The organism is Microbulbifer maximicatervae (SeqCode) (assembly GCF_052468295.1).
This window is the reverse complement of sequence record NZ_CP174340.1, coordinates 4,415,568-4,530,910: the sequence shown is the minus strand read 5'-3', so window position 1 is coordinate 4,530,910 and position 115,343 is coordinate 4,415,568. Positions and strand designations below refer to the sequence as shown.

107 protein-coding genes (2 of these 107 cut by a window edge) are annotated in these 115,343 nt (G+C 51.2%); 64 read left to right on the top strand and 43 right to left on the bottom strand.

What is annotated here, in order from left to right:
- The 3 genes from phoU to ACJJIQ_RS20130 all read left to right on the top strand — a co-directional run.
- A protein-coding gene (gene phoU, locus ACJJIQ_RS20140) for a phosphate signaling complex protein PhoU (protein WP_282930610.1) crosses the window boundary here: on the top strand, nt 1-152 show its end. Its footprint begins 550 nt before the window's first position; the window shows 152 of its 702 coding nt (coding positions 551-702); its start codon lies off the left edge, out of view; it ends in the stop codon at nt 150-152.
- A gap of 83 nt (nt 153-235) precedes the next feature.
- A complete protein-coding gene (locus tag ACJJIQ_RS20135; RefSeq protein WP_444895645.1) occupies nt 236-550 on the top strand; it encodes an antibiotic biosynthesis monooxygenase family protein in 315 nt (104 codons plus the stop codon).
- Between the two features lie 290 nt (nt 551-840).
- The gene (locus tag ACJJIQ_RS20130; RefSeq protein WP_445362852.1) at nt 841-1,692 is read left to right on the top strand and encodes a putative porin; all 852 of its coding nucleotides are present in this window, start codon (nt 841-843) and stop codon (nt 1,690-1,692) included.
- Nucleotides 1,693-1,780: 88 nt separating this feature from the next.
- On the opposite strand, the gene ACJJIQ_RS20125 is transcribed toward ACJJIQ_RS20130, so the two are convergent.
- Complete coding sequence (locus ACJJIQ_RS20125) at nt 1,781-3,067, bottom strand: M48 family metalloprotease (RefSeq protein ID WP_445362851.1); 1,287 nt, start codon at nt 3,065-3,067, stop codon at nt 1,781-1,783.
- Between the two features lie 72 nt (nt 3,068-3,139).
- Here ACJJIQ_RS20125 and ACJJIQ_RS20120 point away from each other — a divergent pair, with 72 nt between their 5' ends.
- The 4 genes from ACJJIQ_RS20120 (at nt 3,140) to ACJJIQ_RS20105 (ending at nt 5,445) form a co-directional block, all read left to right on the top strand.
- The gene (locus tag ACJJIQ_RS20120; RefSeq protein ID WP_108735048.1) at nt 3,140-3,619 is read left to right on the top strand and encodes a DUF4265 domain-containing protein; all 480 of its coding nucleotides are present in this window, start codon (nt 3,140-3,142) and stop codon (nt 3,617-3,619) included.
- A 79-nt stretch (nt 3,620-3,698) separates the two neighbouring features.
- The gene (gene yaaA, locus ACJJIQ_RS20115) at nt 3,699-4,475 is read left to right on the top strand and encodes a peroxide stress protein YaaA (RefSeq protein WP_445362850.1); all 777 of its coding nucleotides are present in this window, start codon (nt 3,699-3,701) and stop codon (nt 4,473-4,475) included.
- The gene (locus tag ACJJIQ_RS20110; RefSeq protein WP_445362849.1) at nt 4,472-5,083 is read left to right on the top strand and encodes a DUF938 domain-containing protein; all 612 of its coding nucleotides are present in this window, start codon (nt 4,472-4,474) and stop codon (nt 5,081-5,083) included. The genes yaaA and ACJJIQ_RS20110 overlap by 4 nt, the downstream gene beginning before the upstream one ends.
- A gap of 2 nt (nt 5,084-5,085) precedes the next feature.
- On the top strand, nt 5,086-5,445 hold the full coding sequence (locus ACJJIQ_RS20105; protein ID WP_444915156.1) for a hypothetical protein: 360 nt from the start codon (nt 5,086-5,088) through the stop codon (nt 5,443-5,445).
- Between the two features lie 12 nt (nt 5,446-5,457).
- On the opposite strand, the gene phoR is transcribed toward ACJJIQ_RS20105, so the two are convergent.
- The 4 genes from phoR to ACJJIQ_RS20085 form a co-directional block, all read right to left on the bottom strand.
- On the bottom strand, nt 5,458-6,837 hold the full coding sequence (gene phoR, locus ACJJIQ_RS20100) for a phosphate regulon sensor histidine kinase PhoR (protein ID WP_445362848.1): 1,380 nt from the start codon (nt 6,835-6,837) through the stop codon (nt 5,458-5,460).
- 84 nt (nt 6,838-6,921) lie between these two features.
- Nucleotides 6,922-7,626 carry a phosphate regulon transcriptional regulator PhoB gene (gene phoB, locus ACJJIQ_RS20095; RefSeq protein WP_108735044.1) on the bottom strand — a complete coding sequence of 235 codons (705 nt, stop codon included), beginning with the start codon at nt 7,624-7,626 and terminating at the stop codon, nt 6,922-6,924.
- Between the two features lie 110 nt (nt 7,627-7,736).
- Entirely contained in the window at nt 7,737-8,555 is an 819-nt protein-coding gene (gene ubiA, locus ACJJIQ_RS20090; protein ID WP_445364836.1) for a 4-hydroxybenzoate octaprenyltransferase, read from the bottom strand.
- A gap of 59 nt (nt 8,556-8,614) precedes the next feature.
- Nucleotides 8,615-9,292: a chorismate--pyruvate lyase family protein gene (locus tag ACJJIQ_RS20085; protein WP_445362847.1), complete on the bottom strand. Its 678-nt coding sequence runs from the start codon at nt 9,290-9,292 to the stop codon at nt 8,615-8,617.
- Between the two features lie 74 nt (nt 9,293-9,366).
- Between ACJJIQ_RS20085 and ACJJIQ_RS20080 the strand changes: the two genes are divergently transcribed.
- Nucleotides 9,367-10,683: a dicarboxylate/amino acid:cation symporter gene (locus tag ACJJIQ_RS20080; protein WP_445364835.1), complete on the top strand. Its 1,317-nt coding sequence runs from the start codon at nt 9,367-9,369 to the stop codon at nt 10,681-10,683.
- A gap of 10 nt (nt 10,684-10,693) precedes the next feature.
- Here ACJJIQ_RS20080 and recG read toward each other — a convergent pair whose 3' ends face one another.
- Together recG and ACJJIQ_RS20070 are read right to left on the bottom strand one after the other, a co-directional pair.
- Complete coding sequence (gene recG, locus ACJJIQ_RS20075) at nt 10,694-12,799, bottom strand: ATP-dependent DNA helicase RecG (protein WP_445362846.1); 2,106 nt, start codon at nt 12,797-12,799, stop codon at nt 10,694-10,696.
- Nucleotides 12,778-13,701, bottom strand: a complete 924-nt coding sequence (locus ACJJIQ_RS20070) for a hydrogen peroxide-inducible genes activator (protein WP_282930624.1) — start codon at nt 13,699-13,701, stop codon at nt 12,778-12,780. Before ACJJIQ_RS20070 ends, recG begins: the two co-directional genes overlap by 22 nt.
- A 189-nt stretch (nt 13,702-13,890) precedes the next feature.
- Between ACJJIQ_RS20070 and ACJJIQ_RS20065 the strand changes: the two genes are divergently transcribed.
- The gene (locus ACJJIQ_RS20065) at nt 13,891-14,151 is read left to right on the top strand and encodes a GlsB/YeaQ/YmgE family stress response membrane protein (RefSeq protein ID WP_108735039.1); all 261 of its coding nucleotides are present in this window, start codon (nt 13,891-13,893) and stop codon (nt 14,149-14,151) included.
- A gap of 141 nt (nt 14,152-14,292) precedes the next feature.
- Nucleotides 14,293-15,177: a sugar nucleotide-binding protein gene (locus ACJJIQ_RS20060; protein WP_445362845.1), complete on the top strand. Its 885-nt coding sequence runs from the start codon at nt 14,293-14,295 to the stop codon at nt 15,175-15,177.
- 47 nt (nt 15,178-15,224) lie between these two features.
- Here ACJJIQ_RS20060 and ACJJIQ_RS20055 read toward each other — a convergent pair whose 3' ends face one another.
- The 8 genes from ACJJIQ_RS20055 to ACJJIQ_RS20020 all read right to left on the bottom strand — a co-directional run bounded on the left by ACJJIQ_RS20055 (nt 15,225) and on the right by ACJJIQ_RS20020 (nt 24,529).
- Nucleotides 15,225-15,608: a Rid family detoxifying hydrolase gene (locus ACJJIQ_RS20055; RefSeq protein ID WP_282930626.1), complete on the bottom strand. Its 384-nt coding sequence runs from the start codon at nt 15,606-15,608 to the stop codon at nt 15,225-15,227.
- A 155-nt stretch (nt 15,609-15,763) separates the two neighbouring features.
- Nucleotides 15,764-17,881, bottom strand: a complete 2,118-nt coding sequence (gene spoT, locus ACJJIQ_RS20050) for a bifunctional GTP diphosphokinase/guanosine-3',5'-bis pyrophosphate 3'-pyrophosphohydrolase (protein ID WP_445362844.1) — start codon at nt 17,879-17,881, stop codon at nt 15,764-15,766.
- Nucleotides 17,882-17,932: 51 nt separating this feature from the next.
- Entirely contained in the window at nt 17,933-18,196 is a 264-nt protein-coding gene (gene rpoZ / locus ACJJIQ_RS20045) for a DNA-directed RNA polymerase subunit omega (RefSeq protein ID WP_413663830.1), read from the bottom strand.
- Between the two features lie 98 nt (nt 18,197-18,294).
- On the bottom strand, nt 18,295-18,915 hold the full coding sequence (gene gmk / locus ACJJIQ_RS20040; protein ID WP_413663829.1) for a guanylate kinase: 621 nt from the start codon (nt 18,913-18,915) through the stop codon (nt 18,295-18,297).
- A gap of 223 nt (nt 18,916-19,138) precedes the next feature.
- Nucleotides 19,139-20,383: a sterol desaturase family protein gene (locus tag ACJJIQ_RS20035; RefSeq protein ID WP_445362843.1), complete on the bottom strand. Its 1,245-nt coding sequence runs from the start codon at nt 20,381-20,383 to the stop codon at nt 19,139-19,141.
- Nucleotides 20,384-20,717: 334 nt separating this feature from the next.
- Entirely contained in the window at nt 20,718-22,469 is a 1,752-nt protein-coding gene (locus ACJJIQ_RS20030) for a S8 family peptidase (protein ID WP_445362842.1), read from the bottom strand.
- Nucleotides 22,470-22,998: 529 nt separating this feature from the next.
- On the bottom strand, nt 22,999-23,553 hold the full coding sequence (locus ACJJIQ_RS20025; RefSeq protein ID WP_445362841.1) for a rhomboid family intramembrane serine protease: 555 nt from the start codon (nt 23,551-23,553) through the stop codon (nt 22,999-23,001).
- An 88-nt stretch (nt 23,554-23,641) separates the two neighbouring features.
- Nucleotides 23,642-24,529, bottom strand: coding sequence for a YicC/YloC family endoribonuclease (locus ACJJIQ_RS20020; RefSeq protein ID WP_444915163.1), 888 nt, complete (start codon nt 24,527-24,529; stop codon nt 23,642-23,644).
- A gap of 109 nt (nt 24,530-24,638) precedes the next feature.
- On the opposite strand from ACJJIQ_RS20020, the gene rph reads away from it, so the two are divergent.
- The gene (gene rph, locus ACJJIQ_RS20015) at nt 24,639-25,358 is read left to right on the top strand and encodes a ribonuclease PH (RefSeq protein ID WP_444895659.1); all 720 of its coding nucleotides are present in this window, start codon (nt 24,639-24,641) and stop codon (nt 25,356-25,358) included.
- Nucleotides 25,359-25,424: 66 nt separating this feature from the next.
- Here rph and ACJJIQ_RS20010 read toward each other — a convergent pair whose 3' ends face one another.
- Complete coding sequence (locus ACJJIQ_RS20010; RefSeq protein ID WP_413663823.1) at nt 25,425-26,192, bottom strand: exodeoxyribonuclease III; 768 nt, start codon at nt 26,190-26,192, stop codon at nt 25,425-25,427.
- A gap of 114 nt (nt 26,193-26,306) precedes the next feature.
- On the opposite strand from ACJJIQ_RS20010, the gene pyrE reads away from it, so the two are divergent.
- Together pyrE and ACJJIQ_RS20000 are read left to right on the top strand one after the other, a co-directional pair.
- Nucleotides 26,307-26,960 (top strand): orotate phosphoribosyltransferase, encoded by a 654-nt coding sequence (gene pyrE / locus ACJJIQ_RS20005; RefSeq protein WP_413663822.1) that lies wholly within the window; start codon nt 26,307-26,309, stop codon nt 26,958-26,960.
- A gap of 47 nt (nt 26,961-27,007) precedes the next feature.
- Complete coding sequence (locus ACJJIQ_RS20000; protein WP_445362840.1) at nt 27,008-27,604, top strand: hypothetical protein; 597 nt, start codon at nt 27,008-27,010, stop codon at nt 27,602-27,604.
- Between the two features lie 64 nt (nt 27,605-27,668).
- Here the strand turns inward: ACJJIQ_RS20000 and slmA are convergent, their stop codons facing one another.
- The 4 genes from slmA to coaBC form a co-directional block, all read right to left on the bottom strand.
- A complete protein-coding gene (gene slmA / locus ACJJIQ_RS19995) occupies nt 27,669-28,277 on the bottom strand; it encodes a nucleoid occlusion factor SlmA (RefSeq protein WP_108735025.1) in 609 nt (202 codons plus the stop codon).
- Between the two features lie 111 nt (nt 28,278-28,388).
- Nucleotides 28,389-29,306 carry an acetylglutamate kinase gene (gene argB / locus ACJJIQ_RS19990; protein ID WP_413663820.1) on the bottom strand — a complete coding sequence of 306 codons (918 nt, stop codon included), beginning with the start codon at nt 29,304-29,306 and terminating at the stop codon, nt 28,389-28,391.
- Between the two features lie 146 nt (nt 29,307-29,452).
- Entirely contained in the window at nt 29,453-31,828 is a 2,376-nt protein-coding gene (locus ACJJIQ_RS19985) for a phosphomannomutase/phosphoglucomutase (protein ID WP_445362839.1), read from the bottom strand.
- A 65-nt stretch (nt 31,829-31,893) separates the two neighbouring features.
- On the bottom strand, nt 31,894-33,099 hold the full coding sequence (coaBC, locus tag ACJJIQ_RS19980) for a bifunctional phosphopantothenoylcysteine decarboxylase/phosphopantothenate--cysteine ligase CoaBC (protein ID WP_445364834.1): 1,206 nt from the start codon (nt 33,097-33,099) through the stop codon (nt 31,894-31,896).
- 148 nt (nt 33,100-33,247) lie between these two features.
- Here coaBC and radC point away from each other — a divergent pair, with 148 nt between their 5' ends.
- From radC to ACJJIQ_RS19945, 7 genes are all read left to right on the top strand, one after another.
- Entirely contained in the window at nt 33,248-33,922 is a 675-nt protein-coding gene (radC, locus tag ACJJIQ_RS19975) for a RadC family protein (protein WP_445362838.1), read from the top strand.
- 215 nt (nt 33,923-34,137) lie between these two features.
- A complete protein-coding gene (gene rpmB, locus ACJJIQ_RS19970; protein WP_020413982.1) occupies nt 34,138-34,374 on the top strand; it encodes a 50S ribosomal protein L28 in 237 nt (78 codons plus the stop codon).
- Between the two features lie 36 nt (nt 34,375-34,410).
- On the top strand, nt 34,411-34,566 hold the full coding sequence (gene rpmG / locus ACJJIQ_RS19965; RefSeq protein ID WP_020413983.1) for a 50S ribosomal protein L33: 156 nt from the start codon (nt 34,411-34,413) through the stop codon (nt 34,564-34,566).
- 98 nt (nt 34,567-34,664) lie between these two features.
- Complete coding sequence (gene mutM / locus ACJJIQ_RS19960; protein WP_445362837.1) at nt 34,665-35,480, top strand: bifunctional DNA-formamidopyrimidine glycosylase/DNA-(apurinic or apyrimidinic site) lyase; 816 nt, start codon at nt 34,665-34,667, stop codon at nt 35,478-35,480.
- A 71-nt stretch (nt 35,481-35,551) separates the two neighbouring features.
- On the top strand, nt 35,552-35,704 hold the full coding sequence (locus ACJJIQ_RS19955; protein ID WP_282934619.1) for a DUF5993 family protein: 153 nt from the start codon (nt 35,552-35,554) through the stop codon (nt 35,702-35,704).
- Nucleotides 35,705-35,715: 11 nt separating this feature from the next.
- Nucleotides 35,716-36,264 (top strand): disulfide bond formation protein B, encoded by a 549-nt coding sequence (locus tag ACJJIQ_RS19950; protein ID WP_445362836.1) that lies wholly within the window; start codon nt 35,716-35,718, stop codon nt 36,262-36,264.
- Between the two features lie 84 nt (nt 36,265-36,348).
- A complete protein-coding gene (locus ACJJIQ_RS19945; protein ID WP_445362835.1) occupies nt 36,349-37,941 on the top strand; it encodes an amidohydrolase in 1,593 nt (530 codons plus the stop codon).
- Between the two features lie 45 nt (nt 37,942-37,986).
- On the opposite strand, the gene ggt is transcribed toward ACJJIQ_RS19945, so the two are convergent.
- The 3 genes from ggt to rsmD form a co-directional block, all read right to left on the bottom strand.
- Nucleotides 37,987-39,711, bottom strand: a complete 1,725-nt coding sequence (gene ggt, locus ACJJIQ_RS19940; RefSeq protein ID WP_413663814.1) for a gamma-glutamyltransferase — start codon at nt 39,709-39,711, stop codon at nt 37,987-37,989.
- A 62-nt stretch (nt 39,712-39,773) separates the two neighbouring features.
- Complete coding sequence (gene coaD, locus ACJJIQ_RS19935; protein WP_282930647.1) at nt 39,774-40,250, bottom strand: pantetheine-phosphate adenylyltransferase; 477 nt, start codon at nt 40,248-40,250, stop codon at nt 39,774-39,776.
- Between the two features lie 86 nt (nt 40,251-40,336).
- Nucleotides 40,337-40,927, bottom strand: a complete 591-nt coding sequence (gene rsmD / locus ACJJIQ_RS19930) for a 16S rRNA (guanine(966)-N(2))-methyltransferase RsmD (protein ID WP_445362834.1) — start codon at nt 40,925-40,927, stop codon at nt 40,337-40,339.
- A 508-nt stretch (nt 40,928-41,435) separates the two neighbouring features.
- On the opposite strand from rsmD, the gene ftsY reads away from it, so the two are divergent.
- The 6 genes from ftsY (at nt 41,436) to trmB (ending at nt 46,539) form a co-directional block, all read left to right on the top strand.
- Nucleotides 41,436-42,386 carry a signal recognition particle-docking protein FtsY gene (ftsY, locus tag ACJJIQ_RS19925; RefSeq protein WP_282934620.1) on the top strand — a complete coding sequence of 317 codons (951 nt, stop codon included), beginning with the start codon at nt 41,436-41,438 and terminating at the stop codon, nt 42,384-42,386.
- A gap of 36 nt (nt 42,387-42,422) precedes the next feature.
- Complete coding sequence (gene ftsE, locus ACJJIQ_RS19920) at nt 42,423-43,109, top strand: cell division ATP-binding protein FtsE (protein ID WP_445362833.1); 687 nt, start codon at nt 42,423-42,425, stop codon at nt 43,107-43,109.
- Complete coding sequence (gene ftsX, locus ACJJIQ_RS19915; RefSeq protein ID WP_445362832.1) at nt 43,090-44,106, top strand: permease-like cell division protein FtsX; 1,017 nt, start codon at nt 43,090-43,092, stop codon at nt 44,104-44,106. The genes ftsE and ftsX overlap by 20 nt, the downstream gene beginning before the upstream one ends.
- Before the next feature lie 222 nt (nt 44,107-44,328).
- Nucleotides 44,329-45,183 (top strand): RNA polymerase sigma factor RpoH, encoded by an 855-nt coding sequence (gene rpoH, locus ACJJIQ_RS19910; RefSeq protein WP_282930650.1) that lies wholly within the window; start codon nt 44,329-44,331, stop codon nt 45,181-45,183.
- 108 nt (nt 45,184-45,291) lie between these two features.
- On the top strand, nt 45,292-45,669 hold the full coding sequence (locus ACJJIQ_RS19905; RefSeq protein ID WP_445362831.1) for a DUF423 domain-containing protein: 378 nt from the start codon (nt 45,292-45,294) through the stop codon (nt 45,667-45,669).
- 84 nt (nt 45,670-45,753) lie between these two features.
- Nucleotides 45,754-46,539, top strand: coding sequence for a tRNA (guanosine(46)-N7)-methyltransferase TrmB (gene trmB, locus ACJJIQ_RS19900; RefSeq protein WP_445362830.1), 786 nt, complete (start codon nt 45,754-45,756; stop codon nt 46,537-46,539).
- A 73-nt stretch (nt 46,540-46,612) separates the two neighbouring features.
- On the opposite strand, the gene ACJJIQ_RS19895 is transcribed toward trmB, so the two are convergent.
- Nucleotides 46,613-47,623 carry a hypothetical protein gene (locus ACJJIQ_RS19895; RefSeq protein ID WP_445362829.1) on the bottom strand — a complete coding sequence of 337 codons (1,011 nt, stop codon included), beginning with the start codon at nt 47,621-47,623 and terminating at the stop codon, nt 46,613-46,615.
- A gap of 203 nt (nt 47,624-47,826) precedes the next feature.
- Between ACJJIQ_RS19895 and ACJJIQ_RS19890 the strand changes: the two genes are divergently transcribed.
- Nucleotides 47,827-48,765 carry an outer membrane beta-barrel protein gene (locus ACJJIQ_RS19890; RefSeq protein ID WP_282930654.1) on the top strand — a complete coding sequence of 313 codons (939 nt, stop codon included), beginning with the start codon at nt 47,827-47,829 and terminating at the stop codon, nt 48,763-48,765.
- An 86-nt stretch (nt 48,766-48,851) separates the two neighbouring features.
- Here the strand turns inward: ACJJIQ_RS19890 and ACJJIQ_RS19885 are convergent, their stop codons facing one another.
- Nucleotides 48,852-50,771 carry an ATP-binding cassette domain-containing protein gene (locus tag ACJJIQ_RS19885; protein WP_445362828.1) on the bottom strand — a complete coding sequence of 640 codons (1,920 nt, stop codon included), beginning with the start codon at nt 50,769-50,771 and terminating at the stop codon, nt 48,852-48,854.
- A gap of 108 nt (nt 50,772-50,879) precedes the next feature.
- Here ACJJIQ_RS19885 and ACJJIQ_RS19880 point away from each other — a divergent pair, with 108 nt between their 5' ends.
- Nucleotides 50,880-51,374: a TIGR02444 family protein gene (locus tag ACJJIQ_RS19880; protein ID WP_413663807.1), complete on the top strand. Its 495-nt coding sequence runs from the start codon at nt 50,880-50,882 to the stop codon at nt 51,372-51,374.
- 115 nt (nt 51,375-51,489) lie between these two features.
- Here ACJJIQ_RS19880 and ACJJIQ_RS19875 read toward each other — a convergent pair whose 3' ends face one another.
- The gene (locus ACJJIQ_RS19875; RefSeq protein ID WP_445362827.1) at nt 51,490-52,452 is read right to left on the bottom strand and encodes a histidine kinase; all 963 of its coding nucleotides are present in this window, start codon (nt 52,450-52,452) and stop codon (nt 51,490-51,492) included.
- Between the two features lie 457 nt (nt 52,453-52,909).
- Here ACJJIQ_RS19875 and bamJ point away from each other — a divergent pair, with 457 nt between their 5' ends.
- A complete protein-coding gene (gene bamJ, locus ACJJIQ_RS19870; RefSeq protein WP_444906864.1) occupies nt 52,910-53,698 on the top strand; it encodes an FKBP-type peptidyl-prolyl cis-trans isomerase in 789 nt (262 codons plus the stop codon).
- 135 nt (nt 53,699-53,833) lie between these two features.
- Here bamJ and rsd read toward each other — a convergent pair whose 3' ends face one another.
- The 9 genes from rsd to rpmE all read right to left on the bottom strand — a co-directional run bounded on the left by rsd (nt 53,834) and on the right by rpmE (nt 60,781).
- Nucleotides 53,834-54,301, bottom strand: a complete 468-nt coding sequence (rsd, locus tag ACJJIQ_RS19865) for a sigma D regulator (RefSeq protein ID WP_413663804.1) — start codon at nt 54,299-54,301, stop codon at nt 53,834-53,836.
- A gap of 169 nt (nt 54,302-54,470) precedes the next feature.
- A complete protein-coding gene (locus ACJJIQ_RS19860; RefSeq protein ID WP_444934488.1) occupies nt 54,471-55,157 on the bottom strand; it encodes an LrgB family protein in 687 nt (228 codons plus the stop codon).
- The gene (locus ACJJIQ_RS19855) at nt 55,154-55,540 is read right to left on the bottom strand and encodes a CidA/LrgA family protein (protein ID WP_445362826.1); all 387 of its coding nucleotides are present in this window, start codon (nt 55,538-55,540) and stop codon (nt 55,154-55,156) included. The genes ACJJIQ_RS19860 and ACJJIQ_RS19855 overlap by 4 nt, the downstream gene beginning before the upstream one ends.
- A 36-nt stretch (nt 55,541-55,576) precedes the next feature.
- Nucleotides 55,577-56,068 carry a disulfide bond formation protein B gene (locus tag ACJJIQ_RS19850; protein WP_282930663.1) on the bottom strand — a complete coding sequence of 164 codons (492 nt, stop codon included), beginning with the start codon at nt 56,066-56,068 and terminating at the stop codon, nt 55,577-55,579.
- Nucleotides 56,065-56,667 (bottom strand): acyl carrier protein phosphodiesterase, encoded by a 603-nt coding sequence (locus tag ACJJIQ_RS19845; protein ID WP_444892361.1) that lies wholly within the window; start codon nt 56,665-56,667, stop codon nt 56,065-56,067. The genes ACJJIQ_RS19850 and ACJJIQ_RS19845 overlap by 4 nt, the downstream gene beginning before the upstream one ends.
- A 34-nt stretch (nt 56,668-56,701) precedes the next feature.
- Nucleotides 56,702-58,330, bottom strand: a complete 1,629-nt coding sequence (gene gshA / locus ACJJIQ_RS19840) for a glutamate--cysteine ligase (RefSeq protein WP_444926266.1) — start codon at nt 58,328-58,330, stop codon at nt 56,702-56,704.
- Nucleotides 58,331-58,370: 40 nt separating this feature from the next.
- The gene (locus tag ACJJIQ_RS19835; RefSeq protein WP_445362825.1) at nt 58,371-58,802 is read right to left on the bottom strand and encodes a hypothetical protein; all 432 of its coding nucleotides are present in this window, start codon (nt 58,800-58,802) and stop codon (nt 58,371-58,373) included.
- A 130-nt stretch (nt 58,803-58,932) separates the two neighbouring features.
- Nucleotides 58,933-60,186: a malic enzyme-like NAD(P)-binding protein gene (locus tag ACJJIQ_RS19830; RefSeq protein WP_445362824.1), complete on the bottom strand. Its 1,254-nt coding sequence runs from the start codon at nt 60,184-60,186 to the stop codon at nt 58,933-58,935.
- A 382-nt stretch (nt 60,187-60,568) separates the two neighbouring features.
- Nucleotides 60,569-60,781 carry a 50S ribosomal protein L31 gene (rpmE, locus tag ACJJIQ_RS19825; protein WP_108734996.1) on the bottom strand — a complete coding sequence of 71 codons (213 nt, stop codon included), beginning with the start codon at nt 60,779-60,781 and terminating at the stop codon, nt 60,569-60,571.
- A gap of 330 nt (nt 60,782-61,111) precedes the next feature.
- Between rpmE and ACJJIQ_RS19820 the strand changes: the two genes are divergently transcribed.
- The 7 genes from ACJJIQ_RS19820 to ACJJIQ_RS19790 all read left to right on the top strand — a co-directional run bounded on the left by ACJJIQ_RS19820 (nt 61,112) and on the right by ACJJIQ_RS19790 (nt 69,842).
- Nucleotides 61,112-63,325 (top strand): primosomal protein N', encoded by a 2,214-nt coding sequence (locus ACJJIQ_RS19820; protein WP_445362823.1) that lies wholly within the window; start codon nt 61,112-61,114, stop codon nt 63,323-63,325.
- Between the two features lie 82 nt (nt 63,326-63,407).
- Nucleotides 63,408-63,986 (top strand): SPOR domain-containing protein, encoded by a 579-nt coding sequence (locus ACJJIQ_RS19815; RefSeq protein ID WP_445362822.1) that lies wholly within the window; start codon nt 63,408-63,410, stop codon nt 63,984-63,986.
- A 165-nt stretch (nt 63,987-64,151) separates the two neighbouring features.
- Nucleotides 64,152-64,691, top strand: a complete 540-nt coding sequence (hslV, locus tag ACJJIQ_RS19810) for an ATP-dependent protease subunit HslV (RefSeq protein WP_108734993.1) — start codon at nt 64,152-64,154, stop codon at nt 64,689-64,691.
- A gap of 73 nt (nt 64,692-64,764) precedes the next feature.
- Entirely contained in the window at nt 64,765-66,081 is a 1,317-nt protein-coding gene (hslU, locus tag ACJJIQ_RS19805; protein ID WP_282930670.1) for an ATP-dependent protease ATPase subunit HslU, read from the top strand.
- Nucleotides 66,082-66,085: 4 nt separating this feature from the next.
- A complete protein-coding gene (locus tag ACJJIQ_RS19800; RefSeq protein WP_445362821.1) occupies nt 66,086-66,460 on the top strand; it encodes a gamma-butyrobetaine hydroxylase family protein in 375 nt (124 codons plus the stop codon).
- A 267-nt stretch (nt 66,461-66,727) separates the two neighbouring features.
- A complete protein-coding gene (locus ACJJIQ_RS19795) occupies nt 66,728-68,263 on the top strand; it encodes an alkaline phosphatase (protein WP_445362820.1) in 1,536 nt (511 codons plus the stop codon).
- Nucleotides 68,264-68,279: 16 nt separating this feature from the next.
- Complete coding sequence (locus ACJJIQ_RS19790) at nt 68,280-69,842, top strand: alkaline phosphatase (RefSeq protein ID WP_445362819.1); 1,563 nt, start codon at nt 68,280-68,282, stop codon at nt 69,840-69,842.
- Nucleotides 69,843-69,897: 55 nt separating this feature from the next.
- On the opposite strand, the gene ACJJIQ_RS19785 is transcribed toward ACJJIQ_RS19790, so the two are convergent.
- Nucleotides 69,898-70,710, bottom strand: coding sequence for a CHAD domain-containing protein (locus tag ACJJIQ_RS19785; RefSeq protein ID WP_445362818.1), 813 nt, complete (start codon nt 70,708-70,710; stop codon nt 69,898-69,900).
- Nucleotides 70,711-70,833: 123 nt separating this feature from the next.
- On the opposite strand from ACJJIQ_RS19785, the gene ubiE reads away from it, so the two are divergent.
- The 8 genes from ubiE to tatC all read left to right on the top strand — a co-directional run bounded on the left by ubiE (nt 70,834) and on the right by tatC (nt 76,386).
- Entirely contained in the window at nt 70,834-71,583 is a 750-nt protein-coding gene (gene ubiE, locus ACJJIQ_RS19780; RefSeq protein WP_108734987.1) for a bifunctional demethylmenaquinone methyltransferase/2-methoxy-6-polyprenyl-1,4-benzoquinol methylase UbiE, read from the top strand.
- 55 nt (nt 71,584-71,638) lie between these two features.
- Nucleotides 71,639-72,268, top strand: coding sequence for a ubiquinone biosynthesis accessory factor UbiJ (locus ACJJIQ_RS19775; protein WP_445362817.1), 630 nt, complete (start codon nt 71,639-71,641; stop codon nt 72,266-72,268).
- A 2-nt stretch (nt 72,269-72,270) separates the two neighbouring features.
- Nucleotides 72,271-73,881, top strand: a complete 1,611-nt coding sequence (gene ubiB / locus ACJJIQ_RS19770; protein WP_444906877.1) for a ubiquinone biosynthesis regulatory protein kinase UbiB — start codon at nt 72,271-72,273, stop codon at nt 73,879-73,881.
- A 51-nt stretch (nt 73,882-73,932) separates the two neighbouring features.
- On the top strand, nt 73,933-74,325 hold the full coding sequence (gene hisI, locus ACJJIQ_RS19765; protein ID WP_445364833.1) for a phosphoribosyl-AMP cyclohydrolase: 393 nt from the start codon (nt 73,933-73,935) through the stop codon (nt 74,323-74,325).
- A 7-nt stretch (nt 74,326-74,332) separates the two neighbouring features.
- On the top strand, nt 74,333-74,665 hold the full coding sequence (locus ACJJIQ_RS19760; protein WP_282930677.1) for a phosphoribosyl-ATP diphosphatase: 333 nt from the start codon (nt 74,333-74,335) through the stop codon (nt 74,663-74,665).
- A gap of 88 nt (nt 74,666-74,753) precedes the next feature.
- Nucleotides 74,754-75,017 (top strand): Sec-independent protein translocase subunit TatA, encoded by a 264-nt coding sequence (tatA, locus tag ACJJIQ_RS19755; RefSeq protein WP_444892350.1) that lies wholly within the window; start codon nt 74,754-74,756, stop codon nt 75,015-75,017.
- A 29-nt stretch (nt 75,018-75,046) separates the two neighbouring features.
- Entirely contained in the window at nt 75,047-75,640 is a 594-nt protein-coding gene (tatB, locus tag ACJJIQ_RS19750; RefSeq protein WP_282930679.1) for a Sec-independent protein translocase protein TatB, read from the top strand.
- Entirely contained in the window at nt 75,637-76,386 is a 750-nt protein-coding gene (gene tatC, locus ACJJIQ_RS19745) for a twin-arginine translocase subunit TatC (protein ID WP_445362816.1), read from the top strand. Before tatB ends, tatC begins: the two co-directional genes overlap by 4 nt.
- 311 nt (nt 76,387-76,697) lie before the next feature.
- Here the strand turns inward: tatC and ACJJIQ_RS19740 are convergent, their stop codons facing one another.
- Nucleotides 76,698-76,871 (bottom strand): DUF3149 domain-containing protein, encoded by a 174-nt coding sequence (locus tag ACJJIQ_RS19740; RefSeq protein WP_282930681.1) that lies wholly within the window; start codon nt 76,869-76,871, stop codon nt 76,698-76,700.
- Nucleotides 76,872-76,981: 110 nt separating this feature from the next.
- Nucleotides 76,982-77,215: a hypothetical protein gene (locus ACJJIQ_RS19735; RefSeq protein ID WP_413663788.1), complete on the bottom strand. Its 234-nt coding sequence runs from the start codon at nt 77,213-77,215 to the stop codon at nt 76,982-76,984.
- Between the two features lie 71 nt (nt 77,216-77,286).
- On the opposite strand from ACJJIQ_RS19735, the gene ACJJIQ_RS19730 reads away from it, so the two are divergent.
- The 7 genes from ACJJIQ_RS19730 to ACJJIQ_RS19700 all read left to right on the top strand — a co-directional run bounded on the left by ACJJIQ_RS19730 (nt 77,287) and on the right by ACJJIQ_RS19700 (nt 89,522).
- Entirely contained in the window at nt 77,287-78,432 is a 1,146-nt protein-coding gene (locus ACJJIQ_RS19730; protein ID WP_444918577.1) for an aminopeptidase, read from the top strand.
- A gap of 220 nt (nt 78,433-78,652) precedes the next feature.
- Nucleotides 78,653-80,071: a winged helix-turn-helix domain-containing protein gene (locus tag ACJJIQ_RS19725; RefSeq protein ID WP_445362815.1), complete on the top strand. Its 1,419-nt coding sequence runs from the start codon at nt 78,653-78,655 to the stop codon at nt 80,069-80,071.
- Between the two features lie 388 nt (nt 80,072-80,459).
- Nucleotides 80,460-81,692 carry a BamB-related PQQ repeat family beta-propellar protein gene (locus ACJJIQ_RS19720; RefSeq protein ID WP_445362814.1) on the top strand — a complete coding sequence of 411 codons (1,233 nt, stop codon included), beginning with the start codon at nt 80,460-80,462 and terminating at the stop codon, nt 81,690-81,692.
- An 848-nt stretch (nt 81,693-82,540) separates the two neighbouring features.
- Entirely contained in the window at nt 82,541-84,493 is a 1,953-nt protein-coding gene (locus ACJJIQ_RS19715) for a hypothetical protein (protein WP_445362813.1), read from the top strand.
- A gap of 353 nt (nt 84,494-84,846) precedes the next feature.
- The gene (locus ACJJIQ_RS19710) at nt 84,847-87,654 is read left to right on the top strand and encodes a TonB-dependent receptor domain-containing protein (RefSeq protein WP_445362812.1); all 2,808 of its coding nucleotides are present in this window, start codon (nt 84,847-84,849) and stop codon (nt 87,652-87,654) included.
- Between the two features lie 135 nt (nt 87,655-87,789).
- On the top strand, nt 87,790-88,191 hold the full coding sequence (locus tag ACJJIQ_RS19705) for a VOC family protein (RefSeq protein ID WP_444895695.1): 402 nt from the start codon (nt 87,790-87,792) through the stop codon (nt 88,189-88,191).
- Nucleotides 88,192-88,580: 389 nt separating this feature from the next.
- Nucleotides 88,581-89,522 (top strand): IS1595 family transposase, encoded by a 942-nt coding sequence (locus ACJJIQ_RS19700; protein ID WP_445362153.1) that lies wholly within the window; start codon nt 88,581-88,583, stop codon nt 89,520-89,522.
- 203 nt (nt 89,523-89,725) lie between these two features.
- On the opposite strand, the gene gap is transcribed toward ACJJIQ_RS19700, so the two are convergent.
- Nucleotides 89,726-90,733, bottom strand: coding sequence for a type I glyceraldehyde-3-phosphate dehydrogenase (gap, locus tag ACJJIQ_RS19695; protein WP_444918571.1), 1,008 nt, complete (start codon nt 90,731-90,733; stop codon nt 89,726-89,728).
- Between the two features lie 109 nt (nt 90,734-90,842).
- Nucleotides 90,843-92,843 carry a transketolase gene (gene tkt / locus ACJJIQ_RS19690; protein ID WP_444918570.1) on the bottom strand — a complete coding sequence of 667 codons (2,001 nt, stop codon included), beginning with the start codon at nt 92,841-92,843 and terminating at the stop codon, nt 90,843-90,845.
- Between the two features lie 258 nt (nt 92,844-93,101).
- On the opposite strand from tkt, the gene ACJJIQ_RS19685 reads away from it, so the two are divergent.
- The 5 genes from ACJJIQ_RS19685 (at nt 93,102) to ACJJIQ_RS19665 (ending at nt 98,496) form a co-directional block, all read left to right on the top strand.
- Nucleotides 93,102-94,058: a metalloregulator ArsR/SmtB family transcription factor gene (locus tag ACJJIQ_RS19685; RefSeq protein WP_108734975.1), complete on the top strand. Its 957-nt coding sequence runs from the start codon at nt 93,102-93,104 to the stop codon at nt 94,056-94,058.
- 72 nt (nt 94,059-94,130) lie between these two features.
- The gene (gene metK, locus ACJJIQ_RS19680; RefSeq protein ID WP_282930687.1) at nt 94,131-95,351 is read left to right on the top strand and encodes a methionine adenosyltransferase; all 1,221 of its coding nucleotides are present in this window, start codon (nt 94,131-94,133) and stop codon (nt 95,349-95,351) included.
- A 107-nt stretch (nt 95,352-95,458) separates the two neighbouring features.
- The gene (gene ahcY / locus ACJJIQ_RS19675) at nt 95,459-96,835 is read left to right on the top strand and encodes an adenosylhomocysteinase (RefSeq protein WP_445362811.1); all 1,377 of its coding nucleotides are present in this window, start codon (nt 95,459-95,461) and stop codon (nt 96,833-96,835) included.
- Between the two features lie 64 nt (nt 96,836-96,899).
- On the top strand, nt 96,900-97,739 hold the full coding sequence (metF, locus tag ACJJIQ_RS19670) for a methylenetetrahydrofolate reductase [NAD(P)H] (RefSeq protein ID WP_445362810.1): 840 nt from the start codon (nt 96,900-96,902) through the stop codon (nt 97,737-97,739).
- Between the two features lie 115 nt (nt 97,740-97,854).
- Nucleotides 97,855-98,496 carry an RluA family pseudouridine synthase gene (locus tag ACJJIQ_RS19665; protein WP_445362809.1) on the top strand — a complete coding sequence of 214 codons (642 nt, stop codon included), beginning with the start codon at nt 97,855-97,857 and terminating at the stop codon, nt 98,494-98,496.
- 128 nt (nt 98,497-98,624) lie between these two features.
- On the opposite strand, the gene ACJJIQ_RS19660 is transcribed toward ACJJIQ_RS19665, so the two are convergent.
- Nucleotides 98,625-101,546: a TonB-dependent receptor plug domain-containing protein gene (locus tag ACJJIQ_RS19660; RefSeq protein WP_445362808.1), complete on the bottom strand. Its 2,922-nt coding sequence runs from the start codon at nt 101,544-101,546 to the stop codon at nt 98,625-98,627.
- Nucleotides 101,547-103,018: 1,472 nt separating this feature from the next.
- Nucleotides 103,019-105,373: a Tex family protein gene (locus tag ACJJIQ_RS19655; RefSeq protein ID WP_445362807.1), complete on the bottom strand. Its 2,355-nt coding sequence runs from the start codon at nt 105,371-105,373 to the stop codon at nt 103,019-103,021.
- A 294-nt stretch (nt 105,374-105,667) separates the two neighbouring features.
- Between ACJJIQ_RS19655 and ACJJIQ_RS19650 the strand changes: the two genes are divergently transcribed.
- The 6 genes from ACJJIQ_RS19650 to ACJJIQ_RS19625 all read left to right on the top strand — a co-directional run bounded on the left by ACJJIQ_RS19650 (nt 105,668) and on the right by ACJJIQ_RS19625 (nt 112,661).
- Complete coding sequence (locus ACJJIQ_RS19650; RefSeq protein WP_445362806.1) at nt 105,668-106,918, top strand: efflux RND transporter periplasmic adaptor subunit; 1,251 nt, start codon at nt 105,668-105,670, stop codon at nt 106,916-106,918.
- Nucleotides 106,918-110,049 (top strand): efflux RND transporter permease subunit, encoded by a 3,132-nt coding sequence (locus ACJJIQ_RS19645; protein WP_445362805.1) that lies wholly within the window; start codon nt 106,918-106,920, stop codon nt 110,047-110,049. Before ACJJIQ_RS19650 ends, ACJJIQ_RS19645 begins: the two co-directional genes overlap by 1 nt.
- Nucleotides 110,050-110,180: 131 nt before the next feature.
- A complete protein-coding gene (locus ACJJIQ_RS19640; RefSeq protein ID WP_445362804.1) occupies nt 110,181-110,927 on the top strand; it encodes a 16S rRNA (uracil(1498)-N(3))-methyltransferase in 747 nt (248 codons plus the stop codon).
- 44 nt (nt 110,928-110,971) lie between these two features.
- Nucleotides 110,972-111,337: a hypothetical protein gene (locus ACJJIQ_RS19635; protein WP_282930692.1), complete on the top strand. Its 366-nt coding sequence runs from the start codon at nt 110,972-110,974 to the stop codon at nt 111,335-111,337.
- 14 nt (nt 111,338-111,351) lie between these two features.
- Nucleotides 111,352-111,999: an HAD family hydrolase gene (locus tag ACJJIQ_RS19630; protein ID WP_282930693.1), complete on the top strand. Its 648-nt coding sequence runs from the start codon at nt 111,352-111,354 to the stop codon at nt 111,997-111,999.
- An 86-nt stretch (nt 112,000-112,085) separates the two neighbouring features.
- Nucleotides 112,086-112,661, top strand: a complete 576-nt coding sequence (locus ACJJIQ_RS19625) for an OmpA family protein (protein WP_445359187.1) — start codon at nt 112,086-112,088, stop codon at nt 112,659-112,661.
- A gap of 43 nt (nt 112,662-112,704) precedes the next feature.
- On the opposite strand, the gene ACJJIQ_RS19620 is transcribed toward ACJJIQ_RS19625, so the two are convergent.
- Nucleotides 112,705-114,408, bottom strand: a complete 1,704-nt coding sequence (locus ACJJIQ_RS19620) for a phytoene desaturase family protein (protein ID WP_413663774.1) — start codon at nt 114,406-114,408, stop codon at nt 112,705-112,707.
- 151 nt (nt 114,409-114,559) lie between these two features.
- Between ACJJIQ_RS19620 and ACJJIQ_RS19615 the strand changes: the two genes are divergently transcribed.
- Both ACJJIQ_RS19615 and map read left to right on the top strand, forming a co-directional pair.
- A complete protein-coding gene (locus ACJJIQ_RS19615; RefSeq protein ID WP_413663773.1) occupies nt 114,560-114,766 on the top strand; it encodes a ParD-like family protein in 207 nt (68 codons plus the stop codon).
- Between the two features lie 34 nt (nt 114,767-114,800).
- Nucleotides 114,801-115,343: the 5' portion of a type I methionyl aminopeptidase gene (map, locus tag ACJJIQ_RS19610; protein ID WP_445364832.1), read on the top strand. 201 nt of this gene lie beyond the right edge of the window; only the first 543 of its 744 coding nucleotides appear in the window; it begins with the start codon at nt 114,801-114,803; its stop codon lies off the right edge, out of view.

The following is a 115,343-nucleotide window of genomic DNA, read 5'->3' as shown; positions in this document are numbered from 1 at the left end:
GCAGTATTTCCCGGGTCATTAATGTGTTGTGGACCCTGCGCTCACTGGAGCGGATCGGTGACCATGCGAAGAATATTTGTGAACAGGTTGTTTACTTGGTGGAGGGTGCTGATATCCGGCACGGGCACCAGGAAAATCTGCGCAAGTCCTAAAGGGTTTTGCTAATTTAAAAAGGTCGCCTAGCGCGGCCTTTTTTTATTGGAATCTAATTCTTAGTCGTCAGGTAATACAGGGAATGAAATTTATCTTCGAAGTTCATCTACAAGATGGGTTTAAAGCTGAGGATTATGCCGATGCCTGGGTGCGTGCTTCCGAGATCATACAGCGCTCCCCGGGAGCGATGGGCACAGAACTTCATCGAAAAATTGATGACCCCAATGTGTTGATAGCCATTGCTAGCTGGCGATGTAAAAAAGATCGGGATGCTATGCAAACTGAACACAGTAAAAAAATTGATGAAATCATTGCCAGCGTGGCCCCTTTTGTAAAAATTAATCTAGTAGGGGAATTTTATGACCCGCAATGGGTCGTAAAAAATATAGAGGATTGATGTTAATCAGTTGAACCTGAATGAAGCCTGAATAAGTTTGCTTATTATAATTAAAATAAAATTTTTTATTTTAATGCTTTTAATAGATATGTTTGCGTTTCATGTATTACAGGTGATTACAGTTTTTATTTTTTGTTTTAAAGAAGTTATTCGTCGAAAAATAATATTCACTTTGCCGCAAATTTGACCTTAATTGCTTACCGTGTAATTTGCTGTTGTTGCGCACTTAAAAACTTTTGTTACAATCCGCAGCCCAATTTGGATCGCTACGTTAACGAAGGATTTATTCAATGAGATTCAAGCTTGCTGCTCTTCCCTTAATGCTTCTTGCCGCAACTGCTGGTGCCGAGGAGTATAATTCCATCACTACTTTGGATTATTCAAACCTGGATTTCGATGGAGCTGATGGCAATCAGTTTTCTGCTGAAACCACCTATTACTTCTCCGGTAAAGAGGCACTAGGTCCTCTAAAAGAGTTTGAATATATCAATAAGGCTAGCAATATATCTGCTGCTTACACCCACTACGATATATCTAGCGAAGATTTAGATGGCATTGCCATCGCAGGTGAATACTTCACTAGCTTTGGTCTGGTTTTAGGTGCGAGCCTAACTGAAACTGATGATGAAGCTGTTAATACAGCTTCTATCGGATACCTGTTTACTCCAAACTTCTTGGTAGAGCTGTCCCACACAGATTTTGATGGCACTGACGAGACTTTTGTTGAGCTTCGCTATAATCACCAATTGAGTGGTTCCGACTACATCGGTTTTGATTTTATCGCTGGCGATGATGCGGGTGTTTTTTCAACCAAGTACTTTGCTAACTTGGGTGGCGATCAATATGTGACCGCAGAATTTGCTTATGCCGATTATGACGATGGTGGCGACTACTGGCAGCTGGGTGCAGACTACTTCTTCTCCCAGAATACGTCTTTTGGTGCGAAGATTGACGAGAATGAAGATGTAAAAGTTGGATTCTCGCACTTCTTTAGCCGTAATGTTGCTGTTGAAGCTGGTTACAGCACTATGTTTGCTGATGGCCTGAATATCCGTAGCTTTGGTCTGAATACCTATGGTGTAGGCGCTAATGCCGATATTGATGTAGACAAGTTTGAGCTGGGTTTGACTGTTCAGCTGTAACTTGATAGAAAAAGGGCTATCGTTGATAGCCCTTTTTATTCCCATAGGTTTCTGAAAAAATAGGCAAATAAAATTTTTTGCTTAAAATTTAACCTTTGCCGGCTATCGCCTTAATTCTATTTTGAGCCATGGTGCCAATTTCCCCTCCAGCCCCGGCAGCTTCCTGATAGTGCTTGTAAGCACTTTGCTTATTTCCCTGTCTCTCATAGGTCTGGCCGAGGTAGTAGTGAGCATAAGCGGTATCCAGATAGCGTAGTGATCTGGTTAGGTCGCCCTCTGCAGAGCTATAACTTTTTAATTGGATATTAGTGACTCCCCGCTTTAGCCAATACGAAAATAGCGCCGGATTCTTTTGAATGGCACTATCGTATGCCTTTCGGGCATTTTTATATTGTTTCTTTTGGCTGAGTAAATCGCCTTCTAGCGCAAAAAAGGCAGCTTCTTTGGGTTGCTGTTTTTGAGCTTTTCTCACCAGCTTTAGTGCAGAGTCAAACTTTTTATTATTGGCTGCGGCAACCGCATTGTCGTAATTCTTGTAAGCATCGGCATCGCGCTTTAATTGCGCTATGGCTTTTTGGTAAGAGGCCCGGTTGGTGATTCCCCCTTTGGGTAGAGATTGACTGTGCTTGATATTAGCGCTGACACGAGATTGGGAAGGGGGATGGCTGGCAAAGAGCGCTTCCAGTCCACCAGTTTGCCGCCCCTCCGACAGTTCAACAAATTTTCTTTGTAGGCGTACGGCCCCCTGGGGATCATATCCCGCAGCGGCCATATATTTCATGCCGTACTGATCTGACTCTAACTCATTGCCGCGACTGTAGCGGGCAATATAGGCGGAGCCCCCCAGTTGAGTCCCGGTGGCGATCAAGTCAGAGTACCCAGAGTCTTGGGTGGCAGCTCCCACGATTGCCAGGCCTGCGCCCAATAATTGTTGTTGGGACATCGCAGTTGCGGAGTGGCGCGCAGCGGCGTGAACTATCTCATGGCTCAGTACGGCGGCGAGCTCAGCTTCGTCATCGAGTAACACCAGTAGGCCTCGATTGATGGCGATTTTGCCGCCGGGCAGGGCCCAGGCGTTGGGAACCGAGTTGTTCAGAACCACAAACTCGTAAGGTAGCTGGGGGCGGTCAGAGACCCGTGCCAGCTTTTGGCCAACCTGGCTGACGTAGTTTTGCAGGGCCGGATCAATGGTGTATTGGCCGCCCTGCTGTTGTTGGTTGGCAGTGTAGTGCTGTTGCCCCAGTTGAATTTCCTGCTGCGGAGATATCAGCGAAACCTGTTTCTCACCGGTGACTGGATTGACAACGCATCCTCCGAGAATCGTGGTCGTCCAAAACGCGACACATGCCGTAAGCGCTTGGGTACGCGAGATCATTGCCTCCCTCCCTGTATAATGTTGAGTCATTAGAATGGTTACTCATTGTACACAGTACGGGAACTGAGGTTTATGACGGCACTTCAAGTCATTGAGTTATTTGCGGGCAACAACCCCGAAGGTGAGCCCGTGGTGGAACGGCTACAGGTTCGTGTGAGCGAGGATGATAGCTGCCAACTGGTGCGATCCCCTGTCTTTATTAAGGGAATCGCCAGTGGGGATTACATTAAGGTCGATAAAGACACCCAGCAATTTGAGTTGGTAAAGCGCTCGGGCAATTTGGCGGTGCGTATTTTTTGTCGTGGCGATAGCACGGAACTGTCTGATAAGTTGACCCCACAGCTGGAAAAGCTCGGGGGTGAGTTGGATCTCGAGGCACCGCGCGTATTGGTCTACAGCATTCATGTCAGCTGTGGATTCGATAAGATTGAGGAAATCCTCAACAGTGCCTGCGATGGGGCTAATAGCGTTTGGTATTACGGCAATGTTTATGACCCCAAAGATGGGCAGACACCGCTCAACTGGTGGCAGGACGTCCTAAAGCCAGAGTAAACATCCGCGATATATTTGGGCCAGCCACAATAGCTTGGTAGTGTGTGGTTGAGGCGATAGCGAAGCGAGAAGGCACCCGATGTTAATAGTTATTTCACCGGCGAAAACCCTGGACTATGAAAGTGATATTCCCTCACTGGAAACCACCCAGCCGGACTTTTTGAAAGAGTCAGCAGCCCTGATCAAAGAGCTGCGCGAACTGAGCCCGCAGCAGGTTTCCAGCTTGATGAAGATTTCAGATAAGTTGGGAGTCTTAAATTACGATCGCTTCCACACTTGGAAGCGCCCATTTACCGATAACAACGCCCGCCCCGCCCTGCTCGCCTTTAAAGGTGATGTTTATACTGGATTGGAGGCGGAGACTATGGGTAAGCGGGACTTTGCCTATGCGCAAAAGCACTTGCGTATGCTCTCTGGCCTTTATGGTTTGCTGCGCCCTTTGGACTTGATGCAACCCTATCGCCTCGAGATGGGCACTAAATTTGAAAATGCCAAGGGTAAGAATCTCTATGAATTTTGGGGAGATAAGATTACCGAAGCATTGAATGCGCAGTTGCAGGGCGTGAAGGATCGCGAGTTGGTAAACCTGGCATCCAATGAATATTTCAAATCAGTCAAAACCAAGCAGCTTGATGCTCAGGTGATCACCCCGCATTTTAAGGACCTGAAAAATGGTCAGTATAAGATGATTAGTTTCTTTGCTAAGAAAGCCAGAGGCATGATGAGTCGCTGGGCGATTGATCAGAGGGTAAAGAAGGCGGAAGAGCTGAAAGGTTTTGATGTGGCTGGTTATGGTTATAACCCAGGATTGTCCACTGAGTGGGATTGGGTATTTACCCGGGATGAGCCGCAGTGAGCAGCACTGAATTGCCCAATGCGCCCTCCTGCGGGCGCAATCGCGAGCCGATTCTCCAGCAACTGACTCGCCTGCTGGCTTCAAGTCGTAAAGTGCTTGAGGTTGGCAGTGGTACCGGTCAGCACGCAGTATATTTTGCTCCGCATTTACCGCATCTTGAATGGCAAACTTCAGAGCGATCGCAACAGCTGGAGGTAGTAAAGTCCTGGCTGGCGGAGATACCCAATAGCAACCTGCCGCAACCGCTGGCGCTCGATGTTGGTGATTCTTGGCCCGAGATTTCGGCTGATGCTATTTTCACTGCAAACACCTTGCATATTATGTCGGCTGAACTGGTACAAAAGTTCTTTCTGCATAGTGCCGATGTTTTGGAGCCGGAAGGTTTGTTGATCGTTTATGGTCCCGTGAAAATTGCAGGAGAGTTTCTTGGCCCTACTAATGCTGATTTTGATATTGAGTTGAAGGAGCGTGACCCCAAGCGGGGGATTCGCGATCTCGAATGGCTCGATCAGCTGGCGGAGAGTGCGGGGTTCAGTCGCGTAGAACTAAATTACTTGCCAGCCAATAACCAATTAATGGTCTGGCGCAAAAGCGATAATAAGGAGTAACCATGCCCGAGTGGTTGGAAATAGTGGTAATCGTGGCTTTTGCCATTGGAGCGGTATTCTTTTTTGCCAAATACCGAGAGACAGCGGCGGCACTGCATGAGAGTGAGCGCATGAAAGCCCGTTTGTCGAATGACTTGAATCGCTATCGCGATGTGCCCAAGCTGCGCGCTCTGCGAGATGCCCTCATTGGTGTTAAGGCCCTGCCTACCGATGATGAGGGCAATGAGCACCTACTGCTGCGCGATGGGGATTTGCAGTTGCACCATTTGGTTTTGCGCCGGGAAGCAAACGCTCTGGGTAAAGAGGCCACGGCCAGCTATGTCAAAGACGGTAAAGAAGTAGAACTGCAGGAACTGGAGTAATCGAAAGCCGCTTTAATTAGCGGCTTCAGAACTCAACCTGGATGCTGGTTTTTGAGCCAGCTTTGCTGGCGGAAAGTGAAGCGTGAAGAGACTGCCCTGCCCGGGCGTACTTTCTACACTCATTTCTCCATTGTGTCGCAGCAACACATGCTTAACGATCGCCAGTCCGAGACCTGTGCCGCCACTATCCCGTGAGCGGCCTGGATCAACTCGATAGAAGCGCTCAGTCAGGCGGGGAATATGGATCGAATCGATACCGATACCGTTGTCCTCTACGGAAAAGTGCCCGCCTTTGTCATCCTGCCACCAGCGCAATTGAATCTCGCCTTCTTCGGGAGTGTATTTCACGGCATTTAAAACTAAGTTGGCAAAAGCACTGTGTAATTCGCCGGGGTCTCCATTGAGGTAGCAATCCCCTTTGCAATCAACTTCGATATGATGATGCCGATCGCCACTGAAGCTGCGCGCTTCCTGGGCCACCCTCTCAATCAGTTCTGGTACGGCTACAGCCATATCCCCGCTTTTGCGTTCTGAGGTCTCCAAGCGAGCCAATAACAGCAGGTCATTGACCAGCGTACTCATGCGGCCAGTCTGCTCCTCCATTTGAGCCAGGGGTTTCCTCCAGGGAGGCGGTGCCATATCACTGCTTTGCAGTGTTTCCAGGTAGCCGGCAATTACCGTGAGGGGGGTGCGCAGCTCATGGGAAACATTGGCGACAAAATCCCGGCGCATCTGCTCGAGATTGTGTAAACGGGTGATGTCGCGAACAATGACCAAAGCCTCATCTTTACCGTAGCGGGTGACTTCCAGCTGTAACATGCGGGCTTCATTGCCAGGTGCGGGCAGAGTGAGGGGTTCTCCGCTGTTATCACCGTGCATATAGCTGACAAAGCCAGGGTCGCGGACAAAGTTGACTAATGACTGGCCGGAATCACTGGCTTGCAACCCAAGGAGTTCACCCGCTGCAGGGTTCCACCAAGCCAGGTTATCGCCGTCTTCCAGGGCTACAATGCCTTCGCGCAGTGCGCTGGTGCTGTCTTGTACCCGGCGCAACATCACGTGCAGCTTCTGCTTCTCGCGGCGGTGGCGCCGCTGCATACGGTAAAAGTCGTCGTAGATTTCGCCCCAAATACCAAAGGCGGTTGGGGCTGGGCCGCGTCTGCCGTTTGCCAGCCAGCGGTTGAAACGTTGCTGTTGCCACAGCACTGAGATCAGATAGCTGGCCAATCCCGCAATCAGGGCGAGAGACCAGCTGCCGGAGGTGACACCGAGAATGGTGCATCCCAGGGCGATAATTACGAAACGCGAGAACTCGCCAATACTGCGATCCAACATAGAGTTGCCGTGTTGCCTGATAGATGGCGGCAGTGGCACAGCCTCTTCCGCCCGCATTCAATACCTCATGGAACCAGGCCCGCACCCGTTAAGCGCGGAGGTTTGATTCTGCAGGGATCGGTACCGATCCAGAGAGGATTGTCACACTTTTTCTGCGGTTTGCACAGAAAACCGATACCCGGTGCCGCGAACTGTCTGGATATAGCGGTCGTGGCCATCAATGGCCAGGGCTTTGCGCAGACGGCGGATATGGACATCCACGGTGCGCTCCTCCACATAGACATTCCCACCCCATACATGATCGAGGAGTTGGGTGCGTGTATAGGCGCGCTCTTGGTGGGAGAGGAAGAAGGTGAGAAGGCGAAATTCTGTTGGCCCCATATCCACCGGCTGCCCTTTGATAGTGACTCGGTGACTCAGTGGGTCCAATATCAGTGCGCCGGCGCTGAGGGGTTCTTCCGGGGTTGCCGGGCCCGCGCGGCGCAGTACGGCCTTTAAGCGTGCAACCAGCTCCCGGGGGGAGAAAGGCTTGGTGATGTAATCGTCGGCCCCGGTCTCTAACCCTTTGATTTTATTGTCTTCTTCACCTTTTGCCGTGAGCATGATGATCGGCAATGAGGTGGTGAGTTCATCGCGCTTGAGGCGCCTTGCCAGCTCTACCCCGGAAACATCCGGCAGCATCCAGTCGAGCAGCACTAAGTCTGGCTTCTCGTCGATAATCAGGGCGTGAGCTTCCTGGGCGTTTTCCGCCTCAAGGCAGCGGTAATCCGCCATTTCCAGTGCGACCCGCAGCATATCGCGCACTGCGGATTCGTCATCGACAATCAGGATCGTTTTACTGTGCATTTGCCTGCCATACCCGCTCTGTTGTCAGGGTTTCCCCAGTTATGGCCGAGGATTAAACGGGATTTATATGACAAATATATGACGCTCCACTTCTAGGGCCCACTCATCTTTCAATTCAGCAGAAAATGCAGCGATATGCCGGCGAAAATGGCAAACCCTACCCAATTATTGTTGATAAAAGCCTGAAAACAGCCCTCTCGCTCTCGGTCCCGAATCAGCCACTGCTGATAAACGAATAAACTGCAAACCGGCAATAGCGCCAAGTAGTAAAAAATACCGAGTGAGAACCTTGATCCAATAAGCAGTAGAGCAATTAGAACTAAAAGTTGTAAGGTTCCGGTGATCACCTTGTCCATTTCCCCAAACAAAATGGCGGTGGATTTAACGCCGATCTGAAGATCGTCATCGCGGTCCACCATCGCATAGAAAGTGTCATAGCACAGGGTCCAAACCAAGTTGGCGGTATAGAGCAACCAGGCCTCTGCTGGTACTTCTCCTGTAACCGCTGCAAAAGACATGGGGATTCCCATACTAAAGGCGGCGCCCAGGACCATCTGGGGTAGGTGTGTGTGGCGTTTTGCAAAGGGATAGCCGAATGCCAGAGCCAGAGCTAAAAACGAGAGGAGAATTGTGAGTGTGTTGGTGGTGAGTACCAGAAGGAAGGCGGCAGCGCTGAGGCTGGCGAAAAGCGCCAATGCAGACTTTGGCGTCAGTGCGCCGGTGGCCAGAGGACGCTCCGCAGTGCGCTTTACATGGGCGTCAATTTTGCGATCGGCGAAATCATTGACTGCGCAGCCAGCCGCTCGCATCAGGATCACACCGAGTGTAAATACGATAAACAAGTGGAAGCCCGGCCACCCCTCAGCGGCTAGCCATAGTGCGCACCAAGTGGGCCAGAGTAACAGCAGTGAACCTATGGGCTTGTCCATCCTCGCTAATTGCCAATAGGGCAGCGCGGTGGGCCAGTGTTGTGCGATCTGTTGGCTGATCACAGTGAATCCTCAGTTGCGATAGTTTTGGCAGCTTCTTGCGCCATGGGGGCACCTGTCGGTGTGAAGTTGGGAAGAAAAGCCTCTGACACCAGTAAAGGCTTGTCCCGCAGCCAGAATACCGAGCGGCGACCCCAGACTTCAGAATCCTTTTCCCCAAGTTCACGATCGGCGCAGCCAGGGGATTTCTGCAGCAAATTTAGGGCGATCTCCCCCCTGCGAATGCCCGGCTCACTAAACAGCAACTCCCCCAGCGGGCGAGTATCCAGGCTGCGCAGATTGCGAGATTTTCCTTGCAGGCTGCGCTCGGGTAAAACGCTGCGGGCATACACCCAGGGCTGTCCGCAACCGTAGAGCAAAACTTCCCGAATCAGGGCCCGGTTACTATTGTGCAATCCCAATACAAAGCACTCTTCAGGGCGAGGTGCCTGCCAACCCTGATACAGCACGCGAACATAAAAGTCCCCGTCACTTTGCTGCTTGAGAGCGGCGGTGAGTGATCCAGAATAGGTCAGCCAGGGCACCAGATTTTTGGGTGGTTGCTGCTGGGTTTCAAGAGGCAAACTCTGCCAATCGCCAGAGGGCACAAATGGTGATTGGTGCAACGATAACTCCGCAGTCTGGATAAAGGCCCCATTGTATCCCGGCCGGTGGCAACAGGTCTCTCCCTGTTGCATTTTTGCTCCCCAGCACGGCAATGGATATAGTGCTCACTGCAATGAAAACAACGATTCATAAAGAGAAGCTTGTTATGGGGCTTACTACCAAAATCTTAGTGGGGATGGTCGCAGGCGGTGCCCTTGGTGCGTTATTCAATTATTTGAATATGAGCCAACTGCTTGGTCCAGGTGTTACGAATTTTATTAACCTTTATCTAACTGAGGGTCTATTCGACGTTATTGGTCGAATCTTTATCGCTTCACTGAAGTTGATGGTGGTGCCTCTGGTGCTGGTTTCTCTGATCAGCGGTGCTTGTTCCCTGTCAGAGGGTAGCCGAATAGGACCGCTGGCAGGTAAGACGATAGTGCTTTACATACTTACTACTGCCATTGCCATTACTTTGGCTCTGTGTCTTGCACTTATTTTCCAGCCGGGTGTTGGTGTTAATGAAGCCGCAGCTGAAGCTGCTTCAACTTTTGTGCCGAAGGAGTCCCCACCGCTTTCCGAGGTGCTGGTCAATATATTCCCGACCAACCCTGTAGCCGCTATGGCTGAGGGGAATATGCTGCAAATCATTGTGTTTGCCTTGCTGATGGGCTATGCAATTTCCCGCTGTGGCGAACCGGGCCAGCGTGTAGCTGCTCTTTTCAGTGATCTCAATACGGTTGTTCTGCGTATGGTTGGGGTACTGATGGTTTTCGCCCCCTATGGTGTCTTTGCATTGCTGGCAAAGACATTTGCACAGCTAGGGCTCGATGTACTTTTACAGCTAATTAAGTACTTCCTGGTCGTTCTCGGAGCCTTACTTGTCCATGCTTTGGTTGTTTATTCGGTACTTTTGAAGCTTCTTACAGGCCTCAATCCTTTAGAGCTGCTCAAGAAAATGCGTTCAACAATGATGTTCGCTTTCAGCACTGCCTCTTCTGGGGCCACTATACCTGTCACCCTGGCAACCGTAGAGAAACGCTTGGGTGTGGATAATAAGGTTGCTGCATTTACTGTTCCTTTGGGCGCGACTATCAATATGGATGGCACCGCGATTATGCAGGGTGTGGCTACGGTCTTTATTGCCCAGTTCTTTGGAATTGAGATCGGCCTGACCGGCTTTCTGACGGTGATCCTGACAGCAACTCTGGCGTCTATTGGTACTGCTGGGGTGCCCGGCGTCGGCCTGATTATGTTGGGTATGGTATTGCAACAGGTGGGTCTGCCACTCGAGGGGATTGCCATTGTGATCGGCGTAGATCGCCTGCTGGATATGGTGCGCACGGCGGTCAATATTACCGGTGATGCGGTAGTAAGTAGTGTGGTGGCGAAGAGTGAAGGTGCCTTGGACGAAGAGACTTACTACGATGCCAATTACAAGAGTGTCAGCATTAACGACAACAACACAGTAGGCGCCCACTAGGGCGCTTTCCTCAAGCCTCGGCAAATCGAGGCTTGTTCTGTAACCAGCGTTTAATCAACTGTTGTCGCATGCCCTCTGTCAATTGAGGGGAAATAGCAATTTTTTGCACTTGCGGCAGCAGCTCAGCATCCCTCTGCAAGTCTGCGATGCGGTGCTGGATCTCCCCTGTCTGGCGGGTGCCGAGGATTTCCCCGGGACCTCGCAGACGCAGGTCTTCCTCTGCAATAGCAAAACCATCACTGTGTTGACGCAGCACTTGCAAGCGGGCGCGGCCATTCTGCGATAGCGGTGTGCCGTACAGCAGCACACAGTGGCTGGCGATGGAGCCGCGCCCGACCCTGCCGCGCAACTGGTGCAATTGGGCCAGGCCCAGGCGTTCGGGGTTTTCGATAATCATCAGGCTGGCATTGGGCACATCTACGCCCACTTCAATGACCGTGGTTGCCACCAGCAAATCCACTTCCCCGGCCTTGAAGGCGCTCATCACCTGCTCTTTTTGCTCGGGCTTCAGGCGGCCGTGTACCAGGGCCACGCGAACGCCTTCGAGCATTTCGGCGAGTTCTTCAGCGGTGGATTCTGCGGCCTGGGCTTGCAGGCTTTCCGACTCCTCGATAAGGGTGCAAACCCAGTAGGCCTGGCGGCCCTCGGCGATGGCGCTTTGCACCCGTTCCATAACCTGGTCGCGCCGATCATTGGCAATGGCAACGGTGTTGATGGGTTGTCGCCCTGGCGGCAACTCATCAATGATTGAGCAATCCAGGTCGGCGAAGGCGGACATCGCCAAGGTGCGGGGAATCGGTGTAGCGGTCATAATCAGCTGGTGGGGTTGCAGCCTGCCGGTAGCTCCACTTGCCGCCCCTTTCTCACGCAGCTCCAGGCGTTGCTGTACGCCAAAGCGGTGTTGCTCATCGATAATCACTAACACCAGGTTGTGGAAAGCCACCTCTTCCTGAAAAAGTGCGTGGGTGCCCACCACTAACTGGGCATCGCCACTGGCGATCTTGCCCAGCTGTTTACGCCGCTCGGCAGCCTTTAAGCTGCCCGTTAGCTGAGCAACTTCAATACCCAAAGGTTCCAGCCAATTACAAAAATTGATCCGGTGCTGCTCTGCCAGGATTTCTGTCGGTGCCATGACTGCTACTTGAGCACCGGTCCCAATGCCCTTTAGGGCAGCCATAGCGGCGACCAGGGTTTTTCCCGCGCCCACATCTCCCTGCAATAGGCGCATCATCGGGGTTTGCTGAGCCAGATCCTCAGCGATTTCCTCGCAAACTCTCTGCTGTGCGCCGGTGAGGGAAAATGGCAGACGCGACAAAAAGTCTCGCTCCAGGGATCGGTTAACGGACAGAGGTGGTGCCGCTACCCTAGCGCTATTGCGCCTCAACTCCAGCAGACTCAGATGGTGTGCCAGTAACTCTTCCAGGGCCAGACGCTGCTGGGCGGGGTGAGTACCTACTGCCAGTTGATCTAGCTGGGTGCCAGCCGGAGGGGCGTGCAAATACAGCAAGGCGTCCCGGAGGGGGTAGCGCAGAGATTTGGGTAACAGCTCTGCCGGCAAGAACTCGGTAACAGCACCGTTTTTCAGTAGAACCAGTGCCTGCTCCACCAATCCTCGCATACGGGCCTGGCTCACACCTTCTGTTAGCGGGTAAACCGGCGTAAGGGTATCTGCGGTCTCCGCGTTTTCGATACCGACGATTTCCGTTTCCGGGTGGTAGAGCTCCAGGCCGTTGGCTCCGCGACGGGCCTCCCCAAAGCAGCGTATTCGGGTTCCTCGGGCAAAGCGGCTTTTCTGTGCGGCAGAAAAATGAAAAAAGCGCAGGGTTAAGGTGCCGCTGCCATCCTGTAATCTGACCACCAGGCTGCGGCGGCGGCCGAATACGACATCGGCGGCACTGACCTCTCCTTCGATTACCACATCCATACCGGCGGTGAGGCCGGCAATAGGCACCACCCGGGTGCGGTCTTGATAGCGTAGGGGCAAGTGGAAAACCAAATCCTGTAGGGAGTTGATATGGAGTTTGGCCAACACCTGGGCAAATTTATCCCCCACGCCTTTGAGGGTGGTAACGGGCAGCTCGGCCAGGTTGTTATCTATCCCACGGTCAGGTGACACTGGCTGATGGCCTCTCGCAGTATGTCGATTGCGCGGTGTCGGGGGAAGCTTGCCCGCCAGGCCAGTGCTACGGTGCGGCGTGGGCCCGGTGCGGTAAAGGGGCGGGTCTCCAGCAGGCCACTGGCGTACTGTGATGCGGTGGCGGCTGAGAGTGGCAATACGGTAATTCCAAGCCCTGAGGCCACCATATGGCGGAGTGTTTCCAGTGAGCTGCCATCTGCGGCTGTGCGTATGCTGCCGCCGCCCGCTTCTTTTTCCATGGTTAGTTGCAGGTGCGGACAAGCTTCCAGTACCTGATCGCGGAAGCAGTGGCCCTCACCCAGCAGCAGCACATTGTCTTCAGTGAGTTGATCCGGGGAGATAACCTCCTGCTTTGTAAGTGGATGGCCTGCGGGCATCAATACAACAAATGGCTCGTCGTACAGGGGTTGGGTGACAACGTCGGGCTCGGTAAAGGGGAGCGCGATAATAATGGCATCCAGTTCGCCCTTGCGTAGCCTCTGTCTTAGCGTGGCGGTATATCCCTCTTCAACGTAGAGTGGCATTTCTGGTGCCAAATGCTGTAGTTGGGGAATAAAGTGTGGGAACAGGTAGGGCCCAATAGTAAAGATGGCGCCAACTGACAGGGGGCTCGCCAGCTGGTCCTTACCGGCGCTGGCGATGTCTTTGATGGCTGCTGATTGTTCCAGAACCAGCTGGGCCTGGGCGACAATTCTCTCGCCCAATGGTGTTGCCTGCACTCGAGTTTTTGAGCGCTCAAACAGGGCGACACCGAGCTCTTTCTCCAGTTTCTTTACTGCGATAGAGAGTGTCGGTTGGCTGACGTAACAGCGCTCGGCGGCACGGCCAAAATGCTGTTCCTGGGCGAGAGTTACGATATAGCGCAGTTCATTGAGAGTCATGGTCGAGGCAATTAGATGGCCATTAGTAATAGTAATTATTCATAAATAATCGCCGCTGGCCAATACCCTGTCTCAATCTGTAAGCTGAGAGCGAATATTGGGAAAATTTACTAGTTTTGGGAATTCAAGTGGGATTGAGGCGCAAAATTTTGCTATATCTGTAAGGGGCACACCGAACGGAGATACGTCATGGGAGTTCTGTCCTGGGTCATTCTCGGGTTGATTGCCGGCGCTTTGGCAAAGTGGATTATGCCCGGGAGAGATCCTGGTGGTTGGATAGTCACTATGGTCATCGGCATTGTCGGTGCCTTTATTGGAGGCTGGCTCGGTGCCCTGATTGGGTTCGGTGGCCCAGTGACTGGTTTCGGAATTGGCGACATAATAACGGCTACGATTGGTGCGATAATTTTTCTTGCGATCTATCGCATGTTCAAAAGGCGTGGCAACTAGTCCGCCTTTGGGGAGAGCCTCAGCGGCGAACTATAAGCATACCGAATTTGAATTTGCCCAAATGACCCCAGCACCTTAGGACTGAATAGCACTGAATCAAGGGAATAAGGTGAGCAGCAAAGATTGTTCACCGGGAACTATATGACACAACAAGAAAAGCTTTGGATCCTTGGGTGTGGTGACCTCGGGGCGAGACTGGCACTGCATATAGACCGAAAGCAATACGCGGTTTATGGGATGCGGCGCAATCCCCTGGTAGCTCTGGCGAGTAAGCGCCGGGCAGATGTGGTGAATTGGCGCCGGGGGGATGCCACTAAGAAAGAAGATATTGAACGCTTGTTGTCTACGGGGGCGGATGTCATTCTCGCGACATTTACCCCCACTGAGCACACACCAACCGGCTATCACCGCGCCTATGTGGAAACGGCAAAGGCAGTCGCTGAAGTTGTTCCGCACCTTCCATCCCCACCGCGCTTGGTTATTTGGGTTTCATCTACTCGTGTTTATGGCCAAAGCGGCGACGACTTTATCGATGAGCAAACTTTACCTATGCCCAGTGGTTTTCAGGGAGATAGTTTGCTGGCAGCTGAAGAGATCATTCGCAACGCAATTCCCAACAGTTGCATTGTTCGCTTTGCGGGAATTTATGGGCCTGGCCGAGATCGCTTGTTGTCGCAGGTTCGCGCTGGTCGCTGCGCTCCTCCCCAGCCACCGCAATATAGCAATCGCATCCATGTCGATGATTGTATTGGTTTTTTATTGCACCTTATTGAAAGGCACAAACATGGGTGGGTCCCGGAGCCTCTTTATATAGGCGCCGATAGCCAGCCTGTGCCGATGTACGAGCTGCAACAGTGGTTGGTAAAAGCGATGGGATATACCAGTGCCCACCTGCGCGAGATTGTGCAAACGAGCGAGCGCCGCTCGAAAAAGCTCAGCAATCAGTTGATGCTGTCCAGTGGTTACGAATTGAAATATCCAGATTACAAGGTGGGCTATAGCGCTCTGTTGGAGTCGGAGGGCTGAGCTGCCCTCCTCAATTATTGCCACAGCATCGGCGAGAACTTCTTGCCTCAGGTCACCATAATCGCTTCGGCTTCAAAAAGGGCTCCCCGCGGCAACTCCTTGACGACGACGGTTGCCCTGGCGGGATAAGGCTCTTCGAAAAACTCTGCCATTATCTCATTTACAGCGGCAAAGTTGCTGCTGTCGGTAATGTAGAGATTGAGTTTCACAATATGCTGAAGCGATCCGTCAGAGGCCTCACAGACTGCGCTGAGGTTGCGAAAGACCTGGTGGACTTCATCGCTAAAACCTCCGCTAATCATCTGTTGTGTCTCTGGGTCCAGAGCGATTTGTCCCGACAGGTAAACAGTATTATCCACTTTTACTGCCTGGGAATAGGTACCAGCTGCGGCGGGTGCCCGGTCGGTTTTAATAACGGCTCGATTGGGCATGGGGTACTCCATTACTTATCAATATTGTTGAAAAGGAAGACCTATACGGAACTTCCGAATAATCCCTTACTTATTTGCGGGGCTTTCAGAAGTCGGTTAAATATATCGCGCTTTGAAGCCTAATGGCAGTTCCCAGTGGGATTCCCTTGTGTCCCTCAAGGGCGGGCGATGCGTATGACAGAAGGGAGGTTGCGCAGGCGCTTCATAACCCGCGCCAAATGTACACGGCCACTGACTTCCAGGGTCAGGGAGATCACGCTGTTGTGAGCATCCTTCTCATCCACATTGATCTGCTCGATGCTGGCGCCCTCTTCCGTAATACGAGTAGCCAGTCGGGCAATAATCCCTCTCTCTGACTCGACTTCTACCCGCACATCACCAAGGAACTCCCCTGTCACATCCGGCGACCAGTTCACCAGCATGATGTTTTCCGGATGCTCGCGAAAATCACCGATATTGCGGCAGGTATCGCGGTGTACTACTACGCCCTTGCCCGAGCTGATATGGCCGATAATGGCATCCCCGGGAATAGGACGGCAACAGCGGGCAAAACTGATCATCATGCCCTCTTGGGCATCGATCGTTAAGGGAGAAGAGATATTGCTGGCTTCAGTCTCTTCACTGGTGACGGGCGCGAGTAATTTAGCGGCAGAGAAGGCCACTTTACTGCCCATACCTATCTCTTCCAGCAGCTTGTCCAAAGTTGCGCATTTCGCTTCTTTGAGGCCCGCTTCTAATTGCTCTGGTGATAGCGTGTCTAGGCTCGTATCGAACTTACTGAGTGCTTTTTCCAGTAGGCGCCGGCCCAGGGTTATGGAATCGTGGTGACGCTGGTGCTTGAGGAAGTGACGGATAGCACTGCGCGCTTTGGCGGTTACTACAAAATTGAGCCAGTTAGGGTTTGGCTGTGCAGTTTTGCGCGTGAGAATCTCGACTTTTTGCCCGCTTTCCAGAGGTTGGGACAAAGGGGCCAGGCGCTGATTGATACGCACGGCAACACAGGAGTTGCCGATATCCGTGTGTACGGAATAGGCGAAGTCCACGGCAGTGGCTCCTGCGGGGAGGTCGACGATCTGCCCTTTAGGGGTAAAGACGTAAACTTCATCCGGGAACAGGTCAATTTTTACGTTTTCAATAAACTCTAACGAGTCGCCGGCGCGCTGCTGCATCTCCAGCAGTCCCTGGACCCAGCGCCGTGCGCGCACCTGGCTGGTGCCACCGGTATTGATCACCTCATCGCCGGAGGCTTTGTACAGCCAGTGGGCGGCAATGCCACTGTTGGCCATTTCATCCATTTCCTTGGTGCGGACCTGAACTTCAATGGGCACCCCGTGCATACCCAGCAGCACTGTGTGCAGTGACTGGTAGCCATTGGATTTGGGGATGGCGACGTAATCTTTAAACTCGGAGATTACCGGTTTGTACAGGCTGTGCATAACACCGAGAACCCGGTAACAGGTATCCACACTGTCCACAATGATGCGGAAAGCGTAGACATCCATTATCTCCTTGAAGGACTTCTTCTTGGCGCGCATCTTTTGGTAGATGCTAAATAGGTGCTTTTCCCGGCCAATCACCAGAGAGCTGATGCCCTCCCGCTGCAAGCGTAGTTCTATAGCATTCTGAATTTGTTCCAGCAGCTCTTTGCGATTGCCGCGGGCGGCGACCAGGGCGGCGCGCAAGCGGCTGGCACGCAGTGGGTAGATGGCAAAAAAAGCGCGATCCTCGAACTCGATACGAACGTCGTTCATACCCAGTCGGTGGGCGATGGGTGCGTAGATCTCCAGCGTCTCGCGGGCAATACGGGCACGCTTCTGCGGTTTCAATGCGCCGAGAGTGCGCATGTTGTGCAGGCGGTCGGCCAGTTTGACCAGAATCACGCGGATATCGCGGGCCATGGCTAGCGCCATCTTCTGGAAGTTTTCCGCCTGCTTTTCTGCCGGGCTGTCGGTCTCGAACTGGGTTAGTTTGGAGACCCCATCGACCAGGTCGGCAACCTCTCCACCAAACTGCTCGGCCAGAGCTGCCTTGGGGATACCCGTATCCTCGATCACATCGTGCAACATGGCTGCTGCCAGGCTCTCGTGATCCATATGCATGCCCGCGAGAATAGTGGCAACTGCCAGCGGGTGGGTGACATAGGGCTCGCCGGAACGGCGCTGCTGACCATCGTGAGCCTGCTCCGCGTAAAAATAGGCGCGGCGAACGATTTGGATCTGGTCGGGGGGAAGGTATGAGGAGAGGCGGTGGGCCAAACTATCTATGGTGTGCAATGCCGCGCGCGCCTCTCGTAAAACTCAAAAAGTACCCAGTAAGAGACCTGATCAGACTTGCTGATCTGTTAGGTAGTTGGGTGCAACGATAGGAGCAGGTGCCTCTTCGCGTTCCGGCTCGTCGAGGATGGCGGCATCCACCAGGCCCTCTTCGATTTCGCGCAGGGCAATTACCGTGGGCTTATCGTTTTCTTCGGGAACCAATGGATCCCTGCCGCCTGTAGCGATCTGACGGGCGCGTTTGCTGCCGACGATAACGAGCTCGAAGCGGTTGTCCACATGCTCAAGGCAATCTTCAACGGTAATACGTGCCATAAACTTTCGTTTCCATTTGCTGTGCCCGAAGGCAAATTCTGTACAGGGGACCGGCTATTTTACCGGACCGGGAAATGTATGCAATTCGATCAATTGGTTCAGTGGCGCAACAGTGCCTGAAGTAGATCGCCGTGGCGCAGTTGCTGCAGCTCTAAGCGCTGTCGCTGGGCAACGATAATGGCACGCAGCTCTGTTAACGCTTGGTCGAAGTTGTCGTTGATTACCAGGTAATCTGCGGCGACATAATGGGTCATTTCGTCGATGGCCTGGTCCATACGGCGATCAATGACCGCTTGATCGTCCTGACCGCGTCCGGTGAGGCGCTCGCGCAGGGCTTCCTGGGACGGAGGCAAAATAAAAATACCCACTGCATCAGGGCGCAGGCGACGAACCTGTTCGGCCCCCTGCCAATCGATTTCCAGGATAACATCGCGACCACTGGCAAGAGTCTCTTCGATCTCAGCTTTGGCGGTGCCGTAATAATTATCGCCATAAACTTGGGCGTGCTCAAAAAAAGCATCACGCTCCAACATTGCCAAAAATTCTTCTCGCTCGACAAAGTGATAGTCAACGCCGTGAGTTTCGCCTGGGCGCATGGCACGAGTGGTATGGGAAACCGATACGGTAACCTGGCTGTCGCTGTCTACCAGCGCTTTGACCAAGCTGGTTTTTCCTGCACCGGAGGGAGCGGAGACGGTGTAGAGGGTTCCTGTTTGCACAACTGATCCTGTTCGCGAGCAAAGAGCCCATTATAACCGAAGCTTGCGTCTGGAGATGAAAGAGTGTCATGAAGGGACAAGGCTAGCCCCCGACCGGAGTGGGGGTATCTGTTGGGAGATTCAGGGCGCGTTACCACCTGCGCGCCTGGGCCCGGCCGGGATAGCCTCGCGGGAGTTTCTCAATCACCGCCAACCACCTGTGATTAAGGGGATCTCCCTGTTGTTAATCGCTAACGAAAGTGACTCTATCCTCTTTGCGCCGGGTTGCCAACCACCACCATACCAAAGAGCTTGCGAGCAAGTAGGATATGAAGAGTGGTACATATGTATTGTTTAGTAGCGGAATAGCGCAGATGAGTGCTGCGAGCCTCAAAGTTTCGAGGCGCCCTGAAATAGGATGACCATCCAGTATCCTTCCATTAATTGCCAGGCAAATAATCAAGGCAATAACCGAGCCCATAAGTTGCCAGAAACTCAATACGCTGGTGAACCAGAGGAGAGATAAGGTTGTGGCGGTGTAACAGAGGTGTTGTGCGAATGCGTAGTTGCGCAAACCAGGGCTAATTTCAGGGTTGAAACGTTTAAAGTTTGTCAGATCGGTAGAGGCTACTGGCATGGATTTTTCTACATCTGCGGGTCTGTAGCCGGTGGGGCGGAACCAAAGAGTGCACTTGTCCCACCAGCTTTTCGTATGCCAGGCATCAATGGCCATGCGCTTTAAGTGTTGTAAATTGGCTGCTACAGGATCAAAGGTATTCAGGGGCTTACGCACACCGTAAAGACAGGGCTCAGTTTCGAGTTCCTGCTGGTAGGTGCCAAATAAGCGATCCCAAAGTATTAATATTCCGCCGTAGTTTTTATCTACGTAGACAGCGTTCTGGGCGTGGTGTACCCGGTGATTCGAGGGGGTAATGACAAACCACTCCAACCAGCGGATCTTGGGTATTTTTTGTGTGTGAACCCAAAACTGGTAAATAAGATCAATTGCGCCGGCGACAATAACAATTTCTGCCGGCAAACCAATCAATAGAAGCGGTAGATAAAATATCCAATCCAGCTGTAGCCCCCCCGAAGACTGGCGCAATGCGGTGCTCAGGTTGTAGTCCTCACTCTGGTGGTGCACCAGGTGTTCTGCCCAAAAGATGTTTACCTCGTGACAGATACGGTGCTTCCAGTAGTAGCAGAAGTCGTATGCGAGAACCGCCAGGGCCAGGTGCCAGGCATTGTCGATAGACCAGTTGAAACCAATCCATTGATAGTAGGGTTGTAGCAACGTAAACAGCGGGATATAGATAACGAGGAATAAGCTTTTATAGGTAAGCCCGATAATACGATTGAGAATCCCCGTGCTGAGATTGCCAATAGTGTCATTCAGCCTGTAGAGCCCCCAGCCTTTCCAGCGATCCAGGGCGAACTCCATAAGCATGGCGGTCAGAAAAAATGGAATGGAGAAAGTAAGCAGGTCCACAGAAACCCCATATTTTTATTATTAGATAGCGTATCTATCGAACTCTGCCACACGGCTACTGGGCCGCATATGCCAGTGAAGCATGGATTCTGAAATCAGTCAGTATTCGCTAAAGGGATTTTGACGTAATTAACTTTCAGGTTTACAAAAGTGGTGCCTGATTGGCACTAATCAAAAGATTGGCAAGAGCATGCGATACGTCGAATTGGTACTACGGCTAGGTGTGACTTTTGATGTTTAGGCATGGTTTTCTTCGTGAAAGGATTTTCTTTGGAGTTTATAAATAGAAAGACCGGCAAATGCCGGTCTTTTTTTACTCTGAACGGGTCGTTATTTACTCGCTAGCTTCCGCTTCCAAAGTCACACCGCTGTAGGATTCATACCCATAGACACTGATGTACCAGGTGCCGGAATCCGGGTTGCTAATGGTGCAGCTCTCCTCGTTACCCCAGAGGTATGGACGACAGTCATATCGACGCAGAGTAGGATAGTTACCGTGGCGCACGTAGAGATCAACTTCGCCAGAGCCACCGGACATCTCTATAGTAAGGGTGGAAGTCCCCGACTCAACATCAATGGTGAAGTCATTCCAGCTGCCCTGGCTGCCAGAAAGGTTAGTTTCTGTCCAACCTGAACCATTACTGCCACTGTCGTCATCGTCGTCGCCGCCATTACCACTATCGTCGCCGCTCGCCATAGCTACAGCTGCTGCCGCGTCCACAATACCGGAGCCGCAGTTGTTGCAAGAAGAGGGGAAGCTGCGAGCGGTGCTGGTGAGGATCGACTCAACTTCATCCGGAGTAACGTCGGGGTTAACCGAATAAATCAGCGCTGCTGCGCCGGCGACATGGGGGGCTGCCATACTGGTGCCCTGGCTGTAATAGTAGCTATCGCTGCCCGCATCGGTAGAGCCGTTGTTGTAGGTGGAAAGGATACCGTCGGAGTCGTTTGCGAAGCTCTGTGCGCCACCGGGTGCAGCGACATCAACCACATTGCCATAGTTGGAGTAATAAGAGCGGCCGCCGGTACGGTCAGTTGCCGCAACGGTAATAACCCCATCACAGCTGGCAGGCGAGTATTGGCTTGCGTTGGCACCACTGTTACCAGCGGCGACAACCACGGTAGCGCCGAGGCTGCGCGCAGTGTCGATAGCGCTTTGCGTGGTAGTGTCACAGCTACCGCCACCGCCGAGGCTCAGGTTCAATACTTGGGCTGGGTTTTGGTTGCTTGGTAATCCGCTGACAGAACCACCGGCACCCCAGATAATGCCGTCGGCAATATCAGAGGTATAGCCACCACAGCGTCCAAGCACACGAACGGGCACTATCTTCGCATCATAGGCTACACCGGCGATACCCATGTTGTTGTTAGTAACCCCGGCAATGGTGCCGGCTACATGGGTGCCGTGCCAGCTGCTGTCGCTCTCGGAGGGGATGCTCGGATCGTCACCGCAGGCTTTATCTGTATACCAATCCCCTGGGTCAGTGGGATCGTCATCACGTCCATCTCCATCTACGGAGACGAAAGTGTCAGAAATCATATCGTAGCCTGGTAGGATATTGTCTACCAGATCGGCGTGGGGGAGATAACCGGTATCGAGTACGGCAACCACTACGCCATCGCCCTGGGTAACGTCCCAAGCTGAGGGCAGGTTCAAGCCGCCGGTGGACTCGTAGTAATGCCACTGGCTGAGATAGCTCGGGTCATTGGGCTCGGCCATCGCTTTCATAATCAGGTCCGGCTCTGCGTATTCCACATCCGGATCCTGTTTCAGGCGATCGATGATCGCGTTTACTTCAGCTCTACTTTTACGGCCTTCCAGGCGCATTACCTGGGCGCCAGTGGCCATACGGCGGAGGTGGCGCATCTTGTGGCCGGCGCGACGGGAAGCTTTTTCGACCGTCTCTGTGGCCATGGTGGCCGCCTTCCCAACTTTAGCGCTCTCCTTGTACTTTACGATGATGCGGTCGGTTAGCAGTGTTTTTTCCGCGTCCGCTGCGTGAGTAGCGAAAGAGGTAGCACACAGTAACGAAAACGCACTCGCCAGAGTCGTCTTTTGCAAAAGACTTTTCAATGATGATTTCATTATTGTTATATCTCCGAGATATTTTAAATCCGGCTATCAGTATTCCGATAGGCCGGAGACTCCTGAAAAACTCCGCACTAACAAAATAAATTTGCTTAACGGATAGGCCTTGAAACTGTCTTTCTCACAGTCGGTAAGTCAGTTTGACCAAAATTGGTACCAAAGTTTCAAAATGGTACTTCTTTATAACGTTCGTGAAATTATTATCCTCAGCTTAAGCCTTTAAATTTGTGTGGCTTTTGGCGACAAATTTATAAGTTTTGGGAAAAAAATCTGATAGTGAGAATTTATCTACGGGAGAGATGTGGAGGGGTTCACAGGGGGGAAACTGGATAATAAGCGAATATTTTCAGATAAAAGAATTATCGTGCGTAGAAAAGATGAATCGCTAAACGCTTCTTAGTGACGTGTACGTAGCATTTACGTAGCTTGGCTTTGGGGCCTGTTTCCTGAGGGTACCCCAGTAATGAAAACCTTTGCTGGCTACCACTGGGGTTTGAGGTTGAAAGGTTGGTGTTAGGACTTGTGTTTATCTGGCCTTGCTATAACTGGGAACTTTGGCCCACAGCTTTGCAGCCAGCAATCCAAAGATAAATCCAAATAGGTGGGACTCCCAGGAGATAAAACCACCCCGTGGCAAGACACCGAAAATAAGCCCTCCATAAAGGATGGCTACCACAATAGATATTAATAAACGGCTAAATTTCCTGCTGATAAATCCCGCAAGAAGCAAAAAGCCGAAATAGCCATAGATAACTGAGCTAGCTCCCAAATGATTGCCCCTGCCTGCAAAAAGCCAAACGGCCAGTCCGGTGGTGATCACAACGAATAGGGTCACTTTAAGGTAAGTTTTTACCCCGTACTGCAACACTAAAAAACTGAAGATGCACAGAGTGAATATGTTCGAGAAGAAATGCCAGCTATTTCCATGCAGTAATGGTGCAGAAAAAATATGGGGGAGGTGGTTGATTGAGCGGGGAACAATACCAAAGTAATTAAGCGATCGGCCGCTCAGAATATTAATAATCTCAATTGCAGCAAGCACTAAAAAAATAGCGCCGACCCACTTCAGGTTGTGTCGCATAAATATTCCTTAAAGGGTGAGCTATCACAAATCCCCCTCTCTGGTGGCAAAGGGGCATCCACAGTCTCGGTGAGAATGCCCCAGAGGGTTATTCGATGTTTTGTACTTGCTCGCGCATCTGCTCGATCAATACTTTGAGCTCTACCGCAGCCTGGGTTGTGTCAGTAACCACAGACTTTGAGGAAAGGGTGTTGGCTTCACGGTTAAATTCCTGCATCAGGAAATCAAGCCGACGGCCGATTGATCCACCGCCGGCTAAAACCCGACGTGTTTCAGAAGTGTGCGCACTGAGGCGATCGAGCTCTTCATCCACATCAGCCTTCTGGGCCAACAGGACGATCTCCTGCTCGAGCCGGTCCTTGTCCAGCTCCACTTGCAACTCTTCCAGGCGGCTGCGCAGCTTGTCTCGCTGTGCCTCAAGAATTTGGGGAAGCAGTTCTCGAACCTTGGCCACCTGCTCTTCGATTCCCTTGAGTCGGGCCTCAATAAATTTGGCTAGCTCAGCGCCTTCTCGTTCACGGTTTGCGCGCAGCTGTCCCAGTGCCTCGCGAAAAGCCTCCAATATCGTTGCCGACTGTTGATCGGTATCCGCCTCCGGTTCACTGATAACACCGGGCCACTGGAGAATTTGCAAGGGATTGAGTGGTTGAACATCCTCGCCACCCGCTACCTGTTTTGCCGCTTGAATCAGTGCCTGGGCGAGGGGTTGATTGATTTCCAGCCCAGTGTCTTCGGCGCTATTGGTCTTCAGGCTCAGGGTCAGTTCAATTTTGCCGCGGGACAGTGTTTTGCGTAGCGTATCGCGCAGTTGTGTTTCCAGGGAGCGAGCCGCTTCGGGCAAACGGAAATGTGGTTCCAGGTAGCGATGGTTGACCGAGCGCAGTTCCCAGATAGCGGTGCCGTTTGCGTAATTGGCCTCGGCGCGTCCAAAGGCTGTCATGCTGCGCACTTTGTTCTGTTCCCGTTGACTGGCCATAGCTGATCCCCTACAGGCGTATTAATCGGCCCGGCATAATAACACAGCGTTTGGATCGCCATGCTGGGGTATATAATGCGGGGCTTTCATTCAATATTTGAGGTGGACTATGCAGCGTCCCAGTGGCCGCGCCCCTGCGCAATTGCGCCCGGTAAAAATTACCCGCAACTATACCCGTCATGCGGAGGGGTCTGTGTTGGTGGAGTTTGGTGATACCAAGGTTTTGTGTAATGCCTCTCTATCCAGTGAAGTCCCAAGGTTTTTACGCGGCCAGGGCAGCGGTTGGATTACTGCAGAGTACGGCATGCTGCCACGCTCCACAGGCTCTCGTATGCCCAGGGAAGCGGCCAAGGGCAAGCAGAGTGGGCGCACCGTGGAAATTCAGCGCTTGATCGGGCGCTCACTGCGAGCGGCGGTAGACCTGGAGAAGCTGGGTGAGAATCAAATCACCGTCGATTGCGATGTTATCCAGGCCGATGGTGGTACCCGAACTGCAGCAATAACTGGTGCCTGTGTGGCATTGGTTGATGCCCTGCGTCATATGCAGCGAGAGAAAATCATAGCCGATGATCCGCTCAAGAATATGGTAGCGGCGGTATCAGTGGGAATTTATGAGGGGGAGCCGTTACTGGACCTGGATTACCCGGAAGACAGTTCAGCGGATACCGATATGAATTTGGTGATGGCCGAAGATGGCGGCATGATCGAGGTTCAAGGCACTGCAGAGGGTGAGCCATTTACCGAAAAGCAGTTTGCGCAGATGCTGGGGTTGGGCAAGGCGGGTATTGATGAATTGATCGCTTTGCAAAAGCGGGCGCTGGACGAGTAAAGCAGCCGCCCCTTGGTTTGTATCCGGCCCTCTCTCAATAGGGAAGGGGCCGGAACTCCGTGTGATTCAGACTTCGATTTCGTAGTCCATGATGACCGGCAAGTGGCTGGAGAATTTCACATTCTTATTGATTGCACCGTACTCAATGCGATTTTTTAGACCGTGAGAGACGATCTGCATATCAGTACGCCAGCCATCTCCTTCTCCGACAGTACCGCTGGGCCACCAGCTAAATTCGTCGGTATCTTTTACTACACGGCGAAAAGCATCGACATAGCCAACATCATTAAACAGTTGGTCCAGCCAGCGCTGTTCGTGACGCATAAAGCCGGGAGAATCCTGATGATCCTGCCAATTCTGTACGTCTGCACGACGGTGAGCCATGCCCCAGTTACCACAGAAAATAAAGTCGCGGCGTTTGCGGCTTATTTTTAGCAAGTGCGCCTGCATGTCCTCAAAGAATTGGACTTTTTTCTCTAACGACGTCTCATCGGAGGCGACTGGCGCGAGCAGAGAGCCAACGCTCAGTCGCTCGAAATCCGCCTGTAGATAGCGGCCGTACATATCTTCACCATTGGCGAAGCCCATGCCGAATATGATGGCTTTGGGCTGGCTGCGGGTGTAGATAGCCACACCGTTTTCGTGGGGAGTTCCCGAGTCGAAAAAGTAACTGTAATAACCGTCGGGGTGAAATATTGGGTGGTCCAATTCAGGCTCGAGAGAGCGCAGGTCCTGAAGGCAGATAATATCTGCGTCCTGCTCCGCCAACCAATCGTAGAGACCGCGTTGGGCGGCCTGATGAACGCCGTCTACCGACAAGCTTACTATTCGCATTATTAGCCCCTTACCAGCGGACTGTGTATCATTAGAAACATTATATGCATGCCTACCCCCGGGAATGCTACGGGGAGGTCTCCCTTCACCTTAGCCAATAGTTAACAATTTTCCATGCAGCAATATCAGCGCGATTTTATCCAACTTGCCCTGGATCATCAGGTTTTGTGTTTCGGCGACTTCACATTGAAGTCGGGCCGTCAAAGCCCCTACTTTTTCAATGCCGGCCGTTTCCACACCGGTGCTGCACTGGCAGCGCTGGGACAGGCCTATGCCGAGGCGATAATCGCTTCGGGAGTGGAGTTCGATGTCATTTTTGGGCCGGCCTACAAAGGTATCCCGCTGGGTGCGGTGACTGCTGTGGCTCTAGCCCAAAAGGGGATCGATAAGCCTTTCTGTTACAACCGAAAAGAAGCCAAGGATCACGGTGAAGGCGGAACCTTAGTGGGTGCGCCGCTTAATGGCAAGGTTTTGATTATCGATGATGTTATTACTGCGGGCACAGCCGTGCGCGAAGTGATGCAAATTATCGAATCTCATGGCGCAGAGGCGGCGGGAGTTGTGATTGGTCTCAACCGCCAGGAAAAGGCTAGCGAAGATTGTGAATTCTCCGCTATCCAGCAAGTTGAGAGACAGTACAATATTCCTGTGGTCGGCATCGTGCAGTTAGACGATGTGATTAGCTTTCTCGAGCAGGAGTCGAATGACAGCGATACTCTGCAGAAAATTGTGGACTACCGGCAGCGCTACGGTGTCGCGGGTCAATAAATTTTGTCCCCCCTAGCCGTGGGCCGGTTAATTTAGAGAGAAGAGCGATGCGAGTCGCCCCTTTAGTACCTCTATTGGTCAGCACCCTTTTGATGTTGGCTGTAGAGGCTTATGGCAACAATAGCCGGGTTTTGTATCGATACACTGATCACCAGGGAGTCCTGGTGATCAACGATGCTATTCCACCGGAATTTGTTCCAAATGGATATGAGATTCTCACTCTTACCGGTCGTGTAGTTGAAGTAGTTGCACCGCAGCTCAGTCCTGAAGAGTACCAGGCCCAGCTTAAGTTGGAGGCCCAGCGTGAGGCGGATCGTAAGTTGCTCAAGCGCTATAACAGTATTGCGGATATTGAGAGTGCTCGGTCGCGCAAGTTGGCTGTCGTAGAGCAGGATATGGCTATCATGCGGTCAAATATCAGCAGTCTACGCCGGCAAATTGCCCAGGAAGAAGCCTCTGCTGCGCGCACGCAGCGGGGCGGCCGTGAGGTGGCTCCCGAATTGTTGCAGAGAATTGCTGATCTACAAAAAGAAATGGAAGTGCTTGAGGAGCGCCTCAGCCGGCGTGCGGCTGAAGCGGATACCATAGGGGTTGATTTCGATAAGGCGGTAGCCCGCTATACCGAACTTAATGCTGAGAGCTAGCTAATTTCTCAATGCCTGAATAATTTCGGAGGGCTACCGCTAAACAGCCCTCATGAGGAAATGGTTATCTGGCTGCAGCCACTGTCTCACGGAAGAAACCAGCCGTTAATACGGGCCACTGTTCTGCCCAGTACTCTGTAGGCTTACGCTTAAAACCGCTGCGCACGTATTGGACGATGCGCCCCTCCGCGCTCGCCAAAAGCAGGTTGGCAGCACCACCGAGAGGAAGAGTCGGGCGCAGGTGTTCGCGCAATTCGGCTTCGCGCAAGATCTGTCTAATTTGGGTTTCCAGTCGATCAAACAACTGCAGGATTCGTCCATGCAGCCTCTCAGTTTCACCGGTAAGCGCGTCGCCTGTAAGCAGGCGAGTGATTCCTGGATTGCGTTCACAGAACGCCAGAAGAAGCTGCAGAATTTTCTGGCAGCGATTGAGAGCCGAGGGCTCCTCCTGCAGGATCATTGCGATACGGCTGAAAATGGTCTCCTCAATAAATTCGATCAGCCCTTCAAACATCTTGGATTTACTGGGGAAGTGACGATATAGCGCGGCTTCAGAGAAACCAACTTCCTTGGCCAGTGCTGCTGTTGTAATACGTGCGCCGGGACTGACTTCCAGCATATGTGCTAGAGCTTCCAGGATTTGTTGACGCCGATTGATTTTTTCGCTGCTCATTGACTGCCTTTGGTCCGCTTGGGGGGCGGAATTTAGTTTTGCTCTTGTCGTCTTATTTTGACGGCGGCGGAATCCTACCGATTCGCCGGGCTGTCTTCAATTGCCAAGGGGCTAGTGGTCCACAGTTTGCGCTTCTATGTTGGTAATCAGGGTACCCACGCCTCGATCTGTAAATATCTCGAGCAATATGGCGTGGGGCACACGGCCGTCGATGATGTGAGCGGAATTTACCCCATCCTGAACAGCGTCCAGAGCGCAGGTGATTTTTGGCAGCATGCCGCCATAGATGGTGCCATCCTGAATTAAGCTCTCTACTTCATTGGTAGTCAGTCCGGTGAGAACCTCCCCCTCCTTATCCTGCAGACCGGCGACGTTGGTGAGTAACATCAGCTTTTCTGCTTTCAATTCCTCGGCGATTTTTCCAGCGACGAGATCGGCATTAATATTGTATGAAACCCCATTGCCGTCGACTCCGATCGGCGCGATAACCGGGATAAAGTCGCTGTGAACCAGCATATTGATCACATCAATATTAACTTTCTCGACTTCCCCTACCTGGCCGATATCAATGATTTCAGAGGCATGTAGTCCCGCACTCTCATTTTTTCGGGTCAACTTTCGCGCTTTAACCAGCAATCCGTCTTTACCGGTGATACCTACCGCGCGGCCCCCATTTTTGTTAATCAAATTGACGATCTGTTTGTTGACGGTGCCCCCTAACACCATCTCTACAACATCCATGGTTTCGCTATCGGTGACTCTCATTCCGTCTACGAATCGGGACTCAATACTGAGCTTGTTTAGCAGCTGCCCGATTTGAGGTCCGCCACCGTGCACTACCACTGGGTTCATACCTACCAGCTTCATCAGGATAATGTCTCGCGCGAAACTGTTTTGTAGTTGCTCATCCACCATGGCGTTGCCACCGAACTTGACCACAATAGTTTTGCCTGTAAAGCGCTGGATATAGGGCAGTGCTTCATTGAGGACCTGGGCACTTTTCAGCGCAGAGTTTAGATCTAGGGACATGGGCAGTTCCTTACACAGGGCGAAAGGGAATCAGGTTTGGGGTCCTGAATTGAGTCGCCAACGATTTAAAGCAAATGTGGTGGATTGTTTTCTAAGCAATAGGGGCAGTGGCCCGATGGCGGCGCAGTCTATTCCGCCGTTTTATCTTAATCGAGCAGCTGCCAGTCGGGTACAGTAATTGCGGGAGCAATCTTTCTGAGCTGTCCCATCACCTCAGTACGGATGCGCTCCAGGGCCTGTTCATTTTCAGCCTCAAAGCGCAGGGTTAGTGCGCTAGTGGTATTGGAGGCACGTACAAGCCCCCAGCCATCGGGAAACTCTATACGCAGGCCGTCGATAGTATTGATATCGGCATTGCCAAAATTCCCCTTATCGCGCAGCTGGTCTATCAGTGAAAACTTCTCAGCTTCTTCTACTGGTAGCAGGATCTCAGGGGTGCTGTGCATTTTCGGCAAGGTGTCGAGGAGTTCATCAAGACTTTGTTCGCGCAGTGCCATAATTTCTAGTACCCGCGCAGCAGCGTAGATACCATCGTCGAAACCAAACCAGCGGTCCTTAATAAAGATATGTCCGGAAAGCTCGCCGCCCAAAATGGCTTTGGTCTCCAACATCTTGGCTTTCATCGGAGAGTGTCCGGTCTTCCACATAATGGGGCGGCCCCCATACTGGCTGATTAGCTGGGATAAACTGCGACTGCTCTTAACGTCGAAGACAATATTTTCTCCCGGATTGCGCGCAAGGATATCCCTTGCCAGCAACATAACCAGTTGGTCTGCCCAAGCGATACGGCCGCTGCTTGAAATTAGGGTAACACGATCACCATCACCATCCAGGGCCACGCCCAGATCTGCTCCTGTAGCCAGAACCTTTTCAGTCAAGGCTTCGAGGTTTTCTGGCCTGGAGGGGTCCGGTGCGTGATTGGGGAAGTTGCCATCCACCTCACAATAGATCGGTGTTACTGCACAGCCGAGCTGCTCAAAGAGGCGGGGAGCCAGGTTAGAGGTGGCGCCATTGCCAGCATCGATAACCAAGTGCGGTTGCCCGGCGAGGGCGACATTATTGAAAACTTCATCGATATATTTATCGGTGATTTCTTGCTCCCGATTGGCGCCTTCCCCACTTTTGAATGGGCCTTTTTTCATCAACTGGTAGAGCCCCTGCAGTTTGTCTTCCGCCAGGGCGCGACCTTTCAGTACGATCTTAAAGCCGTTGTATTCCGCAGGGTTGTGGCTTGCGGTAACAATGACCCCGCTACTGGTATTTTTTCCTTTCGCACAAGCGTAATAGAGAAGTGGTGATGGAATCAGGCCGAGATTAATAGAGTTGCAGCCACTATCTAGAATTCCCTCAATCAGGCACTGGCTAAGTGTCTCACTGCTATTGCGTCCATCTCGGCCAACTAGTAAGAGATGTTCTCCAGCGTGCTGTGCCAGGGTGCCGAGCGCTCTACCTAGTTGATAGGCAAAAGGTTCGTTGATTTCCTGCCCGGCGATTCCACGGATATCGTAGGCACGGAAAACATGCTGGGGATACTCAGAGGTCAGAGGCAGCTCGGGCTTGTCATCGTCACTTTTTGGCAAGTCCTTTGAACTATTTTCTTTTTCTTCGCTTTCTGAGTTCTCCGAATCAGAGTCCGAGATACTGGGTGCTGAGGCCAAGCTCTGCGGCAGAAAATCTGTATTGGAAGCCTGTGTAGTTCCTCCATCAGAGGCTTGTGGGTGCGCCTTATTAAGCTCGCTGCCACTAGCATCCTTACTTCTTTCCCATGGGGCTCTCGAATCGCGAGGTAGGAATTTCAGTAGGGCGAATAGGCTCACCAATATTCCAATACCGGCTCCGATGTAAATCCAGGATGTGGGCAGACTGTGCTGTTCGACAAAGGTTTGGGAGGGACTGAAGTGGAGGCTTAAATAGCTGTCCTCAAGTTGCTCTACAGTGTTGTAGCCTTTTCCTATGCCTGCGCGCCACAGTGTTTGTCGGTGGGCATCGGGAAACTTCTGCATTAACTGAACTTGTCCATGACTACCGCCCAGACTTTTTAAAATGTTTTCCAGCACGGAAAAGGGTTGGGTAGCCAGTAGTTGTTCATTTTCCAGGGTGATAACACTATGCAGTTGCCAGCTATTTTCCACACCGGTACGCAGTACTTCCATCGGTTGCTCAGGTGTTTCCTGACTGCGCTTTAACAGATCGACCAAGGCAAAGTTCAGGGAGGGATTTTGCCCTGAGCCCACTCGAACCTGTTCGGAAGAAAAGGCCTGGAGGGAGACCTGCTCAGGTAGTTTGGTAGATTCAATCAGAGTTGCTGCAGGGAGCTTCCTTGATCCAAGGGCCTGCAGGCGCTTCGAATAGTCTGCGACGTAAGACTGCACGACTTCAGCTAGTTCGGCAGTTTTTTGCTTGGCGGCTAGCTCAATCTGCGAATGATTGTGGGGTATTACAAGATACTGGATTAACAGATAGGCACCGCCCAGCCAAGCGACAACTACTAATAATAACGGTAAAAATAACCCTTTCTGCATGGTACCGCCTGGTTTCTTTTTGTTGTTGGAGCCCACAGATATCCCTGATTTGAGCGTAAATGTTGTCACTGAGCCTTGGAGGCGATGAGTTCAATGAGCTGTCGGGCTAGGTCGGTCTTTAATGCGGGAGCCAGTCGGCTCTGACCACCCGCATCTATCACAGTGACAGCGTTGTGATCGCTGTTAAATCCCGAATCCGATTGGCTCACATCGTTGGCAATGATCATATCGAGGTTTTTCCGCTGCAGCTTGCTCTGGGCGTGGGCGAGAACCTGTTCTGTCTCTGCGGCGAACCCGATAGTGAAAGGCCGTAGCTCAGTACGCGTGGCTATGGCTGCAACAATATCGGGATTTTTGATGAGGGCAATTGCATCATCATCTTGCCCGTCTTTCTTTTTGATTTTCTGCTCAGCGACTTGGGCCGGGCGGAAATCAGCAACGGCTGCTGCACTGATAAAGATATCGCAGTGATCGGCGGCACTTTTGGCGGCCTCATACATATCCTGGGCGCTGATAACATCGATACGATTGACCTTTGGTGGCGTATCCAAATTTACGGGGCCGGCAATCAACGTCACTTCGGCACCGGCACTCTGCGCCGCCGCAGCCAGGGCGAAGCCCATTTTTCCAGAGCTGTGGTTGCTAAGGAATCTCACTGGGTCAATGGCTTCCCTGGTAGGGCCGGCAGTGATTACTACTTTGCGGCCCTGCAGTGAGTGGCTTGTGTGAAACAGGGATTCAGTGTGTTCCGCCAGGTTTTCTGGTTCCAGCATACGGCCGGGGCCCACGTCGCCACAGGCCTGGCTACCCGCGCCTGGGCCCCAGAATATGACTCCGCGCTCCTTTAGGGTCTGAGCATTGGCTGAGGTAGCTGCGTGGCGCCACATGGCTTGGTTCATGGCTGGTGCCAGGGCCAGGGGGGCTTCGCTGGCCAAACAAAGGGTGGTTAAGAGGTCATCAGCCATACCGGCAGCCAACTTTGCCATTACCTGGGCACTGGCTGGAGCAATCAGGATAAGGTCAGCCCATTTCGCCAGTTCGATATGACCCATAGCGGCTTCTGCCGAGGGATCCAACAAGTCTATATGCACCGGGTTAGCGGATAGCGCCTGAAAGGTCAGTGGCTGTACAAACTCCTGTGCTCCGGCGCTCATTACCACTCGGACATCGGCACCGCGCTCTTTGAGCCGGCGAACCAGGTCGGCACTCTTATAGGCGGCAATTCCACCGCTGATACCTAAAAGTATGCGTTTGTCGGCCAGAGAGGACATAAATGCTGTTTCCGATTTGGTGCGAGCCGGTAAGATTAGCATTTCTGTGTCGTTTCTTATAAGACTGCAGTAGTGCTTCAAAGGTGCAGCGTGGAAGAGGTGTTCAGTAGATGTGCGATAGATAAGACACTGACTAACTGGGCTACAAATGAAAATAAAGGACTGGCCGGCAGGTGAGAGGCCTCGGGAAAAGCTGTTGGAGAAAGGGGCTGAAGCCCTGTCGGATGCAGAGTTGTTGGCAATTTTTCTGCGCGTGGGGCTACCCGGCCTCTCAGCAGTGGATCTGGCCAGGAGACTTCTCAATGATTTTGGTGGCTTGCGCCCTCTATTAGAGGCCGAGCGAGATGACTTTTGCCGCGCGCGAGGGCTCGGCGACGCCAAGTTTGCACAGTTGCAAGCGGCGCTGGAAATGGCCAAGCGGCACTTGGCGGAAACCATACAGCACGGCAGCGCACTGTGCAGTCCCGGAGCGGTCAGGGATTACCTGGCAATCCAGCTCAGGCACCGGCGCAGGGAAGTGTTCTGCTGCCTCTACCTGGATAATCAACACAGGGTAATCGCTTTTGAGGAGTTGTTCGAGGGGACTCTGAATGCGGCGAATGTCTACCCGCGCGAAGTAGTACAGCAAGCGCTGCTGAAGGGAGCTGCGGCGGTTATTTTGGCGCACAACCACCCGTCTGGTGTCAGTGAGCCCAGCCAGGCAGATATCTGGATTACCGAGCGTTTGACCCAGGCACTAGAGCTGGTGGATATTAAGGTTCTGGACCATTTGATCGTCGGTGAGGGCAAGGCGCTATCCTTTGCAGAGCAGGGATTGATGTAAAGGTGTCGTTCCCGGCGTTGAAATGTTGTACAAAACTTGCTCCCTACGGGCTCTTTTGGTATAAAACGCCGCTCTTTGCGGCCGGGCCAGATTCTGCACAGGTTCCGCCGCCATCCAGGAACCGGATTAGAATCCCGATTTTTATGTTCCCGCACTACCTTTTCCTCTTCAGGATTGGCGCCATGCGGGCACAAGCGTTTTGAAGAGGCCAACAGATGTCCAAGGTATGTCAGGTAACCGGTAAGCGTCCGGTCACCGGAAACAATGTATCCCACGCTAAGAACCGCACCAAGCGTCGCTTTGTGCCGAACCTGCACAGCCACCGTTTCTGGGTTGAATCCGAGAAGCGTTTTGTGAAGCTGCGTGTTTCCGCGAAAGGCATGCGCGTTATCGATAAGAAAGGTATCGACGCTGTTCTGACTGAGCTGCGCGCCCGCGGCGAAAAAGTGTAACGGCTGTAGCCCAGCTAATAGATTGGAGATAGAGCAATGCGTGAGAAGATTCGTCTGAATTCCAGCGCCGGTACTGGCCATTTCTACACCACTACCAAAAACAAGCGCAACATGCCTGAGAAAATGGAGATCAAAAAGTACGATCCCGTTGTACGCAAGCATGTAATGTACAAGGAAGGCAAAATTAAATAATTGCCTACCGCTACTGTACAAAAAAGCCCGGTTCTAACCGGGCTTTTTTGTGCGTATTGGAAATTGAGCAGCCAGTTTACACAGGGTAACTCCAGAAGATGCCAGAGCTCCCAGAAGTAGAAACCACTCTCAGAGGCCTGCAACCTCACCTGGAGGGGCATAAAATTCGCTCCGCAAAAGTGCGCCAGCACCAGTTGCGCTGGCCCGTGGAAGCAGACTTTGAGCGCCGTGTCCGCAATGCCCGGATACTGAAGTTGGAGCGCCGGGCCAAGTACCTGCTGGTGCACACCGATAAAGGCTGCGCTATCTGGCACCTGGGGATGTCTGGCAGCCTGCGAATGGTCGAGGCTGCACAGGCACCGGAAAAGCATGATCATATCGACTGGCGCCTGGATAGTGGTCTCACACTGCGTTACCGCGACCCGCGCCGTTTTGGTGCCCTACTGTGGACAGTGGCGGACCCACTGGCCCACGACTTACTCAGCCATTTGGGCCCAGAGCCTCTCTCGGAAGAATTTAGTGGTGACTATCTGTTCGAGACTTCGCGCAAGCGTAAGCAGTCTGTCAAAACCTTCGTCATGGATGGCCGTATCGTTGTGGGGGTGGGTAATATTTACGCCAGTGAATCTCTTTTCCTGGCGGGCATTCGCCCAGATCGACAGGCCGGTTCTATTTCCAAAGCCCGATACCAGCGCTTGGCTGAGTCCATAAAGCAGGTTCTCAGTCAGGCAATCGCCCAAGGTGGGACTACCTTGCGGGACTTTATTGGCGGCGATGGAAAACCTGGCTATTTCGCCCAACAGCTAAATGTTTATGGCCGTGCGGGTGAGTCCTGTCCCGCTTGTGGCCGAGCAGTCAAAGATATGGTTTTGGGCCAGAGAAATACCTTTTTCTGCTCTAGCTGCCAACGTTAAATCGCATCCTTCTGGCAGCTTTAGACAATACTAATATCATCGTATTGCCGATAAGGAGCTGCTTAGTGGTCATGATATTGCCTTTTCTTACGGTCACCCTGTCGATTTGGGCCGTTTGGAATGGTCGTCGCCGCTCTGCAATGGGCTGGTGGTTGTTGACCTTGCTGATCTTCATTATGTGGTGTGGATATCATATGACGCGAGCACTGTCGCTGTCTTTCTAGGGACCGTGCCCATGATGGTGTTTATGGTCAGAAGGCTGGATAGCTTGGCGCTGTTAGCGGTAAGCATAATCCTATGGATTGCCTTGATCATGGAGTTGGCATCTCACCAACACCCCTGCCCTCTCTGTCTCTTACAACGTGTTGCCTTTGCCATGATTGGCATGGGATTGATGTTGAACCTGCGCTTTAGTATTCGTGCAGAGCATTACGGCGTTGTTATTCTTTCGTGTCTGGCCGGTCTGGCTGCTGCTGTCAGGCAGGTATTGCTGCATATCACCCCTGGCGATCCTGGGTTTGGCAGCCCAGTATTTGGCTTACATTTATACACTTGGTCTGCGCTGATTTTCTTTGTCTTACTGATCTACTGTGGCGTTGCATTAATGTTTGGCTTTAAGCGGCGAAGTTTTGCCACGAGAGAGTTTACTTTGATTGAAAAGTGCATTGCCATCTCGTTCTTCATTGTCGTGTTGGCCAATTTAGTCGCGGTTCTCCTCGAGTGCGGTCTGGGTCCCTGCACCAGTGGGTCATTTGGGTATCACTGGTTGTGGTCTCGAGGTTAGGCACACAAATGTGTCCGAGCTTTCTACACTTTTCCTGATAAGACCCGAGTCCCGGGGAATTGCGGAAAACTGTGAGGAGTCCCTATGCGCCTGGCCTGCCTGCTCATTTCACTATTGTTAATTGCTTGTGAACGAGCTGAATCCCCCTCGCCGGCCACCAGTGTTGAAACCGCCCAGCACGTTTTAAGGAATGCGTATATCTATACCGTCGACCCGGCCCGCAGTGTTGCCTCGGCAATGGCTATCCGCGATGGGCGCATTGTTTATGTGGGTACAGATCGGGGGGCAGAAGCCCTTGTAGGAGAGGGAACAAAGGTCACTGATCTCAGTGGAAAAATGGTATTGCCCGGTTTTATTCAGCAAATACCTGATGTTGGTATCAGTGACAGTTTGGATTTATCCACATATAAAACTGTAGAGGGGTATGAGAATAGCGTTCGTAAATTTATTCAGGCCAACCCCGAGAAGCAGCTTGTCGTTGGCAGCGGCTGGCGTCATGTCATTTTTGCACCACACAGACCACATAAAGCAATATTGGATCAAATAAATGATTTGATCCCCATTATTCTTTTCTCAGAAGATGGCGCCAGTGTATGGACTAACTCTGAAGGTATTGCCGCAGCTGGCATTGATATGGAGTCTAATTTTTCTGAGGGTGGTAGAATCGAAAAAGATGAAGATGGTCTTCCCATCGGTATTTTTCATGGTCGTGAAGCGGTGGAGGTTTTTTCCCGTCTGATACCCGTAAATAATGAGGGTGAAAAACCAACTCGAAGTTTTTCAGAGATTAAGAATATTGCGGCCAAGAGAGGCGTAACTACTTTTTTTCAGGCTGTAATGCCGCTCAATGATTTAAATAAATATCTCAGCGCTTTCGATCGCCCACTATCGTCAGAGAAATTAAGTTTGCGTATCCGAGCATCCTTTGAAATAGCGATGGATGTCACTGGTAAAAAACTTAGAGAATTGCAGAAGGTTGCAGAAAAATATTCCGACGATGATTTCAAGATCAATTCGGTTAGCCTGAAAGCTGACAAGGTAGGTTTAGGTGATCAACGTGATTCAGGCCTGTCGAGTGAACTTATTTCCAAGATAATTGCTCGTGCTAATTCACATAATTTCCAGTTTTACCTGGATGCTAAGAGTAATAAAGAGTTGGCAGCTCTACAAAAACTTATACAGATATCTCTGGATGGTGGCAGGGAGTTGGGATTGCGTAACACCCTGCTTAATATCAGTTCGGATAATGCTGGGAGTGTATTGTCAGCTGATAAGGAAAAACCGATTTTATTGCTGTCAGTAGCAGCGCGCTCAAAAGTTTCTCCAGATGATAAAAGTTACTTAACTGAAAGTCGAAAATCTAATACAGAGCCTCGTCATATAGCCGTGGTTATGGACTCGGGATATGTTGCCGGGAGAGAGGTGTCACCAATCCAGAACATCCATGCTGGAGTCAGTAACCAGATATCATTGGAGACAATGATTGAAATGTTCACTTTTACCGGTGCTGTTACGAATCACCTGGAGCAGGATACCGGTAGTTTGGAGGTGGGAAAGTGGGCGGACTTTATTGTTTTGGACAAAAACCTGTTTTTAATTCCGCAGCGAGATATTGGTAATGTCCAGGTGATACAGACTTATTACAAAGGTCAGAAAGTCTATGACCGCAGGCGCTAAGGAGAGAAAAAACCGAGGGGAAGTGCGCCCCTCGGCTGATCAAAGTTAACGCCCTTGGGCGCTGCCCTCGCGGCGGGGGTCGGCTCCCCCGTACAGCTTGTTATTTTGCAAAGCGATGGCATGGATACCACTGTTGAGGCCCCTTTCGACAACCTCGTGTCCACGGGCTTCGAGTTTCTCGATAGTATCGGGGCTGAAAAAGCCGGGCTCCAATTCGACCCTCTTACCGATAGCGCCGATATTTCCCGCAGAAATCGCTTCGGCAATCGGCATATTCAAGCCCAGATGGTAGAGAATGGTGCGCGCGGTGTAGTCAATAATTCGTGAACCGCCGGGGGAACCCACCAGAAGGCGCATGCTGCCATCTTTGTTGAAAACGATGGTGGGGGACATGGAAGAGCGCGGTCTCTTGCGCGCTTGAATGCGGTTGGCCACCCGCTCCCCACTACTGTTTTTTGGAGTGAAGGAAAAATCGGTGAGCTGGTTGTTGAGCAGGAAGCCCTTCACCATCAGGCGCGACCCGAAGCCGGTTTCAATACTGGTCGTCATACTGACACCATTACCGTAGCGGTCGACAATCACTAAATGACTGGTGTTGGGCAACTCTGGCGACTGGGCCATCACCCGCTTCACCCCGAGTTCGGCTGGGGTACCCGGAGTCGCAGCTGTGGCGGAGTCCGGGTCGATTAACTGCGCGCGGCGAGCCAAATAATCCCTGGACACCAGTGATTTACTGGGTACTTGGACAAAGTCGGAATCACCGGAGTAGGTGTTGCGATCGGCAAATGCCAGTTCCGAAGCTTCGATAAATAAGTGGGTGAGCAGATCACTGCCAGGCTCGAAGCGCTCCAGAGGGAATTGTTGCAGCATGCCCAGGATGCCGCCTACTGTGGTACCTCCGGACGACGGGGCATCCGCACCGCACACACGATATTCGAGAAACTCCGAACACAGGGGCTGGCGCTCCTTGGCTCGGTAGCTAACCATATCTTCGAGGCTCAGGAGCCCTGGGTTGGCACTGTCATAGCGCACAGCTTTGACGATAGCCTTGGCAATGTCGCCGTGATAGAAGGCATCCGCACCGCCCTGGGCAATTGCCTCCAGGGTTTCCGCGTAGGCCGGGTTCTTCAAGTTGTGACCCACCGGCAGGGGCTTGCCATCACTGTTGAAGAAGTAGCTGGCAATTTCCGGTCGAGCAGCCACCTTCGGCATGCGCAGTAACAGCTGGTGAAGGCGCGGTGAGATCTGAAAGCCGGATTTGGCCAGGTGTATGGCCGGCTGAAATAACTGCTCCCAGGGTAACTTGCCATCGCGCTCGTGAGCCATTTCCAGCATTCGCACAACACCGGGAACGCCGACCGAGTAGCCGCCGATTACAGACTCAAAAAATGAACGCGGCTTGTTGTCGCGGATAAAGTAATTTTCGTCTACCTGAGAGGGGGCTGTCTCGCGCCCGTCGTAGTACTTGAGCTTCTTTGCCGCAGCGTCATAGCTGAGCATAAATGCCCCGCCACCAATCCCGGAGGATTGTGGTTCTACCAATCCCAATACCATCTGAGCGGCAATGGCGGCGTCCACAGCGCTGCCGCCCCGGGCGAGAATCTGCTCGGCAGCCCGGCTGGCATGGGGGTTGGCAGTGACTGCCATATAGAAGTTGGCCGTTGAGGACTTAACGGCTGTGCGACCGGTATCAAACTCCGGTTGTGGTTCATCGGCAAAAGCGAAAGCGGGACTCAGAACCAGTGCAAAAGCGGCGAGAAAGTTGCGCACGTAACACTCCGCGGATTGTGGATAAATCCGCTCGAGTGTATCAGAAATAGCCAGATTTCGGCTTAACGAAATTTCTCTTCCAGCGCGCTTTGTACAGCAGCCGGAACAAACTTGGTGACATCGCCGCCCAGGGAGGCAATTTCACGTACTAAAGAGGATGAAATGTAGGACAAATGTTCTGCCGGTGTCAGGAACAAGCTTTCCATATTGGGCGCTAACTGGCGGTTCATATTGGCCAGCTGGAACTCGTATTCAAAGTCGGACACCGCGCGCAGACCGCGCAGTACGCCATACGCATCTACCTGGCGCACCAGGTCGGCGAGCAGGATATCGAACCCAATGACTTCGACATTGGGCAGGTGACCGAGAACTTTTTGTGAAAGTTCTACCCGCTCCTCTAAGGTGAACAGGGGGTTTTTGCGATTGCTGGCAGCCACAGCCACGATAACGTGGTCAAACAAGCGGCATGCGCGCTCCACCAAGTCCAAGTGACCATTGGTGATGGGATCGAAGGTTCCGGGATAGACGACTTTTTTCATACGCCAGGGCTTAAATGCGGGCCGAATGGGATGCGAATGGTAAACAATTTACGGCTAAGGTCAAAACCGAATCTTTTTATTCTTCCCTAAACCGATGGGCCGGTGCGGCGAAACAAGCGCATACACACTTGTCCCGCACGTTTTTCTTTTTCCTGTTCCCAGCCAGGTATTGATGCAACCGCTGTGTCTCGCTGTGTTTCCACATAGATTAATGCATCCTGCGAAAGGTGGCCGGACAGGGCGCCTAGAGTTGCCTGCCAAAGATTGTCAGCAAAAGGGGGATCGATAAATACGAGGTCGTATTTGCTTCCATTACTTCCGAGGAACTCTTCCGCACTACAGTTATGGACTTTGGCTTCCCGGGCGTTTAACTGTTTTAACTGTTCCGCCAGGGTTCGCGCAGCGCGAGTATTCAGCTCGACAAAATCTACGGAGCCGGCGCCTCGGGATAGCGCCTCCAGACCCAGGGCTCCTGAACCGGCAAAGAGGTCCAGGCAGCGGGCGTCGGGCAGGTAGAACTGTAGCCAGTTAAACAGAACCTCCCGCAGTCGGTCGCCGGTAGGTCTCAAGCCCTCCACTGGGGCAAACTGTAATTTTCGCCCGCGCCACTGTCCGCCAATGATGCGCAACTGTGAAAGGTTTTGCGGGCTTTGCTTTCGGGATGAACTTCTGGCCAAGGTAACTCTCTACTGGGGGCTTAGCGATGCTAAGATTAGCGTCTTTCTGCAAGCGGTACATCCGGACATACGAATGATTTTTGACTTCCTGCGCAAAAAGAAGAAGCGCAAGCCCGAACAAAGTGAGCCCCAGCAATCCCAGGCGGAGGTCACTGCTGCGTCTGAAGAGGAATCATCGGCGCAGAGCCCAGAGCCTTCAGCGCTAGAGCAAGAGCCCTCAGCGCTGGACAAAACGCCCTCAGACATAGAGGAAAAGTCGCCTGCCCAGGGAGAAACTTCCGCTCTGGAGGAGGCAAAGGTCCCTATCGATGTACCCACTACCCCAGCTTCTGCCCCCCAAGAGGAAAGTGCCGGCTGGGCGCAGCATACTGATGCGGCGGGCGAGCCGGAGGCCGTTGTCGAACCCTCACAGGTGGTTGCAGCAGCAGAGCCTGTAATAAAAGAAGAGGCCGAGAAGCCAGCTCCGATTCAACCCGAGCCAGCTCCAAAACCCAGAGCCAAAGAGCAGCTGAAACCGGAAGCCAAAAAGAAAGAGGGCTTCTTTGCGCGTATTCGCCGCGGCCTCAGCCGCACCAGCAACCAGTTTGTCGAGGGGATGGGAAACCTGTTCCTCGGGGCCAAGGAGATCGATGAAGATCTGCTGGAAGAACTTGAAACACAGCTGTTAATGGCAGATGTGGGAGTTGAGGCCACCAGCGAGATCGTCGAGCGCCTGACCGAACGGGTATCCCGTCGGGAACTGGCCGATGGCGATGCACTTTACAAGGCATTGCAGCAGGAGCTGGCGGACTTACTCGATAGTGTTGATGCTCCCCTGGAAATCGATATTAGCAAAAAGCCTTACGTCATCCTGGTCGTGGGCGTAAACGGTGTGGGTAAAACCACAACAATTGGCAAGCTGGCCCACCGCTTCCTCGGTGAAGGCAAGTCAGTGATGTTGGCTGCTGGTGATACATTCCGTGCCGCAGCCGTTGAGCAGCTACAGGTTTGGGGGCAGCGTCACGATGTACCGGTTGTAGCGCAGCATACCGGTGCCGATAGTGCGTCAGTTATTTTCGATGCGGTTCAGTCTGCCCAGGCGCGCGGCGTCGATGTGGTAATTGCCGATACCGCCGGGCGCCTGCACACCAAATCCAACTTGATGGAGGAGTTGTCCAAGGTGCGCCGGGTGATGGGCAAACTGGACCCCAGCGCGCCCCACGAGGTGCTGTTGGTACTGGATGCTGGCACTGGCCAAAATGCAATTAACCAGGCCTCTCAGTTCCGTGAGGCGGCCGGCGTTACTGGCTTGGTGCTGACCAAATTGGATGGTACTGCCAAAGGCGGCGTTATCTTTGCCCTGGCTCGTCGTTTCGGCATCCCGGTGCGTTTTATCGGTGTGGGTGAGCAGGCGGAAGATCTACAGCCATTCCGCGCTCGCGAGTTCGTATCCGCCCTGTTTGGCCGCGATAAGGCCTGATAGTTCGCCTAGGAAATAACAAGAACAACAGAAGCCGTGATCACTTTCGATAATGTGAACAAGCGTTACGCATCGGGGCAGGATGCCCTGGTGCGAGTCAGCCTGGAAATCCCCCGTGGCGATATGGTGTTTCTCACCGGTCACTCCGGTGCGGGTAAAAGTACTTTACTGAGACTCCTGACCGCGATTGAGCGCCCTACTAAGGGCAGTATTCTTGTCGCCGGACAGAATCTCAACCGCCTGCGCAATGGCCAGATCCCCTACTACCGCCGCAACCTGGGTATTGTCTTCCAGAATCACCAGCTGCTATTCGACCGCAGCGTTTTTGACAATATTGCCCTGCCCTTGTCTGTTGCTGGTTGCAATAAGCGAGAGGTGGGGCGTCGGGTTCGCGCAGCTCTGGATAAGGTCGGCTTGCTGCACAAGGAAAAGCAAAATCCCATTATGTTGTCTGGTGGTGAGCAGCAGCGGGTTGGGATTGCCCGCGCAGTCGTTAACAAGCCCGCGATACTGGTTGCCGATGAGCCCACCGGCAACCTGGACCCAACACTCTCGCAGGAAATCATGCAGTTATTCGCGGACTTTAACGCTGTGGGGGTTACGGTGCTGGTGGCGAGCCACGACTTGGAACTGATTGCACGGATGCGCCGACGGGTATTTACCCTACAGGCTGGCCAACTGATATACGACGGAGTTCCGAGCCGTGAAGTACACCCAAGCTAAAGCGCAACGGCAGGCCAACCCTGCCGCAGACAAACGTGTGCGCAGCACCGGCGCTGTTGTTGCACAAACAGGGTTGGGCGATCGATGGAATAGCTGGTTGGGGCACCACCGTGAGATGGCCGCCGACTCCGTCAGTCGATTTTTTAGCGCACCCATAGCCAGTGCAATGACGGCGCTGGTGATTGCTATTGCCCTGGCCCTGCCGGCGGCATTGCAATTGGGATTGTTGAATTTCCAGCGGGCGGTGGCCGGTTGGGATGGGCAGCCACAAATTTCAGTTTTTCTACACAAAGATGCGAGACAGGCTGCGGTTAATTCCCTGGCCGACAAATTGCGCAGTGATCCCGCTATCGCGGAGGTAACTTATGTCTCCCCGGAAGACGCCCTGGCAGAGTTTGAACAGGCCTCGGGGCTTGGGGATGTATTGGTTGGCCTGGATGCCAACCCCTTGCCGGCAGTGCTGTTGCTGCGGCCAAGGGATGCGAAGGACGGCGATAAACTTCAGACTTTGGTGGAGAATCTGAGAGCCCAGGCACTGACGGATTCAGTGGTCTTGGATCTTGCCTGGGTCCAGCGCCTCGCCCAGATCACCGAACTGGGACAGCGTCTCTCCGCAGGTCTAGCCCTGTTATTGGCGCTGGGGGTGGTATTGGTGGTGATCAATACTATACGGCTGCATATCGAAAGTCGCCGGGAGGAGATCCTGGTAGTAAAGCTTGTCGGCGGCACTAACGCGTTTGTGCGACGGCCGTTCCTTTACAGTGGCATTTGCTATGGACTATTTGGCGGGCTGGTGGCGTGGCTGTTGCTTGCAGGTGGTGTGGCTATGTTGTCTGGGCCAGTTGAGAGTCTGTCATCAAGTTATGGCAGCAGCTTCGAATTGAGAGGGCCGGGAGCCAGTTACTTCTTTCAATTAACGCTGGGGGCCTCCTCGCTGGGCCTATTAGGAGCCTGGCTTGCGGTAGCGCGACACACTCGCAAGATAGAACCCCTCTGACCGGTGAGTCTGATCAAGAAGGGTAAAGTGTTCTGGCAAAGGGAACCTGAGGCGTAAAAAGCCCCTCTAACTCCGCGAAATACAACAGAATACGGTAGTTGTTGGCGGGCTTTCTTATCTGCCCGTGCAAGTGCTACACTGAGTCCAGCTTGTCGCCGGATACAGTATCCGCCGGCAGCGGCCGGTAATATCGGCCGACTAATAATGACAGGAGAGACCTGAATGGGAACCAGCCTACAGCCAGTGCATACGCTGTCTCCGGGCGCCAACCTGGGAGCTTATATCCAGACCGTCAGTGGTTTTGACGTACTGACCGCTGAACAGGAAAAGCACCTGGCAGAAGACCTCTATTACCGCGAAAATCTCGATGCTGCACGCCAGCTGGTCATGTCACACCTGCGCTTTGTAGTGCATATCGCCAAATCTTATTCCGGCTACGGGCTCAATGAAGCCGACCTGATTCAGGAAGGTAATGTCGGTTTGATGAAGGCCGTCAAACGCTTCAATCCCGAAAAGGGAGTGCGCCTGGTATCCTTTGCGGTACATTGGATTAAAGCTGAAATCCACGAATTTATTCTGCGCAACTGGCGTATTGTTAAAATTGCCACCACCAAGGCGCAGCGCAAATTATTCTTCAACCTGCGCGGTCAGAAGAAAAAACTCGCCTGGTTGACCAATGCAGAAGCTAAGGCCGTCGCCAAAGACCTGAATGTGGATGTCACCCAGGTCCATGAAATGGAAGGCCGCCTGGCTGCACACGATGCGGCTTTTGATGCGGGTGTCGATGACGATGACGATACCGCCTGGCAGGCACCGGCTCACTATCTGGAAGACCGCAGTTTTGATCCGGCCGCCCAGCTTGAGCGGGATAACTGGCAGGAAACCAACTTGACCAGCCTCGCCAGTGCCATGGCACAACTGGATGATCGCAGCCGCGATATTATTCAGGCCCGCTGGCTCAGTGAGGAGAAATCCACATTGCATGAGTTGGCTGATAAGTATGGTGTTTCCGCTGAGCGAATTCGCCAGCTGGAAAAAAATGCCATGAAGAAAGTGCGTGCTGCTATGGAAGCCTAAATCGGCGTTCTGGTACACGGGTAGAAAACCGCGCAGTAGCGCGGTTTTTTTTGTCCCGCCTGTTACAGGCATACCTGTCACCACTGGGTAAAACAAAAAGGGAAGGTAATGGCCAAACTCTATCTGCTGCTGTGCGCACTCTTTGGCGCTAGTGGTGTGGCTCTGGGGGCGTTTGGGGCTCACGGCCTGCGCGGTAAAGTGGCAGAGAACCTGCTAGAGGCCTATAAAACCGGAGTCCAGTACCAGATGATCCACGCCTTGGCGCTGTTTGGTGTGGTGCTACTAATGCAAAACTGGGGAAACCGTTTATCGCTGACCCTGAGCGGCGCTCTTTTTGCTTTCGGTATTATCTTCTTCTCCGGCAGTCTCTATGCCCTGGCACTGGGAGGTCCCCGATGGCTAGGTCCAATCACCCCTCTCGGCGGGCTGATGATGATAGCAGGCTGGGTAGTCCTGTTTTTTGCCGCATTTAATTTCTCTAAGTAGCCAGCTTTACTGGGCTTACACTCAGATACCGAGCCCGAACAGAACATCAAGATATAAACCGTTTCGCATAAGAGGTCGCGAACAATGCAAGACGAATCTGCGGAAGATTTTCCCTACCGCACAGAATTTAAGAAGAAATCTATCCGCAGCTATGTGATTCGCGCGGGGCGAATGACAGAGGGGCAGCGCAATGCCTTTGACAATTATTGGGGGCAGTATGGACTCTCCCTATTTGATGGACCTCTGGATCGCCAACAGGTCTTTGGCCGCGAGGCGCCACTGGCGTTAGAGATCGGTTTCGGTATGGGGGATTCCCTCCTGGCCATGGCTGAAGCCGAGCCAGATAAGGATTTTATTGGTATTGAAGTACACCCGCCGGGCGTTGGCCGGTTGATCAATAATGCCGGCAAGGCAGGTATCAAAAACCTGCGTGTTTACATGGCCGATGCGGTCGATGTCCTAAACGATTGTATTGCCGATGGGAGCCTGGATCGTTTCCAGCTGTACTTCCCTGACCCCTGGCACAAGAAGAAGCACCACAAGCGCCGGATAGTGCAGCCGGAATTTGTTCGCCTGATTTGCAGCAAGTTAAAAACTGGCGGTCTTATGCATATGGCGACAGATTGGGAGAATTATGCCGAGCATATGCTGGAAGTATTGCAGGGTGAAAACCTGCTAGAAAATACCGCCAGTGAGGGTGATTATGTTGCCCGGCCAGAATGGCGCCCAGAGACCAAGTTTGAGCGTCGAGGGCAGAGGCTGGGGCACGGTGTTTGGGATCTGGTATACCGCAGGTTATCTGGTGAAGCGCTGCCGCTAACTACCACTGACGTAGATGCGTCAACTGTTGAAGAGTCCAAAGGCGAATAATTCGTACTGACGATCGATGTTTGCCACCGGTGCTAACATGGCACCAGTGGCATGCAACAGCCCACCTCTATTGTTAGAAAAACTCATTCCAGTTTTTCTTGGCCGCTTCCCATCGGCGCTTGTCTTCTACAACATTCAGGATGCGGATGGTGTTACTGTCATAGGACATCCAGTCCGACAGTTCAATATTATTTTGGGTGCCCGCAAAATAACGCATGCGAAAGCGGCGAATAAATTGGTTGGGAATAGCCATAAAGGCAACTTCACGTCCCTGGGTGACAGTGGAAACCTCTACGCATTGGTGGTTTCTTTTATCGAGCTCATAGATAAAACCGGTAGTGGCTAAGTCACCCTCATTTGTTCCATGCACAAAATAATACCTTTTTGGGCAATAAGTTTTGTTGTGCCAGGCAAAGCGCGCAACAATATTTGCATTGGTAGTGGTTGAGATGACTTGGTTAGATGCTCCGGTACCCAGGTGCGGATCAAAGCGGCCATTTTGATTCATCCAGGGAAAGAATCCCCCGGCTTGCCACAGCTTCTGTGGTGGGCGGGTATCGCCACGGTATAACAGCGTTGTCACTGTGTGCAGATTAAAACCACTGCGGCTAAATCGGTAATTAAATAGTGAGAAAGGGACGTCCAAATGGGCTTCGATGTTGGATATTGCTCTCCTCTCAGAGCTGAAAGCTTCACTGGCTTGTCGATACCAGCAGTAAGCTCCACCGAGTAAAGCTAAAACGGCATCTTTACGGCGTGTTATTCCATCGCTATCGAGTAGCTTGGTGGGTGTGGAGGGATCAAATCCAGTAAGCCAGGTATATAGGGTTTCCACTAGTACTTTGGCGACACGGGTAATTCTTCCGTAATCATTTGTTTGAATTTGTACTGCCTGGCTTACTAATTGGTCGATCCGGGTTAGTCCATCACTACTGCGCTTGTGATACCACTTACTGTTGCTATTGGAATTATTTTGGAAGTCCTGTGCGTACTCACGGATACTTTTGGGGACATAGCAGGTGGTTTGTATGTTTTGTGGGTGAACCAAGTTCCTAACATAGTTATCGATATTGGGTGCCAGCAAGGGTTAACTCTCCTGTCTTTATTACTGTTTTTCGCCACTAGCCGTCTATGCTTCTAGTGGTGCTGTGATTATCGAATTTTATTTCCAATAAGAACCGGATTCAGGAAGCACCGCGAAAACAAAACCGAATTATTTTTATTAATAGATATTGATGTTAATAATAATTTGGGGGGTTGATCAAGGAAGGAATCTTGGTGTTTCTAATGAGAAGGCGTGACCCTCTGCTTTCATTTCTCTATAGCCTGCCGTTTATCTTACTCTTTACAGTTTCTGAAGTCCGTGCTGATTTTGTTGGAACTTTAAACCTCTATGTTAATGGGGGTAAGCATTGGTTTGATGGCGACCGCCTACAAGGCACACCATTTCGCGGTTTTGAAATGCGAGATACCTCAGGTGTCGGTGCCGGTTTTGGCTTTAACATGACAAATCATTGGGCGATGGAAGGGGTTGTCGACTATTTCGTCGTGAGTGTTGCGGATACGCCCGAGAAAGTAGATGTGTATAACTACCGTATAGATCTCCTATATCAATTTGGAGGGCAGTTCTGCGGTAATTTTTGTTGGCAGCCCTATGTCGCGTTTGGCCTGGGTGAAATGCGTATTAATTACGACCGGCGTTACCGTAAAAAACACTGGCATCCAGATGACCCAAAGTATGTCTATGATCCGGATCATCCCTACGACCCATACTATCCCTATCCTTGGGATTGTCGTAAGAAATTCTATGTCCCTGAGGATCGGCCAGACGGCCACCATTATCCCTACCCGCCTTACCATTGTGACTGGCATGATCGGCAAAATATGGTGAATGTGGGAATGGGAATTAAATATCACCTGGGGCCCCGTTGGCAGGCCCGCGCAGATATACGGCTTTTCCAGGGGGTCGAAGAAGGTGGTGTCGATGGTTTTGCCAGCTTGGCGGTCGGCTATCAATGGCTTGAATATCCGGATTTTTGGTATGACGAAGATGCCGATGGTGTTATTGATGCCACTGATCAATGTCCGCAGACCCCAGTGGGAATCGATGTGCAATTAGATGGCTGCCCGCTGGATACAGATTTTGATGGTGTACCCAGCTATATCGATCAATGCCCAAATACACCGATTGGTATTGCAGTGGATGAATACGGTTGTATTCGTTAAGGGCAACTAAAATCGATTTCTTCAGCGGGCGGCAGAAAAGTTCTGAAGCCCGCTGAAGATATTGTTTAAAATGATTTTCTATAAAATTACTCGCTGCGAATTTCTTCGAGCTTCTCAGAAATTTCCAGCCATTCCATTTCCAGTTCTTCCATTAATTCCTGCTGCTCCGACTGCTCTTTATTAAGTCGAGCTATTTCTTCCTGCTGGCCGCCGCTATATAGCGCTTCATCGGCAAGTTTTTCCTGTACTGCGGCCAATGCCTTTTCTGCCGTAGCCATCTGTCGCTCAATATTCTTGAGTTTGTTGGTCAGGGGCTTCAGTTGTTCGCGTAGAGCGGCGGCGGCGCGCCTTTGGGCCTTCTTATCCTCAGGGGCTTTTTCCTCTGTGCCAGTAACAGTGGAGGGGCTCTCCTCTTTGCGTTTCTTTTCCCGGTTAAAGCCGAGCAGCCACTGTTTGTAGTCATCAAGGTCGCCGCTATAGGGTTCGGCGCGGCCATTGGCCACCAGAATAAATTCGTCGGCAGTATTGGCCAGTAGATGACGATCGTGGGAAACCAATATGACGGCACCGGGAAACTCCGCCAGCGCCAGGGTCAGGGCGTGGCGCATTTCCAAATCAAGGTGGTTTGTCGGTTCATCGAGAAGCAACAGGTTAGGTTTTTGCCAGGCCAGTAGTGCCAGGGCTAAACGGGCTTTTTCACCGCCGGAAAAGCCCCCTACCGTTTCGAAAACCCGATCGCCGATAAAACCGTAGCCGCCGAGAAAATCCCGCAGCGATTGCTCCGAGGCATCGGGGCTCAGCCTTTGCAGGTGCAGCAATGGGGAACCGTTGCTATCCAGTGCTTCCAGCTGATGCTGGGCGAAGTAGCCGATGGCCAAGTGTTCGCCACATTGGCGCTCGCCTCTGAGGGGGGCGAGTGTGCCAGCCAGGGTTTTGATTAGAGAGGACTTGCCCGCACCATTGGGGCCGAGCAGGCCGATACGGCGTCCCGGTTGAATACCCAGCTGAACGTTCTTTACCACTATTTTTTCGGCATAGCCGATATCCGCCTCGCGCAGGTCGATTAACGGATTAGAGGTTTTCTCTGAGGATGGCAAAGTAAAATGAAAAGGGGAATCCACATGGGCTGGGGCAATCAGAGCCATCCGGTCCAGGGCTTTCAGGCGGCTTTGTGCCTGCTTGGCCTTGCTCGCTTTGGCGCGAAAGCGCCGCACAAAGTCTTCCATATGTGCGCGTTCGGCCTGCTGTTTTTCAAACTGTATTTGCTGCTGGGCCAGGCGCTCAGCGCGAGCGCGCTCGAAGGCACTGTAATTGCCGCTGTACAAGACCAGTTTTTGCTGTTCAAAACTGACAATGCCGTCGACCACTGCATCGAGAAAGTCGCGGTCGTGGGAAATAATCAGCAGGGTACCGGGGAAGCGTTGCAGCCACTGTTCCAGCCAAAGGGTGGCATCCAGATCCAAGTGGTTGGTGGGCTCGTCCAATAGCATAAGATCTGCGGGGCACATCAGGGCACGGCCCAAATTGAGGCGAATACGCCAGCCACCTGAGAAGCTGCGAACGGGGCGCTGTTGCTCTTCGTGGGAAAAGCCGAGCCCGTCGAGGAGTTGCGCGGCGCGCGCCGGGCCACTATAGCCATCAATACTGGCCATGCGCTCGTGCAGTTCTGCCAGTTTGTGACCGTCGGTATCGCCGCTTGCTTCGGCCTCTGCCAGTTGCTTTTGCAATAGCCGCAACTCGCTATCGCCGTCTAAAACGTAATCCAGTGCTGACTGCTCACTAGCTTCTACCTCTTGAGCCATATGGGAGATACGCCAGGTGCTGGGGAGGTCTACCCGCCCTGCATCGGTTTCCAGTTGTCCAAGCAGCAGTTTGAACAGGGTTGACTTGCCACAGCCGTTGGCACCGATAATTCCCACTTTGTGGCCGGGGAAGATTCTGCAATCTGCGCTGTCAAGCAAGTCGCGCTCACCTCGGTGCAGAGAAACCCCTTGTAAATTGATCACTGGAAAAACCTCATATGGATAGGCCGATGAATGCTAGGCTATTGAACAGACCCGGACTCCACAGAGACTGGGGCACTATGCCGATCAGCAAAGGGTCGGGATTCTAACGTGACAAATACTTCACCTCCATCTTCCCCCAAGGAAAACCCCCTCTGGCAGTTCAGCTTGGACTTTTACGCCTACCAGGATGTCGAGAAGTTCCTACTCGACTGCCAGGACAGAAATGGCGCTGACGTGTGTCTTCTACTGTGGGCGAGCTATACAGCCGTTTGTGGCAAGGAAATCAGTGAAGAGGGATGGAGAGTCGCAGATCGAGGCGTTGCGCCGCGCAGGCGAATGATTCGCAGTGTGCGACACCTGCGTCGTTGGTTGGGGAGTTTGCGCCCCCATACCCAGCGGGCCTACGCACTGTGTAAACGCTATGAATTGAAGCTGGAGCAGTTACAGTTGGCTGCGCTGTGGAAAATTTATGCTGAGGACTGGCCGGGGGATCGTTCTGCACTGGAGCTAGCATCCCAGCAATATGGTTTGCAGCAAAAAGATCAGGCCCGCTGGGCGGGCCTGATCGAAAGCTACTTGGCTCACAGGGGGGCAGCGGGTTAAGCCATTGTTACACCCCTCTGGGCACCGTACTTTTCTGGGGTCGCCGGTAATACAGTCGTGAAAAGTACAGTGCTCAATTAAGCAGCACTATATTTGGCTGCGAGGAGTCCCGAGACTACTCGCCGCTGGGTTGCTCCGAAGAAAACAGGCTGTTTGCCGGAGTGCTAGGAGTAATCGTTGCTGCTGGGCGCGGAGTATCCATCGGTTTCTGCTGCTCAGCTGGAGCCATGGTTTTTGAATCGTCTTTGGGCTTCTCTACGGTTTCTGGCTTGCTGGCAGCCTTCACCTTCGGAGTTTCTGCGCTTGGCTTGACTGTTGCAGGCTTGGCTTCCGTGGAGGGTTTGCTCGCCGCTGTTTTTTTGGCAGCAGTAGTTTTAGCTGGAGCTTTCTTCGCTGGAGTTTTTTTCTCGGCAGTAGAAGCTTTCTTGGCTGGTGCTTTTTTCGCAGCAGTGGAGGCTTTCTTTGCGGGAGTTTTCTTTACAGCTTTAGTGGCAGCGGCGGTTTTTGCCGGCGCTTTCTTGGCACTAGTTTTCTTTTCTGTGGCTTTTTTTGCCACTGTCTTTTTCACTGTTTTGGTGGTGCTGGTAGTGCTTGCTTTAGTGCGGCTCTTTGCTGCGGTTGCTTTAGGAGCGGCTACTTTTTTTGAGGTGGTAGCTTTACGGGCTTTTGGCTTGGATTTACTTAGCAGTTTTTCTGCTTTTACACCGGCCTTACGTACAGCTTCGGCAGCTTTCAGCTCGGCTTTTGCCTGGGACTCAGTACCCTTTGCTTCGGCGTGTGATGCCTTTGCTTGCTGGAGTACTTCGTTATGCTTTTCTACATTGGCCTTGGCGGTTTCTACACGCTTTTGAGTGGCAGCTGTCTTTCGTGTCTTGGCTGCAGTTCTAGCGTCTACTAGTTTGGTTTTCGCTTTAGCTAATTTTTCTTTTGCGGAAGTCAGTGCTTTTCCGGCTTTTAAAACACTTTTGCCGGCATCGGTAACTTTCTTGTTACGGGCTTTGTCCAGCTTGACGGTTAGCTTGGAAATTTGTGCTTCCAGTTCTGCGACTGAATTGACAGCTCTTTGTTTGGCAGCCATGAGTAAATGTCCTGACGTTTATTATCAATTGGAACATCCGGACAGTGTACGGATCAGATCTATATGTAATAGACATATTTAAATCGGGGATCTGAACACTGTAAATTGTTCTGAAACTGAAAAGCACCTCAAACAGTCCGGAACAATAACCGGCGACTGGTCGATAATAGCGCTGTTTTTAAAAAAAATGTATGCCGTAAGCAGCGAAAATAGTGCTGTAAATGTATTTTTTTCTCGCTGGTCCCTGGAACCTTAAGGTGGAATGTGGTGTCCTGCACAGTGTGCGCGTCATCGGTATGCACTTGCAGTCGCCTTAGGTTAGACTTGAGCGGACTGGCGGAAAAGGTGCGCCTGGAGGCTAAGGGCCGAATCAGGATTACTTGATAAGCCGCCGCAGGCATTGACCCAGGGTCAAGCGCAAATCATTCAACGCAATACGGACAAAGAGACAACACCCATGAATAAATACCCTTTGGCTGCAGCAATTGCCCTTGGCCTGGCGCTGACCGGCTGTAACGAACAGGGATCTAAGCAGGAAAAAGAAGTTGCCCTGGACACCCAGGAGAAGAAGGTCAGCTACATCATTGCCGAAGATATGGCGAAGCGCCTTGAAGCTCAGGATGTGAAATTAGATCCCCAAGTGGTGATGATGGCTCTTAAGGATGTCTCCAGCGGCCATGAATCCCGTTTGACTGAAGAAGAAAAGCAGCAAACTATCGCTGCCTTCCAAGAGCAAATGCAGAAGAAGCAGCAGGAAATGCTGGCTCAGCAAGAGAAAGAATTCAAAGAAACTGCTGATAAAAACCTGCAGGAAGGAAAAGCCTTCCTCGAAGAGAATGCCAAGAAAGATGGTGTTGTTACCACTGATTCCGGCCTGCAGTACAAAGTGATTACTGAGGGTTCCGGCGGCCAGCCCAGTGAGAACAGCACTGTTGAAGTGGACTACAAGGGTACCCTGATTAATGGTGAAGAGTTTGATAGCTCTTACGCCCGTGGTGAGCCGGTCCAGTTCCCGGTTAATGGTGTCATCAAAGGTTGGACCGAAGCCTTGCAACTGATGAAAGAGGGCTCCAAGTGGGAGCTTTACATCCCCTCCGAGCTGGCATATGGCCCGGGTGGTGCAGGCGGTAAGATCGGCCCTAACGCAACGCTGATTTTTGAAGTGGAGCTGCACAAAGCCAATGTTGGCAAGGAAGATGGCGCCGAGAAAAAAGAAGAGAAAAAAGAAGAGCCCAAAAGCGAGTAATTAAATTTACTCTTTTGGATTCAATAAAGGCGCCCAATGGGCGCCTTTATTTTTTTACCCTGAAAAATCAACAGCAAAAATATTCGATTAAAGGCGCCGGCTTCCCATCGCCTTTACAGTGATGAATTCAGTTTTCTAGACCAGCTGGTTTTTATGGGCTGTGTGCAAAAGTGCGATCATTCGATCCTCGGAACTAAAGCGGGTTTCCAATGCTTCCCCCAGCTGTGACAAATCCGGGTTCAGGCTGGATAGATCGTCGGTTTCCTGGTACTTATCATTAAAATCGACAGCGACATCAGTGGTCACATCAATATCCCGATAGAGTTCCCGCGCTTGTTGCAGCCCCTGTTTATCATCAAAAGCCTGGCCTTCCAGTATGAGCTGTTCGTATACCTCAAAGTGTCCCGCAGAGACGTAGTCCACCAGCAACTGGCAAAGATGACGAACACCGTTCTCGGTCTCCGAATCCCCATCGTTAAATTCTTTCTTCTCAGATAGATGGTAGTAACTTACCAGCAGGATTTGTCGGGACTGTAGCCAGCGGTCAATGATTTCACTGACGCCACCCCAGCGCTCGCGCGCAGATTTACAATTTTCCAGCATCTCCAAGAATCCTTTGGTTACTGTTGCCGTGATAGCCAGCTTTATTGCTGATCCCGAAGGCCCTAAGAAGATAGGAGATTCCCCCGCCGACGGCAAGGTGCAGAGTGTGATCTACGCCAGAATACAACGATGCCTGCGGCGATCTTCGGTGGAGCAAATCTAGGGTGTTTTATCCACTGATAATGAGCGGCAAAATCAGCGCTGTGAGCGCACCGCAGGTGCCCATCGCCAACGCTGCACAGGCGCCGCACAGGGCGCTGATTTCTAATGCTCGTGCGGTCCCCACCGCGTGGGCATTGATGCCGAGTACGATACCGACAATGCGCTCATCGTGAATATTGAGCCTACTCATTAGAGCTGGGCCAGCGATAGCACCGACCACCCCGGTCAAGACCACAATAGCTGCAGTGAGGCTGAGAGAAGCGTGGATTGTTTCCGCCAGGGCCAATGCGATGGGTGTGGTAATAGATTTGCCGCTCAACGCCAGTAGTACTGACTTGCCCGCGCCAAATACCAAGGCGATTAATACCGCTATAACTGGGGCCAAAATCGCACCCACAAAAATAGTGACAAGTAGCGGCCAGCCGGCTTTGCGGATAATCACTAGATTTTGTTTGAGAGGGACAGCCAGGGCAACAACTGCTGGCCCTAGCAAGCTGTACAGTAATGCACTGGAGCCCTGGTAACTCTCATAGGGGATATGGAGAACACTCAATGTTATTGCGGTCAAAATGCTAGCGCTGATGATAGGGTGCAGCAGAACAGTCTTGTAGCGCCGGTAAAGGGTAACGCCGACAAGAAAAGCGATGACATTCAAGGGCAATACAAAGATTGGGCTCGCCAGAAATTCATTCACTCCCCATTACCCCCAGAGCGAATCAGCAATTTCTTTAGTAGCTGTGCGCAAATAGCGATACTGATCAGTGTGCCAATCACAATAGCGGTGATTAAGGCTAGCCAGTCGGATAGAGTCAGGCCCTGGAAAAAAAATACCCCGACAGCCGCCGGTAGCAACAACAGCGGCAATAGGTAAAGCAGTTGTGAGCTGACTTTGGCAAGGCCTGCGGGAGCCCCACCATTGAACACGAGAATCACCAGTAGCATCAGCATCCCTATGACAGATCCCGGAATGGGTAGTGACAGGCTTGAGCTGGTGAAATTGCCCAGCCAGGTACAGGCAACCAGAATGGCAGCTCCCCCCAGCCAACGGAGTATGTTGTGCAGCGTGGATTTTGACATGTAGGAGATGGCGGCCGGTAAAGCCGCCGGAGATTGTTAAGCTCTGCGGAATGCTTGCCAGCCACCGAACAGGATCAGACCGGCAAAACCGATAGCGGCCCAACCGGGGATACTCAGGCCCATCATGGTCCACTGTACTTCAGCACAATTGCCATCGCCGCTCAGCAGTGCCTTGAGCACATCGGCCATCGGGAAAACTTCAATCATATAGCTGACGCTTGGACCACAGGCCGGCACTTGGTCTTCCGGCAGGCTTTGCAGCCACAGTTGGCGACCGGCAAAGTAGAGACCGCCCATTGCCCACAGGGATACCAGCAGGCCGTAGACACGACGGCCAATGGTGGCAGGGTTATGCAGGAATGCGATCAACGAAACTACGCCAACACCCAATAGCATTACCCGCTGGGTAATACACAATTTGCAAGGCTCCAGCCCCTGCACGTACTCGAGATAAAAGGCGGAGCCGAGTAAAAAGGCCACCATTAGGAAGACCAGCAGAAAAGTGATGCGCGGGTTGGGTAAGGTCATGGTAATTCGGGTCCTGAATAGTGCTGTCGAAAGCGGTTCGCTTCGAGATTCAAGTCGGTTAATAGTTTATTGAAATTGCTTTCCAGTTTGTTCCGCCCGGCGATAAGTTCAGGCAGTAGCTCCTGCAGTGCTACCGGGCGGCGTAACCGCTGCCCAACCCGCTCCAGGGTCAGCTCGATTACCCGCTCCTCACGGTAACTTTGCAGCAGTTTAATTTGCTCGGCGCGCTCAATAAATGCCATTGCGCGTGGCGGAATATACCGGCTGTCGAAATGAAAGTCTCTCCAACAGCGCCGGCAAAACTCATCCAGCGCTTCAGGGTGCCACTGCTGCCAGTTTTCTGCCAACAGGTGATCAAACCATATATCCAGTGCGATACCGGCATAGCGACGCCAGCGCGGGTCCAGTTGTGACAGGGCGTCCCGGTAGGCCGGGTGAGCATCGGTGATGGCATCAATGCGACGGTGCAGGCGAATACCATGCTCAATATCCGTTGGCCAACTGTCATCCAGGGGACCTTTAACAAAGTCCCCCAGGAGCCCGCCCAGTCGCCAGCGCGGATTGGGCCCGGACAGTAACAGGTGTGCCAGATAGTTCATAAGCCTCGCTCAGGCTGCGGCACTGTATCAGCCGCTAGTCCTGGCAGCAGTTGTATTGGGCATAGTAACGGCTCAGGAATGTTTCAAAAGTACCGCTATCCTGCGCTTCAATTTCTTTTTGCTTGAGCAGTGAGGTTTCTGCCTGTTGTAAGAAGTCTTGCAGATAGTCGCTGTCCAGAGGGCGCTCCAGGAAGTAGCGGCGGTGCTGTTCGGCTTTATCCATAGCCCACTGGGAAAAGGTAATGTTTTGTTCGCGCATCTCTGCCAGTATCTGCTGTGCCGGTGTGAGGATATCCCCTTTCACCTTGGCCTTCTGCACGCCCACTGAGCCGCGGTATTGCGAGCCGCCCCAGGCGTTATCCAGCAGTTCTGCCACTGAGTCGACCTCTTCCAATAATTGGGTGGCCCAGTCGCTCAGTTTACGCTCGCCACCGTTATCCAGCAGTGTTAGTTCCGGTTCGTGACCCCGGTAGACGATACGCTGTTGGTTCTCCTGGGTACTGCGGTAATCGGCATCACTGGTTTTGGGGCTGTCAGTGAGCAGGCAGTGCAGCAGGAAGCTATCGAGAAAGCGCATCTGCTGGGCGTCAATTCCCAGGGGGGCGAAGGGGTTCAGGTCGAGACAGCGCACTTCAACATATTCAACACCGCGATTATCCAGGGCAGACAGCGCTGTTTCGCCGCGTTTGGCGGGGTTTTTGGGACGGATCGGTGAGTAAAACTCATTCTCGATTTGCAGTATGCCTGTGGACAATTGCTGGTAGTCGCCGCCTTTATTTTTTACCCCCATTTCCTGGTAGGGGCCGTAGGAACTGCTGATCGCTGAACAGAGCGTCGATAAATAGCTGCGCAGGTCGTTGTAGCAAACCACCAGTGACTGCTGCACGTTGCTGTTGTAGCCCAGGTCGCCCATACGCAGGGACGTAGCGTGGGGCACGTGCAGAGTGTGGTCATCCCCATTGAAGGGCTCAAGACTGTGCTCGCGGCCATCGACAAAAGAAGCGCATACCGCAGGTGCGGCGCCAAACAGGTAAATCAGCAACCAGTAATTGCGGCGGAAATTGCGAATTAGATCGAAGTAGCGACGGGTTTTAAAACTCTTTAAATCCTCACTGCTGCCCTCGATTTCATGCAGCCACAGCCAGAACTCTTCAGGAAGCGAAAAGTTGTAGTGGATACCGGCAATGGTCTGCATGGCTCGGCCGTAGCGCAGCCCCAGGCCCAGCCGGTAAATAGTTTTCATTGTGCCGCTGTGAGAGCTGCCGTAGCGGGCAACGGGAATATCTTTATCTTCGCCAATCGCACAGGGCATGCTGTTAACCCACAGGCGCTCGTCACCGATCTGGTTGTAGGTGTAGCGGTGGATACGGTCCAAGACCTGTAACGCTTCCTCTGGGGTTGCTACTGGTGGCGTAATAAATTCCAGTAGGGCCTCAGAGAAGTCGGTAGTAATACTTTCATGGGTAAGTGCGGAGCCCAGTGCTGTGGTATGCGGCGTTTGCGCAAGGGCACCATCGGGAGCGACACGCAGGCTCTCTTTCTCGACACCGCGGAGGATGCCTTTGAGCAGTTGGGCTGGTTTGGCTTGCGATAGCGCGGCCAGGTGGGAAATGGGCACTCGAATCTCCTTGGTACTACCGGAACGCTTCTTTATCGCTGCCATCTCGGGCGACTCTCTGTGCCGGTGCTGAATGTTCTGGCGCTCAGGCGGCGGATTCAGATTTGTTTTCGTCAGGCTGTGCGGGCGTTTCAGCGGGCGCTGGTTCCGGGGCAACCTCAGGCGCTTCTTCCGGTGCGACTTCAGGCGCAGGCTGGGGTTCTATCTCCGGGTTGGCCTGCTCTGGCAGTTCCTCAGGTGTTGAGGGGGTGATTTCAGGGTCACCCTGACTCACATCACTGGATACCGGTGCCAGAGCTTCCTCGGGGATCTGGGGCTGCCCCTTAATGCTGAGTTCGCACAGTAGCAATTCAATGCGTAGGCTCACGTTGCGAGTATTAGCCTCGAACATCTGGTTGATAGCGACGTCTTTATGCTCGCTGCGAAACAGTTTGTTCGGCTCGCGGCCATCGGTCCATTCGCCGCTTTTACTCAGGAACTGCTGGTGCTGATTGGTCAGCACGTACACATGACTCATTATGTTGGGCAACTTTGATGCTGTGACAGAAAGGCAGTTTAGCGACGGGGGCTTTATGGCTCAAGAACTCCGTTAGAGCGAAAGCGGTAAATGCCTGCTCTAACGGGTTAAGTGAGGAAATCTGTGATCTTTACAGGGTTTCCAGGGGATAGTTGTCTGGGTAGGGCAGGCGCGCACAGCCACTGTCTACGGCTGCTCGAGCTACGGCCGAAGCCACCTCAGGCAGTAAACGCGGGTCGGTTGGCTTGGGCAGGATATAGTTGGGCCCGAAGCTGAGCTCGATACCGCCATAACCGTCGCGCACTGAATCCGGTACCGGCAGGTGGGCAATTTTGCGGATCGCCTCGATCGCTGCCAGCTTCATCTCTTCATTAATGCGCGCAGCGCGAACATCCAGGGCACCCCGGAAAATAAACGGGAAGCAGAGGACGTTGTTAACCTGGTTTGGGTAGTCGGAACGGCCTGTGGCCATAATCAGGTCGTCGCGCACACTGTGAGCCAGCTCGGGCTTAATCTCCGGGTTGGGGTTAGAGCAGGCGAAGACCACCGGTTTTGGGGCCATGCGCTGTAGCTGCTCGGCGGAGAGCAGGTCCGGGCCGGATACCCCGAGGAATACATCCGCACCGGCGATGGCATCGTCGAGGGTGCGCATATCGGTATCCCGCGCCCACTCACCTTTGTAGGCATTGATATCCGTTCGACCCGAGTGGATAACCCCACGGCTGTCGAGCATGGTGATCTGCTCTTTGCGCGCTCCGGCAGCCAGCAGCAGTTTGCAGCAGGCGGTCGCAGCGGCACCTGCGCCCAGGCAGACCATATGCACTTCACTAATTTTCTTACCCTGAATCTCCAGAGCATTGAGCATACCGGCAACGGTCACAATGGCGGTGCCGTGCTGATCGTCGTGAAAAACCGGTACCGGGCAGCGCTCGATTAGGGTCTCTTCAATATGGAAGCACTCTGGCGCCTTAATATCTTCGAGGTTGATACCGCCGAAGGTGTTGGCGATTGAGGCCACGGTCTGAATAAACTGCTCCGGGCTGCTGGCATCAACTTCGATATCTACTGAGTTGATATCGGCAAAGCGTTTAAACAGCAGTGACTTGCCTTCCATCACGGGTTTTGAGGCCAGCGGGCCCAGATTGCCGAGACCGAGAATGGCACTGCCATTGGAAATGACTGCTACCAGATTACCTTTGCCGGTGTATCGATAGGCTGCTTCTGGGTCCTTGGCAATTTCTCGCACCGGTTCGGCAACGCCGGGGCTGTAAGCCAGGGACAGGTCTTCCTGGGTTTCGGCAGGGGTCGTCAGTTCTACTGAAAGTTTGCCGGGACTGGGGAGCGCGTGGTAATCGAGCGCTGCCTGGCGCAATGAATCCGTCATTTGGGGGCTTATCTCTCGAATACTGTGGGCAACACTTAAGTGTTATCCCGGTTACTGCGGGGGCCAGAGAATAACCGAGGGAAGCTTGGCGCTACAAGCGTGAAAATCTGCAATATATGGTACGGACTTCTATTTTTATCGTGCTTGTCGATGATTTTCGGGATAAATAGCCGCAATATTTTGATTTATAAGGATAAAATGGTCGCCAATAGCGGTAAGGTTAAGCGATTCAAGTCGATTTTGATTTTACATACAGAGGATTACAGCAGCGGGGTATGAAACGCTGAGAATAGATACAAAAAAGGCACCATCACAGTGTGAGGTGCCTTTTTGGAATGGACCCTGCCGCAAGCGGCGGGCCCACTCGAGCGAAGAGCCCGGATTATTTGCCGATACGGCTGCCGAAACGCTTCTTGAAACGGTCAACACGACCACCAGTGGTAGCCTGCTTCTGCTTGCCAGTGTAGAAAGGGTGGCATTGGGAGCAAACGTCGATTTGCAGGTCTTTGCCCAGAGTGGAACGGGTTTTTACAACATTGCCGCAGGAACAGGTAGCGGAGATGTCGGTGTAGTTAGGATGGATATCTGCTTTCATGATTGCCTCTTTTCGAAACCGCCACTCGATCTTTTGCCGAGCACGGCATCGTCATTGGTGCAGGAACCAGTATGGTTCCAGGCTGTTTAAAAAGTCGGCGCATACTATCAGATTAATGTCGCGGTTCAAGCACAATTGGGTGGCGAAGTAACTGAGGATGGCCACTTGTTAGCATTGCACAACAGCTTTGATAACAATTGACCTCACTAATTCCTCTGTGACGCCTAAGTCGCCAATTCGGCCTTAACAGTCATTATCCCCGACGAAGCCCTGCAACTTGCCACATCTGCCATTACACTAGCGCCTTTTGCTTGAGTGAGTGGGGGCCAGGTGCAGGAGTCAGTCCAACAGAGAGTCATTTTAAGGCTGGCAGTGCCCGTGCCCCTGAGGCGCTTGTTTGACTATTTGCCGCCAGAGGGACTGTCGCCGGAGTCACTGCGGCCCGGCCAGCGCCTCTGGGTGCCCTTTGCCGGGCGCAAGTTGGTGGCAGTACTGTTGGATATAGTGCAGGAGTCGCCGCACAGCAGTTTGAAGCCAGCGCTGGAACTGGTGGATTCGGAGGTTCTGTTTGGTGATGGCAGCCGCAAGCTGCTGTCCTGGATTGCCGACTATTACCAGGCGCCCCTCGGCGAGGTCTACGCCGCTGCCCTGCCCGTGGCACTGCGCAAAGGCAAGCCGGCAGACCACTGGGCGGAGCAGTGGCTTCAGCTCACGACAGAGGGAAAGGGCTTACCGGAAACTGCACTGGCGCGCGCTCCCAAGCAGCAGGTTCTGTTCCAGTTGCTGTTGAGTGATGGCAAGCAGAGCCGAACCCACCTTAAAACCCTCGGCCACAATACCCCCGTGATCCGCGCCCTACAGGATCGCGGCCTGGTGGAGTGGATTCCAGGCCCTACCGTACCAGCGCCGCTACCCGCAGCAGAGAGTACACTGGCTCCGGAGCTGAACAGCGAACAGCAACAGGTGCTCGACAGTATCGATTGCAGCGGCTTCTCTGCCTCACTACTGGAGGGCACCACCGGCAGCGGCAAGACCGAAGTTTATCTGCGTCTGATGCAGCGGGTCCTGGATATTGGCCGCCAGGCATTGTTATTGGTGCCGGAAATTGGACTTACGCCGCAAACGCTGAGGCGTATTGCCGCACGATTTCCCAAGCACAGTATTGCGGCGTTGCACTCAGGCTTGGCCGACGGCGAGCGCGCTCAATCCTGGTTGGCGGCCGCAGGTGGGCAGGCAGATATTGTGATCGGCACCCGCTCAGCCATTATGACTCCCCTGCCCAGGCTCGGCGTTGTGATTGTCGATGAAGAGCACGATGCCTCTTTTAAACAGCAGGACGGTGTGCGCTATTCGGCCCGGGACTTGGCCGTGGTTTTGGGCCGGAACAATAATGTACCGGTGGTTTTGGGTTCGGCCACGCCCTCTCTGGAAACCCTGCACAACGCTTTGAATGGGCGCTATCAACACTTGCGCATGCGCTATCGCGCCGGTGATGCCAAGCCCCCACAAATTCACGTAGTGCCGACACTGCGGGAGCCTCTGGAAGAGGGATTTTCTCCCCAGGTGCTTCGCCATATCGGTGATACCCTCGCGCGAGGTGAGCAGGCCCTGGTGTTTATCAACCGGCGCGGCTTTGCCCCCGCGTTGACTTGTGATGATTGCGGCTGGCTGGCGGATTGCCCGCACTGCTCGAGCAAGCTGACTATGCACCGGCGGCAACGCCAGTTGCGCTGCCATCACTGCGATTACCGCCGCCCGCTGGTTGATAGCTGTCCACAATGTCACAGCCGTTCGATCTCGGCCCTGGGTGCCGGCACGGAACGCAGCGAGGAACTGTTGGCCCGTCGCTTTGCCGACTACCCAGTGATACGTGTGGACCGGGATACCACGGCGAGCAAACAGGCGCTGGATAAATTGTTAGCACCGGCGCGAGAGGGCGAGCCCTGCCTGTTGTTAGGAACCCAGATGCTGGCCAAGGGGCACCATTTGCCCAAGGTCACTTTGGTAGTGATCCAGGATGCCGATGGCGGCCTGTTCAGCGCAGATTTCCGCGCGCCAGAGCGTACCGGCCAGTTATTGGAACAGGTGGCGGGTCGTGCGGGGCGCGGCAGTCTCAGTGGGCGGGTATTGGTTCAGAGCCGCTTCCCCGAGCACCCGCTTTTACAATTGCTGCTGGAAAAAGGCTATGGCGCTTTTGCGCGCCAGTTGCTGAGGGATCGCACGGTTGCACAGTTGCCTCCCGCGAGTGCTATGGCACTGGTGAGAGCGGAGTGTGAAGAGCCTGGTTGGGCTGAAGAGTTTCTACAAAATGCGCGACTCTTTATGCAGTCCCTGGCACCCCCATCGCCACAGATCCAATATCTGGGGCCGGTGCCGGCACTACTGGAACGCAAATCTGGGCGCTTCCGATTTTATATTCAGGTCACCGCACAAAACCGAGCCCACTTACAGCCGCTGCTGGCGCGAGTGTGTGCCTGGGCGGAGGGCAATAAAAATCGCCGCCTGCGCTGGGCCGTGGATATGGATGCGCAGGAATTATCGTGAATATGCGCTGGGTTACGCGCCTGGCACTAAATTGGCGGTACAATTCACAAACCGCTAAAACCTTGCAGGGAAGAAATTTTCGATGAGCCGTCGCACCAGTAATCGCCGCAGTAAAAAAGCCGCAGGCAAACCCGCATGGGTTTGGTTTGTCCTGGGGAATTTTGTCGGTGGCTTTGCGGTGGCCGTACTGTTTCTCCAGGGCATGGACAAGGACAGCCGGGGAACAAGCAGCATTAAGCCAAAGGCGGTGCAGCAGCGAGAGGAAACATCGCCTCAACCGCGTTTTGATTTTTATACAAAATTAAAAGAAAACGAAGTCACGGTACCCCCGCCCAAAGTGGCACAACCGGCGCGCCGCAGTGACTCCACCAACAATTCCCAGAACAGTAGCTCATCGGAACCCGATCGCAGCACCCCGGCACAGGTATATATCCTGCAGGCGGCATCGTTTCGCGATGCCTCTGAAGCGGAGCGCCTGCGCGTTGAGCTGACCCTGGCCAACCTGGATGTCAAAGTGGAATCGGCCACCGATAACCGGGGTACCTGGCACCGGGTATTGGTGGGCCCTTACAGCAATCGCTCCCGGATGGCCAAAGCGCGCCAGACACTGGCTGAGCATCGCCTGATGCCGCTGGTGCTAAAACGCCCGGCGACCCAGTGACCATCAATTCCGTTTATTAAGGTATGTTGCCCCACTCAGTAATTGTGACCTCTCTTATTGAAATCGGCGCGAACCGTCCTCACTTACCTAGTCTGAAGATAATTCCCCGGCGCGGGCACTTCGATGCCCGCTGCCAGAGTACACGCGCAATCCGAGAGGTCTCCATTGGAACAGTATCGCGGAACTACTATTTTATCCTGTCGCCGCAACGGCAAAGTTGTGATTGGCGGCGACGGCCAGGTGTCCATGGGCAACACCGTTATGAAAGGCAATGCGCGCAAGGTGCGTCGCCTGTACAAAGATAAGGTTATTGCCGGTTTTGCCGGTGGTACTGCAGACGCTTTCACCCTGTTCGAACGTTTTGAAGCCAAGCTTGAGGCCCACGGTGGCCAGCTGACCCGCGCCGCTGTGGAGTTGGCCAAAGATTGGCGTACCGACCGCGCCCTGCGCCGCTTGGAGGCCCTGCTGGCGGTTGCCGATTCCACTGCCAGTTTGATTGTGACCGGTAATGGCGACGTGATTCAGCCGGAAGACGACCTGATTGCTATCGGTTCCGGTGGCCCCTTCGCCCAGTCGGCAGCCCGCGCGCTGCTGGACAATACCGATATGGATGCCCGCTCTATTGTGGAGCAGGGACTGAAGATCGCCGGTGATATCTGTGTTTACACCAACCAGAACCACACCATCGAAGAACTGGCTTATTGATTACCGGGTACACCCTAGAGTGACCGGCTGGCGGGCTGTTTAAGCCCCCGCAAGAATTTTTGCAGGAATTTGTATGTCCCAGATGACACCCAGAGAAATTGTCCACGAACTCGACCGCCATATTGTCGGCCAGCAGGAGGCCAAGCGTGCGGTAGCCATTGCGCTGCGCAACCGCTGGCGCCGTATGCAGGTTAGTGAAGACCTGCGCGCCGAGATCACGCCGAAAAATATTTTGATGATCGGCCCTACCGGCGTGGGCAAGACGGAAATTGCCCGCCGCCTGGCCAAACTGGCGAACGCGCCCTTTATCAAGGTAGAGGCGACTAAATTTACCGAAGTGGGCTATGTCGGTCGGGATGTAGAGTCGATTGTCCGCGATCTTGTTGAGATGGCAGTGAAGCAGGAACGCGAGCAGGCCATGGCTGGTGTTGAGCAGCGCGCCATGGACGCCGCAGAAGAGCGCATCCTCGATGCCCTGCTGCCGCCGGCGCGCTCCACCGAGCCCACCGATAAGGATTCCAGCACTCGCCAGCTGTTCCGCAAGAAGTTGCGCGAAGGTGATCTCGATGACAAAGAGGTTGAGGTGGATCTGGCCGCTGCGCCCATGGGCGTTGAGATTATGGCCCCTCCCGGAATGGAGGAGATGACTAACCAGCTCCAGGGCATGTTCTCCAATATGTCCCAGGGCAAGACCCGCAAGAGCAAGTTGCCGGTGAAACAGGCCCTCAAGCAGCTTACCGACGAGGAAGCGGCCAAGCTGGTCAATGACGAAGATGTTAAGACCCGTGCGATCCGCGCAGCCGAACAGAATGGCATCGTGTTTATCGACGAAATCGATAAGGTTGCCAAGCGTCAGGAGAGCGGCGGTGCCGATGTTTCCCGCGAAGGGGTACAGCGCGACCTGTTGCCACTGATTGAAGGCAGCACGGTTAACACCAAGTACGGCATGATCAAAACCGATCACATCCTGTTTATTGCCTCCGGCGCCTTCCACCTGTCCAAGCCCTCGGACCTGATTCCCGAGTTGCAGGGTCGCCTGCCCATTCGCGTGGAATTGAATTCGCTGAGCTCCGCAGATTTCGAGCGTATCCTCACCGAGCCGTCCGCTTCCCTTACCGAGCAGCAAAAAGCATTGCTGGCCACTGAGGGGCTGGAACTGCAATTTAGTGAAGACGGTATTCGCCGCATCGCGGAAGTGGCCTTCGAGGTGAATGAGCGCACCGAGAATATCGGTGCACGCCGTCTGCACACGGTATTGGAGCGCTTGCTGGAGGAAATTTCCTTTGATGCGGGCGATGGCAATACTTCGCTGAACATTGATGCCGCCTATGTGGACAGCCATCTGGGCGAGTTGAGCCAGAACGAAGACCTGTCGCGTTTTATTTTGTAAGCCAATGAAACCGCAAAAAATCCGATTAAATCGCGCAGAGAAAAGCCTGCATTTGGTATTTGGCGATGCTGAATTTACCTTGCCGGCAGAGTACCTGCGCGTCTACTCCCCCAGCGCCGAGGTGCGTGGCCACGGTGCCAGCGAACCGGCGCTTGTCAGTGGCAAAATGCATGTGGGTATCGATACGGTGGAGGCGGCTGGCCGCTATGCGCTAAAAATCGATTTCGACGATGGCCACGACACCGGTATTTTTACCTGGGAGTATTTGCACGAACTAGCTGAAAACTATTCGTCCAACTGGGAGGCTTACCTTCAGCGCCTGCGTGATGCCGGCCAGGGCCGCGACCCGGATGAGAGTGTGGTGAAGTTTATCGGCTAGTGGCAAATTGATCGGTAATGACAACCGCTCCCCAGGGGGCGGTTCCACCCTTCTCTCTCTCTCAATATCTCCCCACTCTTCTCAATAATTTATTACCGAAATAATTAATTTTTGGTACGTCTTTGCCAAATATTGCCAAGTTTACGTAATTCTTTGATATTCATTGATTTTCAGAGCAAAGATATTAACAACGTAACCGGCGCGTAATTCTTTTGTCACATTTTGGAACTCTAATGCTCGCCAAATTAACGAGTTTCGGAGGCCCCCATGGCAAAAACAATTGTCCGCGCACTGAGCGCCTTTTGTCTGATTCCTCTCGCTTCCGCTGTTTCAGCGGCAACCCTGCCCGACTACCAAACCAATAGTGCCTGGTACACGGAAAGTGCTGACCGATTGGAAGAGCGCGCTTCGCTTTCCCGCGAGGCAAAAACTGCGAAGAATGTAATTCTGTTCGTCGGTGATGGAATGGGCATTTCCACACTAACCGCCGCCCGTATCCTTGAAGGCCAGCTAGTCGGTGAGAGCGGCGAAGAAAATACGCTCTCTTTTGAAGAGTTTCCGTATACCGCACTGATCAAAACCTACAACACCAATCAGCAGACTCCGGATTCTGCCGGTACCATGACCGCCATGATGACCGGTGTAAAAACCCGCGCCGGTGTAATTAATATCGACGGCGATGCACTGCGAGCTGATTGCGCCAGCACTGAGGGGAAGGAATTAAACACCTTCCTGGAAATGGTGGAGAGCCGTGGCAAGGCCACCGGTATTGTTTCCACCGCGCGCCTGACCCACGCCACGCCTGCAGCCACTTACTCACGCAGCCCGGAGCGCAACTGGGAGTATTCCGCCGAGGGTGATTGTTCCGATATCGCCTCGCAGATGGTTGAGGTGTCTGCCGGCGACGGTATCGATGTCATGCTCGGCGGTGGCCGCCGCAACTTTGTTACCACCGACAACGACGGTAGACGTGAAGACGGCCGCGACCTGACCAGTGAATGGCAGGAGCGCTATGATGGCGAGCAGACTGCTGTGTACGTGGAGAGTGGCTCCGAGCTGGAAGGCGTCGATATTGCCTCCACCGATAAGTTATTGGGGCTCTTCACCAGCAGCCACATGAGTTACGATGCGGACCGCATCGCCAAGGACAGAGATGAGCCGAGCATTGCCGAGATGACTGATACCGCCATCGAGCTGTTGGAAAAAGACAGCGATGGCTACTTCCTGATGGTAGAGTCCGGGCGTATCGACCACGGCCACCATGCCGGTAATGCCTATAACGCCTTGCACGATGCCATCGCCTTTGCGGATGCGGTACAGGTTGCTTTGGATAAAGTGGATCTTGAAGACACCTTGATCCTGGTGACCGCCGACCACAGCCATGTGATGACTATCGCCGGCTATCCGACTCGCGGTAACCCGATACTCGGTAAAGTGGTTGAGAATGACAGCAGCGGTGCCGCAGAAGCGGAAGAAGGTCTTGCTGCGGACGGTAAACCTTACACCACCCTGAGCTATGCCAATGGCTTGGGTTATGCCGATTTAGGTGAAAATACCGACGCGGATGAGCGCTACGATATCGCCGCCGATACCGGACGCAAGGATCTCTCCGGCGTGGATACCGAAGCGCCGGGCTTCCACCAGGAAGCAATGGTGCACCTGGAGTCTGAGAGCCATGCGGGCGAGGATATCAGCTTGCACGCTATCGGCGCCGGCGCCGAGCGGGTACAAGGTAGCCTGGAGCAGAGTGCAGTCTTCCACGTGATGACTGCTGCGACCGACCTGTCGCTGACAGAAGAATAACTGGGGGTAATTCACCATGAGACATTTTAAGAAAACAGTACTGGCTTTCTCTGTCGCCCTACTGGCCACCGCCTGTAGCGACGACAATTCAAACTCTGACGACGTAGTGGAATTACCCGAAGAGGAGCATGTCGGTGTTTCCTCTGCTCAGAGCAACAGTAGCTGGTTCCAGGAAGCCCAGCAGGCGATCGAAGAAGCGAGCGCTGTAGAAATCAACAACACCCCCGGTGCCGCCAAGAACATTATCCTGTTCGTTGGCGATGGTATGGGTATCTCCACAGTGACCGCCGCCCGTATCCTGGCAGGTCAGCAGCAGGGCCTCGATGGTGAGGAACACCAGCTGAGCTTTGAGAAGATGCCGTTTGCCGGTCTGGTCAAAACCTACAACACCAACCAGCAAACCCCGGATTCTGCCGGCACCATGACTGCGCTGGTTACCGGTGTTAAAACCAAGGCCGGTGTATTGAGTGTTGCCGAAAATGTTGCGCGCGGCGATTGTGCCGCCAGCCTCGAGTACCCGCTGACGACGGCAATTGAGTTGGCTGAAGACCTGGGCAAGAGCACCGGTATTATCAGCACCGCGCGTATCACCCACGCCACTCCGGCGGCTACTTATGCCAAGGTACCTGAGCGCGGCTGGGAGGAAGCAGCCCCAGATGGCTGCACCGATATCGCCGCTCAACTGATAGAGTTTGAAGCCGGTGATGGTATCGATGTGGTGATGGGCGGTGGCCGTCGCAACTTCCTGCCCAGTGATATTACCGATATCGAAGGTGAAGCGGGGCGCCGTGAAGATGGGCGCAACCTGGTGGATGAGTGGAAGGCCCGTTACGACGACGGTGTAAATAATATTGCCTACGTTGAAGACACTACCGCTTTTGAAGCCGTAGACGCTTCTGCAACTGACAAGTTGTTCGGCCTGTTTAATTCCTCACATATGGAATTCGAGGCTGTTCGCGAGGACGACAAAGGCGGTGAGCCCTCCCTGTCAGAGATGACCGCCAAAGGTCTCGAGATGCTGCAGAAAAATGAGGACGGCTACTTCCTGATGGTGGAATCCGGTCGTATCGACCACGGTCACCACGCCGGCAACGCCTATCGCGCGCTGACCGATGCGGTGGAATTTGCCGAAGCGATTCAGTACGCCATGGATAATACCAGTGCAGAAGACACCCTGATTGTTGTTACTGCGGACCACAGCCACGTGATGACTATCGCCGGCTACCCCACTCGCGGTAACCCCATTCTCGGAAAAGTGATTGGCAATGACGGCAATGGCGAAGCGGAAACCTCCCATGCCCTGGCGGAAGATGGCCTGCCCTACACGACTCTGAGCTATGCCAATGGCCCGGGTTACAGTGCCGGTGATAGCGGAGCGCGTCCGAGCCTGGTGAGCACAGATACTGCCGCCCTGGATTACCAGCAGGATGCCTTGATTCCCATGAGCAGTGAATCCCACGCGGGTGAGGATGTGGGTGTTTGGGCGCGCGGACCGGGTGCGCACCTGGTGAGTGGCACCAACGAACAAAACTTCCTGTTTCACGTAATGGCGCGCGCTGGCGGATTATTGGAACAGTAATTCCATCAGCTGTCGGTGTGGATGGCATGTTCATCCACACCATCACTTTCCCCGGTCAGATCTTGAATTGAGGCTTGGAGAAGAGCGCCTCACAGAGTGCTTCGGTCTTTTTCATGAGCAGGCTTTGTCGGTGCCGGATAATTTTTAGCACCGTGCCAAACTCACTTTGCAGCTTGTCTCCCTGAGTGATTACCAGCCGTGCCAGCAAATGGAGATCACGCCAGTCACCCAGAACTTCTCCCAACTCCTTTAGTGACTTACAGCGCTCGCCCACAGTGAGCGGATAACGCTTCCTCAATAAGCGGCTCTGGTACCAGTGATCCTTGGCTCTTTTACGCAATAGATGCAGGCGGTTTGCATTTTTGTGCCTGCGCACTTTACGCCATGCGCTTGCGGCTTTTCGGTAGCCGCGCAGGTAACCGGCTTCCGCATCATGCCAGCTGAGCAGTTCAAGCGGCCACGATGGAATTCTTATTTGACCTCTATCGAGGAGTTTCAATGCCGCTTGAACCGCTGAGTGGTTTTGCTCTGCCTGGATCAGTTCGTCGAGGAGATGGTGTAACCGGTGAAAGTGATGTGGCGGTGCCAATCCCAGTAAAGCGATGCGCAGTGCTGTGAGGTCGCGGGTGTGGGCGAGAGTGTTTGCCAATTTTCTGTAGTGGGTATTTTCACGCTGAAAAGTGCTACTGATTTGTGGGCGGACCAGGCGCAGTAGCGCGCGAATTTTCTTGCAGCGTTTGCGCAGTTCGTGGACGGCAGTTTCCCCTCCGTTGCGGAGCAAGTGTCCGTTTGCCGCCGTTACTTCTACCTGGGCGATAGATTTGATTTGCTCGGGAAAAGGAGAGTCACATTGGAATTGATAGCTCATAGAACAGTCCCGGGTGATCCCACTAAATTTTAGTGGTTTCCGCTCTGCTTGATTTCAAGCGGTGCCCCACTGGCTCCGGCAATGTACAATGGCCTTTTAAAGTTTTCGCTCAGCAGGCATAGCATGAAGGATCGCAAGACCACCCACTTCGGCTACCAGGAAGTGCCGGTGGAAGAAAAGGCCGGTCGTGTGGCAGAAGTGTTCCACTCTGTAGCAGCCCGTTACGATGTAATGAACGACTTGATGTCTGGAGGTGTTCACCGCCTCTGGAAGCGCTTCACCATCGAATTGTCCGGGGCCCGACGGGGCCAAAGTATTCTCGATATCGCCGGGGGTACCGGTGACCTCACCGCGCGCTTCTCCCGTATTGTGGGTGCCAGCGGCCAGGTAGTATTGGCGGACATCAATGAATCGATGCTGCGAGTGGGTCGCGATCGCCTGCTCGACCGGGGAATCGCCGGCAACGTGGTGCCGGTGCAGGCGGATGCCCAGTACCTGCCCTTCCCGGACAATACCTTTGATTGCATCACGATCGCTTTTGGCCTGCGCAATGTCACCGATAAGGACCTGGCACTGCGCTCCATGTTGCGCGTGTTGAAACCCGGTGGCCGATTGTTAGTGCTGGAGTTTTCTAAGCCCCAGTCGAAGCTGTTGGAGAAAGTCTACGATCAGTACTCTTTCCGCCTGTTGCCATTTATGGGCAAACTGGTTGCCAATGATGCGGACAGCTATCGCTACCTGGCGGAGAGTATCCGCATGCATCCAGATCAGGAAACCCTCAAGGGGATGATGGCGGATGCCGGTTTTGTCGATTGTGAATTCCACAACATGACCGGCGGAATTGTCGCTTTGCATCGGGGCATCAAGCCCTAAGAAACTGCATAAGCCTATTTTTTCTCTGAGCGCAGGCACGAGGCCGTAAACCGCCATGAGCGACCCCACTTTTCGCGCGGGCTTTGATGCCGCGCTGGAAACCACAATTAATGCTGCCCTCCAGTATGACCCGGCGACACGCGAGCGCCTTTCCGCACTGGATGGAAAGACCATGGCGCTGGATTTAACCGCCCCGCAACTACAGTTTTGCCTGTGTATCGAGGGTGACCAGGTGCGGGTGCGCCAGCACTGGGAGGGGGAAGTTACCACTCAGTTAAGCGGCTCAGCGCTGTCTTTTGTACGCCTGATCAAAGACCCGGATGCAACTCCTGCCGGGCTGGGGGTGTCAGTGAGCGGCTCCAGTGCCCTGCTGGCAGAACTGCAATGGATCTTGAGTGACCTGGATATCGATTGGGAAGCGCCGTTGGCGCAAGTGGTTGGCGATATTCCCGCCCACTCAATTGGCAATGTCCTGCGCGATGCTGCCCGCTGGTTGGGAGGCAACCTGAATCGAGCGCCTGAAGTGGCGGTGGAGGCTATTAGTGAGGAGTGGCAGCTGACTCCACCCCAGGCCCAGTTCGAAGCATTTGTCGAAGACCTGGCCGAGGCCTCTCTAGCTGCTGAACGGCTCGAGGCGCGCGTGCGCTTGCTGGAAGAACAGTTTTCCCGCAGGGAGGCCGAGTAGTTTTGCCAGTTCGTCGAAGTCTTACAATCGCGCGGGTTTTTCTGCGCTATCGTCTCGATCAATTATTGCCAGCAGAGGAGCGCCCACTGTGGTTGCGGGGATTGCTGCTTCCGGTGAAGTTGCTGCCGCAGTCCAAGATGCCACGGGGCGAAAGGCTGCGCCGAGCCTTGGAAGAGCTGGGTCCCATTTTCGTTAAATTCGGCCAACTTCTCTCCACTCGTCCCGACCTGCTACCGCCAGATATTGTCGAGCAATTAGATTATTTACAGGACAAGGTGCCGCCCTTCCCCAGTGACCAGTGCACGGCTCTGATCGAAGAAGCCCTTGGTGCCAAGGTGGATGAGGTCTTCGCCAAATTTGATCAGCAGCCACTGGCAGCGGCTTCAGTTGCACAGGTGCATGCGGCTGAATTAAAGAGCGGCGAATCAGTGGTCGTCAAAGTACTGCGCCCGGGCATTGATGAGGTAATCCAGGAAGACTTGAAACTCCTGGGGGTGATCGCCCGTGGAATTGAACGCTTTGTGCCCGAAGGGCGCCGCATGCGCCCGGTGGAGGTGGTTGAGGACTATCGGCACACGATTGAAGGTGAATTGGACCTAACTCGTGAAGCGGCCAACGGCACCCAGCTCCGCCGCAACTTTACCAACTCCCCGCTGTTGTATATCCCCGAAGTGCACTGGGATTACACTCGCGAAAATGTCCTGGTGTTGGAGCGTATCGACGGTATCCCCGTCACCGACCTGGCCCAGCTTCGCGCCCAGGACACCAATATGCAGCTGCTGGCTGAGCGCGGTGTTGAGATCTTCTTTAAGCAGGTATTCGAGTACAACTTCTTCCATGCGGATATGCACCCGGGCAACATTTTTGTTTCCAGGGAGCACCCGCAACGCCCGCAATATATTGCGATTGATACCGCAATCGTCGGCAGCCTGACACGGGAAGACCAGTACTATCTGGCGCGCAATCTCCTGGCGATGTTCCGCCGCGATTACCGTATGGTGGCGGAGCTGCACGTGCAAAGTGGTTGGGTTCGCTCCGACACGCCGATCAATGCATTTGAGTCCGCTATTCGCTCGGTCTGTGAGCCCATTTTTGAAAAACCCCTGGGAGAGATTTCCTTCGCTCGGGTGTTGATCAGTCTGTTCCAGACTGCGCGCCGATTCGATATGGCGGTGCAGCCACAGCTGGTACTGTTACAAAAGACCCTGTTGAATATCGAAGGTTTGGGTCGCCAGCTTTATCCGCAGCTGGATCTGTGGAAGACTGCTCATCCATTTTTAGAGCGCTGGATGCGTGATCGAATCCACCCCAAAACAATTGTGGGTGAGATAAAGCGCTACGGTCCGGAGTGGCTTGAGAAATTCCCGCAGATGCCACAGCTGGTGTACTCAGCTCTGGAGCAGTCGCGGGAACTGGCGCCCCAGTTAGAGGTAATTGGCGAGCAGTTGGCGGGCTCGCAACGCCGAGGCTTGCGCCAATATATTCGGCGGGTCGCCGGAGTTGTGTTGGGCGTTGGCGCCATCGCTGTCAGTAAGCCGGAATGGCTGGCTCAGTTGCCGCCGACGGGTTGGGTACTGGGCGTTGCTGCACTAGTGCTACTGCTGTGGCCCTAGGGCGCTTCGGCCTACACTGGAACTTCTAAGGATTGTTAGACATTGACTCAAATTCAAGCAAAGGCCGGTTTTCTCGATAAAGTCAGCTGGAACAGTGATGGCCTGGTTCCTGCGATTGCGCAGGATTTCAAAACCGGGCGGGTGTTGATGATGGCCTGGATGAACCGGGAATCGCTGGCGCTCACTGCCAGTGAGGGTTACGCAGTCTATTGGTCCCGATCCCGCAAGGGCCTGTGGCGCAAGGGTGAAACCTCTGGTTTCCTGCAGAAGGTGCGTGAATTGCGTCTGGATTGTGATGGTGACACCGTATTAATGTTGGTCGAGCAGGAAGGTGGAATCGCCTGTCATACCGGACGCAGTAGTTGTTTCTATCACCTCCTTCAAGGTGAAGAGTGGCAGGTGAATCAGCCGGTGATTCAGGACCCGAAGTCCATTTATAAGTGAAACAATTATGAAAGATGTGCTGCAACAGCTCGATGCGGTATTGGAAAGCCGTAAAAATAGCAGTGATGCTTCTGAATCCTATGTGGCCAGTCTACATAGCAAAGGCCTGAACAAGATTTTGGAAAAAGTCGGTGAAGAAGCCACTGAAGCTATTCTTGCAGCAAAAGACGCACAGAGTAGTGGCGATAATCGAGACCTGGTTGCCGAGACAGCGGACCTATGGTTTCACTCGCTGGTCATGCTATCTCACTTGGGCGCTGATTCTCAGGACGTGGTTCGAGAGCTTGGGCGCCGATTTGGTCTTTCTGGCCTGGAAGAGAAAGCGGCGCGAACTAAGTAAAATTTGAATCACTTGTGGCACCACCCCTGATGGCGGGAGTGCCCGGTAAGAAACTCAAGCCATCCTATTGAATGTAATGGAGACAATTATGGGATTCGGTGGAATTAGTATCTGGCAGTTGTTGATTGTCCTGGTCATAGTCTTGCTACTGTTCGGAACCAAGCGTTTGAAAAACCTCGGAGGCGATCTGGGTGGCGCAATTAAGGGTTTCCGCAAAGCGGTTAAGGATGAAGACAAATCCAAGGATGCTGATGAAGACAAAGATGTCGAGCGTCTCAAGCACGATGAGGAAGAGAAGCCAGGCCAAGATAGTACTGTCAAAAATAAAGATAAACAGTCTCAGGACAAATAATCGGCAACGACTAAGGCGAGTGTCACTCTGTGTTTGATATCGGCTTTTTAGAACTATTGGTAGTTGCTGCCGTGGCCCTGTTGGTGGTTGGCCCTGAGCGACTGCCCGATGCGGTGCGTACCACTTCCCGCTGGTGGTCCGGTTTGAAGCGGACCTTACATAGTGCTCGCGAAGAATTGGAGCGAGAGGTTGGAGCCGATGATATACGGCGTGAACTTCACAACGAGCGCATTATGCGTGAGATTGAGGAGAGTCGTCGTGAGATGGAGCAAACCTTTAGCGAAGCCAATAAGGAAGTTCACGACGCGCTCAATCAGCCTGAAAAACCACAAGTTGCAGGGACACCAGTAGAAAAACAGGCAGCTGGAGTAAATCATCCTGAGGCACCAAAGCCTGAAAAAGCGATAGAGGAACCTGCTCATCCTCGTGCGGAGCAGGAGGATTATTTGCCAGAACAGGATGAAACTGCCGAGGAGCTACAGGATCCGGAATACCCGGAGCATTGGCATGATTTTGGGGACCCGGATTTAAACCCGGACCACCCTGAAAACATCGATGAAGATGAAGAAGAAAAACAAGGCGAGAAGAAAACATCGCAACAGGAAAAAGATAGCCAGTCATGAGCGATCAGTCCCAAGATAAACATCAGCCTTTTATCGACCACCTGATCGAACTGCGTGATCGCCTATTGCGAATCCTCTTAGTCGTATTGGTCTTATTTGTCTGCTTGATGCCGTTTGCGTCTGAAATTTATAATTTTATTGCCCACCCACTACAGGAGCGTTTGGCGGGTGATGTTGGAATGATCGCTACAGAGGTGACTTCCACGTTCCTTACCCCGTTCAAAACGACCTTTATAGTTTCTTTTTTTATTGCAATCCCATTTGTGCTTTACCAAGTTTGGTCATTTATTGCCCCGGGGCTGTATAAAAATGAAAAACGTATTGCTATACCATTATTAATTAGTAGCGTCGCACTTTTTTATATCGGCATTGCATTTGCGTATTTTGTGGTCTTTCCCCTTCTGTTTGATTTCTTTGTTGGAACTGCTCCAGAAGATATTAAGGTAATGCCAGATATGCGCAGTTATCTGGATCTGGTGCTGAAACTTTTCTTTGCTTTTGGTTTTGCTTTTGAAATCCCTATCGCGACAGTCCTACTGATCTGGAGTGGGGTAGTGGATGCCAAGACCCTGGCAAGTAAGCGCCCTTATGTGATTGTGGGATGCTTTTTAATTGGGATGCTACTGACACCGCCGGATATAATTTCCCAATCCTTATTGGCCTTCCCCATGTGGCTATTATTTGAGATTGGCATTTTATTTGGGCGTTGGATGAAGTCTTCACCCAAAGGTAAGCCTGCTACCTGAGATATAAAAAAGTCACCACTGGGTTTTCAGCGGTTAGCTTCACAGGCAGCGCTTGAGGTATTGCAGTTGCGCTCTCGATAGGGTTACTCACCTGAGAGCGCTAGTGATACGGGTACAACGCCGCACTCTCTTCTCAGTAGTATCAACTCCATCTCTTCCATGACAAGAAGCTTGATGACACGGTTATTTCCCAGCTGCAGGGAGGTTGACCACCCTACCGGCTGTAGAATGCCCGCTATTAGATACCAGATCGAAAGATAAACGCTAAACTAGCTTGTGCTTGGTTGCTTACAACAACGATGGAAGCCTAGCTATTTATTGGAACCGGTTGCTTGTGCTGCGATGCGTTCCTGCTCGGCAACAGCTTTTTCAACATTGTTGCGAACCAAGCGAACGAAAAACGCTGCCATCAGGAATATAAAGGCAATAACGGCCAAGCTGAGAAGGCCAGAAAAGCTGGTAAACAGGTCAATTAAAGCATCCATTTTTCTCTCCAAATAGGCTAATGCTTCACCTATGCAGTCTAGGGAGCTGTAATGGAAACCTCTTGACCTAAATCAAGCTGGATCGACTTATTGTAAGAACAACGGGTTGGTCAACGCAGGGTCAGGGCTGCTAGCAGGCAGAGTAAGGACGCGCCACATAAAGAATAAAGATCGCTATTTTCTCGCCTGTCAGGCAGAAGCAGCAAAAGCGCCAAAGGTGGCATAAATAGTGCTATCAGCCCCGACAAGGGGTCGCGACTAAAACCAATAAATAGCAGTCGCAACCAGGCAACAGCACCTAAAACCAGCGCAAATACTGTTAAGACGGCTGCCACTGGTGACATGGAATAACCTTTTGCACATGGAATCGTTTGACTGGTGGGTTTCTCTAAGAAAAATACTAATAGGAAAAAGAGTGTATATCAGTATTTCTGATCTTAGATTTTTAGCGCGCCCCAGAGTTTGGCTGCTCGTATTAGTATTGTTAGGGCTCTACGGGTGCGAGACTGCGGGCTATTACTTCCAGGCTGCAAGCGGTCAATTGCGGATACTCTCTGCCCGGCAGCCGATTGAAGAGCTGGTTCAAGACGGCAATGCCAGTGATCAACTCCAGAAGCAATTACAGCTCGTTCAGGAAATCCGTGCCTATGCAGCACAGGAGTTAAAACTACCAGTGGGGCAAGCCTATAGCTCCTATGTGCAGCTCGATGATGAGTACCCCATATGGAATGTCTTGGCCGCACCAGAGTTTTCCCTGAGCCCCAAACGATGGTGTTACCCCATAGCCGGTTGCGCTAGCTATAGGGGCTACTTCCGCAAATCAGCGGCTATTGCCAAAGCAAATAGCCTGCGCAACCAGGGTTACGATGTCTACCTGGGAGCTGTTCCGGCCTACAGTACCCTGGGTTGGTTTAATGACCCTGTGTTATCAAGCTTTGTGAATTGGACACCGGAGAGACTAGCCGGACTCTTATTTCATGAGTTGGCCCACAGAAGAGTTTATGTGCCGGGTGATACCCGCTTTAATGAGAGCTTTGCTACAGCAGTGTCCGAAATTGCCCTACCTGATTGGCTTCGTAGTCAAGGTCTCTCGAGTTCTGCTGAGGAGACTAAGGCTCAGGCACTGGCGGTACGACAGTTAATGACAGCGACGCGTAAAGAGCTTCAACCAGTTTACCAATCCAACTTGCCGGACGAGGAAAAGCGCCAAGAAAAGGAGGAAATTCTGAGTCGATTGAGGCGTTGCTATTGGCGTATGGCAGCAGAGTGGTCTTACCCCGCGCGCTACCAGGCCTATATAGAGAAAACCAATAATGCTACTTTGGCTTTGGCTGCAGAATATGAATCTTTGGTTCCAGCTTTTCGTCAGCTTTATATTGATAGTAATGGTTGGGAGGATTTTTATAATGCAGCTGAAAGATTGGGTGAGCTTGACCGCCAAGAGCGAGAGCAATATTTATTGGAGTTAGCGTATGGATACAAAAAAGAGAGGAGTAAGACGCCGATAATAGTCGAATTTGACTCTCAGTTTTGTATGCGGCAGGAGAGTGAAGTTCAATAAGTAACTCTTAAAAATACAATAATTTTCAACTTTAATCTCCTATTTAATAAAAATGACCTAACTTAACTTAGTACATACTTGGAAATAAAATTAACGTGGAACACACATCTTTTACTTAACAAATTTTATTTTTAAGCGTATATTTACTTTTATTTTTTATATTCAAAGCTATTCTGGCCGTGAAAATTACTTGCTTGTAAGTTTTTCAGTGTAGAAGTTTATGAAAGTAACAAGAAATATTAAATTAGGACGGTGGATTTTAAATGAAGAGCAAGGTTATTTGCTGTGTGGTGAGAATAAAAATCAGCTAGACCATATACCACTTCAGGTCTTATTAGAGTTAGTTAATCATCAAGGCTGTCTGGTGACTAAGAAGCAGCTTCTCTCTACTGTTTGGGCCAATAAGGTCGTAGGGGATGAAGTACTTACTGTGGCTATTAGTCAAATTAGAAAAGCTCTTGGAGATAAAGCGAAGCAACCGGAATACATTAAAACTATTTCAGGTCAGGGTTATCGCCTAATTTGTACAGTGGAGGATATAGAGTCAAACAATAAAGCGGATGCTGTAGATAGCTCTTGGTGGTTCAGTCAAAAATATATTGTAGGATTGATTGCTAGCATTTTTTTACTTATTGGGCCTCTACTATGGTTTTCTTTCCATGCAGACCCTATTCCATCATTATCCATTTCTCAGAATGAGAAATTCCAAAAGGGACGCTATCTCTTAACGCTACAAGATTACGCTAAGTGGCGACAAGCTCAAACTTTATTTGAGCAAATAATAATAGAGTCTGAGGAATTCTCTCCTGCTTACCTAGCTTTAGTAGAGAGCAAGTTATTAATTGATCAAGGAAATACTCAAAAACTTTTTAGTAATTGTAAAAGTTTGAATAAATTAGTTGATAAGGCAATTGATCTATCGCCATCTAACGTGGATGCTTACCTACTTAAAGCTCGTCTTGCTTTTCACGTCGAATGGAACTTTGATATGGCAGATAAGTATTACCAAAAAGCCTTATCACTGGAGCCGATGAATGGGAAAGTTCACCATGATTATTCACAGTTCTTGTTAGCTAGGCGAGATTACCCTGAAGCGCTACAACATGTTTACAAGTATATAGACTCAGATCCCTCAGCTTATTCCAAGCCAATGGTTGCCTGGATATATAATATGTCGGGAAAGTATAAGGAAGCAAATGAAGAGCTAATTAAAATTGCCAAAATCGCTCCACGCTCAATAGCGTATCACGTATCAGCGCACTCGACGTTTGAGAATATGAGGCGAGATACTGATGCATTTAGTCATTTGAAGGCTATCTTGTCTCATGTTGGCTACAGCAATGATGACTTGAGAACAGTAGAAGAAAAATTCCAGATGGGCGGCCTTGCAGCAGTAAATAAGTGGCTATTAGATATAAAGCAAGAGGCAGGTGATATTGGCCAGTATAGACCTCCATTAGCTTATGCGCGATATGCTGCGACAGCGGGAGATATAGAAAGAACCCTATACTATTTGCAGCAGGCTGTTGAAGAAAGGCAGTTGGAAGTGTTGTGGGTTAACACTGACCCCAAGTATGAGTTAGTAAGATCTCTTCCTGCTTATACCAAATTAATGAGAAAAGTCGGGCTGTCTGAGTAAACCTCTAAGGGTTTAATGGGATATATGTAAAGCTAAAATAATATATACAATTAATTGGAGCAAGTTCTCCCTTTTGGAACAGCTGACGGTTCATCTCTTAATATATCCTGGGTTCGTTGCTCCTCGTATCATATAAAACTAACTGTTATCCCACAGACCCGCTATCAATTATTTGGGACCTTGGTTCCTATAATACATATCAAAGAAAGTATAAATTAGTATTTATATAGATATAACCTTTAGCTCGAAGCGATAAATTAATAGTTTATTGGTGCTGATGTATTAGTTACGCAACCTTAATTGGAAAATTTAAGGATTTCTTAGATATTCTTCAGGTATTTTTGTCAATCATCTTTTAGATTCCAAGTTGATAATTTGGAGTCTTAGTATGGATTGTATAAATCAAATTAAGTTGTACGTATGTATAGTTTTACTTATATTTTCAGTTAATCTACATGCTCATAGTACTTGGAGATATAAATTGCCAGGTCCAGTTGCAGGAGCCCCACTTGTTTTAAAGGATCAAATTATCGCCACTGGTGGATCACTTGTAGTGGGCCTTAATAAGGAAGGAAAGCTCCTTTGGCAATGGAATCTAGGCTCTACCACCGCTGCATCGGCAGCTACAGATGGAGAATATCTATTTATTAATGCAGATAATGGCCTTCATGCATTAACTCTAGATGGGGAGCCCTTGTGGTATTTTAAAAGTGAGGACAATGAAAATCTTATTGATGGCCGTCCTATGGGGTGGGGAAAGATATTTGTTCCAGATGCTTGGAGCTTTTATAGATCTTCTCCAATAGTAGCTGGTGGTAAAGTTTACTTTGGTAATCAGCGAGGTACGTTTGCTTTGGATGCTAAGACTGGTAAGCAATTGTGGCACCTTAGTACTGGAGTTACGCATACTACTCCGGCTATATACAAAGGGATGCTAGTTGTTGGGTCGTGGAATAATAAGCTTTATGGCATAGATATAATTAGTGGATCTATTATTTGGACTTTTAAAGGAAAGCAACCGTACGGCCAGGTCATATATGAGGGATTCAATCAGTCTCCGGTGATTTATGATGGTACTGTATATATAGGTAATCGCGATACCTATTTTTATGCCGTTGATGCTGAGACGGGGAAGCAAAAGTGGAGTTATAAACACCCTACTTCTTGGATTGGTTCTCCAGCAATTGAAGAGGATGGAGAGCTTTATTTTGGTATGTCGGATGGTTTAACACTGATAAGATTAAATGCAAAAAATGGAAATCAGAGTATGAATTTTAATGCCAATTTTTTTATCTTTGCTAAACCTCAAATGACCGATACTCAGGTTTTTGTTGCCACAATGGCTGGTCAAGTTTTTGCAGTAGATAAGAAGAGTAGTAAAGGACAGCTACTTTTTTCTACACCAGATTGTTTAAAAAAATGTGAAAGTTTGATTAAGCCAAGCGGGGGGATGAAATATATAAATGATACCTCTGCCGACGGTATGGCTAGGAATGTTGAATTTATGGTTGACATGGCTGATTCACTCCTGAGTATGACATACAGTGATAACACCCTTTATTTGGGGAGTGCTAAAGGTCATATTTATGCATTAAACCCACATATAGAAATTACTCATTAATATACAAGTTAGCACCATTATAAAATAATCTAAGAACTATTAATTGCTCAAGTTTTTCTACCAGCTATAGATATACATAGGGTTATATCTAATCACGCCTCTGAACCTCTCTTGATAGTCCATTGACTAGCCAGTTCAATTAATGAGCTGGTTTTTTTTATTAAACACCTGATAAAAAGGCTGTGCAATAAATTCATATGATCTTATAAATAAAAACTAATATATCATGTCAGATGATTTTCATCTGTGGTGAGTGGATGATAATAATAGGTTTTACGTAATAATATCTCTACCCCAGAAATAATTGAGAGATAAATCGATCTTATTAAATTCTAGACTAGCAGGATTTTACTAGAAAATACGTCCTTAGAGAGTACGTTTAAAGCAATAGTTAATTTTTATAATAACAATTAGTTGCTGACTATTAAAAGTTCAAGCTAGGCAGAGTGGGCCATTGTATATGGAGAGTGGCAATTCAGTGCTATATCGTCTGCTCATTTTAATTAGATCCTATCGCGGTATCTAACATATCTAAAAAAAGTACCAGAAAACTAGAGTATGTTATTGGCTGTAAGACAGTGTGATTTATAGAATTTTATGTTTTTTTAGGAAAATTATGTTTTATTTCAGGTATTTTTATATTCCTATTTGTAGGGTGGTTGTATTACTCGGAGCCAAAAATAATTGGCACTTTGGAGTTTGTATTTTATTGCTGGCCAAAACTGGTGGAAAGTGAAATAAAATATGAAAAACATGCTTGTGGATGCCCACAAGAAATCGTGCAAGGTTTTTAGAGTATATATAAGTCTAATTTTTTCGTCATGACTGTTTGAGAGAGTATCCAATATATGTTCGAATACAGATGTACCAAAGTAATGGGATTGATTACTGCTCTTGTTCTATCTGGATGTTGGAATAAAGGTGAGGATAGTAATGATAGGAATAGCAATATTCCAAAGCCTGATAATTACTTATATATCCAGGGGGGGGTGATTGATGGATTGCCAACAGGTACAAAACTTGAAGTTCTTGTTGGTGATAATTTGGTCTATACCACAATTATTGATCGTGATAGATATTCAGTTGAAATCAACTTGGATAAGAGCAACACTGATGGTTTGGTAAAGCTTATTGCTACTTCCGAGACCAATAAGAGAATTAAACTTGTAAGCACATTGGGATTTTTACATGCGCTTCAGGAGGATGCAGGTTCTGATAGAACACTTGTTTATTCCGAAAATAAATTTGTACAAATTAGTGGAGTATCAACAGCAATTTCAGCGACATTAGATAATTCAACTAATGAGTCATCAGAATGGAATAACATTACTAGGCCTATAGAGGCAAGTGAAATTTTTGCTAAAGCCACTATGATTAAAATGTTAGTAGAGCTTTCACAGATTGGAGTGGCAATACCTTCAGATGTTCAAGATACTTTCCAGCTAGCATCAGATTTTAACCTCTCTTCGAAATACATTAGCTTCTTTAGAAAGGCGCTTAAAGATATTTATCAGGAAGTGCAGGCAGATATATATGAGAGTGGGGAGTATTTGCATGTAATAGATAAAAATTTAATTGCGGATACTTATTATGTTGATAGTGGAATATTAACACTTAATGTAGACGGTACTGGAGAGTATATTGAAAACGGCGAAGTGGTTGATCTTGTCTGGAAGAAAACACAACAAGGCGTTGACTTGGAATCAGACAGTAGCATTGTTTTTACCGATACGATTTTAGTTGAAGGCCAACAGATTGAGTTTGAGCGACACAGACAGATTAATGGAATTTCATGGATGTTCAATTCTACTGCTCAATCGATGTTTGTTTTTGAGGTAAATGACAGATTTCATTACCCTAGTGGAGAGCTTCAGGATTACATGGAAAATGGGTATGAATCTGTTTCAGGCGTTCGAGCAAGTAACCTAGTCAACCCAAGAGATTTATTAAGTATTGGTGAACTATATAGTATGCCTATGCCAAATAGCAGTGGGGAAATTGTTGGTAGCCTTGATAATGATACCCCACGATTTAATTTCAGGGCAGTAGAAGTTAGTTTTTCTGGGGATTTTTCGAATGGTGGAATCGCCAGCATAAAAGTACCATCAATCTCAGCTTCCGGAGAAGCTCTATATACTGAGATATCTGCTACCTGGCAGCTAGATAATAATAGAATAAATCTAGATTTTTCTGATGGTTCTAGTCTTAAATATTCAATTCTTAGTTTATCTAGTACTGGTTTTACTAAAATTCACGTGATACACGAATCGGAACAAGAAGAAAAAAGAACCTATTCGTCATATGTTTTAGAAAAAGAGGGAGTTAATTGGTCAGATATAGATATACCAGGAATATACACTTATCCATTGAGCTTATCGGATGATCTTAGCCATTACTTCTACGATTTTTCATCAGATGGAACCCTAGTACTTGTATCTGTTCAAGATCTTAATTTAAACGGGAGTATTGAAGATGGAGAGTATAATGAGGTACCTGCTTATTGGAGCGTTAATGACAGCGGATATCTTGTAATAAGAGTTTATCAAGGAACGGAGGGATACTGTTTGCCGGGAGATTGGGATGCCGACGATAGTATTTGTACATTAAATGATGAAATAAGTTGGGATCTGTATCAGATTTTCAGTAGCGAAAATTTTGGTATTCGGCAAGCCAGAAATAGCTTCTGCAAAATATTTTCTTATTATACAAATCGTATCAAGACTCAGGAGGTATTATTAAAGCAGGGCGACATTGACAATATACAGTTAACGAAAGTGGCGGAAAGACCATTTAAAAAATAACCAGCAATATATTCGGTCAGAAAAGAACATAAGTTTTTCATAACTATTTGTATTGTATCCTTATGTTGCTTAGTGTGTCCTCATAACAGGTCTATCCGGCTAACTTACTTTGTAGTTAATATATTTTGTGAGTGAGATTTTAATTTTTATTTTTTCAGAATAAGTTTTCAATACTTTATTCATATCTAGTCTTTTTGGCTTACGTAGACAAATAGACAGTTAAGGCTTTATGCCGCAATCATATAGTTACTTTCAAAAAATTTTTGGCGGGTATTTTTTATCTTTAAGAAGTGATTTCAAGTGTTCGCAATGGATGAACTTAGTGTGATAACAAAATGGGAAAATGGTTAACAATGAAAAATAATTTAATATCTATTGCCGTTAAGAGTGCTGTTAGCTTAACGGCTGCAACAATAATATTCCCTTCTATACCTGTGTTCGCTCAAGAAGATGCAGAAATGATTGAAGAAATCTTTGTTACAGGGTCACGTATTAAACGTGCAGATTTGGATAGTCCAAGCCCGGTAACTGTACTCGGACGAGAGGATATGAAAATATCTGGCAAAACTGATGTGGGAGCTTTAATTCAAAGCTTGCCTTCAATGTCAGGTTCGCCGTTGGGAACAACTATCAATAACGGCGGTAATGGGGCTGTACAAATTAACTTGCGTGGACTGGGTGCTAACCGGACACTAAATTTAGTAAACGGGCATCGCTCAGTAGATATGGGGGACTATCAATCCATTCCTTCAGTTATGATTGAGCGGATTGAGATACTCAAAGATGGAGCTTCTGCAACTTATGGTGCTGATGCTGTTGCTGGGGTTGTAAATATCATAACGCGAAAGGATTTTGAAGGAGTTGAGGTTGAGCTTCAGAATGCCGACTTTATGGATGTAGACTCGATTAGCCAAAATAGCGTGAGTTTTATCGCTGGTCGAGAGTTTGATAGCGGAAATTTTGTTTTTGGTGCAGAGTATATATCTCAAGAGGGTGCTTACCAGTCTGACACCCCCTGGGACATTTTCCAAGATACATACTATATTTTTCCGGAAGGTGGTTGCGAAAGTAATCCGGTTAATTGTTTTCCCGACGGGTCTTCACGTATACCGGAGGGCCGACTCAATATTGGCGGTTCCGAGTACATCAACTTGGGAGATGGCTTAGTTGCAGATGATGGCCGCACCTATAACTATGCTCCCTCTAACTATATTCAGACTCCGTTTGAACGGTACAACGTCTTTGCCGAAAGTAATGCTGAAATTACAAACAATGTGCGATTTATTTCCGAGGTCCGTGTAAATTATCGTGAGTCGGCTCAAGAATTGGCACCGATTCCCTATGATAGCCGCCCTGGGTTTGATCCGGCCTACAACGGTTACTTTGACTTCGATGGTGATGGTGTTTTGGAAGCTTACAATGGCATTCACCAAGATAATTATTATTTATCTAGGGCATTGGCAGATGCAGGAATTGATAACCAGCCAGCTATGGATGTGCGTCGTCGTGTGGTAGAGGACCGCCGCATAATGGAACAAAGGGTCCTCCAAATACAGGGAGTGTTTGGCTTCGAAGGTAGTATTAAAGATTACGACTGGAAAATCAGCTACAACCGAGGCTATCGTACTCGAACGGACATTAATACTGGACAATTTATTGGGGCGAGGTTAGCAAATGCACTTGGCCCCTCAGCAGATCTTGATGGTAACGGTGTTCCCGAATGTTATGCTGATATTAGTGATCAAAATACATTGATAAGTGATTGTGTACCAATCAATATGGTTGATGGGGCGGGTACAATTACCGATGAAATGCTTGCTTATGTGAGCTCAGATCTCACAGATCATAGGGTAACTACCCAAGAGGTTATCGACCTTAGTATTAGTGGCAATGGATTTGAACTTCCTGGGGGGGCAATGGCGTGGGCCCTAGGCGGAGGGTATTGGGCGCGTTCATTTGCCCTCTCTCCAGACTCGGGTAAAGCAACCGGCGATGTCACCGGGTCTGTAGGGGCGGGTACAGAAGGCTCTCTGTACAATACCAATCTACTTGCTGAGGTACATCTTCCGATATTTAATAATGGTGTTCAATCTGTCGATGTTAAAGGTGGATTACGCTACGACTCCTATAATATCTTTGGTAGCGATACCACTTGGCAATTGGGTTTGGATATTCAGGTGCTTGAAGAACTCAAATTGCGTAGCACTTACGGAACGGTTTTCCGTGCCCCGACAATTACTAACTTATTCGGGGGGCGAAATGATAGTGCACCATCAGCTATTGATCCGTGTGTTGTCGACAGTATTAACCAGCTTCCTGCAGGTTGCATTCAAATATCGAAGAAGGGGGATTCTCAGCTTCCTGCAACAGTCGGTGGCAACGAAGAGCTCCTGCCTGAGTCAGGGAATACATTTACGCTAGGCCTTGTCTGGATACCGGACTTCACCGGGAATGCAGATTTGAGCCTCACCTTGGACTACTGGAAAGCAGAAATTGATGCAGGTATCAGTTCTTATGGTGCTCAGTACATTTTGGATCAATGTCACATAGAGCAGGTAGCCAGTTACTGTGATCTCATTACCAGAACTAGTGATTATACGATTCAAAATATATTGGATATAAATCAAAATGTTGCCGAACAGGGAGCGGCTGGAATTGATTTCGAAACTCGATACTCAGTAGATACCGAATTTGGACAATGGGATGCTGTCTTACTTTGGACCCACTTGATTGAACGTACCAAAGTCGCTTATCTAGGGGCGGAGGCTATCCATTTAGAAGGACGTGCCACTGATAGCTCGGCACAAGATGGAGGGACTTACGCAGAAAACAAAATAAACTATTCCCTATCCTGGAATTGGAATGATTTCAATTTAAGTTACCGTGGTGAATATATAGGCGAGGTGAAAGGAGATCTTAAATATGTAACCTACATGGATGATATATGGCTAGACTATAAGCAAGATATAAAAGCCCAGCTTTATCATGACCTTGTTGCTTCATATAATTTTAGTAATGGTATGGCTATTTCGGGCGGAATCACTAACCTTACTAACGAAGCTCCCCCATTTATAGATATTGGTTTCAATGCAAAAACGGACCCTTCCGTTTACCGTACATTTGGGCGAGGCTACTACCTGAGGCTTAGCCATAAATTTTGAGGGGTGGCACCTGTCTCAAATAAGGGCCGTATTTACGGCCCTCCTCATCTTCATGGACTAATTGATCTTTAAAAAAATACTAAGCCCCACTCTCAAAGGTGGCTGTAAATTGTGTTTTGGCCTAAGGAACTCCTGATGAACTCAATTGGCAGGCTGGTAATTCTTGTTAACAGCTACGAAGAAGCTATTACCTTTTATTGTGATAAATTGGGGTTTGAAATTTTTATAGACTATCAAGCAAAACCACACCGATTCGTTCACATTCGGCTTCCGGAACAAAGAGATATGGGCATATGGTTACTTAAGGCAGATTCTGAGAATCAGCTGAAGAAAGTTGGAGCACAAACTGCTGGGCAGCCTTGCGCCGTTATTTACACTGAGAGCTTTGACCGAGAATATAAGAGGCTTGTAAACAATGGCGTCCACTTTAGCAAGCCCCCCACCTCTGACGCAGATGCGGAGTTTGCTCACTTTGAGGACCTGTATGGCAACGAATTTATTTTAGTTGAATTAAAAAAAGTAGGATCCCTGGAATAGACTTTAACTTGTCACTTTTGGTGCTTTTATAGAATACGCGAAATACGGTCTTGTACTAAGAATTAAAAAAAGGGGACATTCCAGGAGTACACCAAACTAAAGGAGTAGTCAGTTGTATTTTGCTATGAAGTTGTATATCGATACCGATGACAATTTTGGACTATCCAATAGTCGCTGCACAACAGTGGGAAGCCGATATGATATTGCTGTATTAGGTATATTTCTTCATGTAAAAGAGGAGTGAGCCCGGGGAACTCTGACTATAGAGGTGAGGAAAGCTGAGAAAGACTAAACTTAAAGATATAGAATTACCTAATTACCACTCTTGCTAAGTTATGCGTAACTGTATATAAATACAGCTATCTCGTTGATCTGCAAGGGAATACGCCATGGCTCGCAACAAGGTACAGTTTCAGAAGGGTATTAGTTTGACCCAATTCCTCAAAATGTACGGCAGCGAGGAACAGTGCTTCGATGCACTGTCGCAGTGGCGTTGGCCCAATGGCTTTAGTTGTCCTCACTGCGGGCATGACAAGCATTGCGACCTCGCTTATCGCAAGCTTAAGCAATGTAACCATTGTCGGCGTCAGACATCGATTACCTCTCGTACAATTTTTGACTCCACGAAGCTCCCCCTCACCACCTGGTTTCTCGGTATTTTCCTGATTACTCAGGATAAGAAGGGCATTTCCTCTATGGAGCTATCTCGACATCTAGGTATCTCTTACAACGCAGCATGGCGTATGAAGCAGAAACTCATGCAAGTGATGATGGAGCGAGACCAACGATACAAACTGTCCGGTTTTATTGAACTAGATGATGCCTATCTCGGTGGTGAGCGTACTGGATGCAAGCCCGGGCGCGGAGCCAAGGGTAAAACTCCCTTTGTGGCGGCCGTTGAAACAACCAAGGAGGGACGCCCAACCCGTATTAAGCTCTCAATTATCAAGGGCTTCAAAAGCAGTGAAATTTCAACCTGGAGTAAAAAGTACCTTTGCAGTGGCAGCACAGTCATCTCAGATGGTCTTCCATGCTTCAATGCCATTAAGGAGGCCGGTTGTGTACATGACAAAATTGTTTGTGGTGGTGGCCGAGCTTCTGTTGAAGAGCCTGAGTTCTATTGGGTAAATACAGTACTTGGTAATTTAAAGAGTGCGCTACGTAGCACTTACCATGCTATTAGGCCGAAATATGCACAGCGCTATTTGGCAGAATTTCAATATCGCTTTAATCGGAGGTTTGATTTGTCGGCACTCATTCCAAGATTGATTTACGTCTCTCTTCGGACACCACCGATGCCAGAAAGGTTGCTAAAAATTGGCTTAGCATAAGTGGTAATTAGGTAGAATTATGTATTATAGAAAGGATGAGGCACTTGAAGCACCGCCTGATTTATAAAAATATTTTTAGGGATTAAAAAATACGATATCGAGAGCTAGTAAAAACACTTCAGGCTTATTTCTACGGGCAGGTTTTACCAGCCTGCTTATTAGAATATGGCACCTTTTGATTTAAGATAAATGCACCTTATCTGCTAAAGCAGGGCTTTTGTCACATCCAGCATCCGATTCGCAAATCCCCATTCATTATCAAACCAAATCAAGATCTTGGCTAAGCGATTCCCCGCTACACGAGTTTGGCTTGCATCAATGATGCCGGAGCGGGGATCGTGATTAAAATCACAGGAAGCGAGAGGTTCTTGGGTAAAACCTAACACACCATTAAATTCAGATTTAGAAACTGATTTTAATAGGGCATTAACATCTTCCCGGCTAACTTCTTTTTGTAGTGAGACTGATAAATCAATCGCGGAAACGTTGACTGTGGGCACTCGCAGGGCTTGTGCCTCAAACTTGTCTACTAAATTAGGTAATATTCTCTCAATACCCCGGGCCAAGGCCGTATCAACAGGAATAACTGAGCTTACTGCTGAACGCGTCTTTCTCAGATCAGTATGATGATAGGCATCACTTACTGGCTGGTCGTTCATCGCAGAATGGATAGTAGTAATAACTCCAGCTTCTATTCCGAAGGCCTTATCCAGAGCGGCGATAACTGGCACGCTGCAATTAGTTGTGCAGGAGGCTGCCGAAATTACCCGTTCCTTGCCTGTCAAAATATGGTCGTTCACCCCGTAAACAATCGTGGCATCGACATCCCGGCTGGCAGGTTGGGAAAATAGTACTTTCTTGGCTCCTGCGGCAAGGTGCAACTCCGCGCCTTGTCGCTGCTTAAAGCTGCCGGTGCATTCCAGTACGATATCTACTTGATCCCGTCGCCAATCCAGATCTTCTAACCGCTCGCAATGAGTTACGGCAATAGAATCTCCGTTAACCACAAGGACATCTTTATGCACGGAAACTTCGCCTGAGAAGCGGCCGTGGACAGAATCGTATTTTGTCAGGTGTGCAATGGTGTCGCAGTCAGCCAGTTCATTGATGGCGACTATTTGTAAGTTATCGCGGGCGCCAGACTCATAGAGTGCGCGTAAAACGGAGCGGCCGATACGGCCGTAGCCATTGATGGCAATTCTAGTGGTCATAGCACAACTTTAGGCAGGAGAAAAAATGTCAGCTAAGCGTCCCCGCGCGGCGCTGAGCCAGTGCCGCACGGGGTTGATACCTAAATGATATTCAGTGGAGAAAACAGTACTACTTCAGCAGTTTTTCTACCGCTTCAGCCACATTGTCCACAGTGAAACCAAAGTAGCGCATCAAGTCGCCGGCAGGGGCAGATTCGCCAAAGGTTTCCATACCGATAATAGCGCCATCGAAACCGACAAACTTATACCAGTAGTCTTTGTGGCTCGCTTCTACCGCTACTCGTGCACGTACAGAAGAAGGCAGTACGGACTCACGATAAGCCTCTTCCTGCTCCATAAACAACTCGGCACAGGGCATGGAAACAACGCGAACTTTCTTGCCAACCAGTTTTTCCTGGGCCGCCATCGCCAGCTCTACCTCGGAGCCAGTGGCAATAATAATGGCTTCAGGAGTACCTTCGCAGTCGGACAGTACGTACCCACCGCGCTCAATCTGAGCCAGCTGTGCGCTGTCGCGATCTTGAGGAGCCAGGCCCTGACGGCTAAAGACCATGGTGCTGGGGCCTTCTTTGCGCGCGATAGCCATCTTCCAGCTCACTGCGGATTCAGTGGCATCACAGGGGCGCCAAGTGTGCAGGTTCGGAGTGGCGCGCAAGGCGCTGAGCTGTTCTACCGGCTGGTGAGTCGGGCCGTCTTCGCCGAGGCCAATAGAGTCGTGGGTGTAGACAAAGACCACACGCTGCTTCATCAGTGCGGCCATGCGCACAGCGTTGCGGGCGTATTCCATAAACATCAAGAAGGTAGCGCCGTAGGGCACGAAACCACCGTGCAGAGCGATACCATTCATAATGGCGCTCATACCGAATTCGCGCACACCGTAATAGATGTAGTTGCCGGAGGCATCCTCGGCGCTGACACCTTTGGAGCCTGACCAGATAGTGAGGTTGGAGCCGGCCAGGTCGGCGGAGCCACCGAGGAATTCGGGCAGCAGCGGGCCGTAGGCGTTCAGAGCGTTTTGGCTGGCTTTGCGAGAGGCGATCTTCTCTGCATTTTCCTGGCAGGCTTTGATGTACTCATCTGCTTTGCTGAGGAAATCTGCGGGCAATTCACCGCTCATGCGGCGCTCAAATTCGGCTGCCAGCTCCGGGAATTCTTCGCGGTAATCGGCGAGGATATCTTTCCACTCGTCTTCCTGGGCTTCACCTTTGGCTTTGGCATCCCAGCCGGCGTAAATATCTTCGGGGATTTCAAATGGGCCGTGGGCCCAACCAAGGGTTTCGCGAACCAGGGCGATCTCTTCGTCACCCAGCGGTGCACCGTGACACTCTTCGCGCCCCTGTTTGTTCGGGGAGCCGAAGCCGATCACGGTTTTGCAGCAGATAATGGTGGGCTTATCGGTAACAGAGCGAGCTTCTTCAATAGCGGCTTTGATAGCGGCGGAATCGTGGCCATCCACATTGGGGATTACGTGCCAGCCGTAGGATTCAAAGCGCTTGGGCGTGTCGTCGGTGAACCAGCCTTCCACTTCACCATCGATGGAAATGCCGTTGTCGTCATAGAAGGCGACCAGCTTGCCCAGGCCCAGAGTGCCGGCCAGGGAGCAGGCTTCGTGGGAGATACCTTCCATCAGGCAGCCATCGCCCAGGAATACATAGGTGTGATGGTCTACCAGCTCGTAGCCGGGGCGATTGAACTGGGCACCCATTATCTTTTCTGCCATTGCCATACCAACAGCGTTGGTGATGCCTTGGCCCAGTGGGCCGGTGGTGGTTTCTACACCAGGGGCATAACCGTATTCGGGGTGGCCCGGAGTTTTGGAATGCAGTTGGCGGAAGTTCTGCAGCTCTTCAATCGGCAGGTCATAGCCGGACAGGTGCAGCAGGGAATAAAGCAGCATGGAGCCGTGACCATTGGACAGTACAAAGCGGTCGCGATCGGCCCAGCTGGGGTTGGCCGGGTTGTGCTTTAAGTAGTCATTCCACAGCACCTCGGCGATATCCGCCATACCCATGGGCGCACCGGGGTGGCCGCTTTTGGCTTTTTGGACCGCGTCCATGGACAGGGCGCGAATGGCGTTGGCCTTTTCAGCGCGAGAGGGAGTAGAAGACATAAGAAGAGCTCTCTGGTTTCTTAGCTAGGGTGCGGCGCTGCTCTGCCGGCAGATTCCCGCAACAACAAAATGGTGGCGTATTTTCCCGTAAAGGGCGGCCCCGCGCAAAGCTTTGGTTGGGGATTTGTTGTTGAGTGCAGCAACAAACTTCTAATTCTATGCATTAGGCGGCGCCATTAACATCTATATCAAAAATATTTAATAAAGCTATATCAAAACATTTTGATATAGGTGTGCTCCCCTGCTAGACTTCGCCCCATGTCTGAAAATGAGCCAGCACCCGAACTGAGTCCAGCCGAGGCAATTCCTCAGCTGGCCTTGACCCTGAAAGCCGCCGGAGATCCCCTGCGGCTCGAAATATTGCGCCTGCTTAGCCAGGATTCTTACAGTGTTTTAGAGCTGTGCCGAATCTTTGATTTGCGCCAACCGGCCCTGAGTCATCACTTGAAAGTGCTCGCCCAGGCAGGTCTGGTAAACAAGCACCGCGAAGGTAATAACCTTTTCTACCGGCGCACTGCAGCTACTCCACTGCTGGCACAGCTATTTACAAACCTGGATCATTTGCCTCTGGCCGATGTGCGGGTGCAGGCGGTATCCCGGATTTCTGAAGAGAGAGCGGAAGCATCGCGACGTTTCTTTGCCGATTACGGCAACCGCTTTCGCGAGCAGCAGGAATTGATTGCCAGCTATGACGTATACGGACCACAGGTGGCTCAGCTGCTCAAACCTGGTCGTCATGCCTTGGAAGTTGGGCCTGGAGAAGGTGAATTTCTACAGGAGTTGGCTCAGCGTTTCGCGACAGTGACAGCACTGGATCTGTCTTCTGCAATGTTGGAGCGGGCCCAATCTTTTGCCGATGAACAGGGTATTAAAAATATCGAGTTTGTCTGTAGCGATACTCGCGCTGCTGCGGCACGGCCGGCCAGTGCCGACACCATCGTGGTGAACATGGTGCTGCACCACACTCCTGACCCGGCACAAATTTTTCATGATTTGCACGGCGCCCTAAAAAAGGGCGGGCAGCTTTTAATTGCAGAATTGCAGGAACACAGCCAGGACTGGGCCAGAGAGGCCTGCGGAGATTTATGGCTGGGCTTTGCTCCTGAGCAGTTGAGTGACTGGGCCGCGACTGCTGGCTTACAAGATGGGCGCAGTATTTATAGTGCCCTGCGCAACGGCTTTCAGATCCAGATAAGAGAGTTTATTAAGCCCTGACAGGGGTTTGTCAGGCACAGCCTGAAGTTAAAAGATATTCAACCGCTGCGGCGGGACAATGGAGACCTCAAAATGAGTGAATACAGACTGTTTACCTCAGAATCCGTATCTGAGGGGCACCCGGATAAAATTGCCGACCAGATTTCCGATGCTGTATTGGATGCTCTACTGGCCCGTGACAAGCAGGCGCGGGTTGCCTGTGAAACCCTGGTGAAAACCGGTATTGCTGTTATTGCCGGCGAGATTTCCACCTCTGCCTGGGTGGACCTGGAAGAGCTGGTGCGTAAAGTTATCACCGATATCGGCTACACCTCTTCTGACGTGGGTTATGACGGTGAGACCTGTGGTGTTATCAATGTGATCGGTAAACAATCTGTGGATATCGCACAGGGTGTAGACCGCGCTAAGCCGGAAGATCAGGGTGCTGGGGACCAGGGGTTAATGTTTGGTTATGCGACCAATGAAACCCCCACCTTTATGCCTGCACCGATCTACTATTCCCACCGTTTGGTTGAGCGCCAGGCTGAAGTGCGTAAATCCGGTCTGCTTCCCTGGTTGCGCCCCGATGCCAAAAGCCAGCTGACCTTCCGTTACGACGAACAGGGTCGCCCCTGCGCGATCGATGCGGTTGTTCTTTCAACCCAGCACAACCCGGATGTCAGCCAAAAAGATCTGCGCGATGCAGTGATGGAGCTGATTGTTCACAACACCTTGCCGCTGGAATGGCTGCATAAAGACACCAAGTTCCATATCAACCCGACGGGCAACTTTGTTATTGGCGGGCCAGTTGGGGACTGCGGTCTCACCGGGCGCAAGATTATCGTCGACACTTACGGTGGCTCTGCTCGCCATGGCGGCGGTGCGTTTTCCGGTAAGGATCCCTCCAAGGTTGATCGCTCTGCCGCTTATGCGGGTCGTTATGTGGCCAAGAACATTGTCGCGGCAGGCTTAGCCAAGCGCTGTGAGATTCAGGTTTCCTACGCCATCGGTGTCGCCGAGCCAACCTCCGTAGCAATTAATACTTTTGGAACCGGTTTGGTACCAGAGGATAAGCTGGTGGAGCTGGTGCGCGAAAACTTTGACCTGCGCCCTTACGCCATCTCCAAATCCCTCGATCTGCTGCACCCAATGTATCAGTTGACCGCAGCTTACGGTCACTTTGGTCGCGATCCGTTTACCCACACTTACAACTGGATCGACAGCAACGGCCAGGAACGCAGTGAGAGCTTTACTGCTTTCCCATGGGAAAAAACCGATAAAGCGGATGCGCTCCGCTCCCAAGCCGGCCTCTAAGTTTCAGAAATAAATATTCATGCCCGCGCCAAAAGCGCGGGCACACAAAATATGCTGGGTACCACCCGGCAAGCAGATAATTTTTGGACTCAAAAACGATGAATCAAATGAGCACTGAATTTAAAGATTACAAAATCGCGGACATTTCCCTGGCCGAGTGGGGGCGCCGTGAAATTGAAATTGCAGAAGGTGAAATGCCGGCACTGATGACTCTGCGTGAGAAATACCGCGCAGAGCAGCCGCTGGCGGGTGCCCGTATCATGGGTTGTATCCACATGACGATCCAGACTGCAGTGCTGATCGAAACCCTGGTCGCACTGGGTGCTGAAGTTCGCTGGTCCTCCTGTAATATTTTCTCCACTCAGGACCACGCTGCTGCCGCCATTGCTGCGCGCGGAATCCCCGTATTTGCCTGGAAGGGTGAAACTGAAGAAGAGTACGAGTGGTGTCTTGAGCGCACTATTGGTGCCGATGTTGCCGGCTGGCAGCCCAATATTATTTTGGATGACGGTGGCGACCTCACCGAATTGCTGCACCGCGAATACCCGCAACTTCTCGATGCTTGCCACGGTGTGAGTGAAGAGACCACCACCGGCGTACACCGTCTGCAGGATATGCTGCGCGAAGGCACCCTGAAGATTCCTGCGATCAACGTCAATGACGCTGTGACCAAGAGCAAGAACGACAACAAATACGGCTGTCGCCACAGCCTTAACGATGCCATCAAGCGCGCCACTGACCACCTGCTCTCTGGTAAGCGAGCGCTGGTTATTGGTTACGGCGACGTAGGTAAAGGTTCCGCAGCATCCCTGCGCCAGGAAGGCATGATCGTACGGGTTTCTGAAGTGGACCCGATCTGTGCGATGCAGGCTTGTATGGACGGCTTCGAGCTGGTTTCCCCCTACATCGACGGCGTTAATACCGGTACCGCTGAGGGTATTAACAAGCAGCTGCTGGCCAATACAGACCTGATTGTTACTACAACTGGCAACGTAAACGTTTGCGATGCCCATATGCTTTCCGCCCTGAAGAGTGGTGCGGTGGTTTGTAATATTGGTCACTTCGATAATGAAATCGACACCGCCTTTATGCGTGAAAACTGGGAGTGGCAGGAAGTTAAGCCGCAGGTACATAAGGTGGTTCGCAATAGCGAAACCAACGATCACTTGTTGCTGCTGTCTGAAGGCCGCCTGGTAAACCTCGGCAACGCTACTGGCCATCCGAGCCGCATCATGGATGGCTCTTTTGCGAACCAGGTTCTCGCCCAGATCCATTTGTTCAAAGAAAAGTTTGCTGACTTACCGGCAGATCAAAAAACTTCAGCGCTGTATGTAAAAGTACTGCCGAAGAACCTGGATGAAGAAGTTGCACGCTATATGGTTGAGGGTTTTAGTGGTGTTATTACCCGTATGACCGAGCAACAAGCTAACTATATCGGTGTTTCAGTTGAAGGTCCGTTCAAACCTGAAAGTTATAAGTACTAATCACCCCTAACTAAAAGGTGCCGGTATCGCCGGCACCTGAATTGTGCGGGGTTGGAGAAATATAATGAATGACTCCATTCGCATAAGTTTCGAATTTTTCCCTCCTAAAACACCAGAGGGTCGCGAGAAGCTATACAAAACTCGCGAAGCGCTCCAGGCATTTAATCCTGAATTCTTTTCTGTTACCTATGGTGCTGGTGGCACCACGAGAGAGACAACGTCGAGTATTGTGACGAATATGCGGCGAGATGGTATTTCAATTGCTCCTCACTTGTCATTTGGTGGTGATAATGAAGATACAATACTGGGCCTACTCAATCAGTATGCTGAAGCTGGAGTTAATCGAATCGTAGCGTTGCGCGGTGATATGCCATCGGGCATGGGGGCAGTGGCGCAACTGGTTTATGCGAATGAATTAGTCGCCTTTATTCGCCGGCACACCGGCGATCAATTTCATCTTGAAGTAGCTGCTTATCCAGAGATACACCCGGAGTCGAATAGCTATGATGACGATATTCGCTATTTAAAAGGTAAATTTGAGGCTGGTGCTAATAGCGCACTGACTCAATATTTCTATAACCCGGATTCCTATTTTTACTTTATTGATCAGTGTGAAAAGGCGGGTATCGATGCGCCCATTTATCCAGGTATTATGCCGATAGCTAATTTTGCCAACCTTGTGCGTTTCTCTCGAAACTGTGGTGCAGAAATTCCAAGATGGTTGATTAGGCGTATGGAAAGTTATCGTGACCCTGAGGATGTTAGGAAGCTTGGGTTGGAGGTTGTTACTGACCTCTGTGAGACCTTATTAGAGGGCGGCGCACCGGGCTTACATTTTTATACGATGAATCAGGTTGAAACTTCTACACATATTTTGCACGCCCTTGGTTTAGTGCCCAGATAGTTTTGACTTGAAATAGGAAGATTTTTTGCCGTAGGGAGGGGCTAAAACTGATAGATATATTTTCAGGGCATTATTAATGCGTAAGTATAACCCTCCCACGGAGCCTTACCTTTCCGTGGTTTATGAAGATTCTTACCTACTGGTAATGGACAAGCCAAGCGGACTCCTCAGTGTACCTGGCCGGGATCCTGCCAATAGGGATAGTTTGGCAAGCAGGGTTAAGGAGCGTTACCCGGAAGCACTTATTGTACACCGCTTGGATATGGATACTTCGGGGTTCATTGTAATGGCGCGCAATGCTGAAGTGCATAAATCTCTTAGCGCACTGTTCCAAACTCGTCGGGTTGATAAAACTTATTATGCTCGAGTATGGGGTGTACCAAAAAGTGTTAGCGGCGAAGTGGATTTACCCCTCATTTGTGACTGGCCAAATAGACCAAGGCAAAAAGTAGACTTTAAGGAGGGAAAACCGTCGCTGACTCGCTGGAAAAAAGTTTCAAGTTCAGGTAACAGCAGTTTAATTCAGGTAAAGCCAGTTACTGGTCGTTCACACCAAATCCGGGTGCACATGAAGGCTATAGGGCATCCTATACTGGGAGATCGGTTTTATGCTCATTCAGAGGCATTATTATCGGCGCCGAGATTACTTTTACATGCTAGTAATCTTGATTTTTTCCACCCCATTATCGGCAAGTTAATTAGCTTTAAGAGTGAGTTAGGTGAGGTTTTTGAGAGAAACCTAAAAAAAATGATTTGAATAGTGGAGAAAGATCTAGGTTAGCTAAATCGTGATCGGGAACCTTTCGACTTTGCTTGACGACTGATTTAAGTATTATCGAGAGAGGCCCTAAGTGAATTACTTAGGACCCCTAAATCCTCTAGGTTTTATTGTATTGAATAATTAAACCCGACATAGAAGCTGCGACCTAAGGTGTCATACATGCCTGAGCCTTCACCAGTTCCAGAGAGGCCCGAGGGTGGCTCTTTATCAGTAAGATTATTCACACCACCATATACTTCAAGATCTGAGAAGGTGTAGCGGGCCTGAATATCGTGATACCGCATACTTGGGGTCTTGTATGGACCTTGAAGGTCGGTACGATCATCCGTTTGAATCAGTAGCATATCGGCGATATAGCGACTGCGCCAATTTACCTGGAGCTCACCATAGTTGTAGGTGAGGTTCGTGATGTAAGATTGACGAGGGTCGCCTAATTCACCATCTACTTTATCGGCGGTGCTTGGGTCTTCCTGGAATGGGTAATCATCCCGATCCAATAACTTCGTGCCCACCAGGCTAAAGTCTACGGAGCCCCAGTTTGCATCGGCAGAGAAAGGTGCGGCTAAGTCAAAGCTATAATCAAGCTGATAGTCAATTCCTCGAGCGGTTAAGCTGGCGATATTCAGCCCGGTAGAAGTGATAGAAATAATTTCGCCGGTCTCTGGATCGCGAGGGGCCAACGAGCAGTACACATTGTTGATGCTAGCGCTATCGACACAGCGGTCCACAATGTCTTGACCGGAAATGTAGGAAATAGCATCAGTAATCTCCATATCCCAGTAGTCGAAGGTCAGGGATAGGCCGGGAATAAAGCGCGGGGTTAACACCACTCCATAGGTGTAAGTATCTGCGGTTTCCTCGGTCAGTTCCGTGTTACCACCCGAATAGCCTGGGAGGCGTGCGGAATCTGTCGCTGAGTGATAATCGGCTGCAAGCCCTAGGTCCGCGCAGCGCGCGGCCCTTTGGGTTGGGTCGCTCGCATTATCGATCTTGTCGTAGCTACAGGGATCTTCGACAGGGAAGAAGTTCTGGCCCAGTGGAGAATACAGTTCTTCGATACCAGGGGCTCTTACAGACTCAGAGATTGTCGCACGGAGGCGCACATCTTCCGTGATTGTCCAGTCAAGTGATGACCCCCAGGTGGTAGTGGTCCCAACAGTGCTGTAGTCGGAGAAACGCGCCGAGCCATTCAGCACCAGGCTTTCTACTAGTGGTACATCCGATATCAGAGGGGCAGAAAACTCGCCATAGACCTCGGTGACATCATAATCGCCAGAGGTAGCAGAGAGGGCATTCATGAAAGTCTCGCCATCCTTGATTACTTGGTCGTAATCTACTTTCGAGGTCTCCTCTCGATATTCTGCACCGAAAGCCGTGGAAAATGCGCCGGCCGGTAATTCAAACAGATCTCCGGTGATATTGGCGGAGTAGATAGTTTGCGTCATTTCCTCTGTTGAGCCGGTATCTTGCAGCATAAAGTAATCGATTGCTTCTTGGCTGTTTAATCCGGAGCCGAAGAGATTGATCGGTATACAGCCGTTGGCCTGGGCCTCCTCACTGCGGCAAACCACTTCACCAGTTGCGGGATCTACGACAGCATCAACGGCGTCAAAATAGCGCTCATTATGGCGGTTGTTGGAGTAGTCGACCTCTGCATCGTAACGGCCATAAATTGCGGATAATTCATAGTGCCAGTCTCCGGCGAAGTCCCCCTCAAGGCCCAGCACATAGCGCTGTACTTCCCGTTCAGCAACGTCACCGCGCAAGCCTAAATCGACATTGTGGCGGTTGTACCAGAAGCTGTCCATACCGGCCTCATCCAGAAGGCCTTTAAGCTCAGTTGGAATAAAGGCGTTATCAGCGGAGATAACTAAATCGCCAAGGTAATCGAAGGAAGCTGTACTAAATGTGATGGCTTTACTGAAGCTGTATTTCGCTTCAGCAAAAACACGCATACTCTCATTGATATCAAAATGCGCTTTTGAGAAGAAGTTTTGCGACTCAAGCTCTGGGTACATTTGCGTACTGTTTGTGAAATTAGAGCCATCTCCTCCAATAGAAGTTGATTCTCCTAGAGGCGCTTCCCCCGGGTTAAAGGCAACAAATTGCCCGTCCTCAGTAAAGGTATAAGGCCCTGATTCCATGCCCATAATAGGTATATAGCTGTCAGGAAATTGCCAAACAGTTGTAATTGGATGGGCTCCCCAAATTACTCCGGTATCGCTCAGAAAATTGTTGGTGGTGTTATAGACAAGAACTGAGTCCGGGATACCGTCATTGGGCTCTGCATTAGGGTCATCCTGCCAACTGGGAGATCGCGCCACCCAGGGTCTGTCTTTGCCGAAAACTTCAGCGGTCTCTGAGTGTTGGAAGCTTAGGGCCACATTACCGCGCCCATCGGCAAAGTTGCTACCCCAGGTTACGCTATATTCACTCGCCTCACCGCCGTCCAGTTCTGGCTGCATATGATGTACACTGACTTTAAGGCCTTCAAAGTCATCACGGGTAATAAAGTTAACAACCCCTGTTACAGCATCGGCACCGTAAACAGCTGATTGGCCTCCAGTAACTGTATCGACTCTTGCTAAAAGATCTTCGGGGATTGTATTAATATCGACTGCAGAGGTTCCGATACTGGAACCGACGTGACGGCGGCCATCTTGTAATACTAGGGTACGTGAAGTGCCCATTCCACGTAAATCCAGCAAGCTTAGGCCTGAGGTGCCGATATAGCGGCCAGCATTACTATTGCTGAAAGTAGAACGCAGTGCGGGGAGTTCGTTCAGAAAATCCCCAAGGCTGATAGCTCCACTATTTTTGATATCTTCAATCGATACGGAAGTAATGGGGCTAGCAGTTTCGAGGTTCATCTTCTTGATACGAGAACCCGTAACTACAACCTCTTCTAGGGCCTCAGACTCACTAATATCAGTATCGATTTTATTTTCTTGTGCGAAAGCGGGTGCCCCACCGACGGCAAAAATAATTGCCGCACTCAGAAAGTTCAGTTTGAACTTCTGTTCCATAAATTCCTCCAAGGATCCAGTGTGTAATTGTAATTTTGTATTCCTGCATGTTTTTATTGCATCAATATGATTGCAGGATATAGGTGATAATAACGCTATCCTCTGTGAGTCTCGAGATCCTCAAGAAAAATGGAGTGTCTATCATATTTTTTGATATTTGTTGGTTATTTATTGCCGAGAATTTGTTTTTAGTGTGTTGTTTTTGTGGATAATTCGGTTTTTTGGGGATGTTTAGTTCTGGGTAGATTGCAAAGTAAGTTGCTTTTTTAGTGTTGTGGCCAATATTTATGTAGATGCGCTAATCTAGCATGATTAAAAATCATGTTTTAACGAGTGTTTTATTTAAAACAATATGCCGAAAGTGAATTTTATGACACTTGTGACTTTCTGAGGGGGGGTAAGATCAAATTGACTTTAACAATATTTGCGTTACCCCTTTGTTGGCTGTTTAGTTACTCCTAAATCATAAGCTGCTGACTGTAGGTTGGAAGCTATACTGTACTCATGAGTATATGCACGATCCATTTGCTCTGCTTACCCGCAGATCGGGAGCAAGTGCTAAAGTTGGATTAAATCTGTGGTGTTTCTGACCCCCTAATATTTAATAGATCTCAGTATTTTATACTTCTTCAAGGTCCATTTAATCGCGTTTTTTTGAGTTAAGTGTTGAAACTTAATCGGCTCTTTCGATGATTTTGGGATGAAAATGTTTCTAGTGCTTATCTCACTTAAATTTTCTTGAAATATTATTCTGAGCAGCCAAGAAGCTCTCTTTTGGAGTTCACCTCTACATTTGTATTATGACCGATCTCAATTTTTAAGGCTTTACTTTATTTGGATATTTTTTTCTGGGGATGGTGGGGTTGGCTTGTAACTTTTTTTCTGGAAAGAAAAGTATATCGAGTGTGTTGATTTGTACTTTATTTTTCCATGTACCCTCTTTTAGGGTGAAATTATATTTCAATATATTTTAGGGGGCTATTTAGAAAAATATTTTCTTAAGCGTCATGATCTTTATTTGGGTGGTTCTAGAAGGCAATTTTTTATTTCTCGTATAGGTTATAGTGAGTTTAGCCTAGCCATAAGTCAGACAACTATCAATTGCCTATTTGCCAGCTATTATTTTATTGGTTTACTTTGTATTTAAGTGGCTAATTTTGATGTGGCAAGTTAAGGGCGACATTGTCGCCCTTAACTTGTTATGGAGCCTCTGAATAACTCCGTGATACCTCTGGCATGCAGAGCGGTTCACAATCAAGGCGCGGCTTCGCAGGAATGTCTAGACCTTTCAAGAAGTCGCAACGCGGAGTGTGAATCGCTCTGCAAGCCCCGAAGGGCGGGCCTTAAAGGCCACAGCTGCTGCGTTGCAGCTCTTGCAAAGGACTACGGCCATTCACGGCGAGCTGCGCCTAACATCTGCAGCCTTCAAGACCCGCAGAGGCATTACGGAGTTATTCAGAGGCTCCCTATATTTATTTTTTATTCTTCATCGCCGCCATCAAAATATCACCCATGCTGCCACGGCCATTACCTTGCCCCCCTTTCTGGGAGCGGTTGCCCTGCTGCTTGTTGTAGCGCTGGGCTTGGCGGTTTTCGCGCTGGTCACCCTTTTTGATGCCGCCACTACCCTGCTCACCAGGCTCGTCAGATAAGCGCATGGAAAGGCCGATACGTTTGCGGGCAACGTCCACTTCCATCACTTTAACTTTGACAATATCACCGGCTTTTACGACTTCGTGGGGATCTTTAACAAACTTCTCTGAAAGAGCAGAGATATGTACCAGGCCATCCTGATGAACACCGATATCCACAAAGGCACCGAAGTTGGTGACGTTGGTGACGGTCCCCTCGAGTACCATTGCTGGGCGCAGGTCTTTAATTTCCTCTACGCCCTCTTCAAATTTGGCCGTGCGGAATTCCGGGCGTGGATCGCGACCAGGTTTTTCCAGTTCGGCGATAATATCGGTAACGGTAGGTACACCGAATTTTTCGTCGGTATAGTCTGCCGGATTCAGTCGGCGCAGGAAGCCAGAGTCGCCGATAAGGCTGTTAATTTCACGGCTACTTTTCTCGGCAATGCGTTTAACCACGATATAGGACTCGGGGTGTACCCCGGATTTATCCAGCGGATTTTCACCGTTATTAATACGCAGGAAGCCGGCGGCCTGTTCAAATGCCTTGGGCCCTAAACGCGGAACTTCCATCAGTTGCTTGCGATTTTTGAAAGCGCCGTTCTGGTCGCGGTAGCTGACAATATTGTTGGCAATAGATGCAGTCAGGCCGGAAACCCGAGCCAGCAGCGGTGCAGAGGCGGAGTTCAGCTCAGCGCCGACACCGTTTACACAGTCCTCAACTACGGCGTCCAATGAGCGGGCCAGTTGAGTCTGGGAAACGTCGTGCTGATACTGGCCAACACCAATAGATTTGGGTTCGATTTTCACCAATTCTGCCAGCGGGTCCTGCAGACGGCGGGCGATGGAGATGGCTCCACGGATAGTAACGTCAAGATCCGGGAATTCCCGCGCAGCAAATTCAGAGGCGGAGTAAACGGAAGCACCGGCTTCGTTAACCACAACTTTTTGAGCCGTCAGCTTATATTGCTTAATGGTTTCCCCGACGAATTTGTCGGTTTCGCGGCTGGCGGTGCCGTTGCCAATGGCGATCAGGCCCACATTGTATTTATTACACAGGGCGGCAATTACCGCTGCAGACTCCTGGTGGCGATTCTGAGGCGGGTTGGGGAAGATGGCGGTGTGATCGAGTATCTTGCCGGTGGCATCGACCACGGCGACTTTGACTCCGGTGCGCAGGCCCGGGTCGAGGCCGATAGTGGCCTTTTGCCCGGCCGGAGCTGCCAGCAGCAGGTCTTTCAAGTTGCGGGAGAATACCTTGATGGCCTCCTCCTCTGCTTTCTCACGCAGCTCACCCATCAGGTCAGTTTCCAGTGCAGTCAGCAGCTTGATTCGCCAGGTCCAGCGCACCACTTCGCCGAGCCATTTGTCTGCAGGACGACCTTCATCGGTGATATCCACATGGCGGGCAATCATGGCTTCGCAGGGGTGGCTGGCGGTTGGGGAAGCGCCCTCCTCTTCGGCAAGGCCGACACTGATAGCGAGCACGCCTTCGTTGCGGCCACGGAAAATAGCCAGGGCACGGTGCGAGGGAACCTTGGACCAGTCTTCGGCGTATTCAAAATAGTCGCGGAACTTGGCCCCTTCCTCTTCTTTGCCTTCGAGCAGTTTGGATTTCACCTGTCCATCGCGCTTGAGGAATTCACGTAGCTTGCCCAGCAGCTCGGCGTCTTCGGCAAAGCGTTCCATCAGGATAAATTTGGCTCCATCCAGAGCGGCTTTGATGTCTTTGACGTGAAGGGAGGCGTCTTCGTTGTCGGTGTTGAGGTATTGCTCTGCTTCGGCTGCGGGGTCTAGGGAGGGGTTGTTGATCAGTGCATTGGCCAGCGGTTCCAGGCCAGCCTCGATGGCGATTTGCCCTTTGGTGCGGCGCTTGGGTTTGTAGGGGAGGTAGAGGTCTTCGAGGCGATTCTTTGTGTCGGCACTGTTGATTTGTTGTGACAACTCTGGGGTCAGTTTGCCCTGCTCATCGATGCTTTTTAGGATGGCAGCGCGGCGCTCTTCCAGTTCGCGCAGATAGCGCAGTCGGTCTTCCAAGGTGCGCAGCTGGGTGTCGTCCAGGGCCCCTGTCACTTCTTTCCGGTAGCGCGCAATAAATGGGACTGTGGCTCCTTCATCGAGCAGGGATACTGCGGCGGTAACCTGTTGTGGTCTGACATTGAGTTCTTCGGCGATGCGAACGTTGATATCCAGCATTTGATGTTTACATCCGTTTTCCGGGAAATTTCGTACCGTTAAGGGCGATGTTGGACCAGTAAGTAGCCTTTCAGTTTCCGTGGTATTTGGCGGGTAAACGAGAGGGCCCTTACAGGAGTAATTTTGGGTCGGCATTATGCGTTACCCGAGCGCAGCGAGGAAGGTTTGCGGCAGGACACAAAGTTGTGCGGCAGTCTGCATCCAAATTGCCTCTTATGTGCGTCGAACTCCAGTAGAATGCGTACTAACTAAAATTTGACCAATTCAGGTCAGGGAACGGGGTAGAGGGTACCTGTGAAAGTCTCGAGTAAAAACAAGCTGTTATTCATTGTATTGTTAGTCGGGGTGGCTGTTATTGCTGCGGTGGTTGTATTGAAACCGAAGCCGGAGGAAAAACCGCCAGAGGTGGTGGTACCGCCAATGGCCGATGTTCTCTATATAGAACCCCGTCGCCAGACACTATTGGTACCCAGCCAGGGAACCGTTCATGCCCGCCATGAAATCGATGTGATCGCGCGAGTCGGCGGTGTGATAGAAAGCGTGGATGAGGCATTTGTTCCCGGTGGCTTCTTCAATAAAGACGCCCGTTTATTACAGCTTGAGCAAGCAGACTATCGCTACCAGGTCACTCGCGCAGAATCGCAACTGGCAAATGCCAAGTCCGCCCTGGCTCAGGAGCAGGGCCATGCCAAGCAAGCTAAGCGCGAGTGGCGTGACCTGGGATCTGAAGCTGCCAATGCCCTGTTCCTGCGCAAACCTCATCTCGAAGCTGCCCAGGCTGCAGTGGAAGCCGCAAGGGCTGACCGCGACCAGGCAAAGCTGGATTTGGAGCGCACATCACTCAAAGCCCCCTTTGCAGGTCGTGTAGTTGAGACTTTTGTCGACCTGGGACAGTACATTACCCCTGGCACCCCTCTGGCAAAAATTCACAGTACTGGTATCGCTGAAGTCCGCCTCCCTCTGACCGACCAGCAACTGGCGTTGCTCGATCTTCCCCTGGGTAAAACTATTGAGAATGGCCCCGCTGTGCGTCTGAAAGCTGTTGTGGCTGGACGTGAGCACGAGTGGCGTGCGCAATTGGTGCGAACCGAAGCGAGTATCGATCCCAACAGCCGCTTTATTTTTGCTGTTGCCCAGGTGCAGAAGCCCTATGAAGGGGATGTACCGCTGATGAATGGCCTGTTTGTTGAGGCAGATATTGCCGGTAGAACCTTTGATGATGTTGTGGAGCTGCCCCGTCAGGCACTACATGAAGGAGATCACTTGTTGGTTCTGAATGACGAGAGCCAGCTGATCTACAAAACTGTTGAGCTGTTACAAACCATCGATGACAGAATCTGGCTCCGCGGGGATATTGCTATGGGTGACCGAGTGATTGTTTCAAGCTTGGGCTACTCCCGTGAGGGTATGGTACTTACCGCTAACCCCCTCAATGAGCGGCCAGCGGGCCTGGGGAGTCTTCCTGAGGATTCAGCAGATCCCTCTACAGTATCCGCTGCTGGTGATGCCGGTGGTGTTAGCAATGCTTCCCAGGGAGGCAAGTGATGAGCGGAATCATCCCGTGGTTTGCGCGCAATAGCAAAGCCGCAAACCTGCTGATGATTATGATAATCATCGGCGGAATCTCTGGCCTTATGAGTATCGACCGGGAGGTGTTTCCCACGCTGCAGCTGGGGATTGTAGAGGTTAATATCTCTTACCCCGGCGCCGGTCCGGCAGAGGTGGAGCAGCAGGTAACCGTTCGGGTTGAGGAGGCTATCTCTGAAGTAAAGGGTATTAAGGAGGTAAATTCCGCTTCCCGACGGGGTAGTGCCTCTATTGAAATCCAGGCGATGGATGGCTACGACGAGCTGCGATTGCTCAACGATATTAAGGTTCAGGTGGATAGTATCAACACCTTTCCCGACGGTATTGAGCGTCCCGTTATTCGCTTGATTGAAGCCAACGCCGAGTTAATGATGATCGCCATTGGTGGGCCAGTTTCTGAGCGTCAGCTCAAGGAAACCACCCTGGATTTGCGCGATAAGCTCAACCTGATTTCCGGTGTGCGCAGAGTTGATGTTTGGGGTGATCGACCAGACGAGTTATCCATTGAAGTTTCCGAGCTGGATTTACGTCGCTACAACTTGAGCTTTAATCAGGTTGCCGACGCGGTGCGCCGCTCCTCCCTGGATTTGCCTGCCGGCATGGTGCGCTCGGACCGCGGTGATATTCAGGTGCAAACTCGTGGCCAAGCCTATACCGCTGAAGACTTCGAGCGTATCCCCGTAGTTAGCCGTGCCGATGGCTCTGTATTGTTGCTGCGCGATGTAGCGACAGTGCGCGATGGCTTTGAGGAATACAACAACGTTATTCGTTTTAATGGCAATCCCGCCATGAACCTTCGCATTATTCAGGGCGAGCCCCTGGATGTGGTGAAAACCGCTGAGCGAATAAAAGCGTTCCTGGAGGAGACTCGCGAGCAATTGCCACCGGGCATGGAACTGGATGTCTGGTTCGACTTCTCCAAGGCATTTGAAGGCCGCATGAATCTGCTGACTACCAATGCCCTGAGCGGTTTTGCCATGGTGTTTGTCATGCTGATGCTGTTCCTGCGCCCGGCACTGGCCATGTGGGTAACCGTGGGCATTGTTGTCGCTTTCCTGGGTGCTTTCTGGCTGTTGCCGGTGACCGGCGTCAGCCTAAATATGCTGTCATTGTTCGCATTCCTGTTAATACTCGGGATTGTGGTGGACGATGCCATCATTGTGGGGGAGGCAGTGCATGCTGCCCACGATAGAGGTGAATCTGGCTTAGCTGCAGCTGAGCAAGGGGTGAAGCAGGTAGCTTCCCCGGTAATTTTCGCCGTGACCTCCACCATGGTGTTCTTTATCCCCATGCTGTTCCTACCCGGCGTTACCGCACAGATGATGCTGGCCCTGCCGGTGGTGGTACTGCTGTGTCTGGTCTTCTCCCTGGTGGAATCCCTGTTGATCCTGCCGGCTCACTTGGTGGGTATGAAGCCAGAGAAACCTGCCAAATCGACTTTGGGAATTAAATTACAAAACGTACGTAGAAGTTTTGCCGGTGCGATGAAGACGGCCGGAGATAAGTACTACCTACCTTTACTGGAAAAGTCCCTTAGCAATAGCCGCACCACAGTGATGAGCTTTATGTTGGCACTGGGTTTGTCGATCGCTGTTTTTCAGAGTGGTTATGTGGGCTCTTCATTCTCACCCCAGGTCCCCTCTGATTTATTGCAATTGCGAATTTCTATGGCCTCAGGTGAACCCTTCAGTGAAGCTGAACGAGTAATGGAGCAGGTACTCACCGCCGCTGATAAGTTGGAGTCCGATGAGGGAATGCTGGAGCAGAACAGGGGTGAGTCTTTCTTGCAGAACTCCCTGGTTTTCAATTGGCGTGGCAACATTTATGTAACCTTGCAGCTCACCGATGGAGAGATGCGCGATGTCACCTCCGAGTCTTTAGCGTTGCGCTGGCGCGAATTGATTGGTGAGTTACCGGCTAGCGTCGAGGATATGAATATTGATGCGAGCATCAACAATAGCAGTAATGGTATGAGCCTGAACCTGAGCACAGCCTCAGGGGATATGGGTGAGCTGCGCGCTGCTGCTGATTTGGTTAAGGAAAAACTGGATAGTTATGTCGGTGTTTATGATGTGCGGGATAACCTGACCAGTGCCCGTCGCGATATTGAGATCCAGCTGAAACCCTATGCCACTACGATGGGTATTAACTTGGCAGACGTGGCCAGGCAGGTTCGTCAGGGTTTCTACGGTGAGGAGGTTCAACGTATCCCACGTGGTCGTGAGGATGTTCGCGTAATGGTTCGCTACCCCATGGAGGAGCGCGCCAGCGAAGAGCAGATGGACCGAATCCGCATTCGCACCAACGATGGGGAGGTACCTTTCTCAGCGGTGGCCGAGGCAGTTTACGTGCCGGGCTATACCACGATTCGCCGCAACGATCGCGAGCGCACCGTGCGGGTATTTGCCGAAATAACGCCGAATACTTCCAGTGCGCAGGATATCCTTAAGGATATGCGCGAGACCCTGGTACCAGAGCTGGAGCGCCAGTTCCCCGGTTTCTCCCTGAGAACCGCTGGGGAAATGCAGGAAGAGGAAGAGTTTAACGGTGCTATCCTGGCCTTCTTCGTATTGTCCCTGTTCGGCATTTATGCGCTGCTGGCGATTGCTTTCCGCTCCTACTCTCAGCCGTTGCTGATCCTTACTGCTGTGCCGTTTGGGTTCTTCGGTGCTTTGGTTGGCCACCTGTTGATGGGACACAACATCAGCATTATGTCGATGCTCGGCTTCCTCGCAGCGGCGGGCGTGGTTGTGAACGATAACCTGGTATTGATGGATCGTATTAATCAGCTGCGCGCTCAGGGTATGGCGGTGATGGATGCGGTAGTACACGCGGGCCGGGATCGCTTCCGCCCGATTATCCTGACCTCGATTACTACCTTTATCGGTCTGGTACCGATTATGTTCGAGCGTTCAATCCAGGCCCAGTTCCTGATCCCGATGGTGATCAGCCTGGCATTCGGTGTTCTGTTTGCAACGGCAGTGACTTTGATCTTGGTCCCCAACCTGTACAAAGTTATTGAGAAGTTACGCCCGAAGCACAAAGTTGCAGTAGAAGACGATACCCCGGTCTCATTGGAGACTGTGTAGCGCAGGTATCCAGGTGCAATGGTGAATTGCCTTCATCATTGCACCTTTGGGGTATAAATGCCTAAACTAACTGCCAGCAAAATGCCGACATTCCTGTCGGCTTTTTTATGGTGTTTGAATAGGATTCTCCCATGCGCATCCCGCGTATTTTTTCCAGGCAGCCTCTGGCTTCCGATCAAGAAGTAGACCTGGATGAGCTGGCTTCCCGTCACCTGGTAAAAGTACTTCGCTTGAATGCAGGCCATCCCTTAGTGCTTTTTGACGGCAATGGTGGTGAGTACACGGCGGAGTTGATCGAGACCGGCAAACGAGCGCGCGCACGCACGGGAGAGTACTGTGCAGAGGATCGCCAGTCACCGTTGGCACTGACCCTGGCGATCGGTATTTCCCGTGGCGATCGCTTCGATTGGGTGATACAGAAAGCCACTGAGCTGGGAGTGGCGGCGATACAGCCGCTGTTTACCGAACGTTGTGAAGTGAAGCTGTCCGGGGACCGCTTACAGAAAAAACTGGGTCACTGGCGCCAGATTGCTATCAGTGCCTGTGAGCAGTGTGAGCGCAACCGGGTGCCGGAGATTGCCGAACCGATAAAGCTGGCGCAGTATTTACAGAGTGAATCTGCTGAAGCTGAGCCCCAAGCCAAGTTGGTACTGCATCACCGCACCGAGCTGGATCTGCGCCAATGGCAGGCGGAGCGCGGTACACCGGAATCCGCCCTGCTACTGGTAGGTCCAGAAGGCGGGCTATCGCAGGTGGAAATCGATGCGGCACTGGCGCAGGATTTTATGCCTCTGCGCTTGGGACCAAGGGTGATGCGCACTGAGACAGCGCCGATAGCAGCATTGTCGGTATTGCAATTTCAATGGGGTGACTTGTAAGTCACTGAAGGAATGGACTCGAGAGTATTCAGGGAGAGAAGAGCATGATAAAAGCATTTATCTGGTTGTTGGGCATTGTCATCGTTGTGTTATCACTGGCGATTATTGCCAAGCCGAAACTGGCACAAAGCCTCAGCGAACGGCTTAACGAAACCGGCTATGCCCTCTCCGCCTGGGCGCGAATTATTATTGGCCTGATCCTTTTACTAATTGCAGACACTCGCCACTGGTATATTTTGTTCAATGCCCTCGGTGTACTGGTGCTATTGAGTGGTGCCTATATGCTGCAAATTGGTTTTGAGCGGGGCAAAGAATTAGCGGTTAAAATTTCCCGTGGCAATGAAAATTTCCTGCGTATTAGCGGCGTCATCGGTGTCATCCTCGGCCTGATGCTGCTCTCTGCGCGTTAACGATGTAGGTTCCCATGTCTTCTACCGATTTAATTATTTTTGACTGTGATGGTGTGCTGGTAGACAGCGAGAGCATCGTCTGTCGCATATTGGCAGAAGAAATGAATCGCCTGGGCTTGCAGACCACCGCCGAGGAACTGGACGAGCAATTCAGCGGTCGCCCGGCCAGGGACTGCTTGGTGGAAATCGAGAAGCGCTTTGGCGGACCACTACCGGATAATTATTTTGGCAATACGGAGCGGCGTATCCGCGAGGCTTTCCAGCAGGAATTACAGCCGGTTGTGGGTATTGAAGGCCTGCTCGACCAACTGCAACAGCTGGGTCTGCGCAGCTGCGTGGCCTCCTCGGGCTCTCACCAGAAAATGCAGCTGACACTGAATAAGACCGGCTTGTACGATTATTTTGACGGGCGTATTTTCAGTGCCGACGATGTATCCCGGGGCAAGCCCTGGCCAGAGCTGTTCCTGCACGCGGCAGATGCCATGGGGGTGGCACCGGAGCGCTGTCTAGTGGTGGAGGACTCCATTGCCGGTGTCTCTGCGGCCGTCTCTGCAGGTATGCGCGTGGTTGGCTACAGCGCTCACCCAGTGCGGGGCCCCCAGCTGGAACAGCAGGGTGCCCGGGTAGTCACAGATATGATGGCAGTTCTCAACTTTATTTAATGGCCACAGCGGCCGGGGCTTCCGGTTGATCAGCGCTTTTGCTGTTCTACACTGAATTTGACGTCGAGAAACCGGAAGCTGTACCTATGGCGGGTAAATTCTTGTCTGCCAATTGCCTATTCTTATTGGCCTTTACTCTGGTGGGCTGTGACCAGTCCGAATCCCCAAAGAAATATACGCTCGAGCCTGTCGATGGAATACAGTCAGGTGACAGTGAGAAGACTGCCCGAAAAGCGGCCCCCTTTGCCGATGAGCTGGTGAGGTTTTTACGGGGAAATAATCGGTCCATCGGAGACACGTTCCGCCTGCGCCTGGAGTTCGATCCCGGCGGTTTTGCCCCCCGCATAGAAACCATTGCCGATCTGGAAGCCTTGCTGGTGATCATGCGCGATTTTTCAGAGATGCGAATCTCCATTGAGGGGCATACAGACAGTGGCGGCGATGCGAAGAAGAATCTCAGCCTGTCCCAGCGCAGAGCAGATTGGGTAAAGCATTTCCTGATAGAGCGGGGCGTCTCCGCTGACCGTATGGAAGCCCAGGGCTACGGCGATACTGATCCGATTGCGGATAATGAGACAGAGAAAGGCAAGCGGGAGAACCGCCGCCTGATGATCCGGGTACTAAATTTTGATCGTGTTCCCAGCAAACTGCCGAGGCGCTAACCCCGAACAGCTTGCAGGTGAAGAGCTAGCTTAGGATAGTGTCTCAGCTAGAGGCATTACCCAGTTCCTCACTGGAATTTACCGGCGCTTTTGGGGCTTGGTTGGAAAATATTTTCTTCATCAACTTTCCGGTTTGACGCAGTCCAATAATACTCTGCGCCGTGAGCATACCGGAGATCATTGCACCGGCTACGCCGCAGCTCATCACATCCTGCCCTGTAAGGTAGAGCCCTTTGACTCGGCTTTTGGGTCTTAGCCAGGATTGCTCAAAGCGGTTGGGATCGTGATCCAGTCCGTAGATTTCACCCCGTGGATAGAAGCAGAAATAATCCGTGGATAACGGGGTTGAAAGCTCGTAGTAATCAATTTCCCCACGCAACTGCGGCATATGCTTATACAAATGCTCCAGTAGGCGCTGGCTAAATGCCTCCTTCAGGTCCTCGTAATCATCTCCCCGCTTGCCCCAAGGCTTGTCGTGCCACTGGGCAAACCAATCGTAGTTGGCCGGTGCCACAATTTCGATGGTGGCGCGGCCCGGGTAGCGCTGGGTAAAGGTGGGGTCTTTCGCAGACGGGAACGAAATATAGACTAGCGGTATTTCCTTATCCTGATCGTCGATAAAGGCCTGCATATCCTCTTCGTACTGATCGCTGGAATAGATCCAGTAATTGGTCTTGGGCAGGTTTAATTCTTCCGCAGTTTTCTCCAAGCCAATATACAGACACAGGTGAGACATGGAGCGGTTGACGGTGTCCAGGTCGCGGATATATCCCATGCGCTCACTGGTACTGCGCGGTAACAGCTTCTCGAAGGTATTAAATACCCCTGCGCCGGAGACAACTAATGGTGCTTCGATTTCATGTCCGTCAGACATTCTTACACCGCGAACCTGATCCCCATTCATCAGGATGGTTTCCACCTTGGCATAGGTAAATACATCTCCACCACTGGCCTGGATTTGGGGAATAATCGTTTCGGAGATTTTGCTGGCGCCACCGACAGGATAGTAACCGCCATAGAGATAATGTTTGGCGATCAGAGCGTGAATAATAAAGCTGCCCTCGGATGGGGTCATGCCATTATCACCCCACTGCCCTGTCAGCACAGAGATCAGCTTTTCATTGCTGGTGATTCCACTGAGAACTTCGCGGGTGGTTTTATTGAGCCAGGCGGGTTCGCGCAGCTTTCTCCACAGGCGAATAAAAGGTCCGCACCAGGAGGGCAGCATTTTTTCCATTGCCAGTCGCTGCATGGCTTTGGCAACCACATTCAGCCGCTGCAGATACTCCTCGATATTCGCGCGCTCATCGGGGAAGTGACTGACCAACTCATCGATAAATTGCTGGCGGCCGGCTTTCAGGTCGTATTGTTTATCGCCAATACAGATGCGGTCATAGGTGCTGTCCATTGGCGCCCAGTGCAACTGGTTATTGGAAATAAAGTCGAAGATCTTGCGGGTCATGGTGGGGTGTTCGCCCACATCGCCGATATAGTGGACGCCGACATCCCACTCATAACCATTGCGGTCATAGGCGTGGGTGTATCCCCCGGCAGTGTAGTGTTGCTCAAGGACAAGTGCTTTCTTGCCCATGGCACTGAGCATCGCAGCACAAGTCAGACCGCCAATGCCTGAGCCAATGATAATGGCGTCGTAATTGCCTTCTAGGCGACTCGGGCGATAGCGCCGACCAATACGCAGCCGGCTTGGTTTTGGGGCACTGCGCTTCTTCTCGGGGGTCTCTGTCATGATGGCCTCGCCACTATTGTTTTTATTCCTCAACCATAGCGCCCCCTATCGAGCTATGCAATAAGTTGCATATTAATATTCTGTATATCTATTGTGCGCTTTTATATGTAACGTATACAATTTGTATATAAAGCATATCAAGGTAATAGTTATGGGCATCGTCAAGATATCCGATGAGCTACACGATGAGATTCGCAAGGCCAGTACGGTGATGGCCCGTTCAATTAATTCCCAGGCGGAGTACTGGATCAAGATTGGGATGCTGGCGGAGCTGAACCCGGAATTAAGCTACAGCGACTTGTGTAAGAAGTTGCTGCGTAATCAGGCATTAACCCTGGAAGAGCTGACACGTGAGTGAAATAAAAATAAAGACTCCTGATGAGCAGGATTTAATGCGCCAATCGGGTCAATTGTTGAGCCGCGTATTTGCCATGCTGGACTCCTTTATTGAACCGGGGGTCTCGACAATGCAAATTAATGAGCGGGTAGAAGAATTTATTGTCAATGAACTCAATGCCCGCCCCGCCAGCAAGGGGCAATATGATTATCCTTACGCCCTGAACACCTCAGTCAATGAAGTAGTCTGTCACGGCATGCCGAGTGATAAGCAGCTACTGCGGGAGGGAGATATCATCAATGTGGATATTACCTTGGAGAAATCTGGCTATATCGCGGATTCCAGCAAAATGTATAGCATCGGTACCGTGACCCCTATTGCCAGAAAATTGGTAACCACCTGCTATGAAGCTATGTGGGCCGGTATTGCCACGGTAAAGCCGGGAGTTACTTTTGGTGATATCGGCAATGCAATCCAGCGCCATACCGAGCGCAACGGCTTCAGTGTCGTACGGGAATATTGTGGCCACGGTATTGGCCGGGAGATGCACGAGGCCCCGCAGGTTCTTCACTTTGGGCGGCCTGGTTCCGGTGAAGTT

Excerpts from the sequence above, each read along its gene's own strand:
- ubiA (WP_445364836.1), bottom strand. The coding sequence starts at position 8,555 with ATGGACAAGCCCATAGGTTCACTGCTGTTACTCTGGCCCACTTGGTGC.
- pyrE (WP_413663822.1), top strand. The coding sequence starts at position 26,307 with ATGCAGCAATATCAGCGCGATTTTATCCAACTTGCCCTGGATCATCAG.
- rpoH (WP_282930650.1), top strand. The coding sequence starts at position 44,329 with ATGGGAACCAGCCTACAGCCAGTGCATACGCTGTCTCCGGGCGCCAAC.
- ACJJIQ_RS19830 (WP_445362824.1), bottom strand. The coding sequence starts at position 60,186 with ATGACGGATTCATTGCGCCAGGCAGCGCTCGATTACCACGCGCTCCCC.
- ACJJIQ_RS19685 (WP_108734975.1), top strand. The coding sequence starts at position 93,102 with ATGTCTGAAAATGAGCCAGCACCCGAACTGAGTCCAGCCGAGGCAATT.
- ACJJIQ_RS20010 (WP_413663823.1), bottom strand. The coding sequence starts at position 26,192 with ATGCGAATAGTAAGCTTGTCGGTAGACGGCGTTCATCAGGCCGCCCAA.
- phoB (WP_108735044.1), bottom strand. The coding sequence starts at position 7,626 with ATGCACAGTAAAACGATCCTGATTGTCGATGACGAATCCGCAGTGCGC.
- ACJJIQ_RS19850 (WP_282930663.1), bottom strand. The coding sequence starts at position 56,068 with ATGACCTTACCCAACCCGCGCATCACTTTTCTGCTGGTCTTCCTAATG.
- ACJJIQ_RS20055 (WP_282930626.1), bottom strand. The coding sequence starts at position 15,608 with ATGCCCAATCGAGCCGTTATTAAAACCGACCGGGCACCCGCCGCAGCT.
- ACJJIQ_RS20065 (WP_108735039.1), top strand. The coding sequence starts at position 13,891 with ATGGGAGTTCTGTCCTGGGTCATTCTCGGGTTGATTGCCGGCGCTTTG.
- ACJJIQ_RS20085 (WP_445362847.1), bottom strand. The coding sequence starts at position 9,292 with ATGCAACAGGGAGAGACCTGTTGCCACCGGCCGGGATACAATGGGGCC.
- radC (WP_445362838.1), top strand. The coding sequence starts at position 33,248 with ATGAAAATAAAGGACTGGCCGGCAGGTGAGAGGCCTCGGGAAAAGCTG.
- phoR (WP_445362848.1), bottom strand. The coding sequence starts at position 6,837 with ATGCGGGCGGAAGAGGCTGTGCCACTGCCGCCATCTATCAGGCAACAC.
- ACJJIQ_RS19615 (WP_413663773.1), top strand. The coding sequence starts at position 114,560 with ATGGGCATCGTCAAGATATCCGATGAGCTACACGATGAGATTCGCAAG.
- ACJJIQ_RS19710 (WP_445362812.1), top strand. The coding sequence starts at position 84,847 with ATGAAAAATAATTTAATATCTATTGCCGTTAAGAGTGCTGTTAGCTTA.
- ACJJIQ_RS19795 (WP_445362820.1), top strand. The coding sequence starts at position 66,728 with ATGGCAAAAACAATTGTCCGCGCACTGAGCGCCTTTTGTCTGATTCCT.
- ACJJIQ_RS20020 (WP_444915163.1), bottom strand. The coding sequence starts at position 24,529 with ATGGCCAGTCAACGGGAACAGAACAAAGTGCGCAGCATGACAGCCTTT.
- ACJJIQ_RS20125 (WP_445362851.1), bottom strand. The coding sequence starts at position 3,067 with ATGATCTCGCGTACCCAAGCGCTTACGGCATGTGTCGCGTTTTGGACG.
- ACJJIQ_RS19905 (WP_445362831.1), top strand. The coding sequence starts at position 45,292 with ATGGCCAAACTCTATCTGCTGCTGTGCGCACTCTTTGGCGCTAGTGGT.
- ACJJIQ_RS19715 (WP_445362813.1), top strand. The coding sequence starts at position 82,541 with ATGTTCGAATACAGATGTACCAAAGTAATGGGATTGATTACTGCTCTT.
- ACJJIQ_RS19740 (WP_282930681.1), bottom strand. The coding sequence starts at position 76,871 with ATGGATGCTTTAATTGACCTGTTTACCAGCTTTTCTGGCCTTCTCAGC.
- ACJJIQ_RS19645 (WP_445362805.1), top strand. The coding sequence starts at position 106,918 with ATGAGCGGAATCATCCCGTGGTTTGCGCGCAATAGCAAAGCCGCAAAC.
- tkt (WP_444918570.1), bottom strand. The coding sequence starts at position 92,843 with ATGTCTTCTACTCCCTCTCGCGCTGAAAAGGCCAACGCCATTCGCGCC.
- ACJJIQ_RS20000 (WP_445362840.1), top strand. The coding sequence starts at position 27,008 with ATGCGAGTCGCCCCTTTAGTACCTCTATTGGTCAGCACCCTTTTGATG.
- ACJJIQ_RS19875 (WP_445362827.1), bottom strand. The coding sequence starts at position 52,452 with ATGGCTGCCAAACAAAGAGCTGTCAATTCAGTCGCAGAACTGGAAGCA.
- slmA (WP_108735025.1), bottom strand. The coding sequence starts at position 28,277 with ATGAGCAGCGAAAAAATCAATCGGCGTCAACAAATCCTGGAAGCTCTA.
- tatA (WP_444892350.1), top strand. The coding sequence starts at position 74,754 with ATGGGATTCGGTGGAATTAGTATCTGGCAGTTGTTGATTGTCCTGGTC.
- metF (WP_445362810.1), top strand. The coding sequence starts at position 96,900 with ATGAATGACTCCATTCGCATAAGTTTCGAATTTTTCCCTCCTAAAACA.
- metK (WP_282930687.1), top strand. The coding sequence starts at position 94,131 with ATGAGTGAATACAGACTGTTTACCTCAGAATCCGTATCTGAGGGGCAC.
- bamJ (WP_444906864.1), top strand. The coding sequence starts at position 52,910 with ATGAATAAATACCCTTTGGCTGCAGCAATTGCCCTTGGCCTGGCGCTG.
- ubiE (WP_108734987.1), top strand. The coding sequence starts at position 70,834 with ATGAAGGATCGCAAGACCACCCACTTCGGCTACCAGGAAGTGCCGGTG.
- gap (WP_444918571.1), bottom strand. The coding sequence starts at position 90,733 with ATGACCACTAGAATTGCCATCAATGGCTACGGCCGTATCGGCCGCTCC.
- ACJJIQ_RS20025 (WP_445362841.1), bottom strand. The coding sequence starts at position 23,553 with ATGCGACACAACCTGAAGTGGGTCGGCGCTATTTTTTTAGTGCTTGCT.
- rpoZ (WP_413663830.1), bottom strand. The coding sequence starts at position 18,196 with ATGGCACGTATTACCGTTGAAGATTGCCTTGAGCATGTGGACAACCGC.
- ACJJIQ_RS19785 (WP_445362818.1), bottom strand. The coding sequence starts at position 70,710 with ATGAGCTATCAATTCCAATGTGACTCTCCTTTTCCCGAGCAAATCAAA.
- ACJJIQ_RS20030 (WP_445362842.1), bottom strand. The coding sequence starts at position 22,469 with ATGAAATCATCATTGAAAAGTCTTTTGCAAAAGACGACTCTGGCGAGT.
- ACJJIQ_RS20070 (WP_282930624.1), bottom strand. The coding sequence starts at position 13,701 with ATGACTCTCAATGAACTGCGCTATATCGTAACTCTCGCCCAGGAACAG.
- ACJJIQ_RS20135 (WP_444895645.1), top strand. The coding sequence starts at position 236 with ATGAAATTTATCTTCGAAGTTCATCTACAAGATGGGTTTAAAGCTGAG.
- ACJJIQ_RS19845 (WP_444892361.1), bottom strand. The coding sequence starts at position 56,667 with ATGAACTATCTGGCACACCTGTTACTGTCCGGGCCCAATCCGCGCTGG.
- ACJJIQ_RS19700 (WP_445362153.1), top strand. The coding sequence starts at position 88,581 with ATGGCTCGCAACAAGGTACAGTTTCAGAAGGGTATTAGTTTGACCCAA.
- ACJJIQ_RS19655 (WP_445362807.1), bottom strand. The coding sequence starts at position 105,373 with ATGCTGGATATCAACGTTCGCATCGCCGAAGAACTCAATGTCAGACCA.
- ACJJIQ_RS20080 (WP_445364835.1), top strand. The coding sequence starts at position 9,367 with ATGGGGCTTACTACCAAAATCTTAGTGGGGATGGTCGCAGGCGGTGCC.
- ACJJIQ_RS19760 (WP_282930677.1), top strand. The coding sequence starts at position 74,333 with ATGAAAGATGTGCTGCAACAGCTCGATGCGGTATTGGAAAGCCGTAAA.
- rsd (WP_413663804.1), bottom strand. The coding sequence starts at position 54,301 with ATGCTGGAAAATTGTAAATCTGCGCGCGAGCGCTGGGGTGGCGTCAGT.
- ACJJIQ_RS19720 (WP_445362814.1), top strand. The coding sequence starts at position 80,460 with ATGGATTGTATAAATCAAATTAAGTTGTACGTATGTATAGTTTTACTT.
- rpmB (WP_020413982.1), top strand. The coding sequence starts at position 34,138 with ATGTCCAAGGTATGTCAGGTAACCGGTAAGCGTCCGGTCACCGGAAAC.
- ACJJIQ_RS20060 (WP_445362845.1), top strand. The coding sequence starts at position 14,293 with ATGACACAACAAGAAAAGCTTTGGATCCTTGGGTGTGGTGACCTCGGG.
- ACJJIQ_RS19660 (WP_445362808.1), bottom strand. The coding sequence starts at position 101,546 with ATGGAACAGAAGTTCAAACTGAACTTTCTGAGTGCGGCAATTATTTTT.
- ACJJIQ_RS19790 (WP_445362819.1), top strand. The coding sequence starts at position 68,280 with ATGAGACATTTTAAGAAAACAGTACTGGCTTTCTCTGTCGCCCTACTG.
- ACJJIQ_RS19725 (WP_445362815.1), top strand. The coding sequence starts at position 78,653 with ATGAAAGTAACAAGAAATATTAAATTAGGACGGTGGATTTTAAATGAA.
- ACJJIQ_RS19890 (WP_282930654.1), top strand. The coding sequence starts at position 47,827 with ATGAGAAGGCGTGACCCTCTGCTTTCATTTCTCTATAGCCTGCCGTTT.
- ACJJIQ_RS19775 (WP_445362817.1), top strand. The coding sequence starts at position 71,639 with ATGAGCGACCCCACTTTTCGCGCGGGCTTTGATGCCGCGCTGGAAACC.
- rph (WP_444895659.1), top strand. The coding sequence starts at position 24,639 with ATGCAGCGTCCCAGTGGCCGCGCCCCTGCGCAATTGCGCCCGGTAAAA.
- hslU (WP_282930670.1), top strand. The coding sequence starts at position 64,765 with ATGTCCCAGATGACACCCAGAGAAATTGTCCACGAACTCGACCGCCAT.
- ahcY (WP_445362811.1), top strand. The coding sequence starts at position 95,459 with ATGAGCACTGAATTTAAAGATTACAAAATCGCGGACATTTCCCTGGCC.
- ACJJIQ_RS19815 (WP_445362822.1), top strand. The coding sequence starts at position 63,408 with ATGAGCCGTCGCACCAGTAATCGCCGCAGTAAAAAAGCCGCAGGCAAA.
- tatC (WP_445362816.1), top strand. The coding sequence starts at position 75,637 with ATGAGCGATCAGTCCCAAGATAAACATCAGCCTTTTATCGACCACCTG.
- ACJJIQ_RS19630 (WP_282930693.1), top strand. The coding sequence starts at position 111,352 with ATGTCTTCTACCGATTTAATTATTTTTGACTGTGATGGTGTGCTGGTA.
- ACJJIQ_RS19955 (WP_282934619.1), top strand. The coding sequence starts at position 35,552 with ATGATATTGCCTTTTCTTACGGTCACCCTGTCGATTTGGGCCGTTTGG.
- ACJJIQ_RS20105 (WP_444915156.1), top strand. The coding sequence starts at position 5,086 with ATGCCCGAGTGGTTGGAAATAGTGGTAATCGTGGCTTTTGCCATTGGA.
- rpmE (WP_108734996.1), bottom strand. The coding sequence starts at position 60,781 with ATGAAAGCAGATATCCATCCTAACTACACCGACATCTCCGCTACCTGT.
- ACJJIQ_RS19635 (WP_282930692.1), top strand. The coding sequence starts at position 110,972 with ATGATAAAAGCATTTATCTGGTTGTTGGGCATTGTCATCGTTGTGTTA.
- yaaA (WP_445362850.1), top strand. The coding sequence starts at position 3,699 with ATGTTAATAGTTATTTCACCGGCGAAAACCCTGGACTATGAAAGTGAT.
- ACJJIQ_RS19945 (WP_445362835.1), top strand. The coding sequence starts at position 36,349 with ATGCGCCTGGCCTGCCTGCTCATTTCACTATTGTTAATTGCTTGTGAA.
- ACJJIQ_RS19640 (WP_445362804.1), top strand. The coding sequence starts at position 110,181 with ATGCGCATCCCGCGTATTTTTTCCAGGCAGCCTCTGGCTTCCGATCAA.
- coaBC (WP_445364834.1), bottom strand. The coding sequence starts at position 33,099 with ATGTCCTCTCTGGCCGACAAACGCATACTTTTAGGTATCAGCGGTGGA.
- rpmG (WP_020413983.1), top strand. The coding sequence starts at position 34,411 with ATGCGTGAGAAGATTCGTCTGAATTCCAGCGCCGGTACTGGCCATTTC.
- mutM (WP_445362837.1), top strand. The coding sequence starts at position 34,665 with ATGCCAGAGCTCCCAGAAGTAGAAACCACTCTCAGAGGCCTGCAACCT.
- argB (WP_413663820.1), bottom strand. The coding sequence starts at position 29,306 with ATGTCCCTAGATCTAAACTCTGCGCTGAAAAGTGCCCAGGTCCTCAAT.
- ACJJIQ_RS19625 (WP_445359187.1), top strand. The coding sequence starts at position 112,086 with ATGGCGGGTAAATTCTTGTCTGCCAATTGCCTATTCTTATTGGCCTTT.
- trmB (WP_445362830.1), top strand. The coding sequence starts at position 45,754 with ATGCAAGACGAATCTGCGGAAGATTTTCCCTACCGCACAGAATTTAAG.
- gshA (WP_444926266.1), bottom strand. The coding sequence starts at position 58,330 with ATGGCAGCGATAAAGAAGCGTTCCGGTAGTACCAAGGAGATTCGAGTG.
- ACJJIQ_RS20130 (WP_445362852.1), top strand. The coding sequence starts at position 841 with ATGAGATTCAAGCTTGCTGCTCTTCCCTTAATGCTTCTTGCCGCAACT.
- ACJJIQ_RS19705 (WP_444895695.1), top strand. The coding sequence starts at position 87,790 with ATGAACTCAATTGGCAGGCTGGTAATTCTTGTTAACAGCTACGAAGAA.
- ACJJIQ_RS19985 (WP_445362839.1), bottom strand. The coding sequence starts at position 31,828 with ATGCAGAAAGGGTTATTTTTACCGTTATTATTAGTAGTTGTCGCTTGG.
- ACJJIQ_RS19835 (WP_445362825.1), bottom strand. The coding sequence starts at position 58,802 with ATGAGTCATGTGTACGTGCTGACCAATCAGCACCAGCAGTTCCTGAGT.
- ACJJIQ_RS19855 (WP_445362826.1), bottom strand. The coding sequence starts at position 55,540 with ATGTCAAAATCCACGCTGCACAACATACTCCGTTGGCTGGGGGGAGCT.
- ACJJIQ_RS19735 (WP_413663788.1), bottom strand. The coding sequence starts at position 77,215 with ATGTCACCAGTGGCAGCCGTCTTAACAGTATTTGCGCTGGTTTTAGGT.
- coaD (WP_282930647.1), bottom strand. The coding sequence starts at position 40,250 with ATGAAAAAAGTCGTCTATCCCGGAACCTTCGATCCCATCACCAATGGT.
- ACJJIQ_RS19620 (WP_413663774.1), bottom strand. The coding sequence starts at position 114,408 with ATGACAGAGACCCCCGAGAAGAAGCGCAGTGCCCCAAAACCAAGCCGG.
- ACJJIQ_RS19950 (WP_445362836.1), top strand. The coding sequence starts at position 35,716 with ATGATGGTGTTTATGGTCAGAAGGCTGGATAGCTTGGCGCTGTTAGCG.
- ACJJIQ_RS20120 (WP_108735048.1), top strand. The coding sequence starts at position 3,140 with ATGACGGCACTTCAAGTCATTGAGTTATTTGCGGGCAACAACCCCGAA.
- ACJJIQ_RS19800 (WP_445362821.1), top strand. The coding sequence starts at position 66,086 with ATGAAACCGCAAAAAATCCGATTAAATCGCGCAGAGAAAAGCCTGCAT.